Raw genomic sequence first — 115343 nt, 5'->3', positions numbered from 1 at the left:
GCTAGAGGGCTTGCGCAATTCAAATGTTGAGTGGTTAAAGAAACATTATAACGACGGCTTTGATAGTAAAATGCAGGTAATGCAAGCGGCACTTAGTAAATTCGGCACGAAAGAGTTAGCCGGATTAATAGAGGAATCACATTACAGTCCGCCGCTGGTTGATTTACTTGTTAAAGTCGGTGAAACATTAAAATCCGACTCACTTGTCACAGGTAGCGAAAAAGCCGTAATTACAGGAGCAGAATCGGCATTAAAAGAGATAAAAAGACTTGAATCCGATGAGGGTTTTATGATAAAATTAAAGGATAAAAGCCATACGGGACACAGTGAAGCAGTGACCCAAAGGCGGCAATTATACGATATCGCTTTTAATAAGAAGTGATAATATTCACGAGTGATAACTTCGATTAGGTCGCAAACACAGCGGTAACCTTTTAAAAAGAAGCCACGAATAATATTAAAGAAGATATTTATTTAAGGTTAACAAATTTTTAAAAGGTTACAAATATGGAACAAATTACCGAAGGGCTAAAAGAAGAATTCGCCCGCAACATTCAACTAGTCATCCAGCAAGAAGGTTCAAAACTCCGTAAGTTCGTTACGAACGAGTCACAGGATACGGAAGTCATCCAATTTGAAACGATGCACACCCACGAAGCTTTGCCGAGACATAGAACGGCGGCAGGCTATCACCAACCGGACAATGCCGATCAACTAGAAAGACTAGAAGCATTTAGAACGCCGAAGATCACGAGACGCCAAGCGGTAGCACAAAGCTATTACTGGGAGGCGGCCATGGATAGAAACGATAAGCTTAATTTGCTAAGGGATCCGACTAGTAAATTCCCGAAACTTGCCGGCTGGGCGATCGGCAGAAAACAAGATCGGATAATTATAAATAGCTTTGCCGGAGCTGTTAACGGCGGCAGAACCGGGCAAAATATTATTTACTTTGACGTAGTAAATAACGTTATTCCGGTCGGTGCTAAGCTTGTTGATACTACCCTTGCACTGCATGCAAATAGTTTGGCAGGAGTTCATAACGGACAGCAGGGAGCAAACGCCAAGGAAGCAATGCAAGCCGGCGGGTTAACAGTCGAGAAGCTACTTAAAGCTCATCAATTACTTAAAAAACATAGTTTCGGGGCTGATGAAAAATATTATTTAGTTTGCTCCTCTCATCAAATAGGCAATTTGCTACGAGACAGTCAAGTAACAAGCTATGACTATAACAGCGTTAAAGCACTGGTTAGCGGTGAGGTAAATAGCTTTGCCGGATTCAACTTTATCATTACCGAGATGCTAGGGGGTATTAGCGGCACGACAAACTCCATAAGAGATTGTTACGCCTTTACGGAAAGCTCTATAAGGTTCGGCACCGTTACGGGATCGGTGGAGCGGCAAATAGATAGGTTAGTGCAATATCATTATGCACCTAGCTTATACTATTCCGAGAGTTTCGGCGCAACTAGAACCGAAGAGGGGCAAATTGTTTGCATTAAATGTTTAGAGCCTGCAGATAGCGCGGGACATGTGGGCGATCATTGGAAGGCGGCAGCAGACAATGCACATTTTAACGGCGCAGTACATGCAAGTATCGTACCACAGCAGATGATAGGAGCGCAATGTCGTAATGTTGATAATACGGCAAATATTGCAGTTGAGGCTTTAGAAGCGCTATTATTGAAGTAATCCATAGGACAATAAAGCGATGAAACAGGAAATAATCCGCAAGGCTATAGTAGTTTTGGGGTCAAGTAGCAACATTCAGAGTAGTATCCAAAACGGCAATGCTGCCAGTAAGGCGGAAAATCTTTGCGAGGAATTTGTAGAAGCTTCTATTGAGGAAAGCATATTATCGGTTAAATGGGGATTTGCTTTAAAGCGAGTTGATAATATCGAAGGAGAAGCAACAGGGTTTAAGTTACTCCCGGATATTACCGACTGTGTCAAAGTAGCGGTGATAGTGCCGTCTAATTTGGAATTTTATATTGAATCGGGTAGAATATATTTTAAAGGTAATCGCCTTACTTCAATTTTTTACTATTCCGGCAAAGTGATTGAGTTACTACTTACCGGTGACGGCATAGCTTGGCAAAACGTACCGCAGAGTTTTAAACTGCTTGCTAGTCTCGGTTTAGCCGCGCAGGTAGCTTTTGCGATGTATTCGGATAGTTTATTTGCCGACGGCTTAAAAAGGCAATATTTAATCAGGCTGGAGGAAGCAAGGCGTATCCACTCTATCGGTTACAATCTAGTTAACTCCGGTGAAGTGTAATTTTAAAAAAGTCTTATGGGCGAGCAATTTATCTATTCACAAAAAAACAATTTTTCAGGCGGGGAACTAACGCCGACCATTGAAGGACGCACCGAGCTTGGACTATATCAAAACGGCGCAAAGAAATTATTAAATTACGTAATTTTGCCTTCCGGCGGTATTATGCGCAGACACGGCACGCCTTTTGTGCATTTGTTTAAGGAGAATGTGCCGCGGAAAATAATAAGTATAATGTTCTCAAGGAAGTTATCATATTTATTAGTTTTCGAGGCTCATCCGCTTAAAACTAGTTGTTCGTTTTTCGTTAACGGCAGCTTGTTTTTAACGACTAAAATATTAAAGGATCAAGGTCAGGATTTTCGTTTTAGGATTAAAGATTTTTCTTATTGTTGCTTTCAAGGAATAGCTTATATAAATTTCGGTAGCGGTGAAAGCGGCATTAACAGACCGATATTTAAGTTTTCAGTCGATCCGGAAATTGTCGAAAAGTTTTACGCTTATTTAGCAGCACAACAACAATTAACCCCTGCTAGCGGTGCTATAGCAGCAGCTCCTGAAACGGCGGCAAATTTCCTAGAAAAGGATAAGCTATTTATTATTGAGCCGCTAAAGGCACATGTAAATTATTATAAGCAAATACAAAATAATAAGACAATACAAAAACCTTTTAACGAAGTTATTTATAACGCCGAAATCGATAAAATAAACGATGAGCTTAAAAGACTACACAGCCCAAGCCAAGCAAGTAGCAACGTCTATGAACAGCAACAACAACAATTATATTGCTCTTCAGTCGTTACCTTTGAAAATCGCTTATGGTGTTTCGGGGCTAATAAAAATATTCATGCAATTTGGGCAAGCTATAAAGGCGATTTTAACGATTTTCGTATGGCATATAAAACTTTGTTAGAGGCACGTAATCCGTTAACTTCATTTTCCGCGACTTTCTCATCGGCTACCTTTGATAACGTCTTATGGTCTATTCCTTTCTCTAGTGAGTTATTACTCGGTACTAGCGACGGCATTTATTTAATTAAAGAAGGCGATCGGAGTAAAGGCGAGTTTATCAAAATCCAGAAAGAGCTAGATATACCCGTATCGCCGATAAAGCCGGTTATCATCGGTAAAACGATATTTTTCGTTGAAGGTAGCGGCTGCAAGATTAATAGCCTCTATTACTCGCAAGAAAAGGGCGGCTTTCAGTTATACGATATAACGGCTTATGCGGAACATATATTTACTAGCGGCATCAGGCAAATAGTGGGCATTAATAGCCCGTTCTCGATGATTTTCGCGGTACTTAAGGACGGCTCTTTTGCTAGCTTTACCTATTCGCAAGATTTAAAAATCATGGGCTGGACGCCGCAAATGCTCGGCGGTAATAACGCTACAGTGCTAAGTATTACTCCCATTTACGGCGATAATGAAGATAAGTTATATTTTCACGTTCGGCGTTCGGATGATATAGGTAAAGGCAGCAAAGAATATCTTGAAGTGTTACATCCTAAATATTTTACTGCCAAAAATAATGAGATGCATAAGCCGGTTTATCTAGATTGTTACGTTAATATTACCCGCCCCGATGAAGAGGCATTAAATCATAATATTATGCAAGCTATAAAAGATGATAGCAGCGTCGAGTTTCGCGGCGACACTACTAAGCTTGAGAATATAATACAATCACAAGCGGCGAATATTTTAAAACTCAACATCGACAATATTGATATCGATAATAATTTTAAATACGGCAATAAATTAGTTAGAGATTACGGCGTTGAGAGTGAAGCAATAAAAACTTTTCTAACGAAATACTATAAGGAGCAAATGCCGGCAATTATGGAGCTTATGGGAGCTTCATTTGCTTTTTATCGGATATTTAGCAGTTTTTACGTAACATTTGAGAATATTTTTGGCGGTGAGCCTGAAAGTCTGGCAATAGCGGAGCAGCTAGTTAATGACGGGGAAAGGCTTAGCAACGATATAATACAAACAATAAATAATATAACGGCACAAAACTTAAATATTCCGCAAATCTTTAATGATAGCGGATTAATTGAATATATACCGAATAATGCATTTTCGTTTAATGTAACTATTTGTGAGAAGATTAAGCAGCTAGATATAAATTTAATTAAATCCATTATAACGACAAGTAAAGAAATCATAAAAGCCGCCAAAAGCGTTATCGATATAAAATTTGAAGAAGCTAAGGAGCTAAAGGAAATGCATAAGAGCGTTGCCGAGCTTAATAATAAATTACTGTTATATTATGCTAATAAAAATAATGATAATAAAAAAGAACTGTTAGTTAATTTAAAGAAATTCTTTAATCATCAGGCTATAGGCTTTTACGGCGCAATGCTAGATGTTACTCATCCGACTTTAACAAAATATTTATTTAGTAATGAGCTAAAAGAATTAATAAAACAACAAGCAATAACGATTAACCAAAATACTAATAAGGAACAGCTGAAAGAAAAAATTACTTTAATAGTAAAACAGCTAGTTAGAAAATTAGAAGAAAAACATAAAACAAGAAGAGCCGAGGAGATTGTTACCGGTAAAAGACAAGAAGAGATTTGCGAGTTATTACGTAGTATTCTTCTAGAGAAAAATTTAGAGGAAAGAAGTAAGAATTTTTTACTGACCGATAAGTTAAACGAACATATTGAAGAAGTTATTGAAAACGATACATCCCTTAATTATGAGAGTGACGCAAGCGATAGATCAAGGGGAGTAGAAAGCGAGACCGACGAGGAACAAGCAATAAGCGTTAAAGTATATAATTTAATGCAAGCTATGCGGCAGAATTTAAAAAGCTTTCATAGTACGATAATTGAGTATTGTACGTTAATTATGCCGAATACTCACCCGATATTGCTGAAAAGCATATTAGAAGACGAAAAAAGCATTAAGCTAGAAAAGTATTTATTGCTATCGAAAAAATATATGCCGTTATTTAAAAAGATGTTGCCAAATATCGGGCAGTATGAGCTTGGCGTAATAGCTCGGCATTGTCTGCCGTCCTTTGATCAAATTAGCGCGCCCCGGTTACTGCTGATTTATCAAAATAATATGGCGGCGATTGTCGGCGATGAAGAGTTACAAGATATTAAAATTATCGATAACGAGCTGATAAAGCTAAAACAACCGGTAAGATTTTTATCGGTAGGCTTTAATTATAGTTCGGTGTTACAGACATTTCCGTTTATCTTTCCGGATGAGGTTGAGCATGCGCCTAAAAGCAGCGTTGAGATCGGTTTGAAAGTTTTTAACAGTAAAGGCGGTTATATCGAGGAAAAGCTAGACAACGGCGAAATTAATAAGCAGCATATTAATAGTAGCTATTTAGATACCGACAATTTAGTCAGGTTTGCGAGCAATAAGAAATATTTAGCTATTAAGGAAGTAACGAGTAGCCTTGTCACGCCGTACAAATCAGGCTGGGTAAATTTTGTTTTAAATAGTCAAATTAACACCGACGTAGATTTTACTTTTGTTGTCAATAAGCCTTATCCGGCAAGTATTTTAAAGATATATGCCAAGGCGAAAATACTAGCTAGTTATAAGGGATTATAAAGTGAGGGGAAAATAAAGAAATTTATTAAAAAGCAAAAAACCACCGCAATCCACAGTGGTTAGATGCCAACCGAGTTCCCCAGTCCAATATAAATAATATAGCAAAATAATAAATAAGACAAGAAAGTAGAGTAACAACAATAAACGTTATAGCTCCCATAGGAAAAAAGAACTATAACGCTTGTACTTTAGGTTTGAGTTTTTAGCTCAATTTTAATCTATAATATAATAATTTATTATGCAAGTAGGAAAATGTTTAACTTTTTAGATTTTTTCGGCAGTTCCGGCGGGGCGGGAGTATTTGCGGTAGGTAGTTCGTTAGTTAACAGCTATGCGCAATTACGAGCTAATAAGGAGAGGAATCGGCAAGCTTTATATGAGCAGCAACACGCTTTAAGGGCTAACCAAGAACATTATAGATTTGACGCACGACAGTTAAAGGAAAGAGAAGCGGAATATAGCGAAATATGCAACTATCACGTCGATATGCTACGGCAAAACCAATTATCGAATCGGCAGCAATTAGGGTTTAATATCCTTAAAAGCGGTATCGGTATTACTGCTACGGATTCGGCAGGTTTATTATTGCGTCATCAGGCTTATATGGACGAGATGAAAGCTAGAAGCGTCGAAGCCGAATATTATAGTAATAGACCGAGATCAAACATAAATTCGGCAATGTTAGGGCTTAATAATGAGGCAATAAACCGCAATATAAGCGGTATTAAATCAGCTGCGCCTTGGCAACAACTAGGTAGTATTGTCGGCGGCATTAGAGATTTAGCTAGTATTGCAAAGGTTGGAGAATAGACAAATGAAATGGCAAGCAATCGCCAATGTTACCGGTCAAATTAACGAAGAAGCTAAGGGCTATTTAGTTCGTAAGCTTGAAAAGGACGCGAGCGCTGAAGTGCCGCATTTATGGGCTGATTTTATTACCGAGACTAGCGGGCATTTACACAATTCACAAAGTAATATTGAAATATCGCCGAGCGGTAAAACAGGCGGTTTTGCGGTAGTAACTAAATTTGACGAGTTACACCCCGATCATCTGGAAAGCGGTAAGCAATTTATTAATTATGCGTTAGATAAATACGATCAAAGAGCGGTGGGGTATCTGGCAAATGTTAAAAATCCTTTTACTCGGAGATCTCTACAAAGCAAGATCGGCGATTACCGCATACACCTAACTAATCAAATCAATCATACGGAAATAAAATTAATTGACGGCAAGCGTCACCATATGGCTATTGAATCAATAGAGAAATCAAAAAACGCTATTTATAACAATCCTGAATTTTACGGGAGTTTTTTACAAGATTCTTTTACGGCAATAAATTTATTATCGCTACCCTTGCCGGAAAAAGAGCAGCTAATAGATCAAGCACAATCGGCATTAGCGGCAGCGGCAGCAAGTAGTATGCTGAAACGATCGCCGGAAGCTTTAATTAATCAAAGCAGATTACCGCCTGAAGCACAACCTTTATGGTTACAGCATTTAAATTTAGACCAAAAAATAAAACTAGACAATAACGTCAGTAATTTATTGAAACAAAAACAAGCAATAAAACAGCAGCAAGTTAAATCAGTTTTGCCCTCTCATTATGCTAGCATCCTTAAAACAGGTTCAGGCGTTACCGGTTTTGAGAATTTACTTAATAGTAGCTTTGCGCCGAATGATCCGAATTTGTTAAAGATTAAACGGGATGAAGCTTTATATAAACAAGCATCAGAGGTAGCCGAGCAACTAAAAAAAGCACCTTTAAGCGAAGGGAATAAGATATTAGCCGAGATTGCGCCCAAAGGCGGTGAAATTGATTATCTAGATAGGGAACGAATGCATCATATATTAGTACAAAATCATCATGACGGGCTTAAGACTGCCTTAAGCGATCCCGCAAAATATATAGAAGAGTTATTTAGTGAAGAAATGCCGCAAAGCTCATCATTAGCGGAGCGTTGTGTAGTACGCAAGCAATATCAGCAACAAAAAGGCATACCGGAATATGCGCAAAGATGTTTAACCAATGATGAGCAAGCGGAGTTTTTAAGAAGAATTGAAGGCGGCGGCAACAATATTAATCAGGTAAAAAATACTATCGATAGTATTATCGGATTGAAAGACGAGAACGGCAATAATTACGGATTAACTATTATGGAGGAGATTTTTAGCGGCAAGGATAGCGAATTATTTATAAGCCTTTACGCCGATAATAGATTATATAACCGCAATATTGCCGATATATTTTTAAAGATGATTCCTTATAAAGGGCAGTTATTTAATGCCGGCGAAGAAAGAGAATATAATAAATTTATTGCTGAAAATAAAACCCTGCAAGAATGGCAAAGTAATATATTCCGGCAAGGTGAGCAAAATACTAATGAAATAAGCGAAAGAAAACAAGAAATCAAATATTTAGCTCTGCATTACGTTAGAAACGGGCAATTAAAGCCTAAAGAGGCAATAGAAAAAGCTACCGAGATCGTTATTAAGCAGCGATATATGTCGGTTACCAAGGATAAGCTACAAATACCGCAACAGTTAATAACAAATAATATGATCCATAATTTGGATGAAGATTATATTGAGGCTAATCTTGCGGAGCGGCACAGTAATATTATTAACGGCAATATTAATTACGATTATCATATTAATTTTGGCGCAAATTGGCAAGATGGGCAGAGTCTCATAGTAAAGGCATTACAACAAGGTCAATGGAAATTAACGCCTGACGGGAAAAGTGCATATTTTACCTTTTTAACTGAAGAAGGTACTTATCAGCCGTTAATGGAGAAAGAAGGAAAAATATTAACATTTGATTTGATAGATTTAAATAACCCGCAAGGATTAGAGAGACAAAAGCGGGAATTTGAGCAAATGAGTTTAGAGATATATAATAAATTTGGCCAATAAAGCGAAAGTTTAATAGTAATAATAATTTAATAGATTTAATAATGTTCGGAAGACATCCACAACTTTTAATCCCTGAATCGGCAGCACATCGCAACGTCTTTGATATTTTAAGCATTAGCAAAATGGATGTGTGGGAGGCTGCAGCACGTCAGGCTTACGCTGATAGTCCAAGCATAAGCGGTTTGTGGGATCCCGAGAATTTAAAACATCTTAGTGATCCGGAGTTTGCCGACATTCAGCAATTAGGAGCTGCAGGGTATTTTGATAAGAAAAGAATCACTAAGGAAGAGTTTACAGCAGATTATAAAGATTCGGGATTAGAGTATGACGCTAATTTTACTAAAGAAAAAATAGACGATATTTTAGAACGCAGAAAACAGCAAGAAATAAACGAATATATTATTTCCAGAGGCAAAGGCGGAGTAGTTGAAGCGATCGGCAAGTTTGGCGTGGAGGTGGTGGCAAGCAACTTATCACCGATCAATATAGCGGCTTCTTTTATGCCGATCGGCGGACAAGCTAAATGGGCAGTTGCAGCGTTCAAATATGGCGGATTAAAAACCGGTTTAGTTAAAGGATTTATCGGTGGAGCTATAGGACAAGCGGCAATAGAGCCTTTTTTATATAAAGAGCGAAATTTTGAACAAAGGGAATATAGCTTAAAAGATAGTGCCATAAATATTTTACAAAGCGGTTTATTCGGTTCAGCTTTGCACGGTCTTGGTTATTCAGCTAAATATTTAAAAAATCGTTATTTTGCCACCTCTGAAACTTTAGCCCCGGAAATAAAAACCGGTCATGCGGTAGTAGATAGTCAATTTAAGGCAAATATTCAAGCAGTACTTAATGAATCTGACCCAGGGCAATTATCCACTGTGCCGTTAAGCGGTTCTACTCTGCACCAGTTACAGGCGGCAAAATTAGAATTAACGTTAAAAGCCGATAGGCATTTTCCCGAGTATTTTAATCAATATAAGAAAGTAGCAATTTTAGAGCAAAATTTACATGAAAAGTTTTACACCGATAATAACATTAAAGCCGTACCTAGTCATTTAAAGGCAATGCTACAAAATGAACAAGCAAAATTAGAGCTATTAAAAGAGCAATATGTTAATGAACCGGCATTTTTAGAATATTTAAATAAAGCAGGGGAATTAGACAAGGCAATAATAGTTAATTTAAGAAAAGAGCAATTTGATTTAAAGGGTTATAATTTATCTATAGAAGATTTATATATTGCAAGATCGCAATTAAACGAGGGTAAGCATATAAATTTAGACAATCCCGAAAATGCCGAATCGTTTTATGAAGGGGGTAGCAAGGTAGACGATAAAATTGTTAATACGGAAACGACAAGTTTACCGGAACAACTAGCATCGCTTGAGAATGATATAGCCGCTTTGCCGCAAGAATATATAGCAGAATATAATAAAGAGCGGATTACTGACGAGGAAACAATACGTTTAGCTGACGAAGCTATAACAAAAATTAAACAGAATGCTAAGAAAAAAGATATTGAGCCACTAATAAAGACATTATCGGTAATTGATGAAGAGTTAGCGGGGGAATTGATTAGTATTTACAAAAATCATATCGGCGAAAAGAAATTAAGCAAATTAGAACGGGATAAAACTTTAGATACAATTAGTATTAATTTAAGAAGTAAGAAATTTCTACAGCGAAGAAATACGGCATTAAATTTAATCAAGCTTGCCGATAGTGAGAGCTTTGTACGTAGATTTACCAATAAAATTAAAGGTATTTTTGAATATTTAAAGCAAGTAGATTTAAGACAAAACGCCGTCGAGAGAGAAATATTACACGGCTTTATCCACGACTTAGAAAAAGCTAAATTAGTTGAAATATATAGAGATAAAAATTTTGAGCAAGCAATAGCGCAAGAATTATGGAATATCACCCATCCGGATAAAATAGATAGCGGCAGCAATCAAGCTAAAGCGGCGGCGGGAATAATCCATAAATGGCACACATACGCAGCTAATAGGGCAAATCTCGGCGGCGCACACATAAATTTTTTGCCCGGTTATATAACAAAGCGCACTCATAACGCCGAGAAACTAAGAAAGGCAGGCTTTAACAAATGGCTTGAATTTATAACGCCGCTGCTTGATTTGAAAAAAACCGGGGAAGTTGATTTTAGGCAGATATATAATAATCTAGCAACTGCCACGCATTTAAAAGATTTAGAGGAACATTTAAGTACGCCGTTTAGTAAAAATATTCCGGGAAGTAACGGCGCTAACATTGCTAAGGTAGTTTCGGCAAATAGAGAGTTACGTTTTAAAACTGCTGAAGCAGAATTAAAATATTTATATGAGTTCGGTAATTATTCCAAACCTAATATTGTCGATAAAGTTTTAAGCCCGCTTTTACCTGAAAGGTCTTTTTTAGCCGAGTCGATTGTAAGCGACTTAACTAAAATGGGGCGAGCTATCGGCATAATGGAGGTGATGGGTTCTAAGCCGCAGGAAATGCTGACCTCGTTACGCAACTGCTTTATTAGAGAGCTGCAAGAAAAAGCAACCGTGAATCACGGTTTTTTTAGCCAGTTAAAAACTTTAAAAAGAGCAGGAAAGTTTGAGAATCAGTTACAGTTGATGCTGGGGGTACGTCCGGAGATACCTTTAGTTGACAGTATTTTAGGTAATTACCGATCGTTAAAATGCATGTCGAGTTTAGGCAGCACGCTTATTAGTTCATTCCCCGATATTGCTACTTTTATAACCGAGCTACAAAATAACGGTGTGCCTTTGCTTGAATCTTACGCTAGCAGTCTTAAAATACTAACCGGTGCTTTTAACCCGAAAGAAAAGAAAGAATTTGGGCGATTGCTCGGCATTACTGTTGATTCATTACTTGGCGGTAATTACTCAAGGCTTGGAGCTGAAGGAGCAGTAGCGGGAAGTATTGCCAAAGCAACAACTGCTTTCTTTAAGCTAAATCTTATGGAGCCGTGGGATAATAATTTAAAATCCACCATGGGTATTTTATTATCGCATAATTTGGCTAAAAAAATATCAACTGCCAAATCTTTTAACGAGATACGGCAAAATTTGCAAACTCTCCTTACACGTTACGGAATTGGTGAAAGTAATTGGCATTTATATAAAAATCTTATCCAAAGCGTCAAGGGCAATCAATATATAATACCGGATATTAATTTGTTACCGGATAATATAATAGATATACATTTAAAAGCGCAAGGCAAAATAGTAAATGAACTAAATAGAACAAGATTAAAACAAGACCTAACCAACAATTTACAACGATATTTTATTGACCGAGTAGATACCGCTATTCCTACCCCTCATACGGCAGAACAAAGCGCAATGCAGTTGGCAGGTCTTGGCGTAAAACCGGGCTCACCGATGGCGGCAGTTATTAAGTGTTTGATGCAGTTTAAAACTTTTCCTTATAGTTATGTAATTCGTCCATTAAAAGCTGTAACGATTGATCAAATACCGATTCATGAGCAACGAGGCTATGGGTTATTTGACAAAGGCACCTGGCAAGACGTAGCTAAAACAATGCGTAACCCCACTACTCTTAAGATATTTCCGCAGTTAATGCTCGGTACTACGGGGCTTGGTTATTTATCGCTTAACGCCGGAAGGTTATTAAAGGGTCAAGAGCCGGTAGGTTTAAACGAGGAAGGTGTATTTGCTGCTTCTCTAATGAAAGGCGGCGGGCTTGGTTTATACGGGGATTTTATCTTTGGCGAATATGATCGTTACGGGCATAATCTAGTAGAAAGCTTAGCCGGACCGATCGGCGGCGATTTAATCGATATCGGCAAAATCTATACTATGGCAAAAAACGGCGATCCGAAAGCACAAGAATTATTAACTAGAATGCTGAAAAGAAACGTCCCGGGGCGTAATTTGTTTTACCTTACTCCTGCCTTGTTTATGGTTGAGAATTACTTAAAATAATACTACCTATAAGTGTTTTATTTAATGCAAATTCCCCCTGTTTATGGTATAATAAAACTATAAATAAAGTTATATAAATACAGATAGTTAAGGGGAAGTTTGCCATGCGTAAGATAACTAAAACATTTAAATCACCGCTAAAGATCAGAAAGCTTAAAAAGCTAATGAAAGATGTTTATAAAGCCAAATCGAACCACTTAGCGGAAATAGCCAAATTAAATCTTAAGAAGAATATTATACCGAAAGACGTAGAAAAAATTGAGATAGAAATTAACAGCTTAATCGGTAAAGAATTAATTACCCTTCCCCATAACTCATTAACATTTTTAACCGGTGCTACTCCGCCTTTTACGCAAGTCGATAATAATAGCGTTATAGAAGATCAATATATAGTATTGCCGTGGTCTATTAGTTCAAACGGAGGCAGGGAAGCATTAAAAAGTTTAACTAGTAAAATTCCGCTGCTGCCGATAAGTTTAACTTATACGATACATGTTAATATCAATGAGGGTAGTAATCAAAGTTATCTTGATACTACTCAAAGCACCGCTAGGGAGCCGGCAATTATACCGCAATCCCAATTACCGGCAACGGAACAACCGGAAGTAATTACCGAAGTCATGGAAGATTATAGTTGGACGGGTAGCAGTTTCTCGGAAGATAACGAAGAAATGTTATTAACCGAAATAGATAAGTTGCGGCAGGAGTTAGAGAGTACAAAAAACAATTATAATAATGCGGCAAATGACGTAACCGCCAAGAATCGCCAAATTAGCAATTTACAAATACAAATAAATAACCTAAACGGACAAATAAATCAAAAGCAGCTGGAAATAAGTAATTTAAATAATCAGCTTAGTCAAAAAAATAATCAATATACTAATATATCTAATCAACTTGCTTCGGTGCAAACTCAAACTAGTAATTTAACGCAGCAAATACGAAATATAGAGTATGAAGCTGACGTTAATAATCGTAAATTTCTCGATGCTAAATATAAGTTAGATATGATAAGGCAAGGCGGAGAGGTGTATATGTGTTCCGATTTAGGCGATGCCGTACAATTTAGGGTAAGATGGTTTACCGGTTCATTTAGAGTTTATAGAGATGCTAATTTTGATAATAAACATTTTCAAATATGGCGATCTCAAGAGCAATATAATAAGTTAATAGTATAAAAATATCAATGATGAAAATAACGGGTAAATTAATATGTTAACAATTATCGGCAGTTTAATAGGCTTCCTTAGTAGCTTTGTGCCGGAAATTTTAAATTTCGTTAAGGACAAGAAGGACAAAGAGCATGAGCTAAAGCTAATCAATTTACAAATAGAGGCAGCAAAAGCAAACCAAGCTTCAAAACTGGCAGCGGTGAAAATCCAAGCGGATACGGAGGAAAGTAGATATTTATACTTACATGCCGCACCTAGCCGTGTCAAGTGGGTTGATGCCTTAGCTGCTTTAGTGCGTCCTTTAATTACTTTCATGTTCGTTTTATCGTATGTTTATTTTAAACATAAATATCAAGGTACGATAGTCGAAATATGGACGGAGGAAGATCAGGGAATATTTAACACTGTTATATGCTTCTGGTTCGGCAATCGTGCCATTAGCAAATATAAGAAATAAGGACAATATTAATGGCTTCCGGAAAACACGCCAAAGATTTAATTAAGCAATTTGAAGGTTTGAGGCTTAACGCTTACCTCTGTCCTGCGGGGGTTAAAACAATCGGCTACGGGCATGTGATAAAGCCGCATGAACAAGCCAAAATAGGTGAGAGTATCAGCAAAGAACAAGCCGAGCGATTACTTGAGGAAGACGTAATACAAGCGCAAAGAATATTATATAAATATTCCAGCGTTTATTTAAGCATCCCTCAAAAAGCCGCCTTGATCTCATTCATCTTTAATTGCGGTAGCGGGGCGTTTCAAGCGTCAACCTTGCGGCAAAAGCTCAATCGCGGTGAATATTCTAGTGCTGCCGATGAGCTGCTTAAGTGGGTTCACTCTGGAGGTGTCAGGCTTAACGGCTTAGTGAAACGGCGAGCATTAGAGCGGGCAGTATTCTTAAATGAGGTGAATTTATATTTGCCGAGCTATAGAAGAGCGATAACTAGGGACAATATGCAAGATGATAAAGATAATACCAAGCATTACGGCAATAGCATAACCGGTATTATTGCGAGTTCAATAAAAGGTTTGTTCGGCAGATTCAAAGGGGTTGCTCCTGCTTTAGGACATAAATAACAAATGGATAGATTGTTAGAAGCGGCAGAAGAGACAACAGAAGATTTAGTTGATTCAAGCAATGCAATAACGCCGTTTGATATGTCTGATAAGCTACCGGAGTCGCAAACAAATATAGATGACAACACAATTGAGGCTACCGAGAAAATAGCTAATATAGTTCAAGACCTTCACAAACTCCAAGAGCTAAAGCAAATACTACATGCTAAAGAAGACGAGTTAAAAGATATCGTTACAAATTATATGGGGCTACACACCATTTTAACCCTTCACAACAAACCCATCATCTCATGGAAAAACTGCAATCGTAGTAGTTTCGACCTTACAGCGTTCAAAGCTGAATATCCGGAGCTTTACGGGCTGTTTCTCAACGAAACGACTAGCCGAGTATTTAGATTAAACTAACCGGGCTAAAATCTTACAATAACATTCGCTAGTTATTACCTCACTTTTTAACGCTATATTTAATTTCTTAATCTTGCCTTATTTTTTTATTTGACTTGTTATCGATATACTTGTAATTATTTTAGCAACTATAAAGGTTAACTTATGGTTAACAAATATTAATAAACACAATCTAAGGAGGCAATTATGTTTACGCAAGCTAAATTAACAAAAACAACAACTTCAAATGAGGAATTAATATATTGGTTAGAAGTACAAGGATTTACCGAGCAAGCCAAAAGTTTACGAAACGGCGCAACTACTCTTAACCTTTATGACAAAAATATAGGAGCTGCAGAGGCTAAAGATATTGCCGAGCTACTGAAAACTAATTCTACTCTTACAACGCTTAATCTTTTGGGTAACAACATAGGCGAGATCGGAGCAAAGGAAATAGCTTCAGTGCTAAAAACTAATTCTACTCTTACAACGCTTTATCTTGGCGGTAATCAAATAGGCGAGACTGGAGCAAAGGAAATAGCTTCAGCGCTAAAAACTAATTCTACTCTTACAACGCTTGATCTTTGGAGTAACCAAATAGGCGAGACTGGAGCAAAGGAAATAGCTTCAGTGCTAAAAACTAATTCTACTCTTACAACGCTTGATCTTTTCAGTAACCAAATAGGCGAGACTGGAGCAAAGGAAATAGCTTCAGTGCTAAAAACTAATTCTACTCTTACAATGCTTTATCTTGGTGGTAACCAAATAGGCGATACTGGAGCAAAGGAACTAGCTTTAGTGCTAAAAACTAATTCTACTCTTACAACGCTTGATCTTTACCGTAACAACATAGGCGAGACTGAAGAAAAGAATATTAACGAATATTTACAAAGAAATAAAAATTTACCAAAGAAAAAGACAGAAACGTTAAACCCTCAAGCCGTAAAACAGCAAGCAGAACTAAAGACGAAACAGGAAGTAGAATTAAAAGAAAAGTAATTAGCCGCATTTAGAGAAAAACAGCAAGCAGAACTAAAAGCGCAACAACAAGCTCTAGAAAAGGAAAACGATAAAAAAGCAGAAGAGTTAAATACTCAAGGCGATACTTTTTGCAATAAAGGAGAATATGACAAAGCAATAGAAAAATATAACGCAGCAATAGCCATTAACAAAAAGCCTTTGTACATTACTAATAAAACAAAAGCAGAAAAGAAATATGAAGAACAACAGCAGAGCCTAAAATTTGATGAGTTAAAATATAATCAACTAATTTCAGCAATAAAGGAAAATAAAGCAGAAGAGGTAGAAAATTTAATTAAGGAGCTAAATAGTAAAACTCTTAGCAAAATTGATAATAACGGCGAAACAGCTTTAACTTGGGCTGCAAGTAAAGGATTAGAAAAAGTATGCGAAATGCTAATATCTAAAATGTCTGATCAGGCTATTAATCACGTTACTAAAACTTATGGCGAAACGGCATTAACTTTGGCTGCAGGTTATGGTTTGAAAAAGGTTTGTGAAATGCTTATACCTATAATGACAGAGCAAGCTATTAATCAGGTTAATAGTGGCGGCAGTACGGCATTAACTTTGGCTGCTTTTAAAGGTTTAGAAAAGGTTTGTGAAATGCTAATATCTAAAATGTCCAATGAGGCTATTAATCATGTTACTAATTACGGCATACGGCTTTAACTTTTGCTGCATATAAAGGCTTAGAAAAGGTTTGTGAGCTACTAATACCTAAAATGTCTGATCAGGCTATTAATCAGGTTACTAAAGACAATGGTGATACGGCATTAACTTTTGCTGCTAATAAAGGCTTAGAAAAGGTTTGTGAGCTACTAATACCTAAAATGACCGATCAGGCTATTAATCAGGTTACTAAAACTTATGGCGAAACGGTATTAACTTTGGCTGCTGGTAAAGGCTTAGAAAAGGTTTGTGAGCTACTAATACCTAAAATGACCGATCAGGCTATTAATCACGTTAATAATAACGGCAATATGGCATTAACTTTGGCTGCGAGTTATGGCTTAGAAAAAGTTTGTGAGCTATTAATACCTAAAATGACCGATCAGGGTATTAATCAGGTTACTAAAACTTATGGCGAAACGGCATTAACTTTGGCTGCGAGTTATGGCTTGGAAAAAGTTTGTGAGTTGCTTATACATAAAATGCCCGATCAGGCTATTAATCAGGTTACTAATAACGGCATGACGGCTTTAAGTTTAGCTACAAAAAATGGTTTTAAAAATATATGCGATTTATTGACGAATAAAAAAGATAATCTAGCTAATAAAGCAGAGGTAGAAAAGAAATATGAAGAACAACACGCACAAATACTTACAGATTCCTTAAATAATGAGCTTAACGAATTAGTAAATAGTTTTTCTAATAATGATATTTCTGTAAATATTTGTTTTCCAACAATAAGTGATGAAGCAGCAAAACTAATGGCGAATAAATTAAGAAATATTGCTACAATCACTAAGGTTAGTTTTTTTGGTACTCAAATAAGCGATAAAGGTATAAAAATCATTACCGAAGCTTTAGCAAATAAGCGGCTAGAAAAATTTAGTTTTAGTTGTAGTGACTTAGGCGATCAAAAAATATCGATATTAGCTGAAATTTTACAGGTTAATACTCTTACACATATTTACCTTGGCGAAAATAAGATAGGTATTACAGGAATTAAGGCAATTATTGAAGCCCTAAAATTAAATAATACTATTGTATATTTAGATTTACACAATAATAATATAGGTGATGAAGGAGCAAAGCTAATAAGTGAATTCCTGAAAAACAACAATAGTTTAAAGTATCTCGTTATTGCATTGAATAATATAACTTATGAAGGGACAAAAGCAATTATAAAAGCTTTGAGAGAAAATATTATTATTACGGATTTAGATTTAGGACAAAATAATATAGGTCAACAAAACGAAGTTATAATTGAGAAATACCTACAGCGAAATAAAAATTTAATGAGTTTTCAAAAGTTGGCTGATGGAATAAACGATAAAGTAGCTACTAATATTGTAATAAATGCAAAAGATAAAGCTATAATAAAAGACACTATAAAGGATATAATACACAAAGCTAAAGAACTTAATAATATAACCGATATAGAGAAAATAACTGCTAATATGCAAGAGCTTATAGTTGATAAATCTACAAAATTAAAGCTTATGATTATAGAAAACCAAATTGACAAATTAATAGAGCCGCAAAATATAAATGATGACGTTACTATATTGGGCGTGGATAGTACTATATAAAGAGAAGGGGCAATTTGCCCCCGCTTGTTGAATAGGTTTTTGTTACGATTACGCATAACCTGCTTTCATGCGAAAAGTGTTGCATATTTCGGTTCTGTGGGTTATATTGGTTAGCAAGCTGTACACTACGGCGTACCATAAATTTATAATATTTAGTTGACGAGATTAATAGAATGCAAGTTACCGTACTGAAAAGCGAAGGATTGGATTTTCATGCAAAAATTTCAATTCCTTCAAATGAAATTAACGATGAGATTCAAAAAGAGTTACTTAATTTAACAAAAAAAGTTAAGTTTGCGGGCTTTCGCGCCGGTAAAGTACCTATTGCCATCGTTAAACAAAAATACGAAAAATCAGTTAGGCAAGACATAGTCGAACATAAAATTAACCATAATGTTAGCCATGTTATTGAAGATAAGAAGTTAAATATTATCGGTAATCCAAAGATTGAAGATTTACAAAATGAGAATAACAAAGACCTAGAATTTACTTTAAAACTAGAGTTATTACCTGAAATTGCAATTCCTGATTTTACAAAAATTTCTATTGATAGACCAAAATTGATAGTGCAAGAAAATGATGTTAACGAACAAATCAACAAACTTGCCGAATTAACAAAAAGCTATAGTAAAGAAAGCACGGCGAAAATTAAAAAAGGCGATCAAGCTACTATTGATGCGATCGGATATATAGACGATAAAATTTTTGAAGGTAGTAAACTTACCGATTATAAATTAGTAATCGGTAGTAATAGTCTTATTCCCGGTTTTGAAAAACAACTAATCGGCTCAAAAGTAGGAAGCGAAGTAGAAGTAAACGTAACTTTTCCGGAAGATTACCATGCAAAAGATATTGCCGGTAAACCGGCTCGTTTTGTAGTACAGATAAAAGCGGTGCATACCGCCGAGCCTACCGTTGTCAATGATGAATTCGCCAAAAAATTTCACGCTAATAGTTTAGAAGAATTACGTGGGCATTTCACGAAAAAAATAGAAAGCGAAGCGGAAGAAGCTATTAATACTATCATGAAAATGAGTTTATTCGATCAGCTAGATAAATTGTTAAATTTTGATGTACCGGAATCTTTACTTGTTCAAGAAAAGAATATTTTAAAGTCCGAAACCGACAAGAATGAAACCAACGGAAGCGATGGCGAAGAATCGTTATTTAAAGGTAAATCGCCGGAAGAAATAAACGAATATTATAATAAACTAGCGCTGCGCCGTGTGAAAATCGGCTTAATGCTAGCAGAGTACGTAAAAATTAAAGATTTACGGATAGAGTCGGATGATCTTAGAAACGTGATTATGTCACAAGCTAGAAACTTCCCGGGGCAAGAAAATATGATATTTGAATTTTATAAAAATAATCAAAAGGCAGTTGAACAGCTTAAAGGACCGGCTCTAGAAGAAAAAGCCGTTCGGCATATTTTTGATAAGGAAGTAAAGCTTGTTGAAAAAAAATATACTAGAAATGAATTAGAGAAGTTTTTAGAAGCGGAAGAACACCGCACCGTCGGTAATATATAACCGTTCTTACCATTTAGGTAGTCTTAAAGATCAAAATTACTATATTAGTTATTAAGAGCCTTGTTGCATGGCTCGATCTTACCCCGTCATTGCGAGGAGGCACAAAGTGCCGACGTGGCAATCCAGGAAAAATACTTTTCTGTCATCCTGAATTTATTTCAGGATCTTTTTAATAGATGCTGAAACAAGTTCAGCATGACAAACACTAGATTGCCGCGCTCCTTGCAGTCGCTCGCCATGACGATTCCGGTAGCCATGCAACAACGCCACAACTAATAAAAAGTATAATAATGGTCAATACCGACAAAACTTAATTATAGAACTTAGCTGATATTTATTACAAATAATAAATATTAGTGATATAAAATAGTTAATTGATTTTTTGATTCGACTTAAATAGCTACTTTAGGTTGAATAAATAGTAATATTAAAGGTAACAAATGTCTAAAAGAAATAATGAAATATTTAATGCTAGATCATTGCAAGAATTGGAAGCAAGAGTGGCAAAACTTACAGAACGATCAGAAAAAGATTTACAAAATGAGATGAACAACTTTGATCAATTTAATGCAAGATTAGATAAATTATGGGGTAAAGATTCGCATTCCGATGATGAAGTAGATAAATTACTAGCACAAATACAGTCGGAGGTTAAACTCGAAGCAAAAAGTACGGAATTAGGTAACCGACAAGATCAAGCACTACGTGATAGACTGAACAGACTAAAAGCTGATAGTCCCATAAGACAAAAGACCTCAGCAACAGACTTATCATATATCACTCATAATCCTTCTAATGAGACTAACAAAAAAACACCTGTAGGATTTTCCTTTGATGATACTAAATCAATCATCACAGCTAACCTTGACGTACAAACGGGTATAGCTGATGCATTTGCTCATCAATATAACGATGTACAAGAAAAGAAATCATTAACTAATCTAGCTAGTAAACTTGAAGAAATGAGTAATATAATTGCTAACATATCTCCTATACCTCAAGAATACGAAGCTAAAGTATCAAACATTATTACTAATGGCTTACAAAAAATTTACGAAGGAATAAAGGAAATAGTATCACCTGCAATAGATATAATCAAAGAAATAGGTAGTATTTTTATAAATTCTATTAAGTCAATCTTTAAAGAATCTCCTGAAAAACAAATGGTAACAACTAAAGCAAATTTAAAGGGATTATACAAAACATATGCCGAGTTGAAAGGAGTCGATAATAAGGTTAAAGAAAAATTTCTTAAAAATCATTATGAACAAATCGACCGACTACAAAGCTCAAAGGAATTATTAGCAGAAACTGCTAAAATCACTAAATCCATAGCAAATGCCGGGATACAAAAAATTAATAATCTTAAACAACAACAAATTATCCGTAAAATTCGGACGGATCATCCTGCTGCCGTAGACATCTCTACCTCACTCATGCCGCCTAGCACTCCTAATAATGTGAGATCATCCTCAATACGTCAACGTTAAAGGTATAGACGTTAAATTTTAGAGCGAGCTACAGCGTCATCGCGATCGCTTGATACAAGCGAATTTTTCTGGATTCGCCTGTGTTCACCTATTATTAACGGCTAGCGCAGGCTCACCTTTAAATTCATCTTGTCTGAAGCTTTCTGAATTTAGCCGTACGCTACGCGTAGAGTAACCAACTATGGATAAGTTTTTGAGCTAAAACTTATCCATAGTTCGCGTTAGATTACTAGTTGAGTACAAGCGAGACTCGCGAAATTTGATGTATAGACCTTAATAACGCGAATTTAGGATAAGAACTTATCCATAGTTCGTGTTAACATAGCTCCTAAATACCCATAATTTCATGCTTGCAATATTTTCAAGGATGATGTATAAAACTTTAGCTTGTTATCCTTTAAATAAAGGCCCCTTCGTCTAGCGGTTAGGACACCACCCTTTCACGGTGGTAACACGGGTTCGATTCCCGTAGGGGTCACCATTCTGGTTTAGGTGCTAGAATTGTTAATTTTTTATTAAATTAAAAACGCACATTACATATTAATTATTTATAAAGTAAAGGAAATATTTTTAAACACTGATTTAGTTGTATTATTTTATATAGTAGATAAATATTGTGCTAAAGTTGCGTTTATTAAATCAAAAAGATAATGGTGAAGGAACCATGATAACACGTATAGGAGTATCTATGGATAATAAGTGTATAATCTCTCTATGAGTTCTAGTTATCTATTATTCATCATCTTAATAGAAGCTTTTGTAAAGCATGAAAAAATATAGATTCATTCTGATTTTACCGGTGGAAGTTTTATCCATCCTTTATCATCTAAGTAATCCTCATCATCTTCATCATCCCATTCACTTATAAACCCTTTATCTGCCGGAAATACAGCGTCATCTCGATCGCTTGATACAAGCAAATTTTTCGACATTCGCCTGTACTCACCTACTCTAGTACGGTAGCTTAGCTCGTCTTTAAATTTATCTTGTCTGAAGCTTTCTGAATTTAGCTGTATATCTAGTAATTCCTTTATTTCATCTATTTGTTTAGAAATGTTTTTTAAATTTGCATCTATATTTTTTCCATAGTTAAAAATTCTTGTTTCTACCCTATTCATAAAAATATTATCCTTATTTTTAGTTGGTACCTTAAGTAAGAGTTTAAATTACCTAAGGTATAATCTGTTATATGTCTACTTAAAGCGTGCTTTAATCGATATTTAAAAAATTTTTGTAAATCGGTGTTATCTAGAAAAGAAACTAACTGAAAAGCATAATGAAAAATAATAAGGTAATATTTTGAGGTATAAAGCCGGTGTAATACTTAAGTAGAGATTCAATCGTTTGTAAGCATGTTACATTTACGAAATAATTCTTAGATAAATAACATTTATTCGAGGTAAGAATTTTATAACTTTCAAAGCAGGATATACTTATATCTAAGGTATGTTAGACTACGCCCCTCCTCGCAATGACGGTGTTTTTTTATAAGGATTTCGAGCCATGCAACAACGCCACTAAGAGTCAATTAGATTTTTTAATATATTAGTAACTTGGGCTATAACATTTCAAATTTAAAATTTCTCTACTTCGTGGGTGATCACCTCCAAATTTTTCTATATGATGATTACGAAATTTCTTGTACCAAAATTTTTGAGGTATAGCACTGTCTTTAGGTACGCCGCAACTAGCTTTAGCAGCTGCAAGATACATAATACTTATTTCATCGACATTTTTCATATTATCTCGATAGTTATTCCAATATATATTTTCTGCTGTTGCATAAGACGTAGCTGCTTCTTCATTTTTATTAAGAGCGGCTAAAGCATCCCCTTCTGCAACAAATGCCTTGGCTAAATATATGTCCGGCGATGTAATAATATTATTGTTAGGTCTCATTGGATCATTAATGTAGATTGTTTTAGCTTTTCTAGCATATTCTAAAGCTTCTTTAGCTTTCTTAAGTCCTAGTTCAGCTCTAGACATCTGAGTAAAAATATGTCCGAATATTTGCTGATCTTCTTTCTTATTCAGCTTATTCATATTATATACTTGCTCTGCCTGCGAATAAGCTTCTTGATATCTACCAAGATTATTTAATATCTCTACTTTAAGTATATATCTTCCAGTGAGATACAAATCTTGAGGATTCATGCCATTTTCCACACATATATTTATAGAATTATCAATTTGCTTTAATGCTTCATCATATTTACCTTGAATAAAAAATAATTTAGCTTTGGCATAATATAAAGTTGCAATATCGGCTTTATCTACTAAATTTTGATTAAACATATTTTCTATTATTTGAATATTTTTTTCTGCCTCATTAATATCTCCACGCTCAATGTTAGATATAGCTGAACCATAAATTACATTACATTTAAAAGAATCATATCCTTTAACTTCATCAAATACTTCTTTTGCTCTCTTATCATACTTAATTGCCTCCTGATGATCTGCACAATTTCTATAATACCATCCTATAAGCCCTAAATATGCCGCATAGTCACGTTTTTCTTCATTATTCATTTTCCATAGTTTAAACTTCTTTTCTTGATCCTTGTTATCCAACCAATCTACTAATTTTTTAGCATTATTTAAATTAGAAGAATTAATAGCTTGTACAATTAGATGTAATTTTAATTCTAGAAGCTTATATATTGAGACATCATACTTTTCTGCATTTTTTGTGATTATTTCGATATTTTCTGACACAGTTTTAGCATTCCTAAAAATACGACCCTTCACTACACTTTTAGGTATAGAATTTAATAGGTTAGTAGCAAGCTGCTCAAGATGTTTTTTGTTCTCTTTACTTCCATTTATTTGTAATATTTTTTCAACTATAATATCATGCATCTCAAATACCGGGTTAACCTCATTAGGATCAATATTTGAGATCAATGCAAATTTAGAAAGCTGATAAATGTCATCATCTAGAGTATTTTTATCTTCAGTAATAGAGTTTAATAATTCTTTTGAAAAACTTTGATTATTTATTAAAGCTATTTCATTTAATAATTTTTTAGCAGTTGGCTTTAATTCATTAATGGCAAGCTTTATATTTAGCTCAATTTTATCATCAGATGCCCGTATCTTTTTCTTATATTCCTCGAGGTTTAAACCTTGTACCTGATTTAATAGTTGGGCACCTTGAACCATAAGTATCGGATAACCTCCGAATTCCTGGGCTAAAAACTCTATTGATTCCGGGTTTTTATTTTCTAAAATATTTTTTGCAAGTGCTATAGACTCTGTTTTACTAAAAGCGTTTACTTTTATTATATGAGGTAATAGCTCACTATCTTGAGAACAGAATATAACATTCCCGTTATGCTCCCAATTAATAAAATCTGCTACTTTCTTATTTTCCTTTATTTTTAAATTATCAAACACCAATAACCATCTATCTTTACTTGCTAGATAAGTCATTAAATCCTTCCTTACTATTGCGACATCTTCTGAAATCATCGGAGATTTTAATTGGGTATTAATAGATTTTGCTAATCTTAGTAATTGTTGCTCAATATCTAGATTGCAATCAATAAACCAAATAAGAGCATAATTTGCTTTATTTTCGTAAGCATACATTCTAGCAAGCTGCGTTTTACCCATACCGCTTATCCCTACTATGCTAGACTGCTTATATTTAGTTAGATTACTTCCCAGCTTTTCCAATTGCGATACGTGATTAATAAAATAACTAACCGGTACAACAAGATTATTTATTTGCTCTTGTGCAGATACAACCTTATTCGTTAAAAGCATAATTATTACTAATATATATTTTTTCATAATATTTTTACTATTATTTTACTATTCTAAATTTCTAGCTGTAAAGATTTATGATTTTTCTATTAAAAGTCAATAGAAATTTTATGTTAGACAAGAAAAAGAATGAAGCATTAACTTAAAATGCTTCATTGATCATTGAGATAAGAAAGAATTAATATTTAAAATTCCGATAAGCTTAAATGAAATGATATTTAGTTATTATTAATTTTTATCTCAATAAATAACGCGAACTATGGATAATTCCTTATCCGTAGTTGGGGTTAAATTGTAATCAACAATATTATAAAATTGTTTTTATTTCCTTAATAGGAATAATAGTTATATTATCCGCTAATTGATATTTTTTTTCACCGGGGTATATAACAAATAGTTTATCTAGGGCTAAATATTCTATTGCTTTATACATTGAAGAGGTAAGGGTAGGAGCATCGTTAAACTTAAATTCAAAACCCAGCTTTAAACCTTTGTATCTTATAAATAAATCTAGTTCTCCTTCTTGATGTATTCCCCAGTAATAACAATCTTCACTTCGTTTATCAAAAAGTCGTATTATTTGTTCTAAGGCAAATCCTTCAAAGCTAGCACCTAATTTCGGATGTTTTAATAATTGCTCTTGTGAGTGTATGTCAATCAAATGATGAAATATACCTGAATCGGTGAAGTATATTTTAGGTCGTTTCTTTTGACGTTTAGAAATATTTTCAAACCAAGGATATAATTGGCGTACCATAAAAGTACCGGTTAAAATATCTAAATAATTTTTTATGGTATGATCGCTTACTCCTAGGGATTTTCCAATTTCAGAAGCGTTAAAAATATTTCCATGGTAATGAGCAAGCATTGTCCAAAAACGTCGTAATGTGATCGGCGGTATAGAAAAACCAAGATTTGGAATATCACGCTCTAAAAATGTTCTGATATATTGTTCTAACCAATCAAAACCTGTTTTCGGGTAAAGATAGCTTTTAGGGAACCCGCCAAGCAAATGAAGATGATTGATATTACTAACTTCTAATAAAGAAAAAGGATGTACTTCTATATAAGATATCCTGCCTGCAAGTGTTTCAGAGCCTTGCTTAATTAAATCTCTTGAAGCACTTCCTAATATTAGGAAATATCGTTCTTTATGTTCATCCGCTAGCACTCGTAGTGTAGGAAATAAATTGGGTAAGCGTTGAATTTCGTCAATAATAATTAAGCCTTTTTTATCTTTTAATGTTATATAAGGATTTTCTAATGCAGCTAAATCTCTTGTATCTTCTAAATCAAAAAAATGTACTTCTTCTTTTGCATGAGCAAATTGATGGGCTAAAGTAGTTTTACCGCATTGCCTTGGCCCTAAGAGAGCTACTATTATATGACTTAGAAATTGTGTTTCTATCTTTTGTAGGTAATGTTCACGTTTAATAATAGCTTTCATAATTTTTATGCCTTTTAGTATAATTATCTACATAGATAAATTATATCATGAAATTTCGAGTATTAGGTACAAAATTTCATTTATTATATAAAAATTTTCTTTTTGAACTACGGAAGGCATTGTTGCGTGGATACCCCAAACGTCATTGCGAGCGACTGCAAGGAGCGCGGCAATCTAGAAAATAATAAATTTCATAGCATTTTTTGCTATTTTTTCCTGGATTGCCACGTCGGGACTATGTCCCTCCTCGCAATGACAGTGTTTTTTTATAAGGATGTCGAGCCATGCAACAACGCCACTACGAAAAGAAAGAATCATAGTTTTATTGCAAACAGAGAATTGAGTTTAAAAAATTTTACCTAATGTGCTAAAATTTATTTTTATAAATAAACGGTAATTAACCATTTTATTATAGATAATGAAAAACTCTGAAAATATTATTTTACTATCTTTGAAAACAGTTAGAATATTAAAGTAAAAATTACAACAGCAGAAAGATTTAATAATAAGTAAAGAGAATAAAATATGTCATTTAAAAAATTTTATACTACCGAAGATATTATCAATAATTTCCCGGATAAAGATTATTTGCGCGGCAGTGCATATGCAAAACAAGGATACGTAAAAAATCTATCATTTAATAACGGTAAGTTATTAGCTGATGTACAGGGGTCAAGAGATGAACCTTATCAAGTAGAAGTCGAGATTATTACAGGTGAGGGTAACAGTAAAATATTTGAAGGAATTTGTTCTTGTCCGCTAGGCTTTGATTGTAAGCATATAGTTGCAACATTGTTAGAAGGAAAGAAATTATTTTCGGAATCTCCAAATATTGACTCTTCAGCATTTGATCAAAATTTAAACATATGGCTAGAAAGTTTTAAAGAAGCGGATAAAAAACAGTTAGATTCTAATTCCCAAAACACTTTAATTTATAGTTTAGAATTTTCTAGAAATCATGGAACACTTACCGTATCACCTACTATCGCTTATATTAAAAAAATAGGTGTATTTGGTAGTAGAAAAAGTTGTGGATTGGATACCACTTGGTCATATAGTCGTCCCAATTATATTAATGATAATGATCTAGTGATATTGCGTTTAATTTCAGGCTTAACTTCTACTCCTAGCTATAGCTCTAGATATAGCTATACAATTTCAGGCGGTGAGGAAGTATTATTTTTACTCAAGCTTCTTATTGAATCAGAACGCTGTTATTTAAAAGATGAGGAATCACCCAAAAATTTCTTAAGATTTGGAGAAACTCGTAGTGCTAAATTAATTTGGAAAACGCAATCAGACGGTACACAAACTTTAAATATTACCGTAGAGAATATTACTGCACCTATTATACTTTCTTTAGCTCCGCTTCATTATATATGCCCTATCTCAAGAAAAATAGGAATAGTAGATATAAAGCTAGATATTCCTGATAAACAAATAATTCACCTTCTGAAAGCACCTAATATTAAACCACAGCAAGTGGAAGCCTTAACCGAGAAACTAATATCTATATTCGGGAATAATGCAGGTGAGCTGCTCCCAACAAAACTTCCTATATCTAAATTAGATATAGAGCCGATACCGATATTAAAGCTTATGGGAATTACGATCCAACCACAAAAATCTAACGGCTGGACTGCACGTGCTATAGGAGAGCCTGTTACTGTAGCAGCTGCTAGTTTATCCTTTGATTATGGAGGGAAAATTATTGCTTGCGATGATCCAAGTCTAGAATTCAGCCGTTTTAAAGGAGGAGAGGTACAAATTATTCCTCGTAAAATCTCAATAGAAAAAGGAATAATGGATTACTTGCAGCTTTTAGGTTTTGGTATTAAATATAAGAATATCACTAATTATTATAATATAAGAAAGGATTATTATGACTATATAACTATAGGAGAGAAGAAAGAAAATTTTCATAAAGATAAAATTATAGCACAAGCTTGGGAAAAATTTGTTAAGCAAGATATAACACGCCTTAAAGAGCAAGGTTGGCAAATTAAAATGCTACCGTCTTTCCCGTATAATATAGTATATGCAGATAAAGAATGGTATGGAGAAATCCAAGATAATGATAATCAATGGTTTAACGTTGAGCTAGGTGTAAGTATTGAAGGTAATAAGTTAAATCTAATACCGATATTATTAAATTTGCTAAAAAAAGATAATAATATTTATGCTAACCTTGAAAATTTTTCTAACGAAAAACCTTTTCTAATTCCTTTGTCCGACGGTAAGCGTTTAGCACTTCCTCCTGAACGTATTAAAACATTGCTTAGTACTATTCAATATTTATTTAGTTTTCAAAATAACATTGATGAAAACGGCATACTCAAAATGCAGTTTTCAGAAGCAGCACTGCTTGCAGAAATGGAAGCTGCGTTGCAAGCTCTGAATATACGTTGGTTCGGCGGAGATAAAATACGGGAATTAGGAAAAAAACTTAAAAATTTTAACAGTATTACACCGATAACAATTCCTCCAAATTTTCAAGGGAAGTTACGTAATTATCAACAGGAAGGATTAAATTGGTTACAGTTTTTACGTGAATATCAATTAGCCGGAATACTTGCAGATGATATGGGACTTGGAAAAACCGTTCAGCTGCTTGCCCATATTGCCACCGAGAAAGCTGAAAAATCCTTGAACAACCCTTTTTTAGTTATTGCGCCTACTAGTCTTATGAGTAATTGGCGGCTAGAAGCAGAAAAATTTGTACCCGACCTCAAAGTATTAACTCTGCATGGTGCTAAGCGTAAAATACATTTTAATGATATAAGTAAATATAACTTAATACTAACTACTTATCCTTTATTGCTGCGTGATAAAGATATTCTTTTATCTCATGAATATCATACAATTATTCTTGATGAAGCACAAACTATTAAAAATTCCAATGCGAAAATTACTCAAATAGTTAGTCAGATAAAGGCTACTCATCGAGTATGCCTAACAGGTACTCCTTTAGAAAATCATTTAGGAGAATTATGGTCGTTATTTAATTTTCTATTACCGGGATACCTTGGAACTAGTAAACAATTTACTACTTTATTTCGCAATCCCATTGAAAAAGACGGCAATAATCAAAAATTAAAAATTCTAACGGAAAGAATAAAACCTTTTATTTTACGCCGTACTAAACAAGAAGTATTAACGGAGCTTCCCCCTAAAACCGAAATCATTCGCACCGTAGAACTCGAAGGTGCGCAACGTGATTTATATGAAACTATTCGTGTAAGTATGCATGAAAGAGTGCAAAAAGAAATAGCACGGCACGGTATGGAAAAAAGCCATATTATAGTACTTGATGCTTTACTAAAACTCAGGCAAGTTTGTTGTGATCCAAGTTTACTTAAGATGGATGCTGCAAAAAATATAACCGAATCCGCAAAGCGGTTGGAGTTAATAAATATGTTAACGGAAATGCTGGAAGAAGGACGTAAAATATTATTATTTTCACAATTCACTAGTATGTTACAAATAATAGAAGAACAATTAAACTTGAGAGGAATATCATATGTTAAACTTACCGGACAAACCAAAGACCGAGAAACACCTATAAGAAGCTTTCAAGAAGGCTCAGTACCTTTATTCTTAATCAGCTTAAAAGCCGGAGGTACCGGGCTTAATCTTACTGCTGCCGATACAATAATTCATTATGATCCTTGGTGGAATCCGGCAGTAGAAAACCAAGCTACCGACCGCGCTCACCGCATCGGACAAGATAAACCGGTATTTGTATATAAAATTATCACTGCAGGAACGGTCGAAGAAAAAATCATAGAAATGCAAAAGAAAAAAGCAGAATTAATGAATAATCTGTTTGACCCTACAGCTCAAACGTCTTCTAAGCTCACGGTAGATGATATTAGTATATTATTTACCCCTTTAACTTTGTATTAATTTCTGAGCCATACAACAACGCCCAATAAAGGTGAATATGACAAGGCAATAGAAAAATATAACGAGGCAATAGCCACTAGCAAAAAGCCTTTGTACGTTACTAATAAAACAAATGCAGCAAAGAAATATGAAGAACAAGCTCTAGTAAATAAAACCGATATAGAGCAGATAACAAATAATATGCAAGAGCTTATGAAGTCAAAGCTTATTGCGGTAGAAGAGCAGCTTGACGAAACAATAGACCATCAAAATATAAATGATGATGCTACTATATTGGGGGTGATAGTATAGCATAATCCATTAAGGTATTGACAAGTAGCATAAAATAAGTAAATCTATGTGCGAAAAAGGAAAGAGATGGTCCGAGCATATCCATACGAACTAAGAACAAAAGCATTAGAGTTAATAGATAAAGTTAAGTCAGTAAGTAAAGTTAAGGAGTTATTAAATATATCTAGGCAAACATTATACAAATGGCAAGCTATTCAAAAGAAAGAAGGAGATATTCAGCCGAGAGTAGGCTATCAAAAAGGTCATAATAAAAAGCTAACAAATATGCCGGAGTTTAAGGAATTTATAGATAATAATGCCGATAAAAGCCTAAAAGAATTAGCAAAAATATCAAATAAATGGTCAGCAACGACAATTTGGCGAGGTATAAAAGCACTAGGATATAGTTATAAAAAAAACTTTTACGCACCCCAAAAGGGACGATGGAGCAAGGAATGATTTTATAGCTAGAATCAAAACTATTTCAAAAGAAGATTTAGTGTTTATGGATGAATCCGGAATAGAAGACAATGCATGCTTGTAGTACGGTTATAGCCTAAAAGGTAAAAGATATTACGATAAGAAAATTTACCAACATAAAACAAGAGTAAGTATGATAGCAGGGCTTTGCAATGGTAAAATAATAGCTCCAATAGTTTTTGAAGGGACTTGTGATACACTAATTTTTAAGAGTTATGTTGAAGATTTTTTGATCAAAGAATTAAAACAAGGTCAAGTGGTTGTTATGGATAATATTAATTTCCATAAGAATTCCAAGGTCAAAGAGCTAATAGAATCTGTAGGTTGTAGTATTTTATTTTTACCTACTTACTCTCCTGATTTAAATCCAATTGAGCATTATTGGTTTAAATTAAAAAATCAAATTAGAAAAACTGCAAAAGACTTCGAACATTTTTTTGATGCTGTTTGTTATAATCTGTCCATATCTTAATGGATTATGCTGTACAATAATATTCCTTAGTTATCGCCTCACTTTTTAACGTCATATTTAATTTGTTAATCTTTTTTTATTTGACTTGTTACTGATATACTTGTAATTATTTTAGCAAATATAAAGATTAATTTATGGTTAGCGGATATTAATAAATATAAGCTAAAGAGGGGGTTATGTTTACACCCAAGAAATCAATAAAATCATCATTTGAAAAAATAATAGAAGCTATAAAGTCAGAAAATCCAATAGAAGCACAAAATTTAATAAGCCAAATGAGTCAGAGCGAGTTAAGCAAAATTGATTATAAAGGCAATACGGCTTTAATTTTTGCTGCCTTTAATGGCTTAGCAAAAGTTTGCGAGATGCTTATTTCTAAAATGTCTGATCAGGCTATTAATCAGATTAATAAATACGGCAATACGGCTTTAACTTTAGCTGCCCGTAAAGACTTAGCAAAAGTTTGCAAAATGCTTATACCTAAAATGTCTAATCAGGCTATTAATCAGGTTAGTGATGATGGTTTTACGGCTTTAATTTGGGCTATCGATAATGGCTTACAAAAAGCTTGCGAAATGCTTATCCCTAAAATGTCTGATCAAGCTATTAATGCTATTGAAAAAACTTACGGCCATACGGCTTTAACTTTAGCTGCCGGTCACGGCTTAGCAAAAGTTTGCGAAATGCTTATTCCTAAAATGAACGAGCAAGCTATTAATGCTGTTGAAAAAACTTACGGCAATACGGCTTTAACTTTTGCTGCAAGGAAAGGCTTAGAAAAGGTTTGCGAGCTGCTTATTTCTAAAATGTCTGATCAAGCTATTAATGCTGTTGAAAAAACTTACGGCAATACGGCTTTAATTTGGGCTATCGATAATGGCTTAGAAAAAGTTTATGAAATGCTTATTAACAAAATGTCCAATCAGGCTATTAATCAGGTTAATAATGACGGCAATACGGCTTTAACTTTTGCTGCAAGGAAAGGCTTAGAAAAGGTTTGCGAGCTGCTTATTTCTAAAATGTCTGATCAAGCTATTAATGCTGTTGAAAAAACTTACGGCAATACGGCTTTAATTTGGGCTATCGATAATGGCTTAGAAAAAGTTTATGAAATGCTTATTAACAAAATGTCCAATCAGGCTATTAATCAGGTTAATAATGACGGTAATACGGCTTTCACTTTGGCTGCATCTTGATCCTGCTATAAAAAAACGGACAGATAGAATTAAGATGAGATAAAATAAATCTTAGGAGGATTTGCAATGAGTCAAAAAATATACGATAAAGAATTTAAGATTAATGCAGTAAAACTGTATTTAGCAAATAAAGGTAGTAAAAGCATCAATGATATTGCTAAGGATTTAGGGGTTTCACGATCTGGTTTGGGATATTGGCTTAAGAATTACAAAGGCAAAGGAGAGGCTAGCTTTGTTGGTAGTGGCAATGTAGTGAATCAAGAGGTACGAGATTTAAAGAGGGAATTACATCTTGTAAAACAAGAGCGAGATATCCTAAAAAAAGCAGTGGTCATCTTTTCAGCTCCCTCAAACAAAGGTACGAATTTATGAAGAATCATAGCTCTTATTTTTGTGTAGATCAGATGGCTAAGATTTTAGGGGTTAGCAGGAGTGGTTATTATGATTTTATTAATCGTATGCCAAGTAAAAGAGCTGAATATAATGAGGAATTGGTAAGTAAGATTAAAACTATTTTTGCTGGAACTTATCAAACTTATGGAAGTCCAAGAATTCATGCAGAATTAAGAGAACAAGGCTTTGTATGTTCACGTCCTCGAGTAGCAAGATTGATGCAAGTAAACGGCATTCAAGCAAAAATGTATAAGAAGTTTAAAAAGACTACAAAACAGTCCAATAAACCTTATCACAGGGGAGAGGATTTAGTTAAACAAAATTTTTCTGTCTCAAGCCCGAATAACATTTGGGTAGCAGATATTAGTTATATTTCTGTAAATAATAAGTGGGCTTACCTTGCTATAGTACTTGACCTGTTCTCAAGGAAAGTAGTAGGCATGGCAATAGACGAAACAATGAAAACAGACTTGATAATTAAAGCCCTTAACTCGGCTACATTACAACGTAAACCGCTTAAGGGTCTTATCCATCATTCTGATCTTGGAAGCCAATTTACTAGTTTGGAATTTTATAAAGCAGCGAGCAACCATGGAATTGTTTTAAGTCATGGCAAAACCGGTGTGTCCTATGATAATGCTGCTATGGAGAGCTTCTTTCATACTTTAAAAACTGAACTTATTTATTTTAAAAAATATCAAACCATAGAAGAAGCAGGACTTGATATATTTACCTATATTTATACATTTTATAACCAAAAAAGGAGACATTCTACTTTAAAATACAAAACTCCAAATGAGTACGAGTTAAACTATAAAAAAATTAATAACTCCTCTCTTTAATTTGTACGTTTTTTTGTTGCAAGATCATCTAAAGGCTTAGAAAAAGTTTACGAAATGCTTATACCTAAAATGTCCAATCAGGCTATTAATCCGGTTAATAATGATGACCTTACGGCTTTAATGTGGGCTATCGATAATAGCTTAGCAAAAGTTTGCGAAATGCTTATTAACAAAATGTCTGTTCAGGCTATTAATCAGATTAATAAGTACGGCAATACGGCTTTAACTTTAGCTGCGGGTAAAGACTTAGAAAAAATTTGTGAGCTACTTATTCCTAAAATGTCTGATCAAGCTATTAATGCTGTTGAAAAAACTTACGGCAATACGGCTTTAACTTTGGCTGCCGGTAAAGCCTTAGAAAAAATTTGTGAAATGCTTATTTCTAAAATGTCTGTTCAGGCTATTAATCAGGTTAATAATAAGGGCTTTACGGCTTTAACTTGGGCTGCCGGTAACGGCTTAGAAAAAGTTTGCGAAATGCTTATTCCTAAAATGTCTGACCAGGCTATTAATGCTATTGAAACATACGGCTATACAGCTTTAACTTGGGCTGCCGGTAACGGCTTAGAAAAAGTTTGCGAAATGCTTATTCCTAAAATGTCTGTTCAGGCTATTAATGCTATTGAAAAAACTTACGGCAATACGGCTTTAACTTTTGCTGTCGAGAAAGGCTTAGAAAAAGTTTGCAAAATGCTTATACCTAAAATGTCCAATCAGGTTATTAATCATGTTACTAATGACGGCGATACGGCTTTAACTTTTGCTGCCGGTAAAGGTTTAGAAAAAGTTTGTGAAATGCTTATACCTAAAATGTCTGACCAGGCTATTAATCAGGTTAATAGTAAGGGCTTTACGGCTTTAACTTGGGCTGCAGGTACCGGCTTAGAAAAAGTTTGTGAAATGCTTATTTCTAAAATGTCTAATCAGGCTATTAATCAGGTTAATAAATACGGCAATACGGCTTTCACTTTGGCTGCCGAGAAAGGCTTAGCAAAAGTTTACGAAATGCTTATCCCTAAAATGTCTAATCAGGTTATTAATCACGTTACTAATAGCGGCAATACGGCTTTAACTTGGGCTGCCGGTACCGGCTTAGAAAAAGTTTGCGAAATGCTTATTCCTAAAATGTCTAATCAGGCTATTAATCGCGTTACTAATAGCGGCAATACGGCTTTAATTTGGGCTATCGGTAATGGCTTAGAAAAAATTTGTGAAATGCTTATCCCTAAAATGTCTGATCAGGCTATTAATATTGTTGAAAAAATTTATGGTCACACGGCTTTAACTTTAGCTGCCTATAGGTCCTTAGAAAAAATTTGCGAAATGCTTATCCCTAAAATGTCTACTGAGGCTATTAATGCTATTGAAACAGCTTACGGCAATACGGCTTTAACTTTGGCTGCCGAGAAAGGCTTAGAAAAAGTTTGCAAAATGCTTATTTCTAAAATGTCTGTTCAGGCTATTAATCACGTTACTAATAGCGGCAATACGGCTTTAACTTTTGCTGCCGAGAAAAGCTTAGAAAAAGTTTGTGAGCTACTTATTCCTAAAATGTCGGATCAAGCTATTAATACTATTGAAAAAACTTACGGCAATACGGCTTTAATTTGGGCTATCGGTAATGGCTTAGAAAAAATTTGTGAAATACTTATTCCTAAAATGTCTGATCAGGCTATTAATATTGTTGAAAAAATTTATGGTCACACGGCTTTAACTTTGGCTGCTTATAGATCCTTAGAAAAAATTTGCGAAATGCTTATACCTAAAATGTCTAATCAGGCTATTAATCACGTTACTAAGAATGGTGAGACAGCTTTAAGTTTAGCTCAACAAAATGGTTTTAAAGATATATGTAACTTATTACTTTTGAGAACAAACGAAATAACAACGTGGGCAGTAAAAGAAATAATTTATGACAAACCGCTTTTGAATCATCCGGAATTGCTAGGGGCTGCTAGGGATAAATTTAGCTTAAAGGAAATAGGCGAGCGGATTGATGAATTAAGCCCGTGTTTAATAGATGCAGCAATTAATAGCGAGGAGGGGGAGCTTATTATATTGGGTGGTTTGATGAGTTTAGACAATAGCGCAGCACCTACGGGCTAAAGATGTTGCTTGGCAGTATATTATTTAATCTTTTAAAGGAGGAAAATATGAAAAAGCTGATAGAGTATTTAGAAAAGAAAGAATTTATAGAGGAAGCTAATAGTTTACGCAACGGCGGCACTTCTCTTAAACTTTCCGAGAAAAATATAGGAGATGTAGAAATTAAGGAAATCATCGAGTTACTAAAGAAAAATACTACTCTTATTTCTCTTAGTTTTTGGGGTAACAAAATAGGCAATGCAGGAGCTAAGGAAATTGCTAAACTGCTCAAAACTAATAAAACTATTACCTCGCTTGATCTTGGGTATAATAATATAACAGGAGCAGGAACAAAAGAACTTGAACAAGCTTTAAAAATAAATGTTACTCTTATTTCTTTTAATCTTGCGTGGAATCAAATAGACACATTAATAGCTAAAAAGGTTAAAGGATATTTATTAAGAAATCTCGGCATAGCAAACATAGCAAAGGAAAATGATAACAAAGAAAGTTGTGTAATGAGTTTTGAAAGTATAGAGGTTTAGGGTTTAGCTTAAGAAAGGAGCAAATTGCCCCCGCTTGTTGAATAGGTTTTTGTTACGATTACGCATAACCTTGTTTTATGGAAAAAGTGTTGTAAATTCCTATAGGAGGGACCAAAATATTTTCTTATTTCCATATATTATTTCCCCATAACATATCTAGAAACTCTCTTATAGGCCAAATAGTAATTTCTTTATTTTCTATAGTAATTACGCGTTTTGTTTTTTCATTACTAATAACATGTAATTTACAATCATGTTCTTTACCAAATTCTAAAAGTCCTTTTAGATGATTTTTTTGTATAGAAGAGGAAATTTTAACTTCAAATGCATTATCCTGTACAATAAAATCAACTTCATAACCTTCTTTTGTACGCCAATAAAATAACTGCTCTCTTTTATCGTTTAAGTATTTATAGGCTATCAATTCTAGAAACACATAATGCTCAAAAGCTTTACCTGCTTCAAATCCTACCATCTCTTGATATTCATATTTTCTTAAATAATTGACAAGAGCTATATCAAACAGATAAAATTTTGGCGTTTCCGTGATAATTTGTCGTTTAGCGCGTGATTTATAAGGATATAAATGATAACCAAGATACATATCTTCTAATATTTCAAAATATGTCCTAACGGTTTTTGCGTCTACTGCACAATCTCGGGCAATATTACTATAATTTATCATCTCACCGTTAGAAATTCCTATAATTTCTAAAAACCTAGCAAAAGCTTCCCTTTTTCTAAGATTTGCCTCAAATTGAACTTCCGGTAAAATATAATCATATAAATATGAGGCTAAATATTTATGGATATTCAAAGGAGCTAAATAATGGTCAGGAATAAGTCCGTGATTAAATATTTTATGCCAATTCAGTTCTTTTAGTTCAGGATAACATAGCGGTAGAAACATATATCTCCAAGCTCTACCTCCAAGTAAATTAGCTCCGGTTGATTTTAATCTTCTTGCACTTGATCCGCAAAGAATAAACTGTAGAGATTTATTTGATTCTATTAAATGATGGACTTCATCCAGAAGTAAAGGTACTTTTTGTACCTCATCGATAATAATAGTAGATATTTCAGTCTTTGCCTCTATTTCCTCACGTAAACGTTCAGGGTGCTGAAAATAAATTCGATATATATCCGCTTGTAATAAATCTATATACAGAGCTTTAGGAAAGCGTTCTTTTAAATATGTTGATTTACCGGTTTTGCGAGCTCCCCATAAAAAACAAGATTGTCCTTTCGGTAATTCCAAATTTAAAAATCTCTTTATAATCATGAGTATATTCCTAATAAATCCGATATTTAAGGATTATACTCCTAATATATCCATTTGTCTCTCATTTTTTATATAACAACTACCTTAAATTCTTACATATGTAATTCATTATAAATTTAGAATTTTGTTTTTATATAACTTTTAGTGCTGTATCATAAATTAATAAGTATGTTAAGTTTTAAATAAACTTTATTCAAAGCCGTTTATGAGTTCGATATATCACATCCTTGACCATGCGCCGGCTATTTATGCCGAGGAGATGCAAATAGAATATGAATTATTAGCGCAGCAATTGATTAAGTCGGGAAAGCTGCGGATAGACACGGATGATTGTTGTAATTTTGCGCGGTTTTCCGATCCCACATTTAATATTAGTTTAATGGTCAGCAAAGAGGAGTTAACCTCGACTGATTTAATTCCTCACACTATTAATTTTTTTAAAGCTCTATATAAAAATTCAATTTCCGATAAAAAAATAGAAGCGATTTTTGCCGATTTAAAAAAACAAATCCATAAATTACGCCCCATAAATAAAGAGGTTACAGAAAAATTAACGCGGATTTTTGTCCAATCAGCTCACCCGATCGTGATAAAATGGCTGTTATATGGCAAAGTCGAGGTATTTATTACTTACTCCCATAATATCGGTGACATGATGGATATTGTCGATTGGCAGCGTGCCGGCTCTAATAGCGGTATGCAAAGTACTAACGGTAAAGACGTTGCTATTTTTGTCTCATGCGGAGGTAACCCCTTCGGTGAGATAAGCAAAGATCATCCGACTTACGGCAACGGTTGGCCGGCAGTTGCAAGACTGCAAATTATAGCCGCTCAAGAGTTAGGTCATTTTGCCGATATACAACGCGATAATTTGGGGCGGCAAGTCGGTCGCCATTCCGCTAATTTTTCCGGTACCAAGGCATCCCCTGCAGCCAGCCAAAGCAGGAAAGACGATATAATAAATTGTAACACCTTACTTCATAAATTGCTTAAAGCCGGTATGAACAAACAAATACAATATGAAACAAAACTTAAATTTTATCATAAAAATAATATTTACGGTTTAAAAATTTATTGGCTCAAATTAATGATCTTTATATATAAATATCAACTTTTAAATTATGCCGATAAACACGATCTAATTTTTATTAGAAAATTCAAAAGCGATCGATATATGGGGTTAATGATTGAAGCAATGTTTAAGGATATGCAAGCTAATTTGTCCCCGATGGCAGATGTTTATAAAAATAAAAATCCGGAAATTGAAGAAGCTATCGCTTGTATCGAAGCACTAGCTAGGGTTCCGCAACAAGTGATGAAGTGGGGCTATTTAACGACAATGGCGACTATGAAAGACCTTTATAAAATATATTATAACGAGGTTATACCATCGCTGATTACAAGCTATACTCTCGTGACCGGCAGGTCTTATAAACGTAATTTAAAAAAACCGCAATCTCTGACTAATCTATTTTCCACAATAAATATTTTCGGCAATAAAAAATCAGTGCTAAAGCCACACAGAGAGTTATAGCTTTTATACTTTTTATGAGATTATTCACTGCATGGATACCGGAATCGTCTGAGCTAAGGAGGTACGTAGTACCGACCTGGCAATCAAGTATAAACATATTTTTATACTAAACTTGCCACCTATATAAATTTTTTGGTATTCTAATTAAATCCCTCATTATATTCGGGATAGCCTGGATTGCCACAGCCACTTCGTAATGACGGGTTTTTTGTGTTAATTTCTGAGCCATGCAACAACGCCCCACGTCGATGCTAAAGCATTTCCTCGCAATGATGACTTGGAGTTAACTACGGCTAAATTCAGAAAGCATAAGAGCTGATGAATTTAAAGACCGCTATACCATATCACCTTAACCCGCCACTTTTAAGCCGCCTTTTATTTTCATATCATTTTGCTTTATTGCATAATTTATAAGCTCATCAACAATAGAATTCTTAATAGTATTTGCTATATTTCCTTCTGAATTTTTTTGGATAGTTTCGGCAGCTAGCTTATCCAAGCTTATTGATTTGATATGCGCAAAATAAACTTTATTACCTATTTGAAAAACCGGCGTATTACTACCGGTTTTAGTTCTGAAAATCGATAATAATATCTCCGGAGATAATGTTGTATCATTTTCAATTTCCGATCTTATATAGCTTTGCCGGCTTACCTCGATTCCTACTCCGTTAAGGGTTTTAATATCTTCTTTATCTGATTTATATTCCTTTGCTAAATCTTTTATAGTTTGCAAATTAATATCGGCTAAATATTGTTTATTCCAGCTAACTGCTACTTGATTTTTGATAATAGAAAACTCCGGAATTTTTGCCTGTTGAATCGCTTTTAACTCTACTAATATAAGGTAACTTTTATCTTCAGATTCTATAGGATATGATAATTCGCCTTCTGCAAGTTCAAAAATACTATCGACATTCTCGGCAATTATTTTATTTTCAATGAGTTCTTCGTAACTTACGTAATTAACATTCTGCAACGGTAATTCATATTTTTCGGCAATCTCGACTAAGGTTGAGCCGGCGGCTACGTCATCCTCTAGATTTTTCGCAAGCTCCATATTAAGCATGTCAATTTTTTGACTTAGTAATAAATCATATAATTGCTTTTGTACTGCCTCAAAACTCTTATCACCGAACTCTTCTTTATTCTCATTATAAAAATCTAATAATTCTTCTTTAGTAATACTAATCTTTTTCTGTAAATTTTGATTAGATATCTTAATATAAGAAAAGCTACGTTTTTCCGGTATTTCAAATAAATTTTTGTTATTTTTATAAAAATCCTCTAGTTGTTCATCACTCGGCAGGGGAATTTTTAAATCTTTCGGTTTGTTTTTCAAATTTATTTGTAACAACTCAACATTTCTTTTTTCCGCCATATAATTAACGATGTTTTGCGTCATTACCTTAGGGACATAAAAACTTTCTAAAAAAATACTGACAAGAATATTTTTTAAAGTTTTTTCTTTGAAGTTTAATAAATATTCTTCTTCATTAAGATAAGAATTTCTGAAATAAGTTTTAAAAATTCTTATATCAAAAACTCCTTGTTCATTTTTAAAAACAGGTGATTCCCTAACTAATTCCGTAACGGTATTATCGCTTAAATCAAAATCATAATAGGCAACTAAATAATCTAAAATATTATTATATATAAGCCTTTTCATAACTTGCTTATCGATATTTAACTGATTTATCTCTTCTTCGCTTAAATTCGTACCCATTTGTTTTTGAATAGCATTAATTTCCATAGATTTTGCTTTCAAAAAATCTTCTCGGCTTATATTTTCGGCATGAGTAAAAGTAACGAAGTCGCCGCCGACCGCTCTAGGTAGGATATCTTTAATCCCCCATCCGACAAAGGCAAAAGCAATCATGGCAAATAAAACGCGCATTACAAAGCTATCGGCAGTTTTTCTAATATTATCGAGCATAAATTTTTACTTAAACATTTTAAAAGGATAGGAATACTAATATAAAATAGTTATGAAGAGCGTTATCTGCAAGTTATTTCGTTTTAAAAGTGATTATTGTTTATTATATGGATAATTAAAACGTCACTGCGAGCGACTGGAGGCGTTGTTGCATGAGTCGAATTTTCGATGTCATTCTAGCTAAAGGCGGGAATCCAGAAAAAACACTTAAAATAAACAAAATTATATAAAAATTTACTATATAATTCGCTTAAATATTTTCTGGATTCCAGCCTTTAGCTAGAATGACATCGAGTGTGCTTTAATTATCCACGCAACAATGCTGAACTAGAATGACATCGATGTAAAGCCAAGTTGCAAATAATACAAAGCTAGTATATAGTTAGGGCTTGGAATTAGAAAATATAGGTTACTTAATGATAAATATACTTCTTTTTATTCATATTGTCATCGCAGTTTTATTAATTATAGTTATTTTAATGCAACGTAGCGGTTCCGACGGGATTAGCGGGCTAAGCGGCGGTAATAATATGGGAGTAGTCAGTGCTAAAACGGTCGGTAACTTTCTAACTAAAAGCACCGTGGTACTTGCAACGTTATTTTTGGTGAATGCTATAGTACTTGCTAATCTTTCATCCAAGAAAAGACCTGATTTAGCTACTAAGATTAACCAAGAAGTTAATCAAGAAGGGAATAGTTTACCGATAGCGAAGTAATATAGGTTTTTCGATGTCATTCCCGCGCAGGTGGGGCGTTGTTGCATGGCTCGAAATCCTTATAAAAAAACACCGTCATTGCGAGGAGGCACAAAGTGCCGACGCGGCAATCTAGGAAAAAATAGCAAAAAATGCTATGAAACTTATTATTTTCTGGATTCCCGCCTTCGTGGGAATGACATACGGCACTTTTTTAGAGCCATGCAACAATGCCTAGAGGTATAGGGAATGACATATATACAAAATGTATCAATTAAGTTAGGAATATATGCAAAAAATAGTAGAACTAAAGAATATAAAAATAGGGAATGAACTGCCTTTTACTTTAATTGCCGGTCCTTGCCAAATTGAAAATTTAGATCATTCATTATTTTTAGCGGAAAAAATTGTAAAATTAACTAGCAAACTCGGCATTCCTTTTATTTATAAATCTTCTTTCGATAAAGCTAATAGAACTTCGGCAAACGGCGTTCGAGGTCTTGGACTTGAGCAGGGTCTAAAGGTGTTGGCTAAAGTAAAAGCAACCTTTAATTGTCCTATCGTTACAGACATTCATACGGCAGAGCAGTGCATAGAAGTCGCAAAAATAGTCGATATATTACAAATACCGGCCTTCTTATGCAGGCAGACGGATTTACTACAGGCAGCAGCACGAACTAAGAAAATAGTGAATGTTAAAAAAGGTCAATTTTTAGCTCCTTGGGATATGAAAAACGTGCATGCAAAATTGCAGGCTTTCGGCGCAGAAAATATTTTGCTGACGGAACGAGGCGCATGTTTCGGTTATAATAACTTAGTATCGGATATGCGTAGCCTTGCAATAATGGCAGAGACAAACGCCCCGGTAATTTTTGATGCTACCCACTCTGTTCAGCAACCCGGCGGCATGGGCAGTAGTAGCGGGGGGCAACGGAAATATGTTGAACTGCTAGCAAAGGCCGCTATTGCCGTCGGTGTTGCAGGGATTTATATGGAAGTACATCAAGATCCCGATAACGCGCCGAGCGACGGGCCTTGTATGATAAGGCTTGATAATTTAGAATCAGTCCTTATTAAGCTTAAAAAATACGATGAAATTACTAAGAGCTGAAACCCGTCATCAACAAGTGTAATTTTCTAGACAATGATAGTATCATATGATACTATCATCTTATGAATAATAAACCTCCTTTTCAAATAACTAATAAAATCCTAGAATTATTACAAAATATTTCTCATGAATTAGGTGTTTTATTCGGTGCTAAACTTTACTGCCCTCCCATAAAACTTAGAAAAAATAATCATATTAAAACTATACACTCTTCTCTTGCAATTGAAGGGAATACCTTAAGCATAAACCAAATAACCGATTTAATAAACGGGAAGAGAGTATTAGCTCCTGAAAAAGATATTATTGAAGTTAACAATGCTATCAAATTATATAATAATTTGAATATATTAAATCCCTTATCAATAAAGTCATTATTAGAAGCTCACAAACTACTGATGCAAGGTTTAATAACTGATAATGGGTGTTGAAGCGGTGCAGCTATATTTAAAGGTAAGGAAATAGCTCACCTTGCTCCTCCTGCAAATCGTGTATCTTTATTAATGGACGATTTGTTCTATTTTATAAACCGCAATAATAATATTCCGGGAGTGATTAAAGCTTGTGTGTTTCATTATGAATTAGAATTTATTCATCCTTTTTCAGACGGTAACGGCAGAATGGGAAGATTATGGCAACAATTATTATTAATTAAAACTAATGCTATTTTTGAATATATTTCTGTTGAGAGTTTAATAAGGAACAACCAAAGTGAATATTATAGTATTTTAAATCAATGTGATAAGCTTGGAGAATCTACATTATTTATTGAATTTATGACTGCTCAAATATTAGCAGCATTAAAACTATATACTAATGATGCCGTACCTACAGCTAATACTCCCTTACTACGGCTTGAGATTGCTAAAATTAATTTATCTGATAAATGGTTTTCTAGAAAAGATTATATTTTCATACATAAAGATATTTCTACTGCAACGGCTAGTAGAGATTTATCTTTAGCGGCAGACAAAGGAATTTTAATTTATAGAGGTGACAAAAATCAGGCTTATTACAAATTTAAAGAATAGTATTACAAGAGGGTTTGATACCTTATAGCTCTATAAAGTAATTTAATTCTTCTATTGCTTTGCCGAGTTTCGGCGCGTTGTTGCATGGATACCCAAACCGTCATGGCGAGGCGGCATTGTTGCATGGCTCTAAAAAAGTGCCGTATGTCATTCCCGCGAAAGCGGGAATCTAGGAAAAAACACTTAAAATAAACAAAATTATACTATATAATTCGCTTAAATACTTTTCTGGATTCCCGCTTTCGCGGGAATGACATCGAAAATTTGAGCCATGCAACAACGCCGCCGCTGCAAGTGGTGCGGCAATCTAGAAAAATATAGTCCTCCTGAATTTATTTCAGGATATCTTTTAATAGATGCTGAAACAAGTTCAGCATGACAAGAACTGGATTGCCACGTCGGCATAAATGCCTCCTCGCAATGACGATTCCGGTAGCCGTGCAACAATACCGACTAAAATCTTTATGATTGCTTGGGGTTTTCCTTAGCGCGGGAAAATAGCCTTAGTGAAGGGTTTTATCAAGAGGCTTGTAGAACTCCATACTAATATTTAATAAAAAAATGAAGCGTTAGTTAAAACGCTTCATAATTCATAATAATTAGTAGGGTTTTTTCAAGATGAAGTTATAATATACTACAAGTATATCTTCTATTACAACTAGATAATACTACTATAGTGATTTTCTACTCCTGTTAAAGATATTTCTTCTTCTTGTAACTGTTGTAACTGGTCAGCATTACTAAAAACTTTATCGCTATAGTGATCTTCTACTCCTGTCAAAGGTATTCCTTCTTCCTGTAATTGTTGTAACTGGTCAGCATTACTAAAAACTTTACCGTTTAATGTTGTAGTAGCGTTCTTTTTGCCCCAATAATAACCTATAGCCGTTCCTATGCAACCCCCAATCAATAATGTTGTTGTGGCTGCTGCTCCTACTATTAAATAAGGATTAATCTCTGTTCCCGATTCGTCATTATTCAAAGCCGGATTATATTCGGTAGTTAAGTTATTAGCAGCAATAGTGGTATTGATTAATTCGGTAGTAGTAGTCGTTGTCGTAGGGATAAGAGAAAAAAGATAATCTTGTACAGCTCTTAATGCGCTTTCGGTCGTACAATTCTCAAGACCTAAAAAACTGGCGATATCGTTTAAAGAAATTACATTATCCGTAACGTTATAACTTTTGCCCAAAATATTAGCAGTATCGTTTTCTACAGTTGTATGCTGCTCTAATATGAGAAATTTTTGAGTATCATCGTTGGTAAATATATCTTTAATATTTACAGGATTTTCGCAGTTAGTTTGTAAGGCAAATGGATTAGCATCGTTTAATTGCTTTATGAGATTATTAAAATTACATTTTATGCTTTCAACAAATATACCGCTTATTTTTTTATTATCTTCAGTAAATATAGAGGTATATACTTTATTGCCCAAGTGATGAAAGCCTTGTTTTGTATTTCATACAAGAGTGCTAAAAATTTCATTTTTAAATATAGGTATTAGACAAGAAAAGTTAGGCATATAATTATCCTTTTATTTAATTAATTTAAATGATTAATATTAATCATATTATTTGAATTCAGATTTGTGGTTTTTCATAAATCTTAGTAATAAAAAGATTTATAAAATGATATTTATTAATCAGGAGGAGTTATTAAGGTAATTTAACTATTATGTCAATAATAATATGAAGATTATTTAATACATAACTTAAAAATATTGTATAAATTTTAGAAAATATAATTAATTATGTTTAAATTTGAAGGAATTAAAGTATAATGCAATTACTAAAATCGATGCTTATGAGCGATGTCGCAGAGATGAATTAAGAAAAAATAATTTAGTTATTTGCTGGGAAATCTTGCTTTAGCAATTTCTATTAATGATTCAAAAATTTCGTTTACTTCATCGCCGGAGAAATAAGTTGAAGTTTCTTGGTTAACAACTTTAAAAAAATAGTCGTCTAATGCTTTAAGTATTAAGCTTAATTTACTTTCATTTTTTTCCCAGCGAACAATCAAATGCGGTTTAATAATCTCAAGAGCCTCTAGCGCAATTTTAGCTGTTATTTCATATTCATTTTCGGTGAATTTGTGTTTCGTAAGTTTCAGCAATTCATCGTAAAATGCTTGAGCATCAGGGTTATTGTGTATTTTGCTAGGAAGCTCTTTAACAAAATGTCCTAAAGCTAATTTTGTAGCTAATTCCTTTACTTCCATTACATGATCTTCTTCAAGTAGCTCTTTTTTTATATTATCTTTCTCACTTAAACGTTTTTTTCGATATTCTTCAATTTTTTTATTTAAAAGTTCGGAAAATTCTTGGTAAAAAGTAGGTGATTCATTCATCCGCTCGACAATAGTATTTTTCATTGCCGCAACAATACAATCGGCTTTTGATGAATTACTTACGCCTTGTTCGGCAATAATTGCCGTCAGTTGGCTCAAATCATGAATATTAACCTTTTTAATAATAGTGTAGGCAGGAAAGGCAATAATATGATCGTCAAGGAGCTTATGAATTTTCGGCTCATATTCTTTGATATTAAACATCTCTTGGTAACGGTTTCGTACGGCATTTTTAAGTTCGGTAAAATTCTGCCAGTCGGTGTGAAATATATTTAGCTTTTCAGGAAAAATTTCATAGACTTTTTCGGACGCTAAAGCAATACGCATATAAGAGGTAAATTTTTGAAGTTTTAAATAAAAATCATTCCTAATAATATTATCGGCTAAATGTTGCTGTAATTGTTCAGTATTTGATTTATTCGGTACGCTTGCAAAAATATTCCAAATATCTTGATGCAATTTAGGAATTTCTTCTAATTTTTTTTGAATATCATACACAGTACCCTTTAAATCTTTTTCATCAAAATTTTTAAGAGCACGATATTTACCAAGCGTTTTATGTAAATTTCCAAGTAATCCTTCATAATCAATTATATATCCGTGTTGTTTAAGATTACTGTCCTCCTCTTCAAATAAGCGATTTACACGAGCAATTGCCTGCAAAAGAGTATGTTCCTTTAATTGCTTACATACATAAAGAACAGTATTGCGTGGAGCATCAAAACCGGTTAGTAATTTTGAAACGACAATTAAAATTTCCGGATCGCTAGCTCCTTTAAAAGCCTCAATTATTTTGTTATTATAATTCCCTTCTGAATGGTATTTTTTTAGCATATCTTTCCAGAAAGTCTGAACATGATTTCTAGAAGTACGATCCACTTCCTCATTATCTTCACGATCATCCGGCGGAGAGATAATAACCTCACATGTTACGTGACCTATCTCGTCTATAATATTCTTAAAGCGAATAGCAGCAGCTTTAGAAGGTGCTATTAATTGAGCTTTAAGACCGGTTCCTTGGCATGTTTGCCGATAATGTTCGGAAATATCTATAGCTTTGGCGTAAATAGTTTGTTTAGTTTGAGACAATTTAGAAGCACAAGCAAATTTTGATTTTAAAATATCTTTTTTATCATCCGTTAATCCTTTAGCAACACGCTCAAACCATTCGTTAATTACTTTGCTGCCAAGCTTTTGCTCAATATACCGGCTTTCATAAATTAAAGGAACTATAACGCCGTCACGTACCGCTTCATCTATGGTATATGTATGAATAAACTCGCCGAATTTTTCCGTGCTGGCTTTTTCTTTTTTTAAAAGAGGCGTACCGGTAAATCCTATATAGCAAGCTTTCGGCAAGATACGTCGCATCTTTTGAGCAAAAAGACCTGCTTGAGTACGGTGTCCTTCATCGACAAGCACAAAAATATTACTATCATCGTCTTCAAAGCTTTCGCTAGCTATTTCCGTATTAAATTTAGCCGTATTAAACTTATTAATTACGGTGGTTATAAGCGTCTTTCTATTCTTAATTAATTCAATTAAGTCTTTTCCCGAACCGGCACATACCGGCTTAAACTCGCAGGATTTAAACGTATTTTTAAGTTGGTTATCAAGATCAGTGCGATCGGTAACCAAAATAATACGAGCATTAATTATATTCTTGATTAGTGCTTTGGTAAGCATTACCATAGTTAGGGATTTACCCGTGCCTTGCGTGTGCCATATTACTCCGCCTTCTCTCTTCCTTGTTTTATCAAATCGGCTTACTCTTTGCATAGCGGCACGTACACCAAAAAATTGAGGATAACGTGCTAATTTTTTTATTCGCCCGTCAAAAATACAAAAATCGTGGATAAGTTCAAGTAAACGCTCAGGACGACATAACGCATAAAGACCACGATCTTGTGCAGTAACCTTGAAAAAGCCTTGCGCTTGTTTTTTCTCAAAATTAATTTCTTCAGATGCAAAATCTCCGGAAAAAAGTGTTAGTTTTTCTTGATTTGTCAGAGGTCGATTAATAAGTTTGTAAATATCCTCCTCCTTATCTTCCGTGTCGTGCCAAATTTGCCAATGTTTTTTGGGAGTGTTGACTGTACCGTATTTTACTTGCGTGGTACTAACGGCAAGTAGTAATTGAGCGTAATGGAAAAGATGCGGGATTTCGTCCGCTCCTTGGTTACGTATTTGCTGAGAAATAGCTTGCTCAATAGATATATCAGGGTTTTTATTTTCAATAATAACAAGAGGGATGCCGTTAACGAATAACACAATATCACAACGACGGGTTTTAGAGGAATTACTGCATTCTACTCTCATTTCAATCGTAGCATGATAAATATTGTTGTGCGGATTATCCCAATCAATATATTTGAAAGAGAAGCTTTTTCGGGTGCTATCAATAGTTTTTTCGATACTAGTACCTAAAATTAAGTCATCATAAATTTTTTGATTAGCATCCATTAAACAGTTGTTCGAGGCAGATGAGAGTTTAAGCTTGTGGATTGCTTCTTTAGCGTCTTCTATGTCAAAATTGTAATTTTTATCACGAAAGGTAAAATTATTAAATTCTAAGGTTTTTTCTATTAATATATCTTCAAGTAGCACATTACTTAATTTACCGCGCCTTTTTTGTACCTCTTCTTGCGAAAGCGGTATATAGCCAAACGTAATCAGCGATATCATCGCCGGCACCTGAGAAGTAGCTTTTTCGTTAGGCTTAAAGGTCATAGTTTGTAACCGTTTTAAAGATATTTAAAGTCTTCCTATATTAAAAAATTTCGTGTATTACTAAAAATAAGGATTGGGCTTTTCCCGGTCGACAGTAGGGTATTGGTCTATCCGATGCCCTATTGTTTTTTAAGATTGCACAAAACATCTACTATCTCACTTCCTCATCCACTTTCACCCGCCATTGACCGGTTAGCAGCTTCTGCATCAAACCTTGTTTTTGGTTTTTAATAATGGAAATTTGCTTTTTATATATTTCTAGTTCGCTACATAAACTACCAAGCAAATTAGCAATTTTGTTTTGCTTATCGATAGGCGGTATATACACGGTATAATTATGAATAGGTTCTTTTTGAATACTTGGTAGCCCTGTACCAACTCTTAATTTCATAATTTTAAGCTCATTTTTTTTAAGCTGGAAATATAAGAAATATTTATTAATATTTGTAGATAAATCCGTAATAGCATAACAACTACCGCCAAGCCAAAATTTTTCCTTACATAAATTTATAAAACCACATGAATTGCCACCACCACTAATAGTAATAGTGTCTGCTTCTGCATTCCATTCATTCGTAAAACCTGATGGAGTTATACCACCGTTCCAAGCAGGGTAAATACCGCCTTTCATATCAAGACGATTTAATTGTTTCCCTTTTTTGATATTTGATATGCTAGAAAGTGACGTAGGTAACCATTTTTCATTTGTTGCCTGATTCTTAAAAATATTTTGAGCAATTGCTTTATATTTTTTTTCTTTGGCTTCGTATAATTTTTTTAGTTCCCATATCGCTTTATCCCAAGTACGTAAGATAGAGGCAATTTTTTGTTGTTCTGGGAAAAAAGGAAGATAAAAAGGTTGTAACGATAGTAGTTCCCAATCTGCTCTAGGCATTTTAGAGCCAGTAGTCTTACATGCAGCTTGTATAAATTTTGTAGATTGTACCAAATAAAATAAAAACACTTTGTCGCATTTACTTACATCAGCTTTAAATACCCAAATTTCTGTTGAACAAACACCATCAAAATTAGGTCTTAAAAATTTTCTCAAATTAGGGCGTAGCTTACCAAATAAAGTGTCACCAGATTGAAAATGATTTTTAATACTTACTGTATGAAGCGACTCAGTACTACCAAGCAAAATTCCTGTTTCTTTATCTATATGTTCTAGTTCAATACATGGATAATTAAACCTTACATTTGGTTTATGTCTCTCTTTTCCTAATTTTACAAAATTATAAAACTCAGTAAATTCGTTAGCTATCATTTTTTTTATTCTCTTCTTAGGACTTAAGTATATATCATATTAATTTTTTGAGTTAAACATCAATCCCCAGCTCCTTTAAATAAGCTTTCATCTGCGTATGTATGTCTATTAATTCACCTTCAATTTGGCGGATTTCTTTTTGTAGCTCTGCTATATCAATTTCCTCTTCTTCCTCAAAGGTATCGACATAGCGGGGGATATTAAGGTTAAATTTATTCTTGCGGATTTCTTCAATCTCGGCTAGATATGCATATTTATCGACCGATTTACGTACGCGGTAAGTATCAACAATTTTCGTAATATGCTCTTCTTCTAAGTAATTTTGTCCTTTGCCTGCACGAAAAAATTTGCTAGCATCGATAAATAACACATCTTGACGTTTTTCATTTTCTCCTCCCGATTCTCGTGAGCGATCAAATACTAAAATAGCCACAGGTATACCGGTTGAGCTAAAGAGATTGGCAGGTAACCCAATTACTGCATCTAGTAAATTTTCTTCAATTAAATGCTGTCGTATTAGCCTCTCGGATGAACCGCGAAATAGCACGCCGTGCGGTACGACTATTGCCGCCCGTCCCTTACGAGATTTAGTGGTTTCAATCATATGGCTGATAAAAGCATAATCGCCTTTAGTTTTAGGTGGAACGCCACGCCAAAAACGTTTATGCTCATCATTAGAAGCATTTTCATACCCCCATTTGTCTAAACTAAATGGTGGGTTAGCAACAACAACATCGAATTTCATTAACTTACCACCGTCCAGTAACGTGGGGTGATTTAGCGTATCTCCCCAATCAATATGCGCATCGTCCTTTGCATGCAAAAACATATTCATTCGTGCTAATGCCCAAGTAGAGCCGTTCATTTCCTGACCGAAAAGTGCATAGTTATCACTCCCCACTTCTTCGGCTGCATAAATTAAAAGTGAACCGGAACCGCATGCCGGATCGCAAATTATATCCCCGGATTTTGGTGCTGCGAGTTTAGCGAGCAACCGTGATACTTGCGCAGGAGTATAGAATTCGCCGGCTTTTTTGCCGGCATTCGAGGCAAAATTTGAGATAAGATAAATATAACATTCGCCTATAATATCTTCATTTACCCGACTAGGGTTTAAATCCAATGCCGGTTTATTAAAATCTTCTAACAAACTTTTTAAACGGCTGTTATGTTCTTTGGTTTTGCCGAGGCTAGATTCGGAATTAAAATCAATATTACGGAATACGCCGGCTAATTTAGAACGGTTTGCCTCTTCTATTTTCTCTAGTGCCGTATTAATAAGTTCTCCGATATTTGCCTCATTGCGTTTAGCGAATAAATCGTAAAAACTAGTACCTTCCGGCAGAAAAAAACGTTCGTGTTCTAAGCGTAGGCGAATACGTGATTCGTCGCTACCAAATTCCTTAATGAATTTCGCTTTGTGATCTTCCCATCTATCGGATATATATTTGAGAAACAACATTACAAGAATATAATCCTTGTAATTTGCCGGATCCATTACCCCACGAAACGTATCGCAAGCAGCCCATGCAGCTCTATTTATTTGCTCCTGTGTTATTTGCTTGTTCATATAGTGGTATTGTCCTTATTATTTATAATTAAGCTATCTTTGATAAAATTAAAATTATGTTAAATAATTTAGTTATTTTAATAAGCACTAAAAATTATTTATTCAACCAATTAATGAAAATTATAGATGTAAAATATTTAATCGGTAATAAAAATACCATGAAGTTTTTTTTACTATCGATAAATAAAGAAAAGGATAAAGGAAGTAGTTGATTGGTTTGCTAAGTTCTGTGCAGGAATTTTAAATCTTGTTATATAGCGTCATCGCAATCGCTTGATACAAGCGAATTTTTCTGGATTCGCCTGTGTTCCGTATTATTAACGGCTAGCGCAGACTCATACTTAAATTCATCTTGTCTAAATCTTTCTGAATTTAGCTGTAGTAAACTGATTTGAAGTTTGGCAAGCACAAGAAAAAATTATTACGTTTTTGATTATGTAGTCGGTCATGAAAACCCCTATAGTAAACGTAAAATTACGGCAAGTTTTGACCACCAAAAAACCGAGTTAAAAGCACTTAGGCGGCCGGGGAGTTCAAAGAAACCGTTAGTAACAGTTTACAATAGCTTTTAGGTTTAAAGCATGCACCTTAGACCCTGAACATGGCTAGCGTCACCCCGAGTGTGCCAAGAATGCAGAATCAGAAGAAGAGGATGCAATGCTGTATTTGACATGGTGGAAGGTCCACCGGAATCGAGCTGGTATGAGCAGATTCCAAACAACCTTAAGCTGCTGTATTCTAAGGAATATGGTAGTGAGCGTTAAGGAAAAGGCCCGCAAGGGTCATGTGAGATTTATGTAGGTAAACGAAAGTGAATTGCTGTAATTAAGTGTCGAAAGACGGTTAAGTTCTCTGTCAAAACCTTTGGCTTTTGGGGGCTGAAGGGATAAGTTAGCTAACTGTCATACAATAGTTGAGCTATCGGCGAGCGGCACAGGAGGCAGTACGAACATAAATTAGGGTCAGATACGGAACTTGGGAATCAATAGCACTTTCCAGCTATTGAGGCAGATGCAGTTGTAGTAGTGAAGAAGCTTCTGTAATGGAAGTGGAGCGAAGGGCTGCATGTGGAGCGACATAATAAAATTAACAACTAAGCTAATTAAAGAAGGATTAATTAATATTATGTCAAAGAGGTACAACATAACTCAAGAGGAAGTCGACGAAGCGTGGAAAGCGGTGCGTCGAGCAGGCGGAGGTTGCGGGATAGATGGTAAATCTATCAAGCAGGTAGAAGAAAAGCTTGATGATGAACTATATAAATTATGGAACAGATTAAGCTCGGGAAGCTATCAAGCATCGCCTGTAAAGATCGTTTCCATTCCAAAAACTGGTGGAATACGAAAGCTTGGGATACCAACTGTGATCGACAGAGTAGCACAAACGATCATTAAGAACCGATTAGTGAAAGAAATAGATCATCAATTCTATGACGATTCATATGCTTATCGAGAAGGTAAATCAGCAATAGATGCAGTTTTAAAGACTCGAGAAAGATGTATGCAAAACGCCAAGGGATGGGTCGTAGACATAGACATTAAGGGCTTTTTCGATAATCTAGATCACGAACTGCTGCTTGAGCTACTGAATGAATATACAAAAGACAAGTTAGTATTATTGTATAGTCAGAAGTTTCTTAAAGCGGGATCTATCGAAGAAAACCAAGAGCTAGTAAAACGAGATATCGGCACTCCTCAAGGAGGAGTGGTAAGTCCCTGAACGCAATTGACACATTTTCACTAAGTTGTATCATTTCATTAAATAATCACCCAATTTATCAAGCTGGTCGTAGGTTTGCAGTTTATCGTTGGGGTGTTACTTCAGAATTTGATATATCCAGAGAAAGTGTGGTATGCAAGACAAAAAGAAAAAGCCAAAATGGCACGTCACTACCCAAAGTATCTACAATTTTGGACGAGAAGAACGACTGCAATCAGCTTATGAAGTTGTCTTGCCAACAGAAAAAATTGCACTAAAGGGGAAAGACGATGTTAAATTTAAAATTGTTAAAAATAGGACTGTATGCTCGGGTATCGAGTGAAAAGCAAGCTCAAGAAAAAACTATTAATTCTCAAATATCATATATTATTGAGCATGCAAATACTTTAGGAGAAAAGATTGATCCAGATTTACATTTTATTGATGATGGTATTAGTGGAGCTTCATTAGAACGCCCCGGTTTAGATCGCCTTAGGGATAAAGCACTTGCAGGAGAAGTAACTAAAGTATATATATTAAGTCCTGATAGATTGTCTAGAAAAAGTGCACATCAAGTATTACTTATTGAAGAAATGAAACGATTAGGAGTAGCTTTTTCTTTTGTTAATAGGAATATTGGTGACACACCTGAAGATCAAATGCTACTACAAATCCAAGGAGTTGTAGCAGAATATGAGCGAGAAAAAATCTTGGAAAGATCAAGACGTGGTAAACTTTATGCTGCTAGGAGTGGTAAAGTAAATGTATTGGGAGGAGCACCTTATGGTTATTATTATCAAAAAGCTACAGAGATAAAGGATGCTAGCTACCTTATACATTCTGAAGAAGCACCCATTGTTAGAGAAGCATTTTTGCTTTATTGTCAAAAGAATTTTAGTATAGGAGAAATTACAAAATATTTTACAAATAAATCTTATCTAACACGAACTGGTAAAACATTTTGGGAGCGGTCAGTAATATGGGGGATGCTGCGTAATCCAGCATATAAGGGATCAGCAGCTTTTAGAAAAACAAAAAGAGTTACAAGAAATAAAAAAACCAAGCTGGCATTAGATAGTAAAAATCCATTGCGTAGCGAACTTTCTAGCTCAAGAGATAGACCAAAAGAGGAATGGATTTATATAACAGTTCCAGTAATAATTGATGAAAAGATATTTGATTTTGCACAACAAAAACTAAAAGATAATATTAAATTTGCTCCTCGCAATAATAAGAAGCATAATTATTTGCTAAGTGGATTATTGCGTTGCAAAACATGTGGTTATGCCATTTATGGCAAGCCGGCATCTAACAGTAAATATAAAAGATTATATTATCGCTGTGCAGGACAGGATGGTCACCGTTGGGCAGATGGTAGGGTATGCACTGGACATCCTGTTAGAACTGAAGCGTTAGATGATTTAGTATGGAAATCAATAAAAAATCTTTTATTGACTCCGGAAACTATCATAGATGAATATCAGCGTCGTTTAAAATCCTATAAGACTGATTATGGGGCTGTTGTTATACAAAAAAATAATGAAGTTAATCGCTATAAAAGAGAGCGAATTAGGTTAATTGATCTTTTTCAAACAGGACTAGTGGAAAAAGATGAAATAGAAACTAAATTAAAAAATATCCGTGCAAAAATTGAGCAACTTGGTAATGAAATTAATTATCTAAACAACCAGGAAAAGGAATCAAAAAAGCTACTAACTGTAATTCGTAATTTAGATGACTTTTCCAGCAAAATAAATAAAAATTTAGATTCACATACTTTTGAAGAAAAAAGAAACATAGTGAAATTTTTAATCGAAGAGGTAGAGGTAGATACTGTGAGCGAAGAGATAAATGTAAAACATATTATTCCATTAGATTCTCAAATGTGTCAATTGCGTTCAGGGACTTATTAGCCCGGTATTTGCTAACTTGTATTTACATGAAGCCTTTGATAAGTACATGCATAATGAATATCCAAGAATCCCATATCAAAGGTATAGCATAATCCATTAAGGTATTGACAAGTAGCATAAAATAAGTAAATCTATGTGCGAAAAAGGAAAGAGATGGTCCGAGCATATCCATACGAACTAAGAACAAAAGCATTAGAGTTAATAGATAAAGTTAAGTCAGTAAGTAAAGTTAAGGAGTTATTAAATATATCTAGGCAAACATTATACAAATGGCAAGCTATTCAAAAGAAAGAAGGAGATATTCAGCCGAGAGTAGGCTATCAAAAAGGTCATAATAAAAAGCTAACAAATATGCCGGAGTTTAAGGAATTTATAGATAATAATGCCGATAAAAGCCTAAAAGAATTAGCAAAAATATCAAATAAATGGTCAGCAACGACAATTTGGCGAGGTATAAAAGCACTAGGATATAGTTATAAAAAAAACTTTTACGCACCCCAAAAGGGACGATGGAGCAAGGAATGATTTTATAGCTAGAATCAAAACTATTTCAAAAGAAGATTTAGTGTTTATGGATGAATCCGGAATAGAAGACAATGCATGCTTGTAGTACGGTTATAGCCTAAAAGGTAAAAGATATTACGATAAGAAAATTTACCAACATAAAACAAGAGTAAGTATGATAGCAGGGCTTTGCAATGGTAAAATAATAGCTCCAATAGTTTTTGAAGGGACTTGTGATACACTAATTTTTAAGAGTTATGTTGAAGATTTTTTGATCAAAGAATTAAAACAAGGTCAAGTGGTTGTTATGGATAATATTAATTTCCATAAGAATTCCAAGGTCAAAGAGCTAATAGAATCTGTAGGTTGTAGTATTTTATTTTTACCTACTTACTCTCCTGATTTAAATCCAATTGAGCATTATTGGTTTAAATTAAAAAATCAAATTAGAAAAACTGCAAAAGACTTCGAACATTTTTTTGATGCTGTTTGTTATAATCTGTCCATATCTTAATGGATTATGCTGTATGCAGATGATATAGTTGTGCATTGTGCAAGTCAAAAGCAAGCAAATTACATATTGGATAAAATCAGCAAGAGGTTAAAGGAATTTAAACTTGAGCTGAATGCTGAAAAGACCAAAATTGATGTGGCTATAGTATTCCGGACAGTTAGTATGAGACAATATTAACAGAAAGGAAATACAGTATGACAAAAACAAAAATGTATTCTAGTGAATTTAAAGAATCAGCAGTTAAATTGGCAACTGAATCGAAGCGACCTGTTATTCAGACTGCAAAAGAATTAGGTATCAGTAAGAATACTTTATATAGTTGGATAGATAAATATTCTAAACAATTTGAAGAATCAATAACAAGAACAGATGAACATCTGTATGATGAATTAAAAAGATTAAAGAAAGAGCTGGTGATAGTAACACAGGAGCGTGATATACTAAAAAAGGCTGCAGCGTACTTTGCAAAAGAGTCCCTGTAAGGTATGCATGGATAAAGAAGCATCAAGATGATTTCTCAATTGCAATTATGTGCAAATGTATGAAGGTATCACGTAGCGGTTATTATGAGTGGTTAAATAACCCTGGATGCAATAGGGATAAAGAAAATAGAGAATTAACCTGTAAGGTTAGAGCTATTTTTCAGGAAGGTAGACGAAATTATGGATCTAGACCCATTAAAAAGGCTTTGTTGAGGCAAGGCATAATTGTTAGTCGTAGGAGAATTACAAGACTAATGAATGAAGCTGGCTTAGTATGTAAAACTAAGTATAAATTTAAAGCAACTACTGATTCTAAGCATAATAAGCAAGTTGCTCCTAATTTATTGGATAGACAGTTTAAAGTTTCTAATGTTAATTGTTATTGGGTTGGTGATATCACCTATATCCCAACTGGAGAAGGATGGTTATATTTAGCAACAGTTATTGATCTATTTTCTAGAAAAGTAATAGGCTGGTCAATGAATAGTAATATGAAAGCTGATTTAGTTAATAATGCTTTGCTAATGGCAATATGGCAACGTAAACCACCTAAAAAGCTTATTTGGCATACTGATAGAGGTAGCCAATATTGTTCTGATAATCATTTAAAACTTATAAAACAACATGGTATTATACAGAGTATGAGTCGTAAAGGAAATTGCTGGGATAATGCTGTTGCTGAAAGCTTTTTTCATACTATAAAAACAGAATTAATTTATCAACATAAATTTAAAACTAGGGAGGAAGCAAAACATGCTATATTTGAATATATAGAGGTATTTTATAATCGTATAAGAATGCATTCTGCTAACGATTATCTATCACCAGTACAATACGAAAAAATACAAAAATGTGCGTAAAAAACTGTCCGGAAAACTGTTGACAGATCATATAGTATATGCCGGTAGATATAATGACTATGACCAAGATGGTCACAAAACACCAAGAAAGTTCACCTTTTTGGGATATGACTTTAAACCAAGAGGTTATAAAGGTAAGACAGTCTATACACCAGCTATGGGTGTTGGAGCTTTATTGATGATAAGGCAGAAACTGCAAAAATTGGGGATTTTATCAATGACTCACAAAACAGTTCAAGAGTTAGCAGACAGAATTAACCCGGTATGCAGAGGATGGATAAATTACTACGGTCACAGTAGAAGAAGCAGTTTGTACAAACTTGCAACCTTAATGGACAAAAGAATAGCGAAATATCTGAAAAAGAAGCATAAAATGCTTCATGGTCAAGCATGGAAAATGCTTAGAACAATCAAAAAGAAATCTCCTAATCTCTTTGTTCACTGGTACTTGATTGCCTCAAATCCACAAAGAGCCGTGTGTGGGAAAACCACAAGCACGGTTGTGTGTCCAGAGAAACTGGTATGTTCAGTAGGAGATAGACCTACTAGATTAAAAGTTAGAGATCTATAGCTAGGATAGCAGCATGGTGAGAAATCAAGATGTTGGAACCTATCGACAAACTTATCTATAGGGTAAGAGCGAATTATCAGGCCGCAGCGAAAGCGAACACATAGATGGCTCCGAAAGTGTGAAGCCCCGAAGGCCGAGCTAGCGACCGTAGAGTGAAGGCAATATGTTCAACTGAAAGCTAACTGATACAGTTGAGCACTTCGGCGGAGTGGTAGTGGCAGCATGATAATAAGGACATATTAAGTGACTGGAGAAGTCCTCCTCATCCCAGGAAGAAATCTTCTGGAGCAAGGTAGATTCTATAACTAGAAACACTAGGAAATGAATTGAAGATGAGAGGATGGCGGATGGGTGTGTATTAGCAATGAAGCAGGGTAATGTCTGTGGAGCAAAGGCACCCTACTGATAACATTATTCCAACAACAAGGGAGGTAAAGACGAATGATAAAAACGTCTATAGAATTACAAGACCTGAGAAGGAAGATATATATCAAAGCTAAAGCTGAAAAGCAATGGCGATTTTGGGGATTATATGTTCATGTATGTAAGATAGAAACACTAAGAGAAGCCTACACGCTAGCTAAGCATAATAAGGGAGCACCTGGAATAGATGGTGTTACCTTTGAAATGATAGAGTTAGCTGGAGTTGAACAATTTCTGGAAAACATACAAACAGAATTACAATCCAGAACCTATTATCCTGACAGGAAAAGGGTAAAGGCAGTTCCTAAAGATAATGGAAATAAAATGAGGAAGTTATCCATACCAACTATCAAAGATAGGGTAGTGGAAGGAGTGCTAAAACTGATTTTAGAACCAATATTTGAAGCTGACTTCCAACCGGGATCATATGGATATCGCCCTAAACGGACTGCAGCTGCAGCTATCGAAATAGTTACAGTAGCAGCAATTAAGGAAAAGACAAGAGTAATAGATGTAGATTTACGCTCTTACTTTGACACGATTGCTCACGTCCAGCTATTTACAAAGATAGCAGAGCGTGTAAATGACAAAGATGTTATGAAACTACTAAAACTGATAGTTAAAGCTGGTGGAAAAAGAGGCATAGCTCAAGGCGGGCCACTATCACCTCTTTTAAGCAATATTTACCTAAATGAAGTAGATAAAATGCTAGAAAGAGCAAAGTGTGTGAGCAAACTAAAAGATGGCTATGACCACATAGAGTACGTTAGATGGGCTGACGATCTGATCATACTGATTGACGGCTATAGAAAATGGCAGTGGATAGAGAAAGCAATCAATATAAGGCTAAGACAAGAATTGTTAAAAATAAAGGTTGAACTAAACGAAGAGAAGACAAAGACAGTCGATCTAAAGAATGGTGAGACATTTAGCTTTTTGGGTTTTGATTTTAGACGAGTAAAAACTACGCAAGGTAAAATTGGAATCCAGAAGACGCCTAGAATGAGAGCGCGAACTGCCCTGCTAGAAAAACTAAAAGAGATATTCCGCAAGTTTATATCGCAACCAGTTGATAGAGTAACATACCTTATCAACCCGATATTGCGAGGCTGGATAAATTACTTTAGGATTGGTAACTCTAGCCGTTGTTTTGGATATGTACGAGACTGGGTAGAGAAGAAAGTAAGACGCCATTTAATGAAATCACGTGGATTGAAAGGCTTCGGCTGGGAAAGGTGGAGTAGGAGAGACTTGTATGAGAAGATGGGATTGTATAACGATTACCAAATTCGATATTACAGACCTTTGAAAGCAATAACAGCGGATAGGCCATAGGCAATGATAAGAAGTTATCAGGAAAGCGTAATACGGGAAATCTGTACGTTACGTTTGACGAGGCGGGTGATGGAAAACGGGGGTAATAAGACCTACCGCGCCATTGCTCGACCCTACCTGTGAGCACCTCTGGTCAATACAGGGGTGACTCGATCTATGGATAAGTTTTAGCTTAAAAACTTATCCATAGTTCGCGTTAGTCTAAATTGTTTATACCGAAAATTTTAAAAATAAAAACTAGCTCGTCGGCGGCTTCTTTAAGGTAATCAAAACGACCGGATGCGCCTTTGTGACCTGCGTCCATATTAGTTTTTAACAGTAAAATATTATTATCTATTTTATTAGTGCGGAGTTTTGCCACCCATTTTGCCGCTTCCCAATATCCTACTCGTGAGTCGGATAGACCGCAAGTTACAAATAGAGCAGGATAATTTTGGGGTTTTACATTATCGTAAGGGGAGTAAGATTTGATATAATTAAAATATTCGATATCTTTAGGATTACCCCATTCTTTAAACTCGATCGGCGTTAGCGGCAGGCTTTCATCAAGCATGGTATTAAGTATGTCAACAAACGGCACATGTGCAATAGCCGCCTTATAAAATTCCGGTTGTTCATTGATAACATAGCCCATTAACATACCGCCGGCACTACCTCCCATAATCACTATATTATTTTTACTAGTATATTTTTCTTTGATTAACGCCTCAGTACAAGCTATAAAATCTTCAAAAGTTCTTTTTTTAGTTAAAAATTTAGCCGCTTCATACCAGTCATGACCAAGATCATCACCACCTCTAATATGAGCAAGAGCGTAAACAAACCCGCGATCGGCGATAGAAATAGCGGTATTTCTAAATGCAGCCGATAGGCTAATCCCGTAAGAGCCGTAACCGTATAAATATAAAGGATTTGAGCCGTCTTTTTTAAATAATGATTTTTTATAAAATAACGTAATCGGAACATGCGCCCCTTCGTTATCGGCAAATATTCGCTCTACTTGATATTCATCAGGATTAAAACCACTAGGGATTTCTTGTACTTTTAATATCGATAATTTATCCTTATTAAAATCATAACTATAAGTAGTAGTAGGTCTTGCGAGTGAAGAGTAGTTTACTCTAATATCGTCTTCGTCAAAATTTGTTGAATAGCTACTTGCCGTAAATGAGCTATCGGGAAAGTGAATATTATTTTCTATGCCGCCCTCCAGATTTTTGACCTTAATCAGCGGCAAGCCATGATCGCGATAATTTAATATCAAATAATTATTGGTAATATCAAAGCTTGATAAATATTTATCGTTCTCTTCCTTAATGTAATTATCATGCCAATCACTTTTTTCAAAATTATCTGTTTTTACTCTAGCGATTCGGAAATTTTTAGCATCTAAATTAGTTCTGATATAAAAATAATCACCGTTATGAGCGATATCGTAGAATATGCCATTTTGTGCAGCTTGCACTAGTTGCAGTATAAAATTATGATCTTGCATTGAAATTACATAAACTTCATTTTCATTATAATCGGCTGAGTTAATAAAGACATATTGGCGGCTGGCGGATTTTTCTATATCGACTTGATGAAGTGGATTGGTTACATTAAATATTAATTGATCTTGTGCAGAATCATTGCCTAAATGATGAAACATAACTTTATCATGACGTAAATTTTCATTAATAGAGATATAGAAAAAACCGTTTAGTTCTTCATGCCAAGTTATAGACCCGCTAACGTCTTTTATTTCATCAGGTAAATATTTTTGTGCTTTAAGATCATATATTTTTATGTCGTATTTTTCATTACCGTTGAAATTAACACTATAAGCCGTTAAATTTTGATCAGGTGCCATAGCAACTAAGGCAACATCCGTAAAATCTCGATTTTTTGCTAATATATTAACGTCTAATATTATTTCTTCTTCAGCTTTTAAGCTGCCGTGCTTTCTGCAATATATCGGGTAATTTTTATCAGCTTCTGTCTTATAGTAATAATAATAATTTTCTTTTTTAGTATAGGTAGATATATCATCTAATTTGATACGAGCTTTTAGCTCTTCAAAAATCTTTTCTTTTTCTAGCTGTAAATCAGCAAAGAAATTTTCGGTATATTTATTTTCTTCTTTTAAATATTCCAAAATCTTTGAGTCTTGTACATCCGGCCATTTAGAATCACGAAGCCAGTGATATTCGTCATTAATAGTTTGTCCGTGAATTTCAAAGCTATAATTTTGTTTAGTAGCAATAGGCTGTTTCATTTTATTCTCTATTTTTTTGTTATTGCTAAGATGTCATTCCCGCCTGCGCGGGAATGACATCGAAGATGCTTTTTACAATAATATGTAAATTAAAGTAATTAATAACAGCAATACCGTAAATATACTAGTTTGCTGAGTATGCAAAATAGTTATTTTATTTAAAATATTTTGTGTGAAAGGCTTTAAGTAAAAATATTGCTCTTCTTCTTCGGAGTCAACAGGCTCTGTCTTATATCTATTAACAAAATACCGTGCGGTTATCTCGATTAATCGGAATAAATCAAGGTTAATATACTCGGTTGAAAATCTTGGGATTTTTCTAAATATTAAAGTCGAAATTGCCGAAATTATTATAATACCTATTTGTTTAATTATATCTGATCGCTGTGCGCTTAGTATCTCAACCGGATAGTCTTGCCAAGTAATCAATAATATTTGCGGTAATAATAAGCAAATAGTCATCGTAATACTAAACATGATGAAAAGACTAAAATTTGTAAAAAACTTAGTAGAATTAGTAGAGTTTTGTGATAAAAACCCATGCTCTAGAAATATTGAGAATAATATTATACAAGTAGATATTTTTAAAAAGAGGATAGCGTAATAACTAATATTACACTCTATTAAATTCATCAAGGCAATTTTGGTAGTAAAAGTAGCAAATAGCGGTAGACCGGCGGCTATTGCTACACTAAATATTAAACTAATTAATAATATAGGATGTTGTAATAACGAGATATTTTTGAGTTCGGGATAATTTTTTATATCTTGAGAATCGCTAAGTACAGCGATATATAGAGCAAGTAAGCCGTTATATAATATATGGATAAAAAGAAAGGCGGTAATAGCCCGGGTCGCCATAACAGAGTTTGTACCGATAGCTATTATTATAAAACCAAGCTGTGAAATAGTAAGGTAGCATAATAATCTTTTGAGATTTTGCTCAATTAAAGCATATATTATACCGTATAAGATCATCGCTATGCCGAAGAATTTAAGGACTAGAAAACCGCTAAATAATTTTAGCAAAATTATTGCGGCAATTTTGTTAGTGAAACTAATTAAATATATGAACCCCGAACCGGAAGCGGTAGGATAGCAATTAACTATCCAACCGGTAAAAAATACGGCACCGACATTAATAAGGCAGCCGATGAATATCAATATTGCCGGTAAATCGTAGTTGCTAGCTAGTTCTGTTAAAGGGATAATTTTTGTATCGTTAGTTTTAGCAATTATCAGGCTAATACCGATAAGAATCAAGCTGCTACTAAATAGATGGGTAAGAAAATATTGCCTTATGATTTTCATATTATTTAAGCGATCGCCGTAAAAAATAAGCATACAGGCGAATACGGTCATAAATTCCAAAGAGATAATCATAGAAATAAAATCACCTGCAAATAAGCAAGCAAGCGAAGATAGGCAATATAAACTGCCAATTAGAGCTTCAAATTTTCTATTTTGACTAAGCGCGTATAAACCGGTAACTGCTGTAATAATTAAAAATGCTAAAGCAATTAACTTATTTTGCGGACTGAAATCAAAAATAAACTCAAAATTGGCTAGTAGAAATGATAGTCGGTTATTTTGGATAAACATTTTAATCTTTCAAAGGGACTGTTAACACTTCAAGCCCCTGAATTCTTTTAAAATCTTTTACATTTAGAGTCAATATAGGGTAGTTGTTGGCTATTGCTGACGTAGCAATTAGCATGTCATTAGTATCAAGAGTTATTCTTTCTTTATATAAATTATGGATAATTTTTGAATATATTCGTGCTTCTTCTCCTCCAAAAGGTAATATAAGAAGTGAAGCTAATATATGCTCAATAAAAGCTAAACGTTTTATACGTCTATTTTCATTATCCGCTCTATCGACACCTATTAATAATTCTGTTAGTGTAACGGGGCTAATATATCCTTGTTTATACGCCCCCCATACTTCCGGATTCAATTTACCTTTTTCTAAAGCTACAATTATTGATATATCGATAATTAATCCCATTTGTTATCCTTTTTAAAGTCATATTTTTGTCGTGCTTCATAAATATCTTTTATAAATTGCTCTGCATCATCGGGATCAAGCTTAGGAGCATTTTCAAAGAATTCATGTAAATTTTTTGTAGTTTTACTGGATTTAAGATGAATTGGAGTTATTCTTGCTACTATATTATGTCCTTTTTGAATATCAAAACTTTCTCCTTTATAGTAAACCCTGTTCATAATATCTGAAAAAGAGCGTACTACTTCTGTTGCTCTAATAATTTGTGCCATATTGTTTCTCGATAAAAATCATATAATAATATTATCGGATAATCTGATTATATGCAATAGTTATACAATATATACTAGAAATTCTTTAATTAAAATTTGGATAAAATAAAATAATATTATAGCTAACGAACATATAACTAGACTGATTTGCATAGGGTAGGGTAGTTTTTTTGTTATTTCCGGTTGCTCTTCGGACGGGGATTTATAGATAAAACTCAGTATTTTTATAAGATAAAGAGCCGAGAATATACTACTAATTATTATAACCGCCATTACTAGAATTTGATTTTGTTCGGCAGCGGCAAGTATAATTGAAAATTTACTAATAAAGCCGCTAAAAATCGGTATTCCTATTAATGATAGCGAGGCAATAAATATGATAAAAGCTATCATCGGTAGTTCCTTGCTTACTCCGACTAAATCTTGTATTTGATTAGTCTTTTTCAAACTATAAATACTTCCCATACTATAAAATAAGCAAATTTTGGTAAATGAATGAGAAACAAGATGCATTGTTGCAGCACCTAACGCTTTCGGGGTTAGCATAAAGGCACTAAGCAACGCTAATCCTAATTGATTCATGGTTGAGTAGGCAAGAATTTTCTTGATATTATCAGTTTGAAGAGCTTTGAATGAGCTATAAAATATGGTTATTATCGGGAGAAAGATCAGCCAGTTAAAAGGTTCAAATATTGATTGTAAATATGTTAAGCCGAAGATATATATTAAAATTTTGTAAATGCAGAACAGACCGGTTTTGACGACCACCACGGCATGGAGCAAACTACTTACCGGATAATGGGCAACCATAGCCGCCGGTAACCATGAATGCACAGGGTATAAAGCTGCTTTAGCTATGCCGAAAATAAACATTAGCAGCAAAATAATAGATTGATTTTTAGAAAAATAATTATCCATAAAGCCGCCGCTAGTAAAATCTCCGCTGCCGGTTTTAACGTAAATAATTATTATGGCAGGTAAGAATAATAGCATCGCTGAAATCATCAGAATTTTTAAGTATTTATATAGTCCGGTCATAACGTTATTTCCGCCGGAATGACCGATAAGAAAAGCAGTAGATAAAGTTAGAATTTCATAAAAAATAAACATCGTAAAAAGATTAGCTGACAGCGCAATAAACACACCGGCAAGAATGCTTAAGTTAAAGAAAAATAAAAACCTATCGGAATTTTCAATATTATTAATTGCTAAATATTTGGGTGTGTAAAGTAATGCGCAAATCCATAAAAATCCGAGCAGGCTCAAAAAAATAAGACCGAGAGGCTCAAGATATAAGCCTATAGAATAATTGCCTGAGATGTTAAAGGTAATATTTGTTCTTATGCCTTTTAAAAATAACCAATCAATAATTAAAATATTACCGAAGAAAAAAATACTAACCGCAATTAGTAGGAAATTACGGATAAAGCTATCTTCCTTGGTGACAAAAGGAATAGTTAAATTTAATATACCTACCAGTAATGTCGAGAATATCAAAAGGTTAGGTACGGCAAATAATTCAATCATGGTTGTATTTAATATGGTTTTAATCTCAACGTCATTGCGAGCGAGCGAAAGCCTTGTTGCATGGCTCAAAATCATTACAAAACTCGTCATTGCGAGGAGCGTAGCGACGCGGCAATCTAGAAAAAATAATAGTTTTCATAGTATTTTTTGCTATTTTTTCCTAGATTGCCACGTCGGTGCTATGCACCTCCTCGCAATGACGAGTTTTTTATTAAATTAATGTCATTACTCCGCTCCCAAAATAATATCTTAACTATTTTATAATGATAAAAGAGCGATCCTACCGAGCTTATTAAGATTACGATAAAATCTAGCCATAAATTTTGTCTAATTAGTAAATCAAAAATATTGATTTTAATTATAAATAATGGGCTTATGGGTAATCCGGCACTACAAATTATGCTAATTATTACTAAAATACGCCAAGATATTTTGCCATGAATAATCTTACTATATGTTTCATTATAGGCGGTAATTAAAAATAAAGCCATTTTGTTAAGGCTGTCGGTTAGTAAAAAAATCGGTAAAATTGTTTCCCCTTCTTTTGTTATTAATAGTAGGAACGCATAACCGATTTGCGTAAGCCCGGAGTAAATTATAATAGTTTTTATGCCCTTCGCTTTAAAAGCAAAATATGGGGCTATAATAATAGTAAATAAAGCTATCGGTCTTATAAAATTTGTTATAGCTACAGCTATTTCATCGTAATTTAACGTAAGGCGGCTAAATTTAAATATTATGTAAATACCTATTACGGTAGAGATACCTGCCAAGTAGATTAGAATAACCGAAGCAGTAGCCGTATAAGCTCTTACCATCCAGAAATGCATAGGGAAAAAAGCGGTTTTAAGAATGACCCCGATTAAAAAGAAACCGATAGCAGCTATTACTATCCGAGAATTATAATATTCTTGAATACGGGTTGCTACGTCTAGCATATTAAGGCTGCCGGTAAAGCTAAGTAAAAATCCAATGCCTATTAATATAAAGGTTGCGCCGATACTACCCATTATTAAATAATCAAAAGCTCCCACTAAAGATTTGGGGTTATTGCCTTGAGCCATTAAAACGTAGCTGCTAAGCGATGAAATTTCAATAAATACATAGAGATTAAAAAAATCGTTAGTACTAACCATCCCTAAATACCCCGTATGAGCAAATAATAATACCGAGTAAAATAGAGATTTTCTTTTATCGTTAATGAATTTTGTAACCGTATCTTCAATAAGATTGCGGCAAAAAACTAAAAAAAATAATAGAACAAGATTAAGGTAGATAATAATAGATTGATTGAAATGATTTAATTGATATTCAATACCGACGAAGGAAGTCCATCCCCCAAAAGTATAGGATATTAGTTGCCCGTCCATAGTAATAAAGCCGTAAATACTAAGTATAAGATTTGCAAGAATACAGTTAACGGCAATTAGCCTAGCGATTAAAATATGTTGATAAGTAAATATTATTAGTAAAGCGCCTGCGAGCGGTAATAATATTTGTAAAGACGGGAATTGTGTTATTAAAATCATTCTTCTTTAAACTAAATATTATCGTTAAAATTAATTTCATCTTCCGATATAGTACCGAATTGTTTGAAGATTTGATATATTAAACTAAGCCCTACCGATAAAGTAGCGAATCCAACGACGATAGCGGTGAGCATTAATACATGAGGCAGTGGACTAGAATAAGCGGTTATTCCTTCTTGCTGAATAGGGACTCCGCCGCCGTTAATTTTGCCGAGAGCTAAGTAAAAAATCAATACGGAACTTTGAAAAACCCCAAGCCCTATAATTTTATGAATATAATTATGACCGGTAAGCATTATAAATAATCCGCATGTTAAAATTATTAATGCGAAAAAATAGATTGAAAGGTGCATAAAGTTACATCATCATTGCAAGCGGGCGTTGTTATAAGTTAAAGCCTGTTCTATGTCATTCCTGCGAAAGCGGGAATCCAGTCTTGCTTATGTCATGCTGAACTTGTTTCAGCATCTATTAAAAGAGATCCTGAAATAAATTCAGGATGACATATAAAATGGATTCCCGCTTTTAGCTAGAATGACATCGAAAATTCGAGCCATGCAACAACGCCTACGGCTCCTTGCAATGAACGATTCTTTTAATAAGCCTTAAAGGAGTCGTTAAATACACATGTGACTTTTTTACCCTTGCGTATCGATAATTTTGGAAAAACCTGTTCGATAATGATCATGTTAGGGTTGTCCTGTGCTAAGCGATAATTTACCATAGACTCTCTTAAGGCTTCGTCAACTGCAAAAATAGCCGGTATTTCGGCGTTTTTATCCCTAAATTGTAGATATGTAAATTCTCCGTCATCAAAAATTTTGATAGGAGCGATTTCTTCGTTACCGCTAACAGAGTAATTAAAGTTATATTTTTCGGGGTGAGCTAAATCAGGACTAGCCGAAGATGCCGTATAAGTTTGCATATGACCGCTACTATCCGTTTCGTCATCGGGATAGATTAATCTTACGTTAAAAACCATTTCCGGGTCTCTCATATCAAGAGTTTCCGCTGCATATAATTCAAAAAAGTAAGTGCGCTTATTAGTAATAAGCGTCATATTAGTGGTAGCGTCTTGCTCCATAGGCTTTATAAAAATTCGATGTCCTGCCGGCACAATCTGCCAAGAAGTAGTATCACCCATAGAAATACTGACGATTTCTTCATCTCTTGCAAGTTCTATACTTGCTTGATAGCCGTAATAGCCGGTAAACTTAAAAACATCGTCAGGATTATAAACCATAATCCTTATGCGTGGATCAGTGCCTAACGGTCTTGATTCTCTAACGGCAAATACATTTAGCGTAAAGAATATTAATATACAAAATATCAATAATTGCTTCATATTATTTCTTATTTTTATCTTTTAATAATTTTAATTTATAGCTGGTAACGGTAAAATTATATGGTGACCCCGGAGCTAAATCTAAACTAATTGAGTCCATTATAAAACCTATTGTTGCCTCCCATACCATATTTTCTAAAATTTCACCGGCAGTATTTTTTGCTAATGATTCAAAAATAACGGTTACTTCATTATCATTAATATTGGTAATTGATGATATAACCACGGAACGTCTAAATAATTTTTGATATCTCATAACCGGTGATAAAGGGTTATCGATATTCATAAAGTTAACAAATTGCGTGTAAACTATTCGAGTTGAAGTATTTTGAATAAAAGTAAACTGTTCTTTTATCATATTATAATTATACGTTTCCCGTCTTGATAAATAATTTTTAATCATAATATTAACAAGGGAAGTATAAGGATCATGTTGCGTAGTTTGGCTTGTATTCGTTATCGTTGTATGCTTTTCCGTTTTTGATTGTATGGCATAGCTTACTTTTTGCTTTATCGGTAATAAGGCATTAATACTTACACAAATTGTTAGAAGTAATATCAAGAAAACAGTACAAGTTAAAAGTAATAAAGACCTCTGACTTAAGGGAGTTACATATTTAAAATTATACCATTTTTTTGCATCGGCAAAATATTCTCCCGATTTAATATATTCTTGTACGGAGCTAAGTATTGGATCCATAGTTATTTAATAGCTATTCGTTTAATTTGCTAAAGTCTAGCATATTTATTTAAATATAATTATTATTTATTAACATGCTTGGTTATTTAAACTAATAAATAAGTTTATTTTGTTGCTACTATGTCAGGTGCATAATATAAGTTTGAACTAAAAAAACTAATTTGTAAATTTAAATTTATAATAACTGTTGTTTATTATAGACTATAGTAATTAGAAACTTTACAAGCTTTATTAATTTATTTTCACGTAAAAGTAAATTTTTTATAAAAAATGCTTGAGAAGTATTTTATACTAAGTTAATTTAAAGCAGAACAAGAAATTTTATAATATAATTAATAATGTTAAGATTATTAAAACTTTCAATATCATTGGTTATACTTTTGCAGTTGTTATCATGTACGCCTTAGGCTCCTTATGAAATAAAAAGCCCTTGCGTATCGGCTGAATCAAATGACTTATTTAGTGCGCCCATAAATCCGTGTGTTCGTAGACCGGTTAATTCAGTAGTTGATATAGCGTAATAATTAAAGATTATTTTTTTTAAATTAAATATTGGTTTTTCTTTGTAAAATTAAAAAATTAATGCTTATTATTTTAATAAATTACAATGTAATACTTATTTATGTAAATAACCATTCATAATGTGATAATATATAATGTTCAAAATAAGTGATATATTTAGCTTCTTAAAATCAAGTGCTAATAAGCTAGAAAATGGGCAACTGCAAACCGGAGAGAGCTTACAGCAAAATCAAGTAAGCGACAAACCGCTTAACGCATTAAAAGCTACTCAAAATTGGTATGAAGAACGATCAGATAAAATAATCGTTCAGCGTAATTTATTAATGATATTGTTAATAATTCTTACAAGCTTTATGGTTATAGCTACTTTGGTAATTGCTTTTGTAGTAAATTCCAAACAATTTTATCCGTTTGTAATTCAGCTTGATGATAATACGGGAAGGGCGGCAATAGTGAGTCCTGCTTCTTCAACGCTACTTGCTGCCGATGATTCTCTTACAAGATATTTTATAAAAAAATATCTTGTAGCAAGAGAAACTTATAATCCCGTAGATTTTACAACTATCGCTCGTACTACCGTTCGATTATTTTCCACAAGCAGTGTTTACTATAATTATCTAGGGTTTATAAAAAACAAAGATAATGATCCTACCTTAAAATATACCCAGGGTAACACTACTTTTTTAACGATAAAATCATGGTCAAAATTAGCTCAAGATAAATATATAGTAAGGTTCTCTATAAGTGAAACATCAGGAGACCAGCGAATTTTTAACAAAATATCGGTGATAAGTTTTGCTTATGTACCGATGGAATTAACAGACGTAGAGCTTGATATAAATCCGGTGGGTTTTCAAGTAAGCGGATATAGGGTAGACGATGACAATAGCTAAATTTTGTTTTTTAATTATAGTATTATTAAATAGCTTCACGATAAAGGCTGAGTGTTCTTTAGGACCAGCTAGATCATATAATGATAATTATATCGATGATTTATCTATAACTACCGATAATAGAATAAAAACTTATATATATAATCCCAATGAGGTTTATTTATTAGTTTTACATTTCGGTTTTCAATCTCATATAGAATTTGCCAAGAATGAAGAAATTCAAACTATAACTTAGGGGGATGCTTACGCGTGGAAAATAACGCCGCTAGCTAATAGGTTGTTTATAAAACCCTTGGAAAAAGATATTAGAACAAATATGACTATAATAACTAATAAAAGAACTTATGAGTTTGATATTGCGTCTATGGAACTCGAAGAAGGACGCGAAAAAGACTTAGTATATGTAATTAGATTTTATTATCCTAAGAAAAGGTCTAGTGATTTTTGAGAGTAAAGCGTCATTGCGAGGAGGCATCGGCGTTGTTGCATGGATAAGAAATTGCCGTAAAAAGGGTGTCATTCCCGCTTTTAGCTAGAATGACATCGAAAATTCGAGCCATGCAACAAGTCCGGTCAAGCCCACTACTGTACGAACGTTGAAAAAAGGCTGTGTCATGCCGTGACTTGATCACGGCATCCAGGAAAATAAAGCCATATTAGACTTATTTTAGAATCTTTTTATGATATTATAAGCTGGACTGAAGTGGTCGTAGCCACGGAATGACAGCTTTTCAAGTTAATCGAGTAGTATACCTTAAAAGCATTTAAAATTAATATAATAACACAAATTTAATTATGGCCGAAGAGCAAAATATTAATAACCCTAATTCTTCAGCGACCGAGTTACCCGAGGTTCAAAAAGAGCTTTCTAAAGTTTCCGTTAGCTTTAACAAAAGTATCGCTATTTTAGTGATAATTTGTGGTATTTTTGCATATATATTTTTCTATCTTTTCTTTAGTAATAAAAAGGATGATTCTCAGGATTCGGTGCCGCCTGTTGTTAATATTGCAAAACCGGCTCAAGATGTTCAGGATAATATTCCCGAAATTCCTAAATTACCGGAACCTCCTAAACTTGAGACGCCGGCTGCTCCGCCTCCGCCGCCTGTAGTAGTAGCGCCGCCGGTTTTGCCTACTCCGGTGGAAGATAAAGATAAAGCGCCGCTACCTCCCTCTCTTTCTTTGCCGTCTGCTCCGTCAAATTTAGTCGATAGTGATGCAGAAAAACAACGTCGTGAAGCAAAAAGAAAATCTTCTATAGTATTAATCGGGGGGACGGAAGTTAAAAAAACTCCGGAACAAGTGACGCAAGAAGCGACTTTTAAAGATCGTGGCGACATGAATTTTGTTCTTGGGAGAGGTAAAATAATTGATGCAGTATTAGAAACGGCTATAAATAGCGACTTTGGCGGTGAAGTAAGAGCGGTGATTAGTAGAGATGTATTTTCGGAAAAAGGTAAAGTTCCTTTAATTCCAAAGGGATCAAAGATTTTTGGAACTTATGGAGCTTCAGCGGAAACTTACGGCAGAATTTCCGTAATATGGAGTAGAATAGACCTTACTAATGGTTACACTATAGAGTTTGACGCTATTGCCGTAGATAATTTAGGAAGAAAAGGAACTCAAGGAAGGGTGGATAATAAATTTAAAGAACGTTTTGCTAACTCTATATTGCAGTCAGCCTTTAATATTGCATTTGCCAATGCTCTTGACAAAGTAGTTGCACCGCCTATTAACTCACAAGCTGCGGCGGCGAATAGTGCTGTTGCGACGCAAATACAAAATATAGCTCAATCAAATGCTGCTAATACCGCTATGACTGAAGATGTAAGGATTGTAATGATTTGTACTAGCGTACTCGGTGCTATTACCGATACAACTTCGGCGGCTTATTCTTCCATGACTCAAAGCTGTACTACCGCACAAAATCCGGCAACGGCAAATACTGCGGCTCAAAGGCTTGCGGCATTGGTGCAAGCGGTTAACTCGGCTGCTGCAAGTTTATTGACTACGGCTACTACCGCTTCTGCTCCGACACAAGCACAGCAAGCATCTACTCAAGCTTTTACTGATGTAACTAATACGGTTAAAGATATGATAAGCCAGCAGGAGTTTAAGCCGACTACCACTATTGACCAGGGAACCGCGATTAAAATATATGTTAATAAAGATTATAAATTTCCGAAAGCTGTATTATTAAAATCAAGGTTAATGAAATGATACCAAATTCTGAAATTAAATGTACAAAAGCAATTTTTCATGGGCTACCCCTGTCATATAGCAACTTGATCACGGGAATAATAACTCAATTCTTGAAATACGAATGGTATACTCAAATGATTTCGAGAATTGAATTTTATTTTGAAGGGCGACTGCACGCAGCGTACTCTTGGTACGTGAGTACAGGAGTCCTTGATAAAATAGACTTCTTGCATAACGTAGCTAATAAGGAGGAATTTGAAGGAAACACGGAACGCAGCACCGCAGCGTACTCTAACGTACGTGAGGATGCGAGTACCGGATTGACGTACAAATTACCCTTAGAAGCAAGTTATGCAAGAAGTCTAATGAAAGAGCAATTCTTGAAAGCAAAAGAGTATATGTATGGCAGATGAATTTGCTGCGTTAGAAACATTTTTATTGCCCTTTAAGGATTTATTTGCCGAGGAAGGTATTAATGAGATCATGGTTAATAAACCGGGGGAAGTTTGGGTTGAAAAGAAAGGAGAAATATATTCTAAGCAAATACCCGACCTTGATTTTGAGCATCTTATGTCGCTGGGGCGTTTAGTTGCGCAATCTACAGAGCAAATTATTTCTGAAGAAAAACCGTTACTTTCAGCTTCTTTGCCGAATGGTTATCGTATTCAAATAGTATTCCCGCCTGCTTGTGAGATAGGACAAATTATCTACTCGATTAGGAAAGGTAGTACTATGAATCTTTCATTAGATGAATATGCTAAAATGGGGGCTTTCGATGCAACAGTTACTGAAGCAATAATAGACGAAAATGAAGGAATTCTAAATAATTACTTAGCAGAAAAAAAGATAAAAGAATTTGTCAGACATGCGGTGATTTCAAAGAAAAATATTATTATTAGCGGCGGAACTTCTACCGGTAAAACTACTTTTACTAATGCGGCTCTTGGTGAAATACCGCTAGAAGAGAGAATAATTACGGTAGAAGATGCAAGAGAAGTGTTATTGCCGAAACATCCTAATAAAGTACATTTACTTTCTTCTAAAGGCGGGCAGGGTCGTGCTAATGTTAATACGCAAAGTTTAATAGAAGCGTGCTTACGGCTCCGACCTGATAGAATTATAGTCGGAGAGCTACGAGGTGCGGAAGCTTTTAGTTTTTTGCGGGCAATTAATACCGGTCACCCCGGTTCTATATCAACTCTGCATGCCGATAGCCCGGCTATGGCGATAGAACAAATGAAGCTAATGGTTATGCAAGCAGATCTTGGTATGCCGCCTGAAGAGGTAAAAAAATATATTCTAACCGTGGTCGATATCGTAGTACAATTAAAGCGTGGTAGCGGCGGAAAAAGATACGTTTCCGAGGTGTATTATAAGAAAAATAAAAGTGCCGAAAGTATGATTTAGGTGTATTGGGTTGTTGTGTCGATAGGTTAAACGTATTCGATGTCATTCCCGCGAAAACGGGGCGTTGTGCATGGATTAGAAATTGCCATAAAAAGGGTGTCATTCTAGCTAAAGGCGGGAATCCAGGCTTTCTTGTCATGCTGAACTTGTTTCAGCATCTAATACAAAAAGATATTGAAATAAATTTAGGATGACTATAATTTTTCTGGATTCCCGCCTGCGCGGGAATGACATCGAATTCTGAATGACATCGAAAGACAAAATAATTTTAGGTATACTCGAATGATTTTAAGAATTGAATTTTATTTTGAAGGGTGAGTGCGCGCAGCGTACACTTGAGTCAAGTGAGCACACGAGTCTCTGATAAAATGAAAGAGCAATTTTTAAAATCATTCGAGTATAAAAATAGGAATATTAATGGAGTGGTATAAGATACTTAAAGTTACCAGAAATATATTCGGTCATGCCATAATTCATCCGATTGTTATTTTTTGTACATTATGGGTAAGCGGAGTTTTTGTTGCAATTTCTACTAATGAACTTGGCGGTCTGGGAGTAAATGTAAATGCTATAAATATTGCTTATAAATGGGCTTATTGGCTTATCAATGTATGGGGACAATTAAAATTTACGGATTATAACTATTTAAAATTAAAATTAATAGTATCTCTTCTTGCTCCTTCGGCAATTGTCATAATTTTTTATATTAAAAATTTTGACAGAATAAAGGCATTACAGTTTTTTAAACAGCAAGAAAAAGTATACGGTGATGCAAGTTGGGCAAACTATAGCGATATTGAAGCTGCGGGTCTTCGTGCCAAAAAAGGTATGTTAATAGGAGTTGATAGTGGAGGTTATTTTGTTGCCGACGGGTTTCAGCATGCCCTGTTATTTGCTCCGACAGGATCGGGAAAAGGTGTCGGATTTGTAATTCCTAATTTGTTATTTTGGAGTGATTCGATAGTCGTACATGACATTAAGCTTGAGAATCACGGTTTAACTAGCGGATGGCGGCAAAAGCAAGGGCAAGCGGTTTTTGTCTGGGAGCCGTCAAATCCCGATGGCGTAACTCATTGTTATAATCCTATAGATTGGGTTAGTACTAAGCCCGGTCAAATGGTTGATGACGTCCAAAAAATTTCTAACCTCATTATGCCGGAAAAAGATTTTTGGAATAACGAAGCACGCAGCTTATTCTTGGGGGTAACGCTATATTTAATTGCCGATCCGAATAAGACTAAATCCTTCGGAGAAGTAGTTAGAACAATGTGCAGTGATGACGTAGTATATAATTTAGCTGTGGTACTTGATACTTTAGGTAAAGTAATACATCCGGTTGCATATATGAATATTGCGGCGTTTTTGCAGAAAGCCGATAAGGAACGTTCCGGTGTTATCTCTACAATGAACTCTTCACTTGAATTATGGGCAAATCCGTTGATTGATGCCGCTACCGCTTCCTCCGATTTTAATATCCAAGAATTAAAAAGAAAAAAAACCACGATATATGTCGATCTTACTCCTGATAATATCCAGCGTTTGCAGAAATTAATGCAGGTATTTTATCAACAAGCTACGGAATTTTTAAGCCGAAAAATGCCCGATCTTAAGGAAGAGCCGTACGGCGTGATGTTTTTATTAGATGAATTTCCGACGCTCGGCAAAATGGATACGTTTAAAGCCGGTATTGCTTTTTTTAGAGGATACAGAGTTCGGTTGTTTTTGATTATTCAAGATACTCAGCAGCTCAAAGGAACATATGAAGATGCCGGCATGAATTCGTTTTTATCAAATGCTACATATCGAATTACTTTTGCGGCTAATAACTACGAAACGGCTAATTTAATATCGCAACTTGTCGGTAATAAAACAGTAGAACAAAGATCATTTAGTAAACCTATATTTTTCGATCTTAATATTTCGACTAGAACGCAAAATGTATCACAGGTTCAAAGAGCTTTACTTTTACCTCAAGAAGTAATACAGTTACCGAAGGATGAGCAGATTGTTTTAATAGAGTCTTTTCCTCCTATAAAATCTCGTAAGATTAAATATTATGAGGATAAGTTTTTTACCAGTAGGTTATTACCTCCTACATTTGTACCTACTCAAGTGCCTTTTGATCCTAAAGCAAATAGTGAATCTTCCGAAGAAATATCGGCAGAAACGGAAAATATTTCTGCTGAAACGAATAAATAATATATAAACATGCGTTCAGCTATTATTGATATAGGTTCTAATGCCGTAAGGGCCGTAGTTTATGAATGTGATGAACTAGGAGCTCCTGAGATTTTTAATTATAAATTTAAAAGTTATATTATAAATTTACTCGATCTAGACAATTTAGAAATAAAGCATCAAACTTACCTGTCACTACAATATCTTATTCATATTTTTACTAGGCTTTCCGTTAGTAACATACAATGCGTTGCTACCGCAATACTTAGAGGTCACCCCAAAGCTAAAGAATTTAAGGAAATAATTAAAAAGAAATTTAATATAGATATTGAAATTATCTCCGGCGAGCGAGAAGCTTATTTAACTGCTGCCGGTTTGATTTCAGGCATAAGCGATGCTTTCGGGGTGGTGGCAGATTTAGGCGGAGGAAGTCTTGAGCTTGCGCAAATTGAAAATAAAAAGGTCGGTAAATTAAAGTCTTTGCCTTTAGGTACAAAAGTTATTCCTAGTAGTAACTTTGATACTCATTCGATTACTAAAATGATTAAAGAAGAATTCGGAGAGAAACATTATCCTAATTTATATTTAATCGGCGGAGCTTTAAGGTTGATGGGTCGTTTATATATGGAATCTATCAATTATCCCCTTAAAAATTTACATAATTTTGAAATAAACCGAGCTGAGTTTGAATTTTATCTTGAAAAATTATCTCACATTGACAAACTAAAACTAAGTTATTATGAACAAAAAGCTATTAATTATAATGCTGTTTTAGTAGTAAAGTCGATGATTAAGGTGTTTTCGCCGGAAAAAATAATAATTTCAAATTACGGTTTGAAAGAAGGGGTTAGATTTGATTCGCTTCCCTACCATGAACAGAAAAAAGATATTATTTATGAGAGAGTAAAAAAATTAGTAAAATTTGATAAAGATATTTGTAAAATTGATAAATATGTTGAAGCAATAAAATATCTTTTAATTAATCCTGATGCTACGACGCTTATCACCATAGAACTGGCAATTATGCTGGCGCAGTATAATAAAAATATCGATAAAACTCTAAGAGCAAATTTCGTTTCGGAATTTATTTTATCTTCCGATATTCCTTTTAGTCACCGTCAACGCCTGATGCTCGGCATTGCTCTTGCTTTTACTTATACCGTTAGAACAGATATTTATATTAATAAAATAGCAAAAAAAATGATTAGTAAATGCGATTATTATAATAGTCACATAATCGGTTATTTTATAAAAATTTCTAGGGAAATTGACGGACCGGAATTTTACGAGCCGTCTTTTTTTATTAAATTAAAAGATGATAAATTTCTCCAAATTACTACCTCAAACACCTTACCTAAGCAAGTATTTGAAAAAGTATACGAGCGTTTAAAAAATATAGGTCTTGCTAGAAGAAATATTAATTATGCTTATAAATAGTTAATTGATCTCGCCCCATGCAGCAATAACTTGCATTCACAAATTAATTTTTTCATTAATATTAATAAATAATTAAATTATAATACTTTACTAAATTAGTATGATATTGTAGTTTAATTTAAGGCGAACTATGGATAATTCTTATACATAGTTGGAGTTAATTTATAAATAATTTAAATTTTTAAGGAATATTATATGATGCTAACAACCAAAGGTCGGTATGCGGTGATGGCTATTTTAGAAATGGCTTTGCGGTCAACCGATAAACCTATTACTTTAGCTGAAATTTCTTCAAAACAAAATATTTCCGTTAATTATTTAGAACAGATTTTTGCCAAGCTTAAAAAAGCTAATTTAGTAAAATCGATTAAGGGTCCTAAGGGCGGATATGTTTTTAATACTACATTGAATGAAATAAAAATTTCCAACATTATGGACGCGGTAGACGAGAATATCGAAATGACAAAATGTTATCAAAAATTAACAAACCAAGACTCAACAAAGGCTTGTATACCTAATAAAGTAAAATGCAATTCACATCATTTGTGGTTAGGTCTTACTAGCCATATTCGTAATTATTTTGAAAAAATATCTATTTCCGATATTGTTTTAAATAATTATAACAAATCAAAATTTATGTAATAAAAGTATGTTATACTTGGATCATAACGCTACTACTTTTACAGAGCCGCAAGTTAAGGAATTAATGATAAGTTTAATAGAGGGCGCTTTAAATCCTTCTTCTATTCATATACAAGGGCGGTTAGCTAGAAAAATAGTAGAAGAGGCGCGGGAGCAAATAGCAAACTCGGTCGGGATAACGGTAAATTCAAAAGAATATGAAATTATTTTTACTTCTTCGGGTACTGAAAGCAATAATTTAGTAATAAAAAATTATTATGACGGAGATATTTTTATTTCGGCTATTGAGCATTTATCGATTTTTAATCATGTAAAATATGCTCCTAACATCAAAGTAATAAAAGTTGACTATAACGGTATTATTGATTTAGAAAACCTAGAAAATCTGCTATCTCAAAGTAAGAATAATAAAAAGCTAGTTTCTATAATGCTTGCCAACAATGAAACGGGTGTTATTCAGGATATAGCGGCGATTGCTGTGATTGTTAAAAAATATGGTGCGGTTTTTCATAGTGATTGCGTGCAAGGATTCGGTAGAATACCAATAAATATCAAAAGCTTAGGCTTAGATTTTTGCACAATTTCAGGGCATAAAATAGGTGCGGGGCAGGGTAGTTCTGCATTAATTGCTAGCTCAAAAAATATACTTACGCCGATAACGATTGGCGGCGGGCAAGAGAAAAATATACGCTCCGGTACGGAAAATGTTTTAGCAATTGCCTGTTTCAGTCTTGCTTCTGAAATAGTAACAGATGAAATAGAAGATAGATACAAGAAAATAAAGATGTTACAGGAGTTATTAGAGAAATATTTAAGTAAATATAAAAATGTGAAAATAGTAGGGCAGAGTGTTTCAAGGTTACCTAATACCTCGTTAATTATAGTACCTAAAACCGATGGTCAAGCAAAATTAATAGCTTTTGATTTGCGGGGTATTTCTGTTAGCTCCGGTTCTGCCTGCTCATCGGGTAAAGTATCTAAATCGCATGTGCTAAGTGCTATGGGTTTGAATGAGACGGAAATAAGCTCTTCTATTAGAGTATCGTTTAGTCATAATGAAACACCGGAAGACGTTAAAATTTTTATTAAAGCGTTTGAAGAAATTTATAAACAGGAATTAATATGAGCGAAGCGGAAAAATCAACGATCTATATGGATTATCAAGCTACTACGCCTATGGACCCTAGGGTAATGGAAGCAATGATTCCTTATTTTACTACTAAATTCGGCAATCCTCATTCACGTAGTCATTCTTTCGGCTGGGAAGCAGAAGAAGCAGTAGAAGAAGCAAGAAAACAAATAGCTATGCTTATAAACGCGGAAGCTAAAGAAATTATTTTTACTTCCGGCGCAACCGAATCTAATAATTTAGCTATTAAGGGCATAGCTAAATTTTACGGCAACAAAAAAAATCATATTATTACCGTTGTTAGTGAACATAAATGCGTATTAGATGCATGTAGGCACTTAGAGCAGGAAGGCGCTAAAGTTACCTATTTACCGATTCAAACAAACGGTTTAATAGATTTAGAGGTGTTAAAAAATAATATTACCGATCAAACCATGTTAGTGTCGGTAATGGCGGTTAACAACGAAATCGGGGTTATTCAGCCCTTAAAAGAAATAGGGGCAATTTGCCGAGCAAAAGGGGTATTTTTTCATTCGGATATCGCTCAAGGATTCGGTAAAATCCCGATTAATGTTAACGAGTATAATATTGACCTTGCTAGTATTTCAGGTCATAAAATCTACGGTCCGAAAGGTATCGGAGCGTTATATGTGAGAAAAAAACCGCGAGTAAGGTTAACGCCGTTGATAAATGGCGGAGGACAAGAAAGAGGAATGAGATCAGGAACATTACCGACTCCTTTAATTGTGGGCCTCGGCGTAGCCGCCGAAATAGCCTTAAATGAAATGCACAAAGACCTCGAACACGTAAATTATTTGTTTGATAGATTTTTAAGTAATATAAATAAAAGAATTTCAGATGTGCATTTAAACGGTGATAAAGATAAGAGATATAAAGGTAATTTAAATTTAAGCTTTGCCGGTGTTGAAGGCGAGTCTACTATCCTTGCTATTAAAAATTTAGCGGTTTCTTCAGGTTCTGCGTGTACTTCATCTTCTTTAGAACCGTCCTATGTTCTTCGAGCTATGGGAGTTGATGAAGAGCTTGCGCATACATCCATTAGATTTGGGATAGGTAGATTTACGACTAAAGAAGAAATTGATTATGCAGTAGAATTAATAACCGTAAAAATCAATAAGTTACGGGAGTTAAGCCCCCTTTGGGAAATGATGCAGGAAGGAATAGATTTAAAGAAAATAAAATGGGCAGCTCACTAAATTAGGGGTTGTTGCGTAGAATGATAAAAATGTGATCGATGTCATTCCCGCATCCTTTTATGTCATTCCCGCGAAAGCGGGAATCCAGAAAAATACTTTTAAGTCATCCTGAATTTATTTCAGGATCTACTAAAAAGATGCGCAAAACTTGTTCAGCATGACAAAAAAAAGCCTGGATTCCCGCTTTAGCGGGAATGACATCAAAAACTCGAACCACGCAACAACGCCCGTAGTCATTCTCGCGTGGATACTAGAACCGTCATTGCGAAGCCACGAAGTGGCTGCGGCAATCCAGGCTATCCCGAATTACATTCGGGATTTAATTAGAATACTAAACAAGTTTAGTATAAAAATATGTTTGACTGGATTGCCGCGTCGGCATAAATGCCTCCTTGCAATGACGATTCCCGTAGCCACGCAACAACGCCTTCCACGCGGGGGAATGACATTGATAGTAAATATTTAAATAATAGGAGAATAACAATGGCATATAGTCCTAAAGTGATTGATCATTACGAGAATCCTCGTAATGTCGGCGCACTTGATAAGGAAGATAAAAATGTCGGTACGGGTCTTGTCGGCGCACCGGCTTGCGGTGACGTAATGAAGTTACAAATAAAAGTTGATGAAAACGGCATTATCGAAGATGCTAAATTTAAAACATTCGGGTGCGGTTCCGCTATTGCTTCAAGTTCTTTGGTAACGGAATGGATTAAAGGTAGATCGGTTAATGATGCTGAAACTATTAAAAATACGGAAATATCAAAAGAGCTATCACTACCGCCCGTAAAACTTCATTGTTCATTATTGGCCGAGGATGCTATAAAAGCGGCAATAGCCGATTACAAGCTTAAGAAAAATGTTTGAACATCATGAAAAATGTTATTTCAATAACTGAAGCGGCAGCAAAACAGGTTAAGTTATTATTTGAAAAACGCGGTAAGCCGTCTTTCGGCATTAGAGTCGGAGTAAAATCAGGTGGGTGTGCAGGAACTTCTTATTACGTAGAATATGCTGACGATAAAAACCAATTTGATGAAGTAGTGGAAGAAAAAGGCGTAAAAATATTGATTGATCCTAAAGCATTAATGTATCTTATAAATACTGAAATGGATTATGTCGAAAGTCAATTTAAATCGGGGTTTGTTTTTACTAATCCAAATCAAAAAGCCGCATGCGGTTGTGGAAAATCGTTTAGTGTGTAATATTACTCATCTTTCAAGAATTGGGACTGGCTCACCCCGTGGCTTGACCACGGCATCCAGTCAGGCTTTTTAATTTTTTCTGGATACCGTGGTCAAGCCCACTAGTGTACGAACGTTTAAATAAAGAGGTAAAAATTCTGTCATTCCGTGGCTACGACCACTTCAGTCCAGCTTATAATATCATAAAAAGATTCTAAAATAAGTCTAATATGGCTTTATTTTCCTGGATGCCGTGATCAAGTCACGGCATGACACAGCCTTTTTTCAACGTTCGTACAATAGTGGGTCAAGCCACGGTATGACAGCAAAAATTTTAAAGAGGTTTTTATGCATTTACTTGAATCTATTACAGAAAAAAACTATATCAACGGCGAGTGGCTAACTTCTGCAAAGCAAATGCCGGTTATTAATCCTTCAACCTTGAAAGAGATCGGCTCAGTGCCGAATTTAGCTTTACCTAAAATTAATAACGCTATCGATAATACTGTAGAGACTTTTAATATATGGTCGGAAAGCTCTTTTGAGCAAAGAATATCGATACTACGAAAATGGCATAGTTTAATACTCGAAAATATCGAAGAACTAAGCTATATATTAACTCTAGAGCAAGGCAAGATACTTAAGGAAGCAAAAAATGAAATTCTATACGGTGCATCATTTATTGAATGGTATGCGAATATTATCCATAATATCCACGGAACTATAAAACCTGGTAATAATAAAGATCATAAAATTATCACGGAGTATGAGCCGGTAGGACCGGTTGCGTGCATAACGCCGTGGAATTTCCCAAATGCCATGATCACACGCAAGGTTATTCCGGCAATAGCTGCCGGCTGTAGCGTTATACTAAAACCATCAAGCCTTACGCCGTTTTCTGCTTTGGCACTTGCAAAACTTGGCAGCGATGCCGGTTTACCGGTAGGAGTATTTAATGTAATTACCGGCGATTCCAATATTATCGGTAAAGCATTTTGTGAAGATTTTAGAATTCGCAAATTATCCTTTACCGGTTCAACAAATGTCGGTAAAATACTGTACCAAAACTCGGATAATACGGTTAAACGCTTATCTTTAGAACTTGGCGGCAATGCGCCTTTTATTATATTTGCCGATATGGATTTAGAAAAAGTAGCCGATGATTTAGTAATTGCTAAAACTAGAAATAGCGGTCAATCTTGTACTGCTCCTAATAGAATATTTATTGAAGAAACAATATATGAGCGGTTCATAGAAATTTTTACCGCTAAATTTGCAAAGCTTAAGGTCGGTGACGGGTTAAATGAGCAATCAGATATAGGACCTCTAATTAATCAGGCGGCTATCGATAAAATTCAGAGTTTACTAAAAGATGCGCAAGCTAAAGGAGCTAAGTTACTTTGCGGCGGGAAAGCATCGGATAATTTTTTAGAACCGACGATTATTGCCGATTGCTCTGATGATATGGAGATTTTTAATACCGAAATATTTGGATCGGTGGTTGCTTGTTATAAATTTACTACTGAAGATGAAGTTATAAAAAGAGCAAATAACACGCAGTACGGTTTGCAAGCGTATATTTATTTACAAAATTCAGCTAAAGCTCAAAGAATTGCCGCTAAGTTAGATTTCGGTATGATATCAATTAATGCCCCAAGGCCGGGAAGTGCTAAAGCCCCTTTTGCCGGACGCAAAGCCTCCGGTTTTGGAGTAGAAGGTTCATTTGAAGGAATATTTGAGTATTTAAACACCAAATATGTAAATTTGCAAGTTATGTTATAAAGATATGCTTTATACCGTGGTGAGGTTGTTGTATGGATAGAAATTAACGCAAAAAACCCGTCACTGCGAGGAGGTGTTTTGCGTGGCTCAAATTTTCGATGTCATTCTAGCTAAAAGCGGGAATCTAGCCTTACTTATGTCATGCTGAACTTGTTTCAGCATCTTTTTAGTAGATCCTGAAATAAATTCAGGATGACTTAAAAGCGTTTTTTCTAGATTCCCGCCGTTGCTGGAATGACATCAAAAATTTGAGCCATGCAACAACGCCGGTCAAACCACGGGATAACAAATTTTTACGTTAAATATAAAAACAATTTTGCAAAAAATATATATGAATTCCAACTTTCTTCCTAAAATTTCGATAATATTACCTTCATATAATAGAGCGAACTATTTATCTCAAACTATTGAAAGTTGCCTTACGCAAACATTCACCGATTTTGAACTTATCATAATTGATGACTTGTCTACTGATAACAGTCTTAAGGTAGCGCAAAAATATGCAAGCCAAGATAACCGCATCGGAATAATAGAAAATAAAACTAATAAAAAACTACCCGCTACGTTGAATATAGGCTTTAAAAAGGCTAAAGGTCAATATCTTACATGGATTTCCGACGATAATCTATATCATAAAGATGCCTTAGAAAAAATGAATAAATGTTTAGATAGTAGAGAGGATATAGGTCTTATATATACAGACTATATTTTAATTAACGAAAAGAATGAAATAGGAAGCAGAATATACCAAGAGCCACCGGAATTTTTACCTATTAGAGATTGCGTCGGTGCCTGTTTTTTATATCGGGCTAGTTTAGCTCGGCAAGTAGGGGAATATAATGAAAAGATGTTTTTAGTAGAGGATTATGAATATTGGCTCCGCCTAGGACTAATTACCAAATTTTTTCATCTTAAAGAATCTTTATATTTTTACCGTGTACATCCTAAAAGCCTTACGGGGGAGCGTAAAGAAGAGATTAGAATCGCGAAAAAAACTTTAAAAAAAATATATCAAGATAAATATGTTATCTTAGAACAAAATAAACCGATCAATGATTTATATATGTGGTTTATTGAGGATAAGGATTTTAAAGCCTATATTAAACTCATAAAAATAATTATTTGTCACCCGATAACTACCATTTCTTATATCGTCAAAAATATTCGCAGATTAAGGTGAATTTTGATTGATAAAATTAGAAAGGATAATATTATCAAGGCTTATTGATGTAAGCATCAGTTAGGAGTAACGCTTGTCATACCGAGGCCCCTCCCACGGTATCCAGTCTTTTTTTAAAGTTTTTTCTGGACCCCGTGATCAAGTCACGGGGTGACATCTCAAATTCTTCATTTACGAACAAAATAAATAATTATACTTATCTAATGTTCAACAAACAAAATTTTCTAGATTCTTTAAATGATCAGCAACGCAAAGCGGCTCTCCATACCGAAGGACCGCTATTGTTGCTTGCCGGAGCGGGAACGGGTAAAACGAAAGTATTAACTTCTCGGATAGCTAATATTGTTTATAAGAATTTAGCGGAACCGCAAAATATTTTAGCCGTTACTTTTACTAACAAAGCTGCCAAAGAAATGGTCGAGCGGGTTAATAGCTTGATTAGCTGCTATGGGCTTAATATCGGTACTTTTCACTCAATGGCGGCGAAGATACTTCGAGAGCAAGCCGAGCATTTAGATTTATCTTTAACTAGCAGATTTACGATTATTAACCACGATGATCAAATGAAATTAGTTAAGGATATTGTTAAGCAAAAGGATATTGATATAAAAAAATACCCTGCTAAGCTTTTACATATTATAATTTCACGCTGGAAAGATCAGGGATTGCTCCCTTCTAAACTATCAAAGTCGGATATTACCCTACCTATTCAACGCGTAGCAAAACTTGTTTACGAAGAATATCAACAAAATTTACTTATTTCTAATGTGGTAGATTTTGGGGATTTACTGCTTTACAATAACGAATTATTTATTAAAAACCCTGATATATTAAGATATTACCAAGATAAATATAAGTATATTTTAATTGATGAGTATCAGGATACTAATATAGTGCAGTATTTATGGGCGCGAATGCTGGCTAGTTTTTCTAAAAATATTTGTTGTGTCGGCGATGATGATCAATCTATTTACGGCTGGCGCGGTGCCGAAGTCGGTAATATATTACGTTTTGAAAAAGATTTTTCAAATGCGACAATCATCAAATTAGAACAAAATTACCGTTCAACCCTGCCGATACTTGCCGCTGCTTCTAACGTCATTAACAATAATAAAAATCGTCACAGTAAAACGCTATGGACTGACAAAGATAGCGGAGAGAAAATTAAAATTGTTTCATGTTGGAGCGATAAAGAAGAAGCAAGATTTATTGCCTCCGAAATAGATAGGTTAGTGCGGGAAGGAAAATATAACGCTAGCGGTATTGCGATATTAGTCAGGGCAGGCTTCCAAACTAGGAGTTTTGAAGAAGCTTTTATCAATAGTGCCATGCCCTATAAAATTATCGGCGGGCTACGATTCTACGAACGCATGGAAATACGGGACTTACTAAGCTATATAAGGATTGCTTTAAATCATAATGATAATTTAGCCCTAGAGCGTATTATCAATGTGCCGCGGCGCTCAATCGGTGCTACGACGGTTGCTCGTATTAAAAGCTATGCCGCAGACGGTAATATTTCTATTTTTGCAGCCATCAAAGAAATGTTACCAAAGGGTGAATTTAAAGCTAAATTATATGATAGCTTAAACGACTTAATTAACAAAATAGAGAGCTGGCAGGCAAGATATAACTTAGAAAGCCCGTTAGACGTTACGAAAGCCATATTAGATGAATCCGGCTATCTTGAAATGCTGCAGGAGGAAAAAACCGACGAAGCTTTGGGGCGTATTGAAAATATCAATGAAATGCTAAGAGCCATAGCGGATTTTAACGATATTCATGATTTCGTTGAGCATTCGAGTTTAGTAATGGAAAATGAAATACTGGAAACAAATTTCGGCGGTTCTGTGACTATAATGACACTCCATTCTGCTAAAGGCCTAGAATTTGACGTAGTATTTTTACCGGGCTGGGAGGAGGGGGTGTTTCCTCATCAAAGAACCCTTAACGAAGACGGAGAAAAGGGCATTGAAGAAGAGCGCCGCATCGCTTATGTCGGTATCACTAGAGCAAAGAAAGAGTTGTATATTACTTTTGCCGAAAGTCGTAAAATATTTTTTGAAATAGTCCGTTCCTCCCCGTCTAGATTCCTTGCCGAAATCCCCGAAGAAATAACTATCAGAACTTCCTCAACAAAAAAATACTACCCCTACCACAATAAATTTTCTTTTTAAAACTTTACTTTAATTTGATTTCTTTAACTAATTATTGTTTAATTTTAGTTAGTAAATAAATAATTGAGGAAAAATATGGCTGCAGAGGGTCAGAATTCTTCGCCATATGCATTGGATGATGTAGGTGATATTACAAATGTAGGAAGTAGAACAGATGGTTATGAAAGTTTGATCCCTCCAGGTAGTAATTTAGTTGATAAAACTCTTATAATGAGTGATGCTATCGGAGCAGGGCTAAAGTTAGGGAGAGGACTTCTTAATAAAGCTTTACCGGATAAAAAAATAGAAGAACTAGTTAATGCCGTAAAGGGACATGCTGAAGCATGTGCGGAATTAGTTGATTCTCCTGAAGGAAAAAATAAGTTTAAATTTAGTGTTGCAACAACGGAAGCAGCGCTTAAAGGATTTGATTTACCGTTAGCTAGAGATGGAGATTTTAACGAGTTACCCTATAAGGAAGTACCGATACAGGAAGCTTTGGATATTCCTGTAAATGCGGTTAAAAAGGCTCTAGTTGAAGTAAGCGGTCAGAATATATCGAAAGATAGATATGCCAAAGCGGTAATAGATAAAACTATGGAAATTCTTAAAAAGACTACTCCTGAGTTTTCAGCCGATAAGCTGCAGAAATATGAAAAATTTATTACGCAAGGGGATAAAAGCCAAAAATTCGATCCAGATAAGCAGGAATTTAATTCAAGAAAAAATGAATTGCCTTCAGCTGATTTTGTAGAAGCCGCTAGTAAAACTGCAGATAAATTTATTAAAAAATTCAATGAAAATAAAAAAACGGCTGAAGTTGTAAAAAACTTTGCACCTTTATTAAAAAGTGAAAATAAGGCGATTGCCACCAGTGTTAAAAATGCTTTAGAGAATTTAAGCCCAGAATATCTAGCACAGAATAATAAAGAAATATCGGAGAAGTTACAAAAAGCTGCAAATGCAAAACCGCCTCTTGTGAAAAGAATAGCAGCAAGATTCGGTTTTAAAGCTTCTTCTAGGGATTATGCTGCAGAAAATGTAGATAAGCTTGTATCCATCTTTGAGCAACAAAGTAAAAGCTATACAAATCCTAATAGATTTTCTGTTTCACCTAAACAACAAACGGAAAAAACGCCTTCGTTAGCGGCGCAGAAGCTCGTTGCGCATATGAAAGAAGGAGCAACGGGTAAGGCAAATAGTGCGCCTCCTGTTACTCCTAAAGCTAACCATGCCCAAGGGAAAAAAGAAGATCATAGTCGTTAATAAGGACGGATAATAAATTTTAATTTAATTAACAACTAATTAATAGAGGAAGAATATGGCATTGACTGAGCAACAACAAAATAGAGTAAATACTGCAATTGAAGAGATGCGCGGGGAAATTGTACTTCTAAATAATTATATTGGACGAACTTTATACGAAAAAGTTCAGGAAATAGGTTCTATAGATATAGCAAAAAACGAGAATTTACGTGGTACTGTTAAAACAATTTTAGGGCAAGTACAAGATGAATCATTATCAGCAGAACAAAGAATTGAGGAAGAAAAAAGGATAGCAAACGCAGGATATAATTTATTTTCTACCGTAAGTACTATTGGAGAAAAAATAAAAAAATTAGCTGAGCAGGGGTTAGGAGAAGAAAATTTTAATGGAATTACAAATGAATTAGAACAATATCAAAAAAAGATTACGACTTCCTTATCGTCTGATGAAGGCATAACTTCTATCGTTAATGACTATATTAAACTTAAAGGAGTAGTAGAAAATATAGGGTTGTTTGAGAAGGGAGGTAAGTTAGTTGCTGATAAAAGAGATATAATTACACTTATTGCAAAAGATATTAGCATTAGTTCAGAAATTATAAGTGTAGGTTTAAAAGATATCAAGCTTTTGGAGCCATTACAACATATTGCTACTCTTCGTACTACGGAGTGCTTTGCAATAGATGGAGAACAGAATCCCTTATATTGTGTTTTAGATAGAGAAAAACTAAACTTAAAAGAAAATATAGAGAAATTTACTCAACTATTTAACCACGATATTAAAGCTTTTTCCATAATACAAGGGACTTTGAAGGAAATAGGACCCATAGATATAGAACAAAATAAAAAATCTACTCAAGCTTTGTTACCAACAATAAGTAAATTAAAGCCTGAAGAAATACAAGAAAAAGGCAAGGAAATTGTTAAAAATTTTGCTCCATTACTTGAAAGTAAGAATGAGAAGCTTGCTAAAGCTACGGATATATTCTTAAAAAGCATAGATCCTGCTTATTTAGCCGAGAACAGTAAAAATATTGCAGAGAATTTACAGCAAGCTACAAAAACAAATTTGTGGGAAAAAATTAAAACTATTATTTTTCGTCAAGATGTTGTCGGTAAAAAATTAGAGAAAGTTACCGGTGAGCATGTTTTAAAAAATAACGAATATGTTGAGAAAGAAATTAATAATAAAATCTTTTCAAATGCTATACCGGAAAACAGAGCAGAAATACCGACAGAAGCAATACGAGTAAAACAACAAATGCAGGAGCAACTACCGCCGCCCCCACCGCCTCCTGAAGAAGATATTCCGCCACCGCCGCCGCCTAAACTTCCTAATCCTAATAAAGAAAAAAAATTACCACCTCCACCACCACCTGAAGTAACAACAGGAATAGTACAGCCACAGGTCCCACAAGTAAAACCGGTTTCTCTTCCTAAGACTCCTACTTCTACGTGGCAACAAGAAGTAATCAACCAAGAAAAAAACCAAAGAGGAGGAGGAAGAGGAGCGTAATAATATAACGCGAACTATTGAGAAGAATTATAGGGCGTTGTTGCATGGCTAGAATTTTCGATGTCATTCCCGCCTGCACGGGAATGACATACGGCACTTTTTTAGAGCCATGCAACAACGCCGCGACTGCAAGGAGCGCGGCAATCTAGAAAATAATAAATTTCATAGCATTTTTTGCTATTTTTTCCTGGATTGCCACGTCGGGACTACGTCCCTCCTCGCAATGACGATTCCGGTAGCCATAGCAACAACGCCCCGTTTTCATGGGCATGACATAGCGCATGTATATGTTATATTCCCATCAATGCATGAAAATATCTATATCACTCCAACCTAGCAAATCTAAATTACTTCTGGTTGGAAGGAATTTAAAAATATTTTCAGCTATTTCAAGCCTCTCTTCAGCGATTAGCATTTTTTGTAAAATATCTCTTAATTGATGTAAATAAAGCACATCTTTAGCGGCATATTCTTTTTGCTCATTAGATAATTGCTCGGCTCCCCAATAGGAAGATTGTTGTTGTTTGGATAGCTGCATAGAAAGTAACTCACGGCATAATTCTTTAAGCCCATGACTTTCGGTATAAGTCCGCACTAATTTTGAAGCTATTTTAGTACAAAAGATATTCTCTAAATCGATTTGTAAATATTTTTTTATTGATGCCAAATCAAATCTAGCAAAATGAAATATTTTACATCTCTCTTTATCTAATAGTAATTTTTTTAAATTAGGAGCATCATAATTTTTATTTAGGAAGTTTATCAGATAAGCATCGCCGTTGCCGTTACTTAGCTGCAATAGGCATAATTTATCTCTATGAAGATTTAAACCCATTGTTTCGGTATCGATAGCAATATCTCCTTCAAGATTAAAATCATCCGGAAGGTCGTGTTGATAAATCGTAATAGCCATATTATAATTACCTTTAATTAGTGTTATGTTTAAGGAATAGTGTACGAAGATGTCATTCTAGTTCAGCCCGTGGTCAAGCTACGGTATGACATTGGGACCATTTTTCAATCCACGCAACAATGCTGAACTAGAATGACATCTAAAATTGGAATCACATCATAGATATTATCAAATCACTTAACCGTGTATACTTGTTCGCGCGGAGAAGCTACCCCTAAAACTTTTCGTGCTTGCTCATCTAACATATCTTTATCAAGCGATTCCGGTCTTAATAATTTTACGTTATGTTCAAGCTCGACTCTGTCCGCTCTTAAAGTTCGGAGTTCGGCATATGCTTTTTCAAGCTGCTGATTCACTCTTAAATAAGCAATAATACCTTTATTGCCGTAAATTGAGTGAAAAACAAAATACCCAAGCAATAAGGCTAAAGAAATATTAAATATTAATTTTTTAGAGTTATTATTTAATATAAAATTAAAAATAGTCATAAAGATACAAAAATAATAATATAGGAGCTGTTAAAATAATACTATCAAATCGGTCTAACACGCCGCCGTGACCGGGGATTACGGTACCGCTATCTTTAATATTAAATTTTCGTTTAAAATATGAAACAAATAAATCACTTAATTGCGCGATTAATGCCAGACTACAACTTATTATAAATAAATAAAAAGCCCGCGAAAAATAACTATGGAAAAAATAATAATTTACAAAAACAGTAATAAATCCTGCCGAGATTATGCCGCTAATCAAGCCGCTCCAGGTTTTCTTTGGGCTAATTTTAAATGCTAGCCTCGGTCCCCCGATAATTTTACCGCCGATCATTGCAAAAGTATCGACCGACCAAATAATAACAAAGTAAAGCAATATTAACCATTGGTTATTATGCCCTGCCTGTAACAGCATTAGCGAGATAATAGGCAGCGGAATAACAACCAGACCCGTTAACAAGTGTAAAAGTGAGGAACTTGTCATATCATACCACTCGCATAGCATACCTATTGCTACTAAGATCATTAAAACATAAAATAACGGTTTTAGCCACAATATAGCAACAATAAATACCGGTCCTAAAACCATAGCTGATAAAATTCGTAATAACATAGTAATATTGTCTAATATTTTAAGAATTAAAAATGTCACCCCGTGGCTTGACCGGTGTTGTTATATAGATGGTTAAAAACGCTCTCGGTGTCATTCCCGCGAAAGCGGGAATCCAGAAAATACTTAAAATAAGCAAAATTATATAATAAATTACTATTTAATTTGCTCCTATTAACTTTCTAGATTCCCGCCTTTAGCTAGAATGACATACGGCACTTTTTTAGAGTCATGCACTAAATAGAGCAGTATTCTATCTCTTGCCAAAAGTCCTCTTCCTTTTTGAATAATCATTTAATGCGTCTATTATATCATCTTTATTAAAATCAGGCCAATATTTAGGAGAAAAATATAATTCGGCATAAGCCGCTTGCCAGAGAAGAAAATTACTAATCCGAAAAACTCCGCCCGGGCGTAATAATAAATCTACGTCCGGCATTGCCGGATCGTAAAGAGCATTTTTAAAATCATTTTCGGTAATTTCTTTTTTACCGCTAATAATAATTTTTTGACAAGCATCGATTATTTCGTCACGGCTACCGTAGCTAAAAGCTATACATACCGTGATTTTATTATTAGATTTCGTTAATTCTATTGCATCTTTTATTTGTTTTTGTAAGTCCGCGCTTAAACGCTCAAGTCGACCTATTACTTTTATTCTAACACCTTCTTTATGAAGAGTATTTACTTCCTTTGTTAAATACACACCTAATAACTTTATTAAAAAAGAAATTTCCGACTCTGATCGCTGCCAATTTTCCGAGGAAAAAGTATATAATGTTACGTAAGGTATTTTGAGTTTAATAAGCTCCGGTAGTAGCTCGCGGATTTTATTTGCTCCGACGCGATGACCTTCCGCTTTCGGTAAATTATGTTTTTCCGCCCAGCGTGCGTTGCCGTCCATGATAATTGCTAGGTGTTTAATGTCGATAACCATTATTTTATATTTTTAAGTTTTGATGTCATTCCCGCGAAGGCGGCAATCCAGGCTTTTTTGTCATGCTGAACAAGTTTGCCGCATCTTTTTTTAGTAGATCCTGAAATAAATTCAGGATGACTATAATCGTTCCGGATTCCCGTTTTCACGGGAATGACATAGAACACGCTTTAACCTACCCACGCAACAATGCCTCTTCGCAATGACGTTGCGACCATCCACGCAACAATTAGAGTGCTTTACACAAAGGCAACTCTATTCTTACCGCTAATCCACCAAGCGTTTTACTATCCTCTAACAAAATAACGCCTTTATGATCTAATATTATTTCACGGGTTATAGCAAGCCCAAGCCCTACGCTGCCTGAATCGTCAAGATGCCTTGCCTTATCGGAGCGATAAAAAGGCTTAAAAACAAACGGTTTTTCTTCATCACTTATGCCGGTGCCGTTATCTTCGATTTTTATCGTTACTAAAGAAGAATTAGACTGCACCGATATTTTTATTTTAGTTGAGTATTTTATAGCGTTACTTATTAAATTAGACAAGGCTCTTTCAAATGAACTAGCTTTAATCTTTACTTTTATATTATCTATATTGCCTAAATTTATTAATTCTATATCTATATGCGACCATTTATTTAAAAAAGATGCAATCCAATCTACAATAACAACTGTTTTAAATTCCTCGGCATTTTCGCCTTTGGCAAAATCAAGATAAGAATTGATCATTTGCTGCATGGTTAATATATCTATCTTTAAACCTTCTGTTTCTTCGGAAGCTTCCATTAATTCCAGTTGTAATTTCATCCGAGTCAAAGGAGTACGTAAATCGTGGGAAATCATAGCCAGCATATTAGTTCTTTTAGTAATTTGCTTTTCAATACGATTTTTCATTTTTAAAAAAGCAAGTCCGGCTTTTCTTATTTCTGAAGCTCCTGAAGGTTTAAAATTTTTACTATTTAAAATCCCTTGACCGAATTCATCGGCTGCATCGGCTAATGCTAAAATTGATTTTATTTGGTTTTTGGAAAAAATTATAGATACGGTAAGTAAGATAATAGTTAAAAATATTAACCATAAAACAAAAATATATACCGTCGGGTTAAGTAATAACTTTGCCGGAAAAGTAATTTGTAATATTCCGTGTGCTAGTTGAAAAGATGCTTCTATTTTATTGTCGTTATTTAACTTAACAATATTTTTTTCGGTGATTTTGGTGTTTAAAATATTTTTAAAAATTTCTAACGATTCGTTTAATTTCGGTTGCTTTGCAGGCAACTTGGCATTTGGCTGAAATTGATAGGATAAGCTAAGGTAATTTTCCTCTAACTGTGCTTTTTTTCGATCGCTATCTTTATATTCTTTAATTAAAGATTCCATTTCATTAATAATAATCGTACTGGTATAATATGAAACATTATACCAATGGCGGTCATAGAATAAAAATATTGCTAAAATTTGTCCTATTAAAATCGGAATAATTATAATTAGCATGAAACGTGCAAATAATGTTTTAGGTACAGCATATTTCAGAAAGCTTGATACAAGCGAATTTTTCAGAACTCGCCTGTGTTCACGTATTTTTGGTACTGCTTGCGCAGACTCGTCTTTAAATTCATCTTGTCTGAAGCTTCCTGAAATATGCTGTAGCAATTTAGATATAAAGCGCATAACCTTCATTCCGCATAGTTTTTAAATATTTAGGTTCCTTAGGGTTATCCTCAATTTTACTTCTTATCCTAGTAATTTGTACGTCAATAGAACGCAGGCTAAGTCCGCCCATTATTTTTGATAATTCTTCGCGTGATACTGTTTTTCCCGTCCGTCCTATTAATATTTCAAGTAATTTTTGTTCGGTTGAACTAAGCGATATCGGCTTAGCGTCTTTAATAAATTCTTTGGAATCAAAGTTATAATAACTATTGCCGAATTTTTTTATATTTTTTTCTTTTTTATACGTGCTGTAATTATTAATTAAATTATTTATCCGCAGTAATAGCTCTCTTGGTTCAAAAGGTTTGGTTAAATAATCCGAAGCTCCGGCTTCTAGCCCCTTAACTCGATCATCAGGCTCGGATAAAGCCGTTAACATAACGATCGGTATAGTATTACCGGCATCCCTGATAGTTTCGGCAAAATCAAGCCCTGTTATCTCAGGTAACATAACATCAAGAATGATTAAATCATAATTAGAATGCACAAGTAAATTTTTAGCTTCAATAGCAGATTCTGCCGTTGATACTAAAAAATCATTTTTATGTAAAAATTTCTTCAAAAGTGCTAATATTCTGTTATCATCATCGACAATTAAAATATGAGCTTTATATTCTTTCATAATTAAAATATTATAGGGTTTAATTTTTTTAAGTTTAATCGGCGTTGTTGCATGGCTCGATTTTAGCTCGTCATTGCGAGGAGGTACGTAGTACCGACGTGGCAATCTAGTTTTGTCATGCTGAACTTGTTTCAGCATCTCTTATAGTAGCTCCTGAAATAAATTCAGGATGACTATTATTTTCTGGATTGCCACGCTCCTTTCAGTCGCTCGCAATGACGTTTGGGGTATCCATGCAACAATACCAGTTTAATCTAATTAGAGTTTATTGACAATGACAATTCTACAAGAACAACCTGTTTATCTAGAACAATCTGCCGGTTATATATGGATTAACGGTAAGTTAATTTCTTGCCTTGATGCCAAAATTAATGTTTTAACGCATAGTTTACATTATTCAGGAGCAGTATTTGAAGGGGAAAGAGCTTATAACGGCAAAGTTTTTAAGCTAAAAGAACATACGATAAGGTTGATAAAATCAGCAGAAGCTTTAAAGTTACAAGTTCCTTATAGTGTCGATGAGATTATAGAAGCACACAAATTAGTTATTGAAAAGAATAATATCAAGGATGCTTATATAAGACCGCTTATTTGGTGCGGTAGTGAGTCGATGAATATTAGTCATGAAAGTTTAAGTGTTAATGTGATGATTGTTGCTATTCCTTCTACGTCACCCTTGTCAGCAGAAGGAATAAATGTACATATTAGCCGTTGGCGTAAAGCATCGCCGGATAGCCTACCGCTACAATGCAAAGGAGCGGGGCATTATAACATGATGGTAGTAAGTAGAAGAGAAGCTACAGCTCTTGGCTATGACGATGCAATTTTACTGGACTTTCGTGGATATATTGCCGAATTTACCAGTAGTAATATTTTTTTTGTTAAAGATAATATACTATATACTCCTATAGCCGATGCTTTTTTAAACGGTATAACTCGCCAGACTATTATTGAAATTGCTAGAAAATTAGGGATAGAAACGAAAGAAGAATATATAAAATTAGAAGATATAGAGAATTTTACCGAATGCTTTGGCACAGGTACGGCTGTTGAAATACAAAAAATTCGTTCTATAGATTTGGGAAATAAAAAAATAACTTTTAAGGATCATAAAATTACCGACTCTTTAAAAAAAGAATATGATAAATTAGTACGTACGTAATTGGAATCCATCATTGTTGTGTGGATAGGAAATAGTAATTTTTACTATTTTTTGCAAAGTGTTCCGGTGTCATGCCGTGGCTTGACCACGGCATCCAGTCTTTTTATTAAGTTTTTTTCTGGATACCGTGGTCAAGCCACGGTATGACACAGCCTTTTTCTTAACGTTCGTACAGTAGTGGGTCAAGTCACGGCATGACACCGTACTTAATAATAACCATAAAAATAAACTAAAACTAAATAAAGAATAAATAAAATGCACAATATATTTAAAGGTTTAATTACGGCAGTTATAACTCCTTTTAAAAACAATAAATTAGATTTAACATCGCTGGAGAAAATCCTTAAATATCAAATGGCAGCAGAAATTGACGGGATAGTAGTAGCAGGCTCGACGGGCGAGGGTAGCAGTTTAAGTTTTGAAGAATATAAATTATTGCTACAAACTAGTAAAGAGATCATTAATAAGCGTATTCCGGTAATAGCCGGTTGCTCTTCAAATAATACCGCTTATGCCGTAGAGCTTGCTGCTGAATCTACAAAAATCAAGGTTGACGGTTTTATGGCTAGTCCGCCATCTTACTTAAAACCTACTCAAGAAGGAATTTATAAGCATTTTGAAGCTGTGCATGAGGCAAGCAATCTGCCTATTATGCTATATTCAGCACCGAGTAGAAGCGGGGTAGATTTTGCCGATGAAACAATATTAAACCTCGCTAAGTTACCGCGTATTGTAGCTTTAAAAGATTGTGGAGTAGATTTAGAGCGACCGCTGCGAATTAGGGAAATAGCCGCTAAGGACTTTAACCTTTTAACGGGAAATGATGAGGTGGCGTTAGCTTACAGTGCGCAAGGCGGAGTAGGGTGGGTTTCCGTAGCGGCCAATATTGCGCCGAAATTATGCAAAGAATTATTAGATAAATGGTATAAGAGTGATGTTGCAGGTAGCCTTGAAATTCATCAACAGCTGCTACCTTTATATAAAGCATTATTTGTTGAATCAAATCCGATTCCGGTAAAATACGCCGCTCATTATTTAGGTTTATCTAGTAACGAGATTAGACTACCTTTAACGGAGGCAAGTCATAATACTAAGCAACAAATAGAAGAAGCTATAAAGAAATTGTCATTGTTAGGGGTGTTGTTGCCTGGCTTATAATTTATCGTATTATGGTTATTATAAGTACGATGTCATACCGTGGTCAAGCCCACTACTGTACGAACGTTGAAAAAAGGCTGTGTCATGCCGTGACTTGATCACGGCATCCAGGAAAATAAAGCCATATTAGACTTATTTTAGAATCTTTTTATGATATTATAAGCTGGATTCCGTGGTCGTAGCCACGGAATGACAGAATTTTTACCTCTTTATTTAAACGTTCGTACAGTAGCGGGTCAAGCCAGCCTTGTTGCATGGCTCGATCTCACCTAGTCATTGCGAGGAGGGACGTAGTCCCGACGCGGCAATCTAGAGAAAAAATAGCAAAAAATGCTATGAAAATTATTATTTTTCTGGATTGCCGCGCTCCTTGCAGTCGCTCGCAATGACGATTCCGGTAGCCATGCAACACGGTCATTGTTAGGAAATGACATCGAAGCGTACGAAGAAAACTAATTAATATTATGACTGAATATAAAAAAATTATTGCCCAAAATAAGAAAGCGTTATTTAACTATTTTATCGAAGAAAGATTAGAGGCGGGCATAGTATTAAAGGGTAGCGAAGTACAATCATTACGGCAAGGTAAAGCCTCAATTGAAGAAAGCCATGCGGCAGATTCATTAAATGAGATATTCTTATATAATTGTCATATTGCAGAATATGAGCAAGCTAATAGACTTAATCATACTACCAGAAGACCCAGAAAATTACTTTTGCATGCTAGCGAAATAAGAAAAATAATCGGTAAAGTTAGGATAAAGGGTTATACTCTTGTAGCTCTTTCGTTATATTTTAATAAAAAAAATAAAATAAAAGTTGAGTTAGGTATTGCAAAGGGTAAAAAATTACACGATAAAAGACAAACTATTAAAGAAAAAGATTGGAAAAGAGACCAAAGCAGGTTAATGAGGCAGAAATAAAATATTTAATAACAGAGCCTTAATTTATTTTATCTATAAAGCTACTGTTATACTTTACTTTAAAAAATAAATTTTCTATAAATTATATTATAAGTTTAAATAAAACAAATTATGCAAAATATCATCGGTAAAATACTATTTGTAGTTATAATTACTATAGCGGCATTATTTATTTATAAAACTATAAAAGTTTCGTCTGCAAAACCGGTTTCCGTAATCATTACGGAAAGTAAATCAGTGGATAAAATTTGTGAAGAAGAAAGGGTTAAAGAAATTATAAAAGAATATTTAATAAACAGCCCTGAGATAATTATTCAATCAATTGAAGGGTTACAAAAACGTAAAATCCAAGAAAAAGAAAATAAAGTTAATGATTATATTAAAAGTAACCAAATAGATATTGAAAATATTAAAAGTTTTCCGACTCTGGGAAATGAAGACGGTGATATAACGATAGTAGCATTTTTTGATTATAATTGTTCTTATTGTAAAAAAGGTGATTTATTTATAAATCAATTATTACAAAATGATACAAATATTAAATTGTTGTTAAGACCGTTACCCATTCTAGGGAACGCCTCTCAGTATCTTGCGCAGGTTGCTTTGGCTGTTTATAAGGTTAATCCTAGTAAATTTAAAGTTATTCACGACGGATTAATGACAATACAAGATATTACTAAAAAATCAGTAGAAGGCTTATTATCAGAAAATAATTTAAATGTTTCGGAAATTGAAGAAGTAGCAGATGGTAAAGAAATTAAAGCCTTAATTGAGAAAAATATGGAAATAGCTAAAAATTTAAAAATTAACGGCGTTCCGGTTTATATTATAAACGGTCGATTAATACCCGGCTTAATAGATTTAGTACAATTACAAACTATGGTTAAAGATATTAGAGATAATAAAAAGTAACATGATTATAGAGTATAGCGTGACAAATTACTTGACAATTAGCTCTTAACTTGTTAAAACTTCAATAATACTAGACCAAATAGCCGAATGGCTTGCAAAGCTAATGAGTTCTATATAACTACTCATTTTTCAAAAATCATTTTTCATTTTATTTAAAGCTAGAATACACTTAAGTTTATCATACTTGCCGTACTCATAAATAAAATTTGATTTTTGACTCTAAGCAGTATACAGCTAAATTCAGAAAGGTTCAGACAAGTGAATTTTGCAGTATTCGCCTGTGTTCACGTACTTTTGTACGCTGAGCAGGCTATCCCTTAAATTCATCTTGTCTGAACCTTGGCGTTGTTGCATGGCTCTAAAAAAGTGCCGTATGTCATTCTAGCTAAAGACGGGAATCTAGAAAGTTAATAAGAGCAAATTAAATAGTAATTTATTATATAATTTTGCTTATTTTAAGTATTTTCCGGATTCCCGCTTTTAGCTAGAATGACATCGAAAATTCGAGCCATGCAACAACACCCTGAACCTTTCTGAATAACGTTGTACAAAGCTTCTGAAAAATCTAATTTTATCCTTAATCTAAAATAAGCTATATTGCCGTTCCCTTGTTTTAGGGATTTTTAGATTTTTTCTTAAGTTATAGGCTCTGTAAATGTTACTACTCAAAATAAATTTTCAGTAAAATATTCACAGAACCTAGTATTTAATCCATCCATATTTAACTAAATCCATAAAAAATAAAATCAATGAGCATAATAAATAAAGAACCTAAAGAAAGGTTTAATAATTGTTACGAACAAAATATAAATAATATCCCCGGAGAAACTATTAATGTTATTAATTTAAAACAATTAAAACGGAAATTACCTGAAGAACTCCAAGCACAAGCCGAAGAGCTAAAAATCGAAAATATTAATTCTTTATTAAAACAAGAATTAGTTTTTGCAATCTTGAAAAAATCGGTTGAGCAGGGCGGGTTGATTTTGGGAGAGGGGGTATTAGAGGTTTTACCTGACGGTTTTGGTTTCTTGCGCTCGCCGGAAGTGAATTATTTAGCCGGTCCCGATGATATTTATATTTCTCCTAGTCAAATTCGCCGTTTCGGTTTGCGTACCGGTGATACCGTAGAAGGTCAAATTAGAGCGCCGAAAGCAGGAGAACGTTATTTTGCTTTACTGAAAGTGAATAAAGTTAATTTTGAAGACCCCGCCAAATCTTACCATCGCGTACATTTTGATAATTTAACTCCTTTATATCCGGATGAAAAACTTTGCTTAGAGCTTGAAGATAACAGTAAAGATTTTAGCACCAGAGTTATCGAACTAGTCTCTCCTATGGGCAAAGGGCAACGTGCTTTGATCGTTGCACCGCCGCGTACCGGTAAAACCGTATTGTTACAAAATATAGCGCATGCTATTACTACCAATAATCCGGAAGTATTTTTAATAGTATTATTAATAGATGAACGCCCCGAAGAAGTCACCGATATGCAGCGTTCCGTGCGCGGCGAAGTGGTAAGTTCTACTTTTGACGAGCCGGCAAGTAGGCACGTTCAGCTTGCCGAAATGGTTATTGAAAAAGCCAAACGTTTGGTTGAACACAAACAAGATGTAGTAATTTTAGTGGATGCGATAACAAGGCTTGCACGGGCTTATAATACCGTTGTTCCGTCATCAGGTAAGGTATTAACGGGCGGTGTCGATGCTAATGCATTGCAAAGACCGAAAAGATTTTTCGGAGCGGCACGAAATATTGAAAATGGCGGTTCGCTGACCATAATAGGAACGGCTTTAATTGAGACCGGCTCACGGATGGATGAAGTGATTTTTGAAGAATTTAAAGGAACAGGTAACTCGGAAATCGTCTTAGATCGGAAAATTGCCGATAAACGTATTTATCCGGCAATTAATATTACCAAATCCGGTACTAGAAAAGAAGAGTTATTAGTCGATAAAGACGCTTTAAAGAAAATGTGGGTGCTTCGCCGTCTTATCAATCCAATGGGCGAAACGGAAGCAATGGAATTTTTACTGAAAAAATTAGAGAATACCAAAACTAATAGCGAATTTTTTGATTTAATGAATTCATAAGATTATTGTATATTTTTTTATTTCTACTAAACTATTAATGAAAGATGTTATTCCTGCGCGGTGTTTGTATGAATAGGTTAAAGCGTGTTGTAGGTCATTCCCGTGAGGCAATGCCCGCGTGGATATCCAAACCGTCATGGCGAGGCGCTGTAGACCTTGTTGCATGGCTCAATTTTTCTATGTCATTCCCACGAAAGCGGGGCGTTGTTGCATGGCTAATAATTTACCGTATTATGGTTATTATAAGTACGGTGTCATACCGAGGCCCCTCCCACGGTATCCGGAAAAAGCTTTAATAAAAAGACCGGATGCCGTGGTCAAGCAACTAGATGACACCGAAACACTTTGCAAACATTCAAGCCATGCAACAATGCCGATGCTCCGCAGAAATGACATCAAACATAAAAATATATGGAGGAAATAATGAAAAAAAATCCTAAAATATCATTAATCGGCGCGGGTAATATAGGCGGAACGCTTGCCCATTTAATTAGCATTAAGGAACTCGGTGACATAGTAATATTTGACGTGGCGGAAGATTTGCCGCAAGGTAAGGCTCTTGACCTTTCTCAAGCAAATGCGGTTACGGGTTCTGATATTACAATAAAAGGTACTAACGATTATAAAGATATAGAAGATTCCGACGCAATAATTATCACCGCCGGTTTACCGAGAAAACCGGGTATGAGTAGAGACGATCTTATTAGCGTTAATACTGCTATCATGAAGATAGTTGCGGAAAATATAAAAAAATATGCACCGAATGCTTTTGTTATAGTAATTACTAACCCGCTTGACGTTATGGTGTATGTAATGCTCAAAGAAAGCGGTTTGCCGCATAACAAAGTTATCGGCATGGCGGGTGTGCTTGATTCTTCAAGATTTAATTATTTCCTAGCCGTTGAATTTAAAGTATCCGTCGAGAATGTTACTAGCATGGTACTTGGCGGTCACGGTGATGCGATGGTGCCGCTAGCAAGATACTCCACCATATCAGGCATTCCGATACCGGATTTAATAAAAATGGGTTTATCTACCAAGGAGCGTATCGCGCAAATAATCGATCGTACTCGAAACGGCGGTGGAGAAATCGTTGGATTACTTAAAACAGGTTCTGCTTACTATGCGCCGGCAGCTTCGGCGATCCTAATGTTAGAATCTTACCTAAAAGATAAACGCCAAATTCTTACTTGCGCTGCTTACTTGCAAGGTGAGTACGGCGTACGCGATTTATATGTCGGCGTACCGATCATTATCGGTAAAAACGGTGTAGAAAAAATAATAGAAATAGAGTTAAATACGGAAGAAAAAATATTATTTAACAATTCAGTCAACGGCGTTAAGAAGTTGATTGAGGCGATTAAATAGTATTATTTATTATTCTGCTTGTATCGGAAATTGCTGCAAAAGGGTTGGTATTCCCGTTCTCTATGTCATTCCCCCAAAGGCGCATATATGTCAACTTAAGCGATAAAAGTCTATAAAGTCCGTCATTGCGAGGAGGCATTGTTACATGGATCGAAAATTGCTATATTTTGGGTATTCTTTAAAAGTACCGCGCTGTCATGCCGTGGCTTGACCGGCGTTGTTGCATGGATCGATAAAAGCAGCAATATGTCATTCTAGCTAAAAGCGGGAATCTAGAAAATATAAAAAAGTCATCCTGAATTTATTTCAGGATCTATTAAAAAGATGCTGAAACAAGTTCAGCATGACAAAAAAAGCCTGGATTCCCGCTTTTAGCTAGAATGACATCAAAAATTTGATCCATGCAACAAGGCCGGCTTGACCACGGCATCCAGTTAGGCTTTTTAATTTTTTCTGGATAGCGTGGTCAAGCCCACTACTGTACGAACGTTGAAAAAAGGCTGTGTCATGCCGTGACTTGATCACGGCATCCAGGAAAATAAAGCCATATTAGACTTATTTTAGAATCTTTTTATGATATTATAAGCTGGATTCCGTGGTCGTAGCCACGGAATGACAGAATTTTTACCTCTTTATTTAAACGTTCGTACACTAGTGGGTCAAGCCACGGTATGACAATTTTAAGCGATTTTAACCATCTACGCAACAATGCCTCCTCGCAATGACAATCTCTTAAGTTAACACCCATGCGCAAAGGCGGGAATTCAAAAAATTAATTAAGCAAGAATTAAGGGTAAAAATCAAAGATTAACTGATACCGATTCTTCTTGTAAAAGTGCTTTTTCCTTTTTATATATATTTTCGTCTTCGTAATCCTTAAAAAAATATTTATCTTTTAAATATCCAAATAATAATAAATTTGAATTAGAATATTTTACAAAAGGTTTAGGTATGTGCTTATAATTTTCAACACGTATTATTGCATCCTCACAGAATGATATGCTAAAACTATATATGTCTTTATCAGAAAATAATTTATCGTCCGGTTGATAATAATGGCTAGATTCTCGTGGGTCATCCTCTGAAACTAGTTGAGAAGTAGAAAATTCTATATATGAACGATAATGAAATATATGATAGTAATATTTACTAACTTTGCTGTTTTTTTTAACTGTGAGCTTAAACGTAAAGCTATATGAACCTTTATAATCATCATATTCATCATCACTTGCTCCTGTAAGATAAGTTAATGCTGCATAGAGTTTAGGTAATATTAATGGATTCTCAGTTATTCTACGTCCAAAATGAAAATAGGCTGAATTTTCTATAGGTATAAATTTAAAGGGTCTAAAATAGTTCGTATCAGTTATTCGTTCAATTTCAATAACGGAGTCCGACCTTGCATAAAAAGTTTCTTTGAAGCTAACCATATATTGACTCCTTTTTATTTTTTGCATCTTATAGTTTTATATTATATATATTAATACTACCTTTGTATATACTTAAATCTCTTTTTTTCAATATATTTTATTATACTTTTTTTAAATATTGAGTATAATAGTCTCCAAGCTCATACCCCAAAAGATATAAAATATAAGTTATGGATAATACGGCGCAAATATTAAGACTGGCTGAAGAGAAAATTTTGTTAGTGCGAAATAGCCAAGAATTGCAACAATTTAAAGTAGAATTTTTAGGCAAGCAAGGTATAGTGACGGCAGAGCTTAAAAAGTTAGCTGCTTTAAATGAAATCGAGCGGAAAGATTTTGGTATAAAAATCAATAGCTTAAAAGAAGAAATACAGAATATTATAAGAACAAAGCAAGATGTTTTAGAGGAAGAAGAGTTAAACCAAAAACTTGCGAGTGATAAAATTGACTTAAGCATTCCGGCTAGAAAATATAAACAAGGCTCAATTCATCTGATCACGCAAGCGACGGAAGAATTGATGCAAGTATTTTCAAAATTCGATTTTTCTATCGAAGACGGTCCGACAATTGAAACAGACTTTCATAACTTTACCGCGCTTAATTTTGAAGATGACCATCCGGCGCGGCAAATGCACGATACTTTTTATTTAAAGGGACAAGAGGAGGGAATGCCTTTATTACTGCGTACTCACACCTCAACGGTGCAAATTAGAACGATGAAAAAAAGACCGCCGCCTTTTAGGTTTATAGCGCCGGGCAGAACCTATAGATCGGATTCGGATATAACTCATACCCCGATGTTCCACCAGATTGAAGGACTCGTCATTGATAAAAATATTCATATGGGGCATTTGAAATACGTTATTACTGAATTTATAAAAAGTTTTTTTGAGAATGTCGATATCGAGCTACGTTTTAGACCTAGTTTTTTTCCTTTTACCGAGCCGTCCGCCGAAGTGGATATTCGCACGCAAAAAAACGATAAATGGCTTGAGGTGCTTGGCTGCGGGATGGTTCATCCGAATATATTAAAAAATGTCGGTATAGATAGCAATATTTATCGAGGTTTTGCTTTTGGTCTCGGCGTAGAGCGTTTTGCAATGTTAAAATATAATATTAAAGATTTAAGGCAATTTTTTGAGGGCGATTTACGTTGGCTGAGACATTATAATTTTTCTAGTTTTGATATCCCCAATTTAGCAGCGGGGTTAACGAAATGAAATTTACTTTATCATGGCTTAAACAATTTTTAGATACGCAGTATTCAGTTCAACAAATTGCCGAAAGTTTAACCGATATCGGTTTAGAAGTTGAAGAAATAATTGACAAAAGCGAAGAGTTAAGAAGTTTTGAAGTGGCACATATTATATCTACTAAACCCCATCCATCAGCCGATAAGTTAAAGCTTTGCAATGTACAAACTAAAAATGGCTTAGTACAAATAGTTTGCGGTGCAAGTAACGCTAGAGATGATATTAAAGTAGTATTAGCAAGTATCGGCACGGAAATACCGAACGGTAAATTTAAAATTAAAGAATCAGTAATAAGAGGCGAGAAGAGCTTTGGCATGTTATGCTCGGAAGAGGAGTTATTACTATCGCCTGAGTCGGAAGGTATTATTGAGCTGCCGCAAAATGCTATAGTCGGAAAGAATTTTATTAAATATTACGGCTTAGACGATCCGGTTTTTGATATTAACGTTACTCCCAATCGCGGTGATGCTTTAGGGGTTTACGGGATTGCAAGGGATTTAGCGGCTAAAGGAGTCGGCACGTTAAAGGAGCCGGATATTCTAGAACTAACTAGTAAATATACGGCTACAACTAGTTTAGAAATAAAAGATAAAATAGCTTGCCCGTTATTTATTTTTCGAGAAATAAAAAATTTAAAAAATAAACAAAGCCCCGAATGGTTAAAAAAACTACTGCAAAATATTAAAGTAAAGCCTATTTCGGCGATAGTTGACGTTACAAACTATATTTCCTATAGCTTTGGTCAACCGATGCATGCTTATGATTTAGATAGGGTGAAAGGTGGGATTAGTGTTGAACAACTTAAATCGACAGCAAAATTCCAAGCTCTAAACAGTCGTGAATATGAATTACAAGCAGGGGATTTGGTAGTAAAAGACGCAAACGGTGTTCAAGCACTTGCCGGTATTATAGGAGGGACAGCGAGTAGTTGCACTGAGGAAACCACGAATATTTTATTAGAAGCGGCTTGCTTTGATGCTAAGCTAATTGCTAGTAGCGGCAGGCGATTACAAATTGATACCGATTCACGTTACCGCTTTGAGCGTAATATTGATAGAGCATTTACTCCTAAAGCTCTAGATATTGCTGCTAATTTGATTTTATCAATATGCGGCGGTGAAGTATCAGAGATAGTAACTGCCGGAGAAGAAAAAACAACACCGATCTCGTTAGATTTTCCTGTTAATTACTTAGAGAAAATTACCGGAATTAAGCTAAATATCAATGAGATATGCAGTATATTAAACAAATTAGGCTTTGCTACAGTAATTAACGGTGAAGTTATTAATGTTGTTGTTCCGTCATGGCGTCATGATATAAGTATTTTAGAGGATATCGTCGAAGAAATTACCCGTATTTACGGCTATGATAAGCTAGAGAGTATTAAACTGCCGGAAATGGAGCAGGATAGAGTTATATCTAAAGAACAAAAAAGAATTTCTTCTTTTAAAAGAATATTAGCAGTACAAGGTTACGATGAAATAGTAACAAACTCATTTATGAGTAGCAAGGAAGCAACTTTATTTTCGGAAATAAAAGAAGAATTATTTTTATTAAACCCTATTAGTCGGGACAGCGATTATATGCGCGGTAGCATTATCCCGAATTTATTAAAGCTAGTAGAGAAAAATTTAACTAGATCAATCAAAAATATAGCATTATTTGAAATCGGACCTGTTTTTACTGGTGTTAAGCCGGAAGAGGAGTTAACTTTTTTATCAGGCGTTAGATGCGGCTCTTATAGCTTAAAAAATGCTCATTCGGCAGGACGCGCTTATGATGTCTTTGATATTAAAGCCGATTTAGAAATGATATTTGATTATGCCGGTCTTGCAATCGATAAATGTAAATTAAATCAGGCTACGTTACCGTATTTTTATCCGACAAGATCGGCAAGTATAGCTTTAGGTAAAAATTTAATAGGTTATTTCGGGCAAATTCATCCCAAAATATTAAAACATTTTAATATTGAAGAAGCAGTATTTGCTTTTGAATTAAATATTATGAATATCCCTTTTACTAAAGCAAAATTCGGTAAAAGAGATGATTTTATCATATCAGACTTTCAAGCAAGTTTTCGAGATTATGCTTTTGTTGTGGACGAAAATCAACCGGTTGGGGAAATAATATCGTACATAAACGGCTTTAATAAAAAACTTATTAAGTCAGTCATGTTATTTGATATTTATGTAGGGGATAAATTGCCTGTGGATAAAAAATCCGTAGCTATTAAAGTTGAGCTGCAAGCAGATGATCGCACTTTAACCGAACAAGATTTAAATTTATTTAGTAAAGACTTGATAGCTAATATTGAGCAAAAATTTCAAGGAAAATTAAGGGAATGAAATTTTAGCGTTATCGGTGTATGGCTAGAATTTTCGATGTCATTCCTAGCTAAAGGCGGGGCGTTGTTGCATGGATGGTTAAAATCGCTTAAAACTTGTCATACCGTGGCTTGACCCACTACTGTACGAACGTTGAAAAAAGGCTGTGTCATGCCGTGACTTGATCACGGCATCCAGGAAAATAAAGCCATATTAGACTTATTTTAGAATCTTTTTATGATATTATAAGCTGAATTCCGTGGTCGTAGCCACGGAATGACAGAATTTTTACCTCTTTATTTAAACGTTCGTACAGTAGTGGGCTTGACCACGGTATCCAGAAAAAATTAAAAAGCCTGACTGGATGCCGTGGTCAAGCCACGGCATGACATCGCGGTACTTTTAAAGAATACCCAAAATATAGCAATTTTCGATCCATGCAACAAAGCCTACGGCTCCTCGCAATGACGGGTTTTTTTGTATTAATTTCCGAGCCATGCAACAACGTCACAATGGCGCGAGAATGACATCGATGTTTAGCTTACTTTAATAAAAAATTTAAGGAGACAAAATGGAAATAATTAATAAGAATGAGAATAACAACAGGTTAAAGATAATAATTAATACCAAATCATTAGTTCATGCTTTAGCGTTTGCCAGTTCCGTCGTCGAAAAACGTAACGTAATATCGGAGCTTGCAAATATTAAATTATCGGCAAAGGACAATATGTTAGAACTTAGTTCCACAAATATGGATTTATATTTGAGCCAAAAAATAGGTGTTCAGGTAGTAAATGAAGGGGAATTAACGGTATCAACAAAAACTTTAAATGATATAGTTAAAAAACTTCCTGATACTGAGCTTACTTTAACTGATTTAGGTAAATCCGGATTGCAAATATTAGGTAAAAATTGTCATTTTAATTTGTTCACTCTGCCGGCATCCTCATTTCCGGTAATGGATAACATTCAGGTAGAAGCAAGTTTAAAAATCTCTTGCATAGATTTTGCTAAAATAATTGAATCGACAAAATTTTCAATTTCTACCGATGAAACCCGTTATAATTTAAACGGGATTTATCTACATGTGAAAGACGGCGAGTTTTGCGCTGCTAGTACCGATGGTCATAGGCTTTCGGTTTCATCTATAGCATTAAAAGAAAAAATAGAAGATTTCGGTATTATTATTCCACAAAAAAGTGCCGAAGAAATTTTAAAAATAGTAAAAGATGCCAAGAATATTCAAGCGGATATCGAGATTTTCTTAAGTGTGAACAAAATTAAATTTATATGTAATGAAGACACTATTATGCTATCCAAGCTAATAGACGGTATTTTCCCTGATTACGGGGCTTTTATTCCGGCGAGTAGCAACACTAAACTAGTGATTAACCGCAAAATATTTGCCGATTCTATAGATAGGATTGCTATAATAACGGTTGATAAATTTAAGGCGGTGAAATTAACTTTATCTGCGGAAGGTCTTGAAATTAGTGCTACCGGTGAAGCAAGAGGAGACGCCAAAGAGACTATTGAATCTTCTAAAGAAGCAGAGGCTTTTTATGAATATGACGGTGCAGAGCCTTTAACAATAGGGTTTAACCCACAATATTTAGAAGATGTATTAAAAGCTAAAGCCGACCTAGTGGAGTTATATTTTATTGATGCTTCTTCGCCGGTGCTTATTAAATTCCCCGAAACCCCAAAAGATATTTTTGTCGTTATGCCGGTAAAAGTTTGATTTATGATGCGCTCCGGTATATATCAACATTATCAAGGCAAGCTTTATCAAGTTATCGGTATGCAAGCCATGCAACAAGGCCTTAAATAGGGAGGGGATGCCGTGTTTTAAATTCGTTTCCGAAACTCCTAAAGTTACCGGTAGTTGATTTATAATAATAAAATATAACTTGATTTATCTAGCTTAAGATTATATTTTATGCATTACTAATACAAATTTAGGAGTATTTTTATGTTGTTTAATTCAATTTCTGCTCCGTTATTATTAATCGGGCTTATTAATTTGGTGAAACCTAGATTAAATAAGCATAATAAACACACATGAGAATGCCGCATTTTCCGGTTCCAACCTGGAAAAATAACGACAAATACGATCTTGAAAATATTGCTATCTTGCTGAAAGCTTTAGGTGATCCTCATCTAAAGCTCCCGCCTGTTATTCATATAGCCGGCACTAACGGTAAAGGCTCAAGCGCAGCTATGCTTAAAAGTATTTTTACCGCCGCCGGTTATAAAGTACATGTCTATACATCACCTCATTTGCTGGAATTTAACGAAAGAATAGTAATAGCCGGCGAGAAAATTTCTGATTCGGAACTTTGGGAAGTTTGTGAGCAAACTAGGATAGCAAGCATAAAAGCAAATGTTGAATCGACTTTTTTTGACGGTACTACGGCAGCGGCTTTTTTAGCATTCGCAAATAATAAAGCCGACATATTAATTTTAGAGACGGGACTTGGCGGTCGCCTAGATTCTACTAATATAGTGCCAAATCCTTTAATTACGTTAATTACGCCGATTTCATATGACCATATAGAGCGGTTAGGGGGAACTCTGCCTTTAATAGCGAAGGAAAAAGCCGGTATTATAAAACCCTTTGTACCTTGTGTTATTAGTGCGCAGGTGGAGGAAGTTTATGAAGTGCTACTTACCAAAGCTGCAGCACTAAACTCACCGGCTTTTTGTTATGAATATGATTTTGGGATGAAAAAAACAGCTGAAGGTTTTTCTTACTTATCAAAAAATTTTACTTATGAATTTCCGGCTCCGTCTCTTCTAGGTGATCATCAATTAATAAATGCCGCTGCGGTTATTGCCGTAATAACCTTAATTAACAAGCAATTTAATATTGATAATAAAGCTATAGAAAAAGGACTCAAAAACACTATCTGGCCGGCGAGAATTCAAAAAATTGATCCACAAAAATATTCTAAATTAACAAAAAGTAATATACAGCTAAATTCAGAAAGTTTTAGACAAGATGAATTTAAGGGTGAGCTAAGCTACCATACTAGAGTACGTGAGTACAGGCGAATCCAGAAAAATTCGCTTGTATCAAGCTTTATGAATGATGCTGTACAAATTTGGGTAGACGGTGCGCATAATAACGGCAGCGCGCAAGTGCTAGCCGCTTGGGCGTATGATAACCTTGAACCTCCAATATATTTAATACTCGGAATGACTAAAAATAGGAGTATTGAAGAATTTTGTTCGTATTTTAGGGGTTTGACAATTAAGGGGTACGGTGTTAAAGTATTATCCGAACCTTTAAGTTATAGCGCAGAGATAATTAGCCAAAGAGGAGAGAGGAGCGGTATTAATTTTGCGACAGCCGACTCGCTTGAGGATGCAATTAAAGAAATAAGTGCATTAAGCGGTAATAATAAAGCAAATATTATAATAACCGGCTCACTTTACTTAGCTGCCGATTTTTTTAAGTTGATCTAGATTTAAGTAGCATTTTCTTAAAAAGAAAATATAATAATACTAGACAATAAACTAGTTTACTTACATGCAAAATTCAATTACCGCCTTTGATGCTAAAACCCATTTTTCTAAGATACTTGATCGAGCTAGTAAAGGTGAAGAAATCTTAATTACTAGAAGAGGCGTTGCTGCTGCAAAGATTGTACCGGTTAATACTACACACGATATTGAGGTTGCAAAGCTAGCAGCTATAAGGCTTAGAAAACTTGCTAAGGAAATTAATTTACAACCTGCCGATTGGGAAGAGTGGAAGAAATATAGAGATATAGGGAAGAAGTAATAATGACATCTTTTGTTTTAGATTCGTCAGTGACGCTTTCGTGGTTTATGCCTGACGAGATAGCAGATTTAAAAATATTAAATAAAACTGTAAAAGAGGGTGCAATTGTTCCATCAGTTTGGGGGCTTGAAATAGGTAATTCTTTACTATCAGCAGAACGCTCAGGACGTCTTACCACGATTCAACGTCATCAAGCAATTTACACCTTGAAAGATATTTATATAAAAGTTGATCAAACAACCTTAGAACATACTTGGCTTGAAACCATGGAATTAGCAGAACGTTATAAGTTAACACTTTATGACGCTAGTTATTTGGAATTGGCATTACGCTTTGGATTACCACTGGCAACCTTTGATAAGTTATTGAAAAATGCAAGTCAAGCTGCAGGGATTATTGTTATATAAATTAAATAGGAGAAAAATATATGGTTTACTGTACTAAATCTAATCAAACTTCTTATCCTTTCGTTTTACCGGATTTACCTTATGATAAAGATAGTTTCAAGCCGCATTTTACAGCCGAGACTTTTGACTATCATCACGGTAAGCATCATCAAACCTATGTTACCAATTTAAATAACTTATTAAAAGACGATACGGAATTACAAAAAATGGATTTAGAAGAATTAATAGCTCATTCTTCTAGCAATTCAAGCTATGCAATTTTCAATAATGCAGCGCAAATATGGAATCATAGTTTTTTTTGGCACTCAATCAAACCGAAAGGCGGCGGTAATCCTACCGGCAAAATATTAGAATTAATCAATAAAGATTTCGGTAGTTTTGAAAATTTCCGTGAGCAATTTAAAACGGCAGCAATAGGGCAATTCGGTAGCGGTTGGGCGTGGCTTATATATCATGATAATAAGTTACAAATTATAAAAACAGCTAATGCCGAAACTCCTATAGTTAATGGAATGAAGCCTATAATAGCTTGTGATGTTTGGGAACATGCTTATTATATTGATTATAGAAATAAACGCCCTGATTATGTTGATATCTTTATTAAACATATGATTAATTGGGAATTTGCCGAACGTAATTTAATAAAATAGTATACTCAGATAGAACTTCAAAAATTGCCTTACTCTTTTTGAAGTTGATCTTCGTATACCAACAAGAGTATAAATAAGTCATGTCTAAAATCAAAGAAATGCAAGACGCGCAGCAAAACCCTATTGAATATATAGCTTTTAGCGGCGGCGGGGCTAAAGGTGCAATATATTCAGGTGCTTATGCAGCTGCAAAAGAATCAGGAATATTTGACGGAGTTAAAGGCGTTGCCGGTTCTTCTGCCGGTGCTATAACCGCAGCACTTGCTGCTACCGGTACAACCCCCGAAAAATTTGAAGAAATTTCTAAAAATACCAATTTACAATCATTACTTGGGAAAAAAGGATTTTCTGCCGGACCGATTCAGATAAATAAAGACGGTAAACCCTTATATGATCTGTTAGAGAGTACGATCAAAGAAAATATAGGAAATTTTTTGCAAAGATCGGATATCGTAAATGTAGCAGATGATAAAGCACTTGATGAGCTACGAGAAAGATACCAAAATCAAGGAAAAATATATTTTAAGGATATAACATTACTGCGACAATATGACCCTGTGCAATATAAAGATTTAGTCGTTACCGCAGTTCAAAAAGATACCGGCGAGTTAACTATTTTTAATAGTTTTGATACTCCGAATGTTGAAATTGCTTTAGCGTGCCGTGCTTCCGCCTCGATTCCATTAGTTTTTGAACCGGTAGAAATTGACGATAAGTTATATGTTGACGGCGGTTATAGGGATAATATACCGACAAAATATTTCTCCGGAAATGAACCGAAGTTTGACATAAAAGACGTAAGCGATGATATGGAGGAAATTACCTTAGCAAAAAAACAAGGAAGAACCTTAGCTATGGCTTTTGGTAGCGGTATGGAAGCCGATGCAAATATTGCTATATATAGTGCTAAAAAATTTGAAAATCCAAGTGAAGTTGTAAAGTTTTTAGCTGACATACTGTTTAAAACTCTTGCAAGAGTTAGTGGAAAATTTAAATATACCGAAACTTTAAAAGAGACTAATGAACAATTACGTGAAAATGCTTTAAATACAGTAGTTTTGAATACCAAGGGAGTAGATACCCTTGACTTTAACGATGCACAAAAATATGCCGATTATTTACATATCAAAGGATATTGTCAAACTAGAGAGTATTTAGATAACCATCAATTAGGTAAAGAAGCCGATAAAACATTTGAGCATCAAAAATTTTTATTAAATGTTTATGAGGCTTATAACAATAAAAACTTGAATAAGACTTTTGGGACGAAATTATTAGAGATGATAATTCCCTCAAATGAACAAAAACCTTCAAAATGGCAAGACGGTATTATTGAAAATCAAGAGGATAAAGCAAAGATGCTATTATCTTTTT

General features: G+C 34.5%; 104 protein-coding genes, 1 tRNA gene and 11 pseudogenes (2 of these 116 running past the window's edge). 77 read left to right on the top strand and 39 right to left on the bottom strand.

What is annotated here, in order from left to right; genetic code table 11:
- The 16 genes and pseudogenes from AAHM91_RS04665 to AAHM91_RS04590 form a co-directional block, all read left to right on the top strand.
- Window positions 1-382: the end of a hypothetical protein gene (locus AAHM91_RS04665; RefSeq protein WP_342270044.1), read on the top strand. Its footprint begins 404 nt before the window's first position; the window shows 382 of its 786 coding nt (coding positions 405-786); its start codon lies beyond the left edge, outside the window; it ends in the stop codon at window positions 380-382.
- A 125-nt stretch (window positions 383-507) separates the two neighbouring features.
- Entirely contained in the window at window positions 508-1692 is a 1185-nt protein-coding gene (locus tag AAHM91_RS04660; protein WP_342270043.1) for a phage capsid protein, read from the top strand.
- Window positions 1693-1711: 19 nt separating this feature from the next.
- Window positions 1712-2278, top strand: coding sequence for a hypothetical protein (locus AAHM91_RS04655; RefSeq protein WP_342270042.1), 567 nt, complete (start codon window positions 1712-1714; stop codon window positions 2276-2278).
- 15 nt (window positions 2279-2293) lie between these two features.
- Window positions 2294-5857, top strand: a complete 3564-nt coding sequence (locus tag AAHM91_RS04650; RefSeq protein WP_342270041.1) for a hypothetical protein — start codon at window positions 2294-2296, stop codon at window positions 5855-5857.
- Window positions 5858-6109: 252 nt separating this feature from the next.
- Window positions 6110-6667, top strand: coding sequence for a hypothetical protein (locus tag AAHM91_RS04645; protein WP_342270040.1), 558 nt, complete (start codon window positions 6110-6112; stop codon window positions 6665-6667).
- Window positions 6668-6671: 4 nt separating this feature from the next.
- On the top strand, window positions 6672-8771 hold the full coding sequence (locus AAHM91_RS04640) for a hypothetical protein (RefSeq protein WP_342270039.1): 2100 nt from the start codon (window positions 6672-6674) through the stop codon (window positions 8769-8771).
- A gap of 122 nt (window positions 8772-8893) precedes the next feature.
- Entirely contained in the window at window positions 8894-12724 is a 3831-nt protein-coding gene (locus AAHM91_RS04635) for a hypothetical protein (protein ID WP_342270038.1), read from the top strand.
- Window positions 12725-12828: 104 nt separating this feature from the next.
- Window positions 12829-13902: a hypothetical protein gene (locus AAHM91_RS04630; RefSeq protein ID WP_342270037.1), complete on the top strand. Its 1074-nt coding sequence runs from the start codon at window positions 12829-12831 to the stop codon at window positions 13900-13902.
- A 34-nt stretch (window positions 13903-13936) separates the two neighbouring features.
- The gene (locus AAHM91_RS04625; RefSeq protein WP_342270036.1) at window positions 13937-14353 is read left to right on the top strand and encodes a hypothetical protein; all 417 of its coding nucleotides are present in this window, start codon (window positions 13937-13939) and stop codon (window positions 14351-14353) included.
- A gap of 11 nt (window positions 14354-14364) precedes the next feature.
- Window positions 14365-14784: pseudogene (locus AAHM91_RS04620) on the top strand (lysozyme); the annotation flags it as partial.
- A gap of 192 nt (window positions 14785-14976) precedes the next feature.
- Entirely contained in the window at window positions 14977-15378 is a 402-nt protein-coding gene (locus tag AAHM91_RS04615) for a hypothetical protein (protein ID WP_342270034.1), read from the top strand.
- A 186-nt stretch (window positions 15379-15564) separates the two neighbouring features.
- Window positions 15565-16356 carry a leucine-rich repeat domain-containing protein gene (locus AAHM91_RS04610; RefSeq protein ID WP_342270033.1) on the top strand — a complete coding sequence of 264 codons (792 nt, stop codon included), beginning with the start codon at window positions 15565-15567 and terminating at the stop codon, window positions 16354-16356.
- Window positions 16357-16536: 180 nt separating this feature from the next.
- Entirely contained in the window at window positions 16537-17049 is a 513-nt protein-coding gene (locus AAHM91_RS04605; protein ID WP_342270032.1) for an ankyrin repeat domain-containing protein, read from the top strand.
- A 44-nt stretch (window positions 17050-17093) separates the two neighbouring features.
- Window positions 17094-18635, top strand: coding sequence for an ankyrin repeat domain-containing protein (locus AAHM91_RS04600; protein ID WP_342270731.1), 1542 nt, complete (start codon window positions 17094-17096; stop codon window positions 18633-18635).
- 173 nt (window positions 18636-18808) lie between these two features.
- Window positions 18809-20164: a trigger factor gene (gene tig / locus AAHM91_RS04595; RefSeq protein ID WP_342270031.1), complete on the top strand. Its 1356-nt coding sequence runs from the start codon at window positions 18809-18811 to the stop codon at window positions 20162-20164.
- A gap of 440 nt (window positions 20165-20604) precedes the next feature.
- The gene (locus tag AAHM91_RS04590) at window positions 20605-21654 is read left to right on the top strand and encodes a hypothetical protein (RefSeq protein WP_342270030.1); all 1050 of its coding nucleotides are present in this window, start codon (window positions 20605-20607) and stop codon (window positions 21652-21654) included.
- 26 nt (window positions 21655-21680) lie between these two features.
- Here AAHM91_RS04590 and AAHM91_RS10945 read toward each other — a convergent pair.
- A pseudogene (locus tag AAHM91_RS10945) lies at window positions 21681-21816 on the bottom strand (palindromic element RPE3 domain-containing protein); the annotation flags it as partial.
- Window positions 21817-22060: 244 nt separating this feature from the next.
- Here AAHM91_RS10945 and AAHM91_RS04580 point away from each other — a divergent pair.
- A tRNA-Glu gene (locus tag AAHM91_RS04580) sits at window positions 22061-22135 on the top strand.
- A 301-nt stretch (window positions 22136-22436) separates the two neighbouring features.
- Here AAHM91_RS04580 and AAHM91_RS04575 read toward each other — a convergent pair.
- The 3 genes from AAHM91_RS04575 to AAHM91_RS04565 all read right to left on the bottom strand — a co-directional run bounded on the left by AAHM91_RS04575 (window position 22437) and on the right by AAHM91_RS04565 (window position 26872).
- Entirely contained in the window at window positions 22437-22772 is a 336-nt protein-coding gene (locus AAHM91_RS04575) for a palindromic element RPE3 domain-containing protein (protein ID WP_253308335.1), read from the bottom strand.
- 427 nt (window positions 22773-23199) lie between these two features.
- Window positions 23200-25452, bottom strand: a complete 2253-nt coding sequence (locus AAHM91_RS04570; RefSeq protein WP_342270029.1) for a tetratricopeptide repeat protein — start codon at window positions 25450-25452, stop codon at window positions 23200-23202.
- Between the two features lie 280 nt (window positions 25453-25732).
- Window positions 25733-26872 (bottom strand): ATP-binding protein, encoded by a 1140-nt coding sequence (locus AAHM91_RS04565; RefSeq protein ID WP_342270028.1) that lies wholly within the window; start codon window positions 26870-26872, stop codon window positions 25733-25735.
- A 126-nt stretch (window positions 26873-26998) separates the two neighbouring features.
- Between AAHM91_RS04565 and AAHM91_RS04560 the strand changes: the two genes are divergently transcribed.
- The 10 genes and pseudogenes from AAHM91_RS04560 (at window position 26999) to AAHM91_RS04515 (ending at window position 37061) form a co-directional block, all read left to right on the top strand.
- Entirely contained in the window at window positions 26999-27235 is a 237-nt protein-coding gene (locus tag AAHM91_RS04560; RefSeq protein ID WP_341793277.1) for a hypothetical protein, read from the top strand.
- 162 nt (window positions 27236-27397) lie between these two features.
- Window positions 27398-30778 (top strand): DEAD/DEAH box helicase, encoded by a 3381-nt coding sequence (locus AAHM91_RS04555; RefSeq protein WP_342270027.1) that lies wholly within the window; start codon window positions 27398-27400, stop codon window positions 30776-30778.
- Between the two features lie 90 nt (window positions 30779-30868).
- Window positions 30869-31069, top strand: coding sequence for a hypothetical protein (locus tag AAHM91_RS04550; protein ID WP_342270026.1), 201 nt, complete (start codon window positions 30869-30871; stop codon window positions 31067-31069).
- Window positions 31070-31135: 66 nt separating this feature from the next.
- Window positions 31136-32000, top strand: a pseudogene (locus AAHM91_RS04545) (IS630 family transposase).
- A gap of 176 nt (window positions 32001-32176) precedes the next feature.
- Window positions 32177-33196 (top strand): ankyrin repeat domain-containing protein, encoded by a 1020-nt coding sequence (locus tag AAHM91_RS04540; protein ID WP_342270025.1) that lies wholly within the window; start codon window positions 32177-32179, stop codon window positions 33194-33196.
- A gap of 66 nt (window positions 33197-33262) precedes the next feature.
- Complete coding sequence (locus tag AAHM91_RS04535) at window positions 33263-33568, top strand: transposase (protein ID WP_342269687.1); 306 nt, start codon at window positions 33263-33265, stop codon at window positions 33566-33568.
- Window positions 33481-34431 carry an IS3 family transposase gene (locus tag AAHM91_RS04530; RefSeq protein WP_342269827.1) on the top strand — a complete coding sequence of 317 codons (951 nt, stop codon included), beginning with the start codon at window positions 33481-33483 and terminating at the stop codon, window positions 34429-34431. The genes AAHM91_RS04535 and AAHM91_RS04530 overlap by 88 nt, the downstream gene beginning before the upstream one ends.
- 45 nt (window positions 34432-34476) lie before the next feature.
- Window positions 34477-34707: pseudogene (locus AAHM91_RS04525) on the top strand (ankyrin repeat domain-containing protein); the annotation flags it as partial.
- Window positions 34708-34710: 3 nt separating this feature from the next.
- Entirely contained in the window at window positions 34711-36537 is a 1827-nt protein-coding gene (locus AAHM91_RS04520; protein ID WP_342270730.1) for an ankyrin repeat domain-containing protein, read from the top strand.
- Window positions 36538-36584: 47 nt separating this feature from the next.
- Entirely contained in the window at window positions 36585-37061 is a 477-nt protein-coding gene (locus AAHM91_RS04515) for a leucine-rich repeat domain-containing protein (protein ID WP_342270024.1), read from the top strand.
- 124 nt (window positions 37062-37185) lie between these two features.
- Here AAHM91_RS04515 and AAHM91_RS04510 read toward each other — a convergent pair whose 3' ends face one another.
- Together AAHM91_RS04510 and AAHM91_RS10940 are read right to left on the bottom strand one after the other, a co-directional pair.
- Entirely contained in the window at window positions 37186-37971 is a 786-nt protein-coding gene (locus AAHM91_RS04510) for an ATP-binding protein (protein WP_342257197.1), read from the bottom strand.
- Window positions 37972-38001: 30 nt separating this feature from the next.
- Window positions 38002-38343 (bottom strand): annotated as a pseudogene (locus tag AAHM91_RS10940) (AAA family ATPase); the annotation flags it as partial.
- Window positions 38344-38548: 205 nt separating this feature from the next.
- Here AAHM91_RS10940 and AAHM91_RS04505 point away from each other — a divergent pair.
- Complete coding sequence (locus AAHM91_RS04505) at window positions 38549-39877, top strand: DUF2748 family protein (protein WP_342270022.1); 1329 nt, start codon at window positions 38549-38551, stop codon at window positions 39875-39877.
- A gap of 106 nt (window positions 39878-39983) precedes the next feature.
- Here AAHM91_RS04505 and AAHM91_RS04500 read toward each other — a convergent pair whose 3' ends face one another.
- Together AAHM91_RS04500 and AAHM91_RS04495 are read right to left on the bottom strand one after the other, a co-directional pair.
- A complete protein-coding gene (locus AAHM91_RS04500; RefSeq protein ID WP_342270021.1) occupies window positions 39984-40106 on the bottom strand; it encodes a hypothetical protein in 123 nt (40 codons plus the stop codon).
- Window positions 40107-40226: 120 nt separating this feature from the next.
- Entirely contained in the window at window positions 40227-41813 is a 1587-nt protein-coding gene (locus AAHM91_RS04495) for a peptidylprolyl isomerase (protein WP_342270020.1), read from the bottom strand.
- Between the two features lie 416 nt (window positions 41814-42229).
- Between AAHM91_RS04495 and secG the strand changes: the two genes are divergently transcribed.
- From secG to AAHM91_RS04475, 4 genes and pseudogenes are all read left to right on the top strand, one after another.
- Window positions 42230-42529 (top strand): preprotein translocase subunit SecG, encoded by a 300-nt coding sequence (gene secG, locus AAHM91_RS04490; protein WP_253308241.1) that lies wholly within the window; start codon window positions 42230-42232, stop codon window positions 42527-42529.
- Between the two features lie 45 nt (window positions 42530-42574).
- On the top strand, window positions 42575-42754 hold the full coding sequence (locus AAHM91_RS04485) for a hypothetical protein (RefSeq protein WP_342270019.1): 180 nt from the start codon (window positions 42575-42577) through the stop codon (window positions 42752-42754).
- A gap of 43 nt (window positions 42755-42797) precedes the next feature.
- Window positions 42798-43619, top strand: coding sequence for a 3-deoxy-8-phosphooctulonate synthase (gene kdsA, locus AAHM91_RS04480; protein WP_342270018.1), 822 nt, complete (start codon window positions 42798-42800; stop codon window positions 43617-43619).
- 62 nt (window positions 43620-43681) lie between these two features.
- Window positions 43682-44647, top strand: a pseudogene (locus AAHM91_RS04475) (Fic family protein).
- Between the two features lie 216 nt (window positions 44648-44863).
- Here the strand turns inward: AAHM91_RS04475 and AAHM91_RS04470 are convergent.
- The 6 genes from AAHM91_RS04470 to AAHM91_RS04445 form a co-directional block, all read right to left on the bottom strand.
- Window positions 44864-45091, bottom strand: coding sequence for a hypothetical protein (locus AAHM91_RS04470; RefSeq protein WP_342270017.1), 228 nt, complete (start codon window positions 45089-45091; stop codon window positions 44864-44866).
- Between the two features lie 214 nt (window positions 45092-45305).
- On the bottom strand, window positions 45306-46085 hold the full coding sequence (locus tag AAHM91_RS04465; protein WP_342270016.1) for a DUF5460 family protein: 780 nt from the start codon (window positions 46083-46085) through the stop codon (window positions 45306-45308).
- A 410-nt stretch (window positions 46086-46495) separates the two neighbouring features.
- The gene (locus tag AAHM91_RS04460; protein ID WP_342270015.1) at window positions 46496-49729 is read right to left on the bottom strand and encodes a type I restriction endonuclease subunit R; all 3234 of its coding nucleotides are present in this window, start codon (window positions 49727-49729) and stop codon (window positions 46496-46498) included.
- A gap of 151 nt (window positions 49730-49880) precedes the next feature.
- Window positions 49881-50996: a restriction endonuclease subunit S gene (locus tag AAHM91_RS04455; protein ID WP_342270014.1), complete on the bottom strand. Its 1116-nt coding sequence runs from the start codon at window positions 50994-50996 to the stop codon at window positions 49881-49883.
- Window positions 50997-51048: 52 nt separating this feature from the next.
- Window positions 51049-52566: a type I restriction-modification system subunit M gene (locus AAHM91_RS04450; protein ID WP_342270013.1), complete on the bottom strand. Its 1518-nt coding sequence runs from the start codon at window positions 52564-52566 to the stop codon at window positions 51049-51051.
- 250 nt (window positions 52567-52816) lie between these two features.
- The gene (locus AAHM91_RS04445; RefSeq protein WP_342270012.1) at window positions 52817-52975 is read right to left on the bottom strand and encodes a palindromic element RPE3 domain-containing protein; all 159 of its coding nucleotides are present in this window, start codon (window positions 52973-52975) and stop codon (window positions 52817-52819) included.
- Window positions 52976-53631: 656 nt separating this feature from the next.
- On the opposite strand from AAHM91_RS04445, the gene AAHM91_RS04440 reads away from it, so the two are divergent.
- The 7 genes and pseudogenes from AAHM91_RS04440 (at window position 53632) to ltrA (ending at window position 60866) form a co-directional block, all read left to right on the top strand.
- Entirely contained in the window at window positions 53632-54285 is a 654-nt protein-coding gene (locus AAHM91_RS04440; RefSeq protein ID WP_342270011.1) for a reverse transcriptase domain-containing protein, read from the top strand.
- 269 nt (window positions 54286-54554) lie between these two features.
- Entirely contained in the window at window positions 54555-56177 is a 1623-nt protein-coding gene (locus AAHM91_RS04435; RefSeq protein WP_342270010.1) for a recombinase family protein, read from the top strand.
- A 153-nt stretch (window positions 56178-56330) separates the two neighbouring features.
- Window positions 56331-57195 (top strand): annotated as a pseudogene (locus AAHM91_RS04430) (IS630 family transposase).
- A gap of 6 nt (window positions 57196-57201) precedes the next feature.
- Window positions 57202-57372 carry a reverse transcriptase domain-containing protein gene (locus tag AAHM91_RS04425; protein ID WP_342270009.1) on the top strand — a complete coding sequence of 57 codons (171 nt, stop codon included), beginning with the start codon at window positions 57202-57204 and terminating at the stop codon, window positions 57370-57372.
- 17 nt (window positions 57373-57389) lie between these two features.
- Window positions 57390-58537, top strand: a protein-coding gene (locus AAHM91_RS04420; protein ID WP_410526146.1) for an IS3 family transposase whose coding sequence is annotated in 2 segments (ribosomal slippage) — window positions 57390-57636 and window positions 57636-58537 — 1149 coding nt in all. Because the reading frame shifts where the segments join, the coding sequence is not laid out codon by codon here.
- 19 nt (window positions 58538-58556) lie between these two features.
- Complete coding sequence (locus AAHM91_RS04415) at window positions 58557-59108, top strand: group II intron maturase-specific domain-containing protein (protein ID WP_342270008.1); 552 nt, start codon at window positions 58557-58559, stop codon at window positions 59106-59108.
- 441 nt (window positions 59109-59549) lie between these two features.
- Window positions 59550-60866 carry a group II intron reverse transcriptase/maturase gene (gene ltrA, locus AAHM91_RS04410; protein ID WP_342269646.1) on the top strand — a complete coding sequence of 439 codons (1317 nt, stop codon included), beginning with the start codon at window positions 59550-59552 and terminating at the stop codon, window positions 60864-60866.
- 196 nt (window positions 60867-61062) lie between these two features.
- On the opposite strand, the gene AAHM91_RS04405 is transcribed toward ltrA, so the two are convergent.
- The 9 genes from AAHM91_RS04405 to AAHM91_RS04365 form a co-directional block, all read right to left on the bottom strand.
- Window positions 61063-63123, bottom strand: coding sequence for a S9 family peptidase (locus tag AAHM91_RS04405; RefSeq protein WP_342270007.1), 2061 nt, complete (start codon window positions 63121-63123; stop codon window positions 61063-61065).
- 72 nt (window positions 63124-63195) lie between these two features.
- The gene (locus AAHM91_RS04400) at window positions 63196-64725 is read right to left on the bottom strand and encodes a proton-conducting transporter transmembrane domain-containing protein (RefSeq protein WP_341792734.1); all 1530 of its coding nucleotides are present in this window, start codon (window positions 64723-64725) and stop codon (window positions 63196-63198) included.
- 1 nt (window position 64726) lies between these two features.
- A complete protein-coding gene (locus AAHM91_RS04395; RefSeq protein ID WP_342270006.1) occupies window positions 64727-65131 on the bottom strand; it encodes a PIN domain-containing protein in 405 nt (134 codons plus the stop codon).
- A complete protein-coding gene (locus AAHM91_RS04390) occupies window positions 65122-65400 on the bottom strand; it encodes an antitoxin (protein WP_342270005.1) in 279 nt (92 codons plus the stop codon). The genes AAHM91_RS04395 and AAHM91_RS04390 overlap by 10 nt, the downstream gene beginning before the upstream one ends.
- A 60-nt stretch (window positions 65401-65460) precedes the next feature.
- Entirely contained in the window at window positions 65461-66927 is a 1467-nt protein-coding gene (locus AAHM91_RS04385; RefSeq protein WP_341794169.1) for a proton-conducting transporter transmembrane domain-containing protein, read from the bottom strand.
- 179 nt (window positions 66928-67106) lie between these two features.
- On the bottom strand, window positions 67107-68456 hold the full coding sequence (locus tag AAHM91_RS04380; protein WP_342270004.1) for a proton-conducting transporter transmembrane domain-containing protein: 1350 nt from the start codon (window positions 68454-68456) through the stop codon (window positions 67107-67109).
- 11 nt (window positions 68457-68467) lie between these two features.
- Complete coding sequence (locus tag AAHM91_RS04375; RefSeq protein ID WP_253307573.1) at window positions 68468-68809, bottom strand: Na+/H+ antiporter subunit C; 342 nt, start codon at window positions 68807-68809, stop codon at window positions 68468-68470.
- A 242-nt stretch (window positions 68810-69051) separates the two neighbouring features.
- Window positions 69052-69801, bottom strand: coding sequence for a P-type conjugative transfer protein VirB9 (virB9, locus tag AAHM91_RS04370; RefSeq protein ID WP_342270003.1), 750 nt, complete (start codon window positions 69799-69801; stop codon window positions 69052-69054).
- A 1-nt stretch (window position 69802) separates the two neighbouring features.
- Complete coding sequence (locus AAHM91_RS04365; RefSeq protein WP_253307575.1) at window positions 69803-70501, bottom strand: VirB8 family type IV secretion system protein; 699 nt, start codon at window positions 70499-70501, stop codon at window positions 69803-69805.
- Window positions 70502-70839: 338 nt separating this feature from the next.
- Between AAHM91_RS04365 and AAHM91_RS04360 the strand changes: the two are divergent.
- The 3 genes and pseudogenes from AAHM91_RS04360 to AAHM91_RS04350 all read left to right on the top strand — a co-directional run bounded on the left by AAHM91_RS04360 (window position 70840) and on the right by AAHM91_RS04350 (window position 72364).
- Window positions 70840-71022: pseudogene (locus AAHM91_RS04360) on the top strand (DUF2706 domain-containing protein).
- 144 nt (window positions 71023-71166) lie between these two features.
- Window positions 71167-71916: a VirB8 family type IV secretion system protein gene (locus AAHM91_RS04355; protein ID WP_410526170.1), complete on the top strand. Its 750-nt coding sequence runs from the start codon at window positions 71167-71169 to the stop codon at window positions 71914-71916.
- Window positions 71903-72364: pseudogene (locus tag AAHM91_RS04350) on the top strand (TrbG/VirB9 family P-type conjugative transfer protein). The gene AAHM91_RS04355 and the pseudogene AAHM91_RS04350 overlap by 14 nt, the downstream one beginning before the upstream one ends.
- Window positions 72365-72374: 10 nt before the next feature.
- Here the strand turns inward: AAHM91_RS04350 and AAHM91_RS04345 are convergent.
- Window positions 72375-72548 carry a hypothetical protein gene (locus AAHM91_RS04345; protein ID WP_342270001.1) on the bottom strand — a complete coding sequence of 58 codons (174 nt, stop codon included), beginning with the start codon at window positions 72546-72548 and terminating at the stop codon, window positions 72375-72377.
- A 163-nt stretch (window positions 72549-72711) separates the two neighbouring features.
- On the opposite strand from AAHM91_RS04345, the gene AAHM91_RS04340 reads away from it, so the two are divergent.
- The 20 genes and pseudogenes from AAHM91_RS04340 (at window position 72712) to AAHM91_RS04245 (ending at window position 91549) form a co-directional block, all read left to right on the top strand.
- The gene (locus AAHM91_RS04340) at window positions 72712-74136 is read left to right on the top strand and encodes a TraB/TrbI/VirB10 family type IV secretion system protein (RefSeq protein ID WP_342270000.1); all 1425 of its coding nucleotides are present in this window, start codon (window positions 72712-72714) and stop codon (window positions 74134-74136) included.
- Between the two features lie 200 nt (window positions 74137-74336).
- Window positions 74337-74480, top strand: a pseudogene (locus AAHM91_RS10935) (palindromic element RPE1 domain-containing protein); the annotation flags it as partial.
- 40 nt (window positions 74481-74520) lie between these two features.
- Entirely contained in the window at window positions 74521-75525 is a 1005-nt protein-coding gene (gene virB11 / locus AAHM91_RS04330; protein WP_342269998.1) for a P-type DNA transfer ATPase VirB11, read from the top strand.
- A 5-nt stretch (window positions 75526-75530) separates the two neighbouring features.
- A complete protein-coding gene (locus AAHM91_RS04325; protein ID WP_342269997.1) occupies window positions 75531-75719 on the top strand; it encodes a hypothetical protein in 189 nt (62 codons plus the stop codon).
- A 223-nt stretch (window positions 75720-75942) separates the two neighbouring features.
- Entirely contained in the window at window positions 75943-77724 is a 1782-nt protein-coding gene (locus AAHM91_RS04320) for a type IV secretory system conjugative DNA transfer family protein (RefSeq protein ID WP_342269996.1), read from the top strand.
- A gap of 9 nt (window positions 77725-77733) precedes the next feature.
- Window positions 77734-79140 (top strand): Ppx/GppA phosphatase family protein, encoded by a 1407-nt coding sequence (locus AAHM91_RS04315; protein ID WP_253307582.1) that lies wholly within the window; start codon window positions 77734-77736, stop codon window positions 79138-79140.
- Window positions 79141-79335: 195 nt separating this feature from the next.
- Window positions 79336-79782, top strand: a complete 447-nt coding sequence (locus tag AAHM91_RS04310) for an Rrf2 family transcriptional regulator (protein WP_342269995.1) — start codon at window positions 79336-79338, stop codon at window positions 79780-79782.
- A gap of 7 nt (window positions 79783-79789) precedes the next feature.
- Window positions 79790-80908: a cysteine desulfurase family protein gene (locus AAHM91_RS04305; protein WP_342269994.1), complete on the top strand. Its 1119-nt coding sequence runs from the start codon at window positions 79790-79792 to the stop codon at window positions 80906-80908.
- Window positions 80905-82128, top strand: coding sequence for an IscS subfamily cysteine desulfurase (locus AAHM91_RS04300; RefSeq protein ID WP_342269993.1), 1224 nt, complete (start codon window positions 80905-80907; stop codon window positions 82126-82128). Before AAHM91_RS04305 ends, AAHM91_RS04300 begins: the two co-directional genes overlap by 4 nt.
- Window positions 82129-82166: 38 nt before the next feature.
- Complete coding sequence (locus AAHM91_RS04295; protein WP_342269992.1) at window positions 82167-82289, top strand: hypothetical protein; 123 nt, start codon at window positions 82167-82169, stop codon at window positions 82287-82289.
- Complete coding sequence (locus AAHM91_RS04290) at window positions 82286-82594, top strand: hypothetical protein (protein WP_342269991.1); 309 nt, start codon at window positions 82286-82288, stop codon at window positions 82592-82594. The genes AAHM91_RS04295 and AAHM91_RS04290 overlap by 4 nt, the downstream gene beginning before the upstream one ends.
- A 17-nt stretch (window positions 82595-82611) precedes the next feature.
- Window positions 82612-82995, top strand: coding sequence for a Fe-S cluster assembly scaffold IscU (iscU, locus tag AAHM91_RS04285; RefSeq protein ID WP_342270729.1), 384 nt, complete (start codon window positions 82612-82614; stop codon window positions 82993-82995).
- Window positions 82996-83000: 5 nt separating this feature from the next.
- The gene (locus AAHM91_RS04280; protein ID WP_253307587.1) at window positions 83001-83333 is read left to right on the top strand and encodes a HesB/IscA family protein; all 333 of its coding nucleotides are present in this window, start codon (window positions 83001-83003) and stop codon (window positions 83331-83333) included.
- A 232-nt stretch (window positions 83334-83565) separates the two neighbouring features.
- Window positions 83566-83715 (top strand): hypothetical protein, encoded by a 150-nt coding sequence (locus AAHM91_RS04275; RefSeq protein WP_342269990.1) that lies wholly within the window; start codon window positions 83566-83568, stop codon window positions 83713-83715.
- Window positions 83661-85094 (top strand): NAD-dependent succinate-semialdehyde dehydrogenase, encoded by a 1434-nt coding sequence (locus AAHM91_RS04270; RefSeq protein ID WP_342269989.1) that lies wholly within the window; start codon window positions 83661-83663, stop codon window positions 85092-85094. The genes AAHM91_RS04275 and AAHM91_RS04270 overlap by 55 nt, the downstream gene beginning before the upstream one ends.
- A 331-nt stretch (window positions 85095-85425) precedes the next feature.
- Window positions 85426-86274, top strand: a complete 849-nt coding sequence (locus AAHM91_RS04265) for a glycosyltransferase family 2 protein (RefSeq protein ID WP_342269988.1) — start codon at window positions 85426-85428, stop codon at window positions 86272-86274.
- A 203-nt stretch (window positions 86275-86477) separates the two neighbouring features.
- Window positions 86478-88451, top strand: a complete 1974-nt coding sequence (gene pcrA / locus AAHM91_RS04260) for a DNA helicase PcrA (RefSeq protein ID WP_342270728.1) — start codon at window positions 86478-86480, stop codon at window positions 88449-88451.
- Window positions 88452-88526: 75 nt separating this feature from the next.
- On the top strand, window positions 88527-89696 hold the full coding sequence (locus AAHM91_RS04255; protein WP_342269987.1) for a hypothetical protein: 1170 nt from the start codon (window positions 88527-88529) through the stop codon (window positions 89694-89696).
- A 55-nt stretch (window positions 89697-89751) separates the two neighbouring features.
- Window positions 89752-91212, top strand: a complete 1461-nt coding sequence (locus AAHM91_RS04250) for a hypothetical protein (protein WP_342269986.1) — start codon at window positions 89752-89754, stop codon at window positions 91210-91212.
- A 109-nt stretch (window positions 91213-91321) separates the two neighbouring features.
- Window positions 91322-91549: a hypothetical protein gene (locus AAHM91_RS04245; protein ID WP_342269985.1), complete on the top strand. Its 228-nt coding sequence runs from the start codon at window positions 91322-91324 to the stop codon at window positions 91547-91549.
- Here the strand turns inward: AAHM91_RS04245 and AAHM91_RS04240 are convergent.
- The 7 genes from AAHM91_RS04240 to AAHM91_RS04210 form a co-directional block, all read right to left on the bottom strand.
- Window positions 91514-92125 (bottom strand): ribonuclease D, encoded by a 612-nt coding sequence (locus tag AAHM91_RS04240; RefSeq protein WP_253307593.1) that lies wholly within the window; start codon window positions 92123-92125, stop codon window positions 91514-91516. The two genes, AAHM91_RS04245 and AAHM91_RS04240, sit on opposite strands and share 36 nt — an antisense overlap.
- Window positions 92126-92298: 173 nt before the next feature.
- Complete coding sequence (locus AAHM91_RS04235; RefSeq protein ID WP_342269984.1) at window positions 92299-92613, bottom strand: FtsB family cell division protein; 315 nt, start codon at window positions 92611-92613, stop codon at window positions 92299-92301.
- Window positions 92600-93232, bottom strand: a complete 633-nt coding sequence (locus AAHM91_RS04230; RefSeq protein ID WP_342269983.1) for a phosphatidate cytidylyltransferase — start codon at window positions 93230-93232, stop codon at window positions 92600-92602. The genes AAHM91_RS04235 and AAHM91_RS04230 overlap by 14 nt, the downstream gene beginning before the upstream one ends.
- A gap of 250 nt (window positions 93233-93482) precedes the next feature.
- Complete coding sequence (uppS, locus tag AAHM91_RS04225; RefSeq protein WP_341792714.1) at window positions 93483-94166, bottom strand: polyprenyl diphosphate synthase; 684 nt, start codon at window positions 94164-94166, stop codon at window positions 93483-93485.
- Window positions 94166-94333: a hypothetical protein gene (locus AAHM91_RS04220; protein ID WP_341792713.1), complete on the bottom strand. Its 168-nt coding sequence runs from the start codon at window positions 94331-94333 to the stop codon at window positions 94166-94168. Before AAHM91_RS04220 ends, uppS begins: the two co-directional genes overlap by 1 nt.
- Before the next feature lie 62 nt (window positions 94334-94395).
- Complete coding sequence (locus AAHM91_RS04215; protein WP_342270727.1) at window positions 94396-95838, bottom strand: ATP-binding protein; 1443 nt, start codon at window positions 95836-95838, stop codon at window positions 94396-94398.
- On the bottom strand, window positions 95822-96502 hold the full coding sequence (locus AAHM91_RS04210) for a response regulator transcription factor (RefSeq protein ID WP_253310029.1): 681 nt from the start codon (window positions 96500-96502) through the stop codon (window positions 95822-95824). Before AAHM91_RS04210 ends, AAHM91_RS04215 begins: the two co-directional genes overlap by 17 nt.
- A gap of 274 nt (window positions 96503-96776) precedes the next feature.
- On the opposite strand from AAHM91_RS04210, the gene AAHM91_RS04205 reads away from it, so the two are divergent.
- Window positions 96777-97664, top strand: coding sequence for a branched-chain amino acid transaminase (locus tag AAHM91_RS04205; RefSeq protein WP_342269982.1), 888 nt, complete (start codon window positions 96777-96779; stop codon window positions 97662-97664).
- A gap of 69 nt (window positions 97665-97733) precedes the next feature.
- Here the strand turns inward: AAHM91_RS04205 and AAHM91_RS04200 are convergent, their stop codons facing one another.
- Entirely contained in the window at window positions 97734-97925 is a 192-nt protein-coding gene (locus tag AAHM91_RS04200) for a hypothetical protein (RefSeq protein ID WP_341792711.1), read from the bottom strand.
- Between AAHM91_RS04200 and dapA the strand changes: the two genes are divergently transcribed.
- Window positions 97920-98822: a 4-hydroxy-tetrahydrodipicolinate synthase gene (gene dapA, locus AAHM91_RS04195; protein WP_341792710.1), complete on the top strand. Its 903-nt coding sequence runs from the start codon at window positions 97920-97922 to the stop codon at window positions 98820-98822. The genes AAHM91_RS04200 and dapA overlap by 6 nt on opposite strands.
- Window positions 98823-99091: 269 nt before the next feature.
- Here the strand turns inward: dapA and AAHM91_RS04190 are convergent, their stop codons facing one another.
- Window positions 99092-99256, bottom strand: coding sequence for a hypothetical protein (locus AAHM91_RS04190; RefSeq protein ID WP_342269981.1), 165 nt, complete (start codon window positions 99254-99256; stop codon window positions 99092-99094).
- A gap of 30 nt (window positions 99257-99286) precedes the next feature.
- Here AAHM91_RS04190 and smpB point away from each other — a divergent pair, with 30 nt between their 5' ends.
- Together smpB and AAHM91_RS04180 are read left to right on the top strand one after the other, a co-directional pair.
- Window positions 99287-99745, top strand: coding sequence for an SsrA-binding protein SmpB (gene smpB / locus AAHM91_RS04185; protein ID WP_253307600.1), 459 nt, complete (start codon window positions 99287-99289; stop codon window positions 99743-99745).
- A gap of 111 nt (window positions 99746-99856) precedes the next feature.
- Window positions 99857-100657, top strand: a complete 801-nt coding sequence (locus AAHM91_RS04180; RefSeq protein WP_342269980.1) for a DsbA family protein — start codon at window positions 99857-99859, stop codon at window positions 100655-100657.
- A gap of 253 nt (window positions 100658-100910) precedes the next feature.
- Here the strand turns inward: AAHM91_RS04180 and AAHM91_RS04175 are convergent.
- Window positions 100911-100994 (bottom strand): annotated as a pseudogene (locus tag AAHM91_RS04175) (palindromic element RPE3 domain-containing protein); the annotation flags it as partial.
- 412 nt (window positions 100995-101406) lie between these two features.
- Between AAHM91_RS04175 and rho the strand changes: the two are divergent.
- A complete protein-coding gene (rho, locus tag AAHM91_RS04170) occupies window positions 101407-102750 on the top strand; it encodes a transcription termination factor Rho (RefSeq protein WP_342269979.1) in 1344 nt (447 codons plus the stop codon).
- Here rho and AAHM91_RS04165 read toward each other — a convergent pair.
- Window positions 102745-102915, bottom strand: a complete 171-nt coding sequence (locus AAHM91_RS04165; RefSeq protein WP_342269978.1) for a hypothetical protein — start codon at window positions 102913-102915, stop codon at window positions 102745-102747. The two genes, rho and AAHM91_RS04165, sit on opposite strands and share 6 nt — an antisense overlap.
- Here AAHM91_RS04165 and AAHM91_RS04160 point away from each other — a divergent pair.
- Window positions 102914-103174 carry a hypothetical protein gene (locus tag AAHM91_RS04160; protein WP_342269977.1) on the top strand — a complete coding sequence of 87 codons (261 nt, stop codon included), beginning with the start codon at window positions 102914-102916 and terminating at the stop codon, window positions 103172-103174. The two genes, AAHM91_RS04165 and AAHM91_RS04160, sit on opposite strands and share 2 nt — an antisense overlap.
- Window positions 103174-104118, top strand: a complete 945-nt coding sequence (gene mdh, locus AAHM91_RS04155; RefSeq protein ID WP_342269976.1) for a malate dehydrogenase — start codon at window positions 103174-103176, stop codon at window positions 104116-104118. Before AAHM91_RS04160 ends, mdh begins: the two co-directional genes overlap by 1 nt.
- Before the next feature lie 122 nt (window positions 104119-104240).
- On the opposite strand, the gene AAHM91_RS04150 is transcribed toward mdh, so the two are convergent.
- The 4 genes from AAHM91_RS04150 to AAHM91_RS04135 form a co-directional block, all read right to left on the bottom strand.
- Window positions 104241-104363, bottom strand: a complete 123-nt coding sequence (locus AAHM91_RS04150; protein ID WP_342269975.1) for a hypothetical protein — start codon at window positions 104361-104363, stop codon at window positions 104241-104243.
- 130 nt (window positions 104364-104493) lie between these two features.
- Window positions 104494-104643: a hypothetical protein gene (locus AAHM91_RS04145; RefSeq protein ID WP_342269974.1), complete on the bottom strand. Its 150-nt coding sequence runs from the start codon at window positions 104641-104643 to the stop codon at window positions 104494-104496.
- A gap of 46 nt (window positions 104644-104689) precedes the next feature.
- Window positions 104690-104866 carry a hypothetical protein gene (locus tag AAHM91_RS04140; RefSeq protein WP_342269973.1) on the bottom strand — a complete coding sequence of 59 codons (177 nt, stop codon included), beginning with the start codon at window positions 104864-104866 and terminating at the stop codon, window positions 104690-104692.
- A 52-nt stretch (window positions 104867-104918) separates the two neighbouring features.
- Entirely contained in the window at window positions 104919-105548 is a 630-nt protein-coding gene (locus AAHM91_RS04135) for a hypothetical protein (protein WP_341792702.1), read from the bottom strand.
- 170 nt (window positions 105549-105718) lie between these two features.
- Here AAHM91_RS04135 and pheS point away from each other — a divergent pair, with 170 nt between their 5' ends.
- From pheS to AAHM91_RS04095, 8 genes are all read left to right on the top strand, one after another.
- Window positions 105719-106768, top strand: coding sequence for a phenylalanine--tRNA ligase subunit alpha (pheS, locus tag AAHM91_RS04130; protein WP_342269972.1), 1050 nt, complete (start codon window positions 105719-105721; stop codon window positions 106766-106768).
- Window positions 106765-109146, top strand: coding sequence for a phenylalanine--tRNA ligase subunit beta (pheT, locus tag AAHM91_RS04125; RefSeq protein WP_342269971.1), 2382 nt, complete (start codon window positions 106765-106767; stop codon window positions 109144-109146). The genes pheS and pheT overlap by 4 nt, the downstream gene beginning before the upstream one ends.
- Before the next feature lie 550 nt (window positions 109147-109696).
- Window positions 109697-110866, top strand: a complete 1170-nt coding sequence (dnaN, locus tag AAHM91_RS04120) for a DNA polymerase III subunit beta (RefSeq protein WP_342269970.1) — start codon at window positions 109697-109699, stop codon at window positions 110864-110866.
- 320 nt (window positions 110867-111186) lie between these two features.
- A complete protein-coding gene (locus AAHM91_RS04115) occupies window positions 111187-112593 on the top strand; it encodes a palindromic element RPE3 domain-containing protein (RefSeq protein ID WP_342269969.1) in 1407 nt (468 codons plus the stop codon).
- 64 nt (window positions 112594-112657) lie between these two features.
- Window positions 112658-112912: a type II toxin-antitoxin system Phd/YefM family antitoxin gene (locus tag AAHM91_RS04110; protein ID WP_253307610.1), complete on the top strand. Its 255-nt coding sequence runs from the start codon at window positions 112658-112660 to the stop codon at window positions 112910-112912.
- 2 nt (window positions 112913-112914) lie between these two features.
- Window positions 112915-113319: a type II toxin-antitoxin system VapC family toxin gene (locus AAHM91_RS04105; protein ID WP_341792697.1), complete on the top strand. Its 405-nt coding sequence runs from the start codon at window positions 112915-112917 to the stop codon at window positions 113317-113319.
- Between the two features lie 20 nt (window positions 113320-113339).
- Window positions 113340-113969 (top strand): superoxide dismutase, encoded by a 630-nt coding sequence (locus tag AAHM91_RS04100; protein ID WP_342269968.1) that lies wholly within the window; start codon window positions 113340-113342, stop codon window positions 113967-113969.
- An 80-nt stretch (window positions 113970-114049) separates the two neighbouring features.
- Window positions 114050-115343: the 5' portion of a patatin-like phospholipase family protein gene (locus tag AAHM91_RS04095; protein WP_342269967.1), read on the top strand. The gene runs 341 nt beyond the window's last position; the window shows 1294 of its 1635 coding nt (coding positions 1-1294); its start codon is at window positions 114050-114052; the stop codon falls past the right edge of the window.

Origin of the sequence: Rickettsia endosymbiont of Orchestes rusci (assembly GCF_964030945.1) — a bacterium.
Classification (GTDB): Bacteria; Pseudomonadota; Alphaproteobacteria; order Rickettsiales; family Rickettsiaceae; genus Rickettsia.
The sequence above is the reverse complement of the archived record's forward strand: the minus strand, read 5'-3'. Positions and strand labels throughout refer to the sequence as shown.

Bases quoted from the DNA above. Each gene is read 5' to 3' on its own strand.
- AAHM91_RS04660 (WP_342270043.1), top strand. From the start codon at position 508: ATGGAACAAATTACCGAAGGGCTAAAAGAAGAATTCGCCCGCAACATT.
- AAHM91_RS04655 (WP_342270042.1), top strand. From the start codon at position 1,712: ATGAAACAGGAAATAATCCGCAAGGCTATAGTAGTTTTGGGGTCAAGT.
- AAHM91_RS04650 (WP_342270041.1), top strand. From the start codon at position 2,294: ATGGGCGAGCAATTTATCTATTCACAAAAAAACAATTTTTCAGGCGGG.
- AAHM91_RS04645 (WP_342270040.1), top strand. From the start codon at position 6,110: ATGTTTAACTTTTTAGATTTTTTCGGCAGTTCCGGCGGGGCGGGAGTA.
- AAHM91_RS04640 (WP_342270039.1), top strand. From the start codon at position 6,672: ATGAAATGGCAAGCAATCGCCAATGTTACCGGTCAAATTAACGAAGAA.
- AAHM91_RS04635 (WP_342270038.1), top strand. From the start codon at position 8,894: ATGGATGTGTGGGAGGCTGCAGCACGTCAGGCTTACGCTGATAGTCCA.
- AAHM91_RS04630 (WP_342270037.1), top strand. From the start codon at position 12,829: ATGCGTAAGATAACTAAAACATTTAAATCACCGCTAAAGATCAGAAAG.
- AAHM91_RS04625 (WP_342270036.1), top strand. From the start codon at position 13,937: ATGTTAACAATTATCGGCAGTTTAATAGGCTTCCTTAGTAGCTTTGTG.
- AAHM91_RS04615 (WP_342270034.1), top strand. From the start codon at position 14,977: ATGGATAGATTGTTAGAAGCGGCAGAAGAGACAACAGAAGATTTAGTT.
- AAHM91_RS04610 (WP_342270033.1), top strand. From the start codon at position 15,565: ATGTTTACGCAAGCTAAATTAACAAAAACAACAACTTCAAATGAGGAA.
- tig (WP_342270031.1), top strand. From the start codon at position 18,809: ATGCAAGTTACCGTACTGAAAAGCGAAGGATTGGATTTTCATGCAAAA.
- AAHM91_RS04590 (WP_342270030.1), top strand. From the start codon at position 20,605: ATGTCTAAAAGAAATAATGAAATATTTAATGCTAGATCATTGCAAGAA.
- AAHM91_RS04575 (WP_253308335.1), bottom strand. From the start codon at position 22,772: ATGAATAGGGTAGAAACAAGAATTTTTAACTATGGAAAAAATATAGAT.
- AAHM91_RS04570 (WP_342270029.1), bottom strand. From the start codon at position 25,452: ATGAAAAAATATATATTAGTAATAATTATGCTTTTAACGAATAAGGTT.
- AAHM91_RS04565 (WP_342270028.1), bottom strand. From the start codon at position 26,872: ATGAAAGCTATTATTAAACGTGAACATTACCTACAAAAGATAGAAACA.
- AAHM91_RS04555 (WP_342270027.1), top strand. From the start codon at position 27,398: ATGTCATTTAAAAAATTTTATACTACCGAAGATATTATCAATAATTTC.
- AAHM91_RS04540 (WP_342270025.1), top strand. From the start codon at position 32,177: ATGTTTACACCCAAGAAATCAATAAAATCATCATTTGAAAAAATAATA.
- AAHM91_RS04535 (WP_342269687.1), top strand. From the start codon at position 33,263: ATGAGTCAAAAAATATACGATAAAGAATTTAAGATTAATGCAGTAAAA.
- AAHM91_RS04520 (WP_342270730.1), top strand. From the start codon at position 34,711: ATGTCTGATCAAGCTATTAATGCTGTTGAAAAAACTTACGGCAATACG.
- AAHM91_RS04515 (WP_342270024.1), top strand. From the start codon at position 36,585: ATGAAAAAGCTGATAGAGTATTTAGAAAAGAAAGAATTTATAGAGGAA.
- AAHM91_RS04510 (WP_342257197.1), bottom strand. From the start codon at position 37,971: ATGTTTCTACCGCTATGTTATCCTGAACTAAAAGAACTGAATTGGCAT.
- AAHM91_RS04505 (WP_342270022.1), top strand. From the start codon at position 38,549: ATGAGTTCGATATATCACATCCTTGACCATGCGCCGGCTATTTATGCC.
- AAHM91_RS04500 (WP_342270021.1), bottom strand. From the start codon at position 40,106: ATGGCTCAGAAATTAACACAAAAAACCCGTCATTACGAAGTGGCTGTG.
- AAHM91_RS04495 (WP_342270020.1), bottom strand. From the start codon at position 41,813: ATGCTCGATAATATTAGAAAAACTGCCGATAGCTTTGTAATGCGCGTT.
- secG (WP_253308241.1), top strand. From the start codon at position 42,230: ATGATAAATATACTTCTTTTTATTCATATTGTCATCGCAGTTTTATTA.
- AAHM91_RS04485 (WP_342270019.1), top strand. From the start codon at position 42,575: ATGGCTCGAAATCCTTATAAAAAAACACCGTCATTGCGAGGAGGCACA.
- kdsA (WP_342270018.1), top strand. From the start codon at position 42,798: ATGCAAAAAATAGTAGAACTAAAGAATATAAAAATAGGGAATGAACTG.
- AAHM91_RS04460 (WP_342270015.1), bottom strand. From the start codon at position 49,729: ATGACCTTTAAGCCTAACGAAAAAGCTACTTCTCAGGTGCCGGCGATG.
- AAHM91_RS04455 (WP_342270014.1), bottom strand. From the start codon at position 50,996: ATGATAGCTAACGAATTTACTGAGTTTTATAATTTTGTAAAATTAGGA.
- AAHM91_RS04450 (WP_342270013.1), bottom strand. From the start codon at position 52,566: ATGAACAAGCAAATAACACAGGAGCAAATAAATAGAGCTGCATGGGCT.
- AAHM91_RS04440 (WP_342270011.1), top strand. From the start codon at position 53,632: ATGTGGAGCGACATAATAAAATTAACAACTAAGCTAATTAAAGAAGGA.
- AAHM91_RS04435 (WP_342270010.1), top strand. From the start codon at position 54,555: ATGTTAAATTTAAAATTGTTAAAAATAGGACTGTATGCTCGGGTATCG.
- AAHM91_RS04425 (WP_342270009.1), top strand. From the start codon at position 57,202: ATGCTGTATGCAGATGATATAGTTGTGCATTGTGCAAGTCAAAAGCAA.
- ltrA (WP_342269646.1), top strand. From the start codon at position 59,550: ATGATAAAAACGTCTATAGAATTACAAGACCTGAGAAGGAAGATATAT.
- AAHM91_RS04405 (WP_342270007.1), bottom strand. From the start codon at position 63,123: ATGAAACAGCCTATTGCTACTAAACAAAATTATAGCTTTGAAATTCAC.
- AAHM91_RS04400 (WP_341792734.1), bottom strand. From the start codon at position 64,725: ATGTTTATCCAAAATAACCGACTATCATTTCTACTAGCCAATTTTGAG.
- AAHM91_RS04395 (WP_342270006.1), bottom strand. From the start codon at position 65,131: ATGGGATTAATTATCGATATATCAATAATTGTAGCTTTAGAAAAAGGT.
- AAHM91_RS04390 (WP_342270005.1), bottom strand. From the start codon at position 65,400: ATGGCACAAATTATTAGAGCAACAGAAGTAGTACGCTCTTTTTCAGAT.
- AAHM91_RS04385 (WP_341794169.1), bottom strand. From the start codon at position 66,927: ATGATTGAATTATTTGCCGTACCTAACCTTTTGATATTCTCGACATTA.
- AAHM91_RS04380 (WP_342270004.1), bottom strand. From the start codon at position 68,456: ATGATTTTAATAACACAATTCCCGTCTTTACAAATATTATTACCGCTC.
- AAHM91_RS04375 (WP_253307573.1), bottom strand. From the start codon at position 68,809: ATGCACCTTTCAATCTATTTTTTCGCATTAATAATTTTAACATGCGGA.
- virB9 (WP_342270003.1), bottom strand. From the start codon at position 69,801: ATGAAGCAATTATTGATATTTTGTATATTAATATTCTTTACGCTAAAT.
- AAHM91_RS04365 (WP_253307575.1), bottom strand. From the start codon at position 70,501: ATGGATCCAATACTTAGCTCCGTACAAGAATATATTAAATCGGGAGAA.
- AAHM91_RS04340 (WP_342270000.1), top strand. From the start codon at position 72,712: ATGGCCGAAGAGCAAAATATTAATAACCCTAATTCTTCAGCGACCGAG.
- virB11 (WP_342269998.1), top strand. From the start codon at position 74,521: ATGGCAGATGAATTTGCTGCGTTAGAAACATTTTTATTGCCCTTTAAG.
- AAHM91_RS04320 (WP_342269996.1), top strand. From the start codon at position 75,943: ATGGAGTGGTATAAGATACTTAAAGTTACCAGAAATATATTCGGTCAT.
- AAHM91_RS04315 (WP_253307582.1), top strand. From the start codon at position 77,734: ATGCGTTCAGCTATTATTGATATAGGTTCTAATGCCGTAAGGGCCGTA.
- AAHM91_RS04310 (WP_342269995.1), top strand. From the start codon at position 79,336: ATGATGCTAACAACCAAAGGTCGGTATGCGGTGATGGCTATTTTAGAA.
- AAHM91_RS04305 (WP_342269994.1), top strand. From the start codon at position 79,790: ATGTTATACTTGGATCATAACGCTACTACTTTTACAGAGCCGCAAGTT.
- AAHM91_RS04300 (WP_342269993.1), top strand. From the start codon at position 80,905: ATGAGCGAAGCGGAAAAATCAACGATCTATATGGATTATCAAGCTACT.
- AAHM91_RS04295 (WP_342269992.1), top strand. From the start codon at position 82,167: ATGTCATTCCCGCATCCTTTTATGTCATTCCCGCGAAAGCGGGAATCC.
- AAHM91_RS04290 (WP_342269991.1), top strand. From the start codon at position 82,286: ATGACAAAAAAAAGCCTGGATTCCCGCTTTAGCGGGAATGACATCAAA.
- iscU (WP_342270729.1), top strand. From the start codon at position 82,612: ATGGCATATAGTCCTAAAGTGATTGATCATTACGAGAATCCTCGTAAT.
- AAHM91_RS04280 (WP_253307587.1), top strand. From the start codon at position 83,001: ATGAAAAATGTTATTTCAATAACTGAAGCGGCAGCAAAACAGGTTAAG.
- AAHM91_RS04270 (WP_342269989.1), top strand. From the start codon at position 83,661: ATGCATTTACTTGAATCTATTACAGAAAAAAACTATATCAACGGCGAG.
- AAHM91_RS04265 (WP_342269988.1), top strand. From the start codon at position 85,426: ATGAATTCCAACTTTCTTCCTAAAATTTCGATAATATTACCTTCATAT.
- pcrA (WP_342270728.1), top strand. From the start codon at position 86,478: ATGTTCAACAAACAAAATTTTCTAGATTCTTTAAATGATCAGCAACGC.
- AAHM91_RS04255 (WP_342269987.1), top strand. From the start codon at position 88,527: ATGGCTGCAGAGGGTCAGAATTCTTCGCCATATGCATTGGATGATGTA.
- AAHM91_RS04250 (WP_342269986.1), top strand. From the start codon at position 89,752: ATGGCATTGACTGAGCAACAACAAAATAGAGTAAATACTGCAATTGAA.
- AAHM91_RS04245 (WP_342269985.1), top strand. From the start codon at position 91,322: ATGCAACAACGCCGCGACTGCAAGGAGCGCGGCAATCTAGAAAATAAT.
- AAHM91_RS04240 (WP_253307593.1), bottom strand. From the start codon at position 92,125: ATGGCTATTACGATTTATCAACACGACCTTCCGGATGATTTTAATCTT.
- AAHM91_RS04235 (WP_342269984.1), bottom strand. From the start codon at position 92,613: ATGACTATTTTTAATTTTATATTAAATAATAACTCTAAAAAATTAATA.
- AAHM91_RS04230 (WP_342269983.1), bottom strand. From the start codon at position 93,232: ATGTTATTACGAATTTTATCAGCTATGGTTTTAGGACCGGTATTTATT.
- uppS (WP_341792714.1), bottom strand. From the start codon at position 94,166: ATGGTTATCGACATTAAACACCTAGCAATTATCATGGACGGCAACGCA.
- AAHM91_RS04215 (WP_342270727.1), bottom strand. From the start codon at position 95,838: ATGCGCTTTATATCTAAATTGCTACAGCATATTTCAGGAAGCTTCAGA.
- AAHM91_RS04210 (WP_253310029.1), bottom strand. From the start codon at position 96,502: ATGAAAGAATATAAAGCTCATATTTTAATTGTCGATGATGATAACAGA.
- AAHM91_RS04205 (WP_342269982.1), top strand. From the start codon at position 96,777: ATGACAATTCTACAAGAACAACCTGTTTATCTAGAACAATCTGCCGGT.
- dapA (WP_341792710.1), top strand. From the start codon at position 97,920: ATGCACAATATATTTAAAGGTTTAATTACGGCAGTTATAACTCCTTTT.
- AAHM91_RS04190 (WP_342269981.1), bottom strand. From the start codon at position 99,256: ATGTCATTTCCTAACAATGACCGTGTTGCATGGCTACCGGAATCGTCA.
- smpB (WP_253307600.1), top strand. From the start codon at position 99,287: ATGACTGAATATAAAAAAATTATTGCCCAAAATAAGAAAGCGTTATTT.
- AAHM91_RS04180 (WP_342269980.1), top strand. From the start codon at position 99,857: ATGCAAAATATCATCGGTAAAATACTATTTGTAGTTATAATTACTATA.
- rho (WP_342269979.1), top strand. From the start codon at position 101,407: ATGAGCATAATAAATAAAGAACCTAAAGAAAGGTTTAATAATTGTTAC.
- AAHM91_RS04160 (WP_342269977.1), top strand. From the start codon at position 102,914: ATGGCTCAATTTTTCTATGTCATTCCCACGAAAGCGGGGCGTTGTTGC.
- AAHM91_RS04165 (WP_342269978.1), bottom strand. From the start codon at position 102,915: ATGCAACAAGGTCTACAGCGCCTCGCCATGACGGTTTGGATATCCACG.
- mdh (WP_342269976.1), top strand. From the start codon at position 103,174: ATGAAAAAAAATCCTAAAATATCATTAATCGGCGCGGGTAATATAGGC.
- AAHM91_RS04140 (WP_342269973.1), bottom strand. From the start codon at position 104,866: ATGGGTGTTAACTTAAGAGATTGTCATTGCGAGGAGGCATTGTTGCGT.
- AAHM91_RS04135 (WP_341792702.1), bottom strand. From the start codon at position 105,548: ATGGTTAGCTTCAAAGAAACTTTTTATGCAAGGTCGGACTCCGTTATT.
- pheS (WP_342269972.1), top strand. From the start codon at position 105,719: ATGGATAATACGGCGCAAATATTAAGACTGGCTGAAGAGAAAATTTTG.
- pheT (WP_342269971.1), top strand. From the start codon at position 106,765: ATGAAATTTACTTTATCATGGCTTAAACAATTTTTAGATACGCAGTAT.
- dnaN (WP_342269970.1), top strand. From the start codon at position 109,697: ATGGAAATAATTAATAAGAATGAGAATAACAACAGGTTAAAGATAATA.
- AAHM91_RS04115 (WP_342269969.1), top strand. From the start codon at position 111,187: ATGAGAATGCCGCATTTTCCGGTTCCAACCTGGAAAAATAACGACAAA.
- AAHM91_RS04110 (WP_253307610.1), top strand. From the start codon at position 112,658: ATGCAAAATTCAATTACCGCCTTTGATGCTAAAACCCATTTTTCTAAG.
- AAHM91_RS04105 (WP_341792697.1), top strand. From the start codon at position 112,915: ATGACATCTTTTGTTTTAGATTCGTCAGTGACGCTTTCGTGGTTTATG.
- AAHM91_RS04100 (WP_342269968.1), top strand. From the start codon at position 113,340: ATGGTTTACTGTACTAAATCTAATCAAACTTCTTATCCTTTCGTTTTA.